The sequence below is a fragment of the Saccharopolyspora sp. NPDC050642 genome (assembly GCF_040654735.1).
Lineage (GTDB): Bacteria > Actinomycetota > Actinomycetes > Mycobacteriales > Pseudonocardiaceae > Saccharopolyspora > Saccharopolyspora elongata.
Map to the genome: position 1 here is coordinate 169,074 of NZ_JBFAIN010000001.1, position 113,370 is coordinate 282,443.

Below are 113,370 nucleotides of genomic sequence, written 5' to 3' on the forward strand. Positions count from 1 at the left end.
TCTCGGCGCCGCGCACGACCTCCAGCAGCTTCATCACGTTGGCGGGGCTGAAGAAGTGCATGCCCACCACGTCGCCGGGCCGCCCGGTGACCGCGGCGATCGCGTCGACGTCGAGGGTCGAGGTGTTCGACGCCAGGATCGCGCCGGGCTTGGCCGCCGCGTCCAGCTTGGTGAACACCTCGCGCTTGACGCCCATGTCCTCGAAGACCGCTTCGATGACCAGGTCGCTGTCGGACACGTCGGCGTAGTCGAGGCTCGGCGTCAGCAGCGCCATCCGCCGTTCGAGCACGTCCGCCGCGAGCTTCCCCTTGTCCACCTGGGCCTGGTAGTTCCGGCGGATGATGCCCAGCCCGCGGTCCAGCGCCTCCTGGCCGGTTTCCACGATGACGACCGGGATGCCCGCGTTGAGGAAGTTCATCGCGATCCCGCCGCCCATGGTGCCGGCGCCGATGACGGACACCTTCTCGACCGAGCGCGGCTGCGTCTCGCGCGGCACATCGGGGATCTTGCGGGCGGCCCGCTCGGCGAAGAACGCGTGCCGCAGCGCGGCGGACTGCGTGCCGCCCATCAGCTCCAGGAACGTCCGGCGCTCTTCGGCCAGCGCCTCGTCGAACGGCGCGGTCCCGGACAGCTCCACCAGCTTGAGGGCGGCCAGCGGCGCCTCGAACCCGCGGCTGCGGCGGCGCAGCGGCTCGCGCATCGCGCTCACCTCGTCCACGCCGCCGACGGCGAGGTCGCGGACCCTCGGCAGCGGCCGCACCGCGGCGATCTCGCGGGCGAACGCCGTCGCGGCCGCCACCACGTCGCCGTCCACGACCCGGTCGAGCAACCGCTGGCCTTCGACGCCCGCGAGCGCCTTGGCGGTGCGCGGCTTGCCGCCGGTGATCATCTCGGCCGCCACCGCCGGGCCCACCGCGCGCGGCAGCCGCTGGGTGCCGCCGGCACCGGGGACGAGCCCGAGCGTCACCTCCGGGAGCCCGAGCTTGCTGGCGGCCGTGGCGACCCGGTAGTGCGCGCCCAGCGCGAGCTCCAGCCCGCCGCCGAAGCAGGTGCCGTCGATGGCCGCCACGACCGGCTTGCCGGCGGCGTCCAGCGCGGCGATGACGTCCACGAGCGTCGGCTCCGCCGCGGACTTGGGCGTCCCGAACTCGGTGATGTCGGCGCCCGCCGAGAAGAAGCCCGGACGGCCGGTCAGCACGACGGCTTCGACGTCGGCGGATTCCAGGGCCCGGTGCAGATCCCGCACGATCCCCTCGCGCACGGCGTGCCCGAGCCCGTTGACCGGTGGGTTCTCGATTCGGATGATCGCGACGGGACCGTCGAGGGCGTACTCGGTGGACATGCAGCAGACCCGCTTTCTGGTAGTGCGTCGTTCTCTTCGGCTCAACGGCCCTGGAATTCGGCCGCGCGCCGCTCCACGAAGGACTGGATGCCCTCCCGGAAGTCCTCGGTTGCGAACACCTTCTCACGAATTCGCGGGATTTCGGCGATCGCTGCCCGCTCCGCCGCATCGACGAAGGTCAGCGCCGCCTCCTTGGTCGCCCGGATGCCCAGCGGCGCGTTCCGGCAGATCAGCTTCGCCAGCTCGATCGCGCGGTCGACGTGCTCGCCGAAGGGCACGACCTCCTGCACGAACCCGATCTGCAGGGCGCGCCGCGCGTCGAACTCCTCGCACAGGAACAGGTGGTACATCGCGTTGCCCCAGCCGGTCCTGGTCAGGTACCGGAAGTGCGCGCCGCCCAGCGGCGCGATGCCTCGCTTGGCCTCGATCTGCCCGAACCGGGCGGTGTCCGCGGCGACCACGATGTCCGCGGCCAGCATCAGCTCGATCCCGACGGTGTAGGTGATGCCCTGCACCGCCGCGACGACCGGTTTCCGGCACCGGCGGCCGAGCCCGAACGGGTCGACCTGGTCCTCCCGGCGCGGCTTCGCCGTGGCGTTCGGCCCGAAGAACTTCGGCATGTCCAGCCCGGCCGTGGTGTGCTCGCCCGCCGAGCAGAACACCGCCGCCCAGAGCTCGTCATCGTCGTCGAACGCCGTGAGGTGCGCGCTCAGCTGCTCCATCATCGCCGGCGTGTAGGAGTTCTTCTTGGCCTCGTTGGCCACGGTGATGATCGCGACCCGACCATCGATCCGCATCGTGACCTCGCCGGGCTCGGCTTCCGCGCTCATCCGGTCCTCCGCTCGGAGTCAGTCCTCTAGAACAACTGACTGGGAACGTAGCAACGTCCGTCCAGTAGGACAACCCACTACGATCGGCGGCATGAAGCGGACTTCGCTGGCGAACTGGCCCTGCTCCATCGCCCGGACCATGGACCTGATCGGCGACTGGTGGACCCCGCTCGTGCTGCGCGAGGCGTTCGCCGGGATCCGGCGGTTCGACGACTTCCAGGAGTCCCTGGGCCTGGCGCGCAACACCCTCAACGCCCGGCTGCAGCGGCTGGTCGAGGAGGGCCTGCTCGACCGCGTGCGCTACCAGCAGCGGCCCGACCGGTACGAATACGTCCTCACCGAGAAGGGCGAGGACTTCTACCCGGTGCTCGCGGCCATCATGGCCTGGGGCGACCGCTGGCTGGCCGGCGAGTCCGGGCCGCCGGTGATCACCCGGCACACCTGCGGGCAGGCCACCCACGGCGTCGTCGTCTGCGAGCACTGCGCGCAACCGCTCACGGCCGGTTCCGTCACCAAGGAGCTCGGCCCCGGGTTCCCCGCCCGCCTCGCCGACCGCGAGGACGTCCGGGCGCGCTTCGGCTCGCGACCGGAGTGACTCCCCGCCAAACCGATTCAGCGCGGTTCAGCGAAGTCCGGATGTGATGTATACGTAGACCTCGGACGGCTGTCCCGACGGGTTCCGGGGCCTTACGCTGTCCACGTCACACATCGCTGGCCCCCGCGGCGCACCCGGCAAGCACTGCACGGCAGCGTGTGAACGTCGATCAAGACAGGAGTTGCAACTTGAGCGAGCCGACGTACTACGCCCCAGAGGGCGGCCTGCCGTCGCAGAGCACTCTGCTGACCGACCGGGCCGTGGTGAAGGAGGCGTACACCGTCATCCCTCGTGGCGTGCTGCGGGACATCGTCACCAGCAACCTGCCCGGGTGGATCAACACCCGCGCGTGGATCCTCGCCAAGCCGATCGCCGGGTTCGCCACCACGTTCGCGCAGTACATCGTCGAGGTCTCGCCCGGCGGCGGCAGCACCGAGCCGGAGCCGGAGAGCGGCGTCGAGTCGGTGCTGTTCCTGCTCACCGGCACGCTGAACGTCGTCATCGAGGGCGAGAAGCACGTCCTCACGGCGGGCGGGTACGCCTACCTCCCGGCGGGCGGCAGCTGGTCGGTGGCCAACGAGTCCGACGCGGTCGCGACCTTCCAGTGGGTGCGCAAGGCCTACGAGCCGGTGGCGGGCTACCCGACGCCCAAGGCGTTCGCGCTGCAGGAGCAGGACCTCGAGCCGACGCCGATGCCCGACACCAACGGCGCCTGGGCGACGACCCGGTTCGTCGACCCGAACGACATGTCGCACGACATGCACGTCAACATCGTGACGTTCGAGCCCGGTGCCGTGATCCCGTTCGCCGAGACGCACGTGATGGAGCACGGGCTCTACGTCCTCGAGGGCAAGGCGGTGTACCGCCTCAACGACGACTGGGTCGAGGTCGAGGCCGGCGACTTCATGTGGCTGCGCGCCTTCTGCCCGCAGGCCTGCTACGCGGGCGGCCCGGGCAAGTTCCGCTACCTGCTGTACAAGGACGTCAACCGGCAGATCAAGCTGACCTGACGCCGGCGACGAGCAGCGATGGCCCGGCGGGTTCCGCCGGGCCACGCTCGTTCCACTGGTGCTCCGCCCGGGGGCAGGGGTAGAACGAGGGTGTCGGTCCTCGCGCGCTCGCGCGGGAATGCTGCACGGGAGGCACCCGTGACGTCGAACCAACAACCCCCGGGATACCTGCCGATCGCCGATCACGGGTTGATCGGCGACCTGCGCAGCGTCGCCCTGGTGGGCACCAACGGCACGATCGACTGGTACTGCTGCGGGCGCTTCGACGGGCCGAGCGTGTTCGCCGCGGTCCTCGACGCCGAGCGGGGCGGTTCCTTCGAACTCGCCGCCGACGTGTCCACGCGGACCAAGCAGTTCTACTTCCCGGACACCAACGTGCTGATCACCCGGTTCTTCGCCGAGGACGGCGTCGGCGAGATCCAGGACTTCATGCCGATCGTGGACGACTCGCGCGAGGCGGGCCGGCACCGGCTGATCCGCCGGGTGGTGTGCGTGCGGGGTTCGCTGCCGTTCCGCGCCCGGGTGGCGCCGCGGTTCGACTACGCGACGCGGCCGCACACCCTGCGCATCGAAGGCTGCCAGGCGATCTTCGAGTCGGACGAGCTGTCCCTGGCGTTGACGGCCAGCGTGCCGGTCGAGCCCGACGGATCGGACGTCTGGTCGGCGTTCAAGCTGCACGAGGGCGAGGTCGCGGTGTTCGCCCTCGACCGGGTCGGCGGTGACGTGGCCCCGCGGGAGTGCCCGCTGGCCGAAGCCGAGCACGAGTTCTCCGCCACGGTGCGGTTCTGGCGGAACTGGCTGTCGGCGTCCCGCTACCGCGGCCGGTGGCGGGAGATGGTGCACCGCTCCGCGCTGACGCTGAAGCTGCTCACCTACGCGCCGACCGGCGCGATCGTGGCCGCGCCGACGACGAGCCTGCCGGAGAGCATCGGCGGCGCGCGGAACTGGGACTACCGCTACGTGTGGATCCGGGACGCCGCGTTCTGCGTGTACGCCCTGCTGCGGCTGGGGTTCACCGCGGAGGCCGAGGCGTTCATGGGTTTCCTATCCCAGCACGTCGACCTGCGCCGCTGCGATTCGTCGGGTCCGCTGCAGATCATGTACGGCATCGACGGGCGCAGCGAACTGCCCGAACGCGAACTCCACCACCTCAGCGGCTACCAGGGCTCCGCCCCGGTGCGCGTCGGAAACGCCGCCGTCGACCAGTTCCAGCTGGACATCTACGGGGCGCTGATCGACTCGATCTACCTCTACGACAAGTGGGGCGAGCCGATCTCCAGCGACCGCTGGGACGAGGTGGTCGACGTGGTGGACTGGCTCTGCGACAACTGGGACCGCCCCGACGAGGGCATCTGGGAGACCCGCGGCGGCCGCAAGAACTTCCTGTACTCGCGGCTGATGTGCTGGGTGGCGATCGAACGCGCCATGCGGCTGGCCAACCACCGGGGCCTGCCCGCCGACATCCCGCGGTGGCGGCGGTCCCGCGACGAGGTCTACCGGCAGATCATGAAGCGCGGCTGGTCGGAGAAGCGGCGCGCGTTCGTCCAGCACGAGGGCGACGACGTGCTCGACGCGGCGGTGCTGATGATGCCGCTGGCCAAGTTCGTCTCGCCGACGGACCCGAAGTGGCTGGCCACGCTCGACGCGCTGGGCGAGCACCTCGTGTCGGACTCGCTGGTCTACCGCTACGACCCGCTCGCCAGCCCGGACGGCCTGCCGGGCACCGAGGGCACGTTCTCGATCTGCTCGTTCTGGTACGTCGAGGCGCTGACCCGCGCGGGCCGCCTCGAAGAGGCCCGGCTGGCGTTCGAGAAGATGCTCACCTACGCCAACCACCTGGGCCTCTACGCCGAGGAGATCGGCCACACCGGCGAGCAGCTGGGCAACTTCCCGCAGGCCTTCACCCACCTCGCGCTGATCAGCTCGGCGTTCAACCTCGACCGGGCGCTCGGCTGATCAGGCCGGGGCGCCTTCCAGCCGGTGCCGGTCCCAGGCGGCGTTGTCGGCGGCGGCCTCGTAGGTGGTCTGCAGGAACTCCAGCAGCGTCGCGTCCGGGTCGGCCGCGGTGCGCACGGCTTCGTAGGGCAGCAGGAACTCGCCGATCTCGGGGCTGTAGGAGGCGTCGGCCGGGCGGACCGGGTGCTGGACGTACCCGGCGGGCTCGGGGTACGCGTACGAGTAGAAGGTGCCCTCGCCGGACCCGCCCGGCCAGAAGCCGCAGCTGCTGAGCTCGTGGGAGTAGCCCTCGACCATCACCCAGTCCGCGCAGTTGGGGGCGCCGCCCGGGTGTCCGGCGCGGTCCGGCCGGAGAACCGGGTGACCGCCAGGTCCATCGCGCCCCAGAAGAAGTGCACCGGGCTGACCTTCCCCACGAACCGCGACCGGAACTCGGTCAGCACCCGGTGGGCGGCGAGCAGCTGCTGCCAGAACAGGTGCGCGTGCTCCGGGTCGTAGGAGGAGTGTTCGGTGTCCTCCTCGAACGGAATGGCGTGCTCGATCTCCCGCGGCATGGTCCAGATGGAGACCGGCAGTTCGAGCTCGCGGAGCGCGGCCATGGTCTCCCGGTAGAACTCGGCGACGGGCTTCGGCGCCAAGCGGATCCGCCGCGCTTCCCCGCTGCTGGACCGGATGTGCAGCACGTGCTCGCAGAAGTCGAACTCGATGTCGAGCGAACGCCGGTCGTGCGGCATGAGCGAGGTGGTGAGGCCGCGAGCGGAGAGGTAGAGCGGAACCTGCCACCAGTGGTTGACCATGGGCGCCAGGGCCAGCCGGACCTTCCCGACGACCTGCATCCACATGTGCAACGTGTCGCGCGTATCGACCCACTCGGACACGCGCAGCGAAGGCCAATCGCCCGCAGAATCCCCAAAACCTGCCATAGCCGCCCCCAGCAAGCCGTCCCGACGGCCCCAGTGTGCCTCCCCCACCAACCCACCGCCCGGCATTCTGGCCACGCCGATCAACCTTCCGGCCTGCCGAACGTCTCAGTACCGGGAACACCGCTTTCACCGAGGAGAAACCTTGCTGGGTCGACGAGGGTTCGCGGCGATGGCCGCCGCCGTTGGTTGCTTCATCGCAGGCTGTGCGCCCGAAGGGCCCGCGCCACTGGACCGGGTGAAGGCCGACCTCCAGGCGACCCAGTCCGCCGGCTCCACCGCCTTGCAGTTCGCGAGCACATCGGCCGGTGCCGACCTCCCTTGCGAGGGGACGGACGACGACGACAAGACCTTCTACGGGACGACCAGGGCCAGAGCCACGACTCAGGCCACGAACGTCCGCCCCGAGCAGGCACGCCAGTACCTCGACGCCGTCGAGACCTTCTGGCGCGGTCGCTCGAACTGGCTCGACCACAACAGGAGCACTCCCGAGATCGCCGAGATGGTCTACGTCTCCGTGGACCGCAGCGACGAATACCTGGTCAAGGTCAGGTACGACCCGGGCGCCGAGACGGTCGACGTGAGCGCCGAGTACACCTGCCAGCCTTGACCCGAAGGCCGGTCGGCGGATCGCGCCGGGTCGCCGTGACATCATGTGGTGCTGTGGAGTCCACCCGTATCGACCGCTGGCTCTGGGCCGTCCGGCTGACCAAGACCCGCCCGGACGCCGCCGCCGCTTGCCGCGGCGGGCACGTGCGCGTCAACGACCGCCCCGCCAAGCCCGCGACCACCGTGTGTCCCGGTGACGAGGTTCGAGCCCGCGTCGGCGACCGGACCCGCGTCGTCGAGGTGGTGCGGGTGATCCAGCGGCGCGTCGGCGCGGCCGATGCCTCCACCTGCTACATCGACCGGACACCGGCTCCGCCGCCGGAGACCTCGGTGCCGGTGGCCCGCCGCGAGCGGGGCGCCGGACGGCCCACGAAGCGGGACCGCCGGATGATCGACAAGTTCCGCGAGCGGGGCGCCTGAGCAGGCTCCGGCCCGTGCGTGTTTTGGGTTGCCATAGCAGCACAACACGCGCACGGGCCCTAGCTCTTCGCCGCCCGGTCCGGGAAGAAGCGGGTCACCACTGCCGTTTCGACCAGGCCCACCAGCGTGTAGAGGACGATCGATGTCGCCGTGAGGACCACGACCGACGCCCACAGCTCGTCGTAGCGGAAGCCGCCGACCGCGCGCAGGATCGCTCCCCCGGTGCCCTGGCCGGTGGCCAGCCACTCCGCGATCAACGCGCCGATCAGCGCGCCCGGCACCGCGATGCGCGCCGAGGCGAACAGCGCGGGCAGCGCCGCCGGGACCGCCACCTTCCGCAGCACCGTCACCTTGCCGCCGCCGTAGGCCGTGACCAGGTCGATCGTCGGGCGCGGCGCCGAGCGCAGGCCGAACACCAGGTTCACCAGCGCCGGGAAGAACACCACGATCCCGCCGATCACCGCGATGCCGACGGCGTCGCGGCCGAAGACCAGCATGATCAGCGGCGTCATCGCCACCAGCGGCACCGAGCGCAGCAGCATCGCCACCGGCATGACGGCCTGCTCGACGCCGCGCGCCAGGAAGAACGCCACCGCGAGCACGATCGCCGCGACCAGGCCGGCGACGAAGCCGAGGCTCGCGTCGCGCAACGTGATCGCCAGGTTGCCGAAGACGGTGGCGCGGTTGGCGGCCGCGTCGTCGTCTGTGACCAAGTACTCCCACACCGCCGACGGCGGTTTGCCGACCATCGAGTTGATGTCGAACAGCTCCAGGAACGCGATCCACAGCAGCACCACGACGACGGCCGAGGCCACCATCGGGATCAGCAGGCGGATCGCGGATCGGGCGAACGTGCTCATCCCTGCTCCCCCTTGGCCCACGGCGTGATCAGCCGTCCGAGCACGGCGAGCAGCGCGTAGCCGACGCCGGCGAGCAGCCCGCACACCACGGCCAGCGCCCAGGTGCGCGGCACCACGTACTGCTGCTGGGCCACCGTCAGCACCACGCCGAGTCCACTGTCGACACCGCCGAGGTACTCCCCGATGATCGCGCCGAGCAGCGCCGCGGGCACCGCGATCTTCAGCGCGTTGAGCACCGCCGGCAGCGCGGCGACGAGCTGCACCTTGACCAGGCGGTGCCAGCGGTTGCCGCCGTAGGCGGTCACGACGTCCAGGCTCGCCTTGTCGGCCGCGCGCAGGCCGAGCAGCGAACCGACCAGCGTGGTGAAGAAGACCGACAACGCGGCGAGGAAGATCGTGGGCGTCCGGCCGCCGAACACCACCAGGATGATCGGGCCGATCGCGGTCAGCGGCATGCAGTAGCTGACCACCGCGAGCTGGGTGGCCACGCCCTCGGTGACCGGGAACAGCAGCACCACCATCGCGATCGCCAGCGCGATGAGATTCCCCCACAGGTAACCCATTCCGGCCCCGCCGAGGGTGACGCTCGCGTTGTCCCAGTAGAACTGCCAGCCGTCCTCGGCGAACTGCTGCGCGACGGCCAGCGGCGTCGGCACCGCGCCGCCGCCGGCGAACACCGTCGCCGCGAGCACCCACCACAGCGCCACCAGTGCCGCGATCCCGGCGGCACCGCCCAGCCAGCGGGTCATGAGGCGGTCCGCGCGGTGAACAGCAGCTCCGAGATGTGGTCGTGCAGCGCGTGGAACTCGGGCGTGCGCATCATCTCCGGGGTGCGCGGGCGGGGCAGGTCGATCTCGACGACCTCGAGGACGCGGCCGGGCCGCGGGCTGAGCACCGCGACGACGTCGGACAGGAAGATCGCCTCGGAGATGCCGTGGGTCACCATGAGCGTGGTGGCCGGGCGTTCGGTCCAGATCCGCAGCAGTTCCAGGTTGAGCCGCTGCCTGGTCATGTCGTCCAGCGCGCCGAAGGGCTCGTCGAGCAGCAGCACGCGCGGCTGGACCACGAGGGCGCGGGCGATCGAAACGCGTTGGCGCATCCCGCCGGAGAGCTGCGCGGGCTTCGCCTTCTCGAAGCCGCCGAGCCCGACCAGCTCGATCAGCTCGTCGATCAGCCCCGGCTCCGGCTTGAGGCCCGCGACCTCCAGCGGCAGCCGGATGTTGGTCGCGACGCTGCGCCACGGCAGCAGCGCCGAGTCCTGGAACGCGATCCCGAGGTGGTGGTGCTTGCGCAGTTCCAGCGGCGTCTCGCCGTGCACGAGCGCGGTGCCGGTCGTGGGCTCTTCGAGCCCGGCGAGGATGCGCAGCACCGTGGACTTGCCGCAGCCGGACGGCCCGAGCAGCGACAGGAACGCCCCCTGCTCGGTGTGCAGGTCGACGTTCTCCAGCGCGGTGACCGGGTTCTTGCGCAGCGCGAAGCGCTTTCCCAGTCCTGACAGCGAAATTCCCTCGGTCACCGCAGCAGGTCCGGGTTCTCCTGGTAGACCTCGCGCAGCGGGGCGAGGTCGAACAGGTCGTCGGCGGCGATGTCGATCCCGGCGAATTTCAGCGAGTCGATGTTGGCCCGGATGAGCTCGTCGGAGACGGTCAGCAGCCCGTTCGCCCTGGTGTCGTCGGAGACGATCAGCTCGGCCTGGCGCTGCATCATCCCCTCCTGCTCGTCGGCCTTGAGGTTCTGGTCCTTGCCGTACTGGTCGACCGCGAGGCGCGCGGCGCCGGCCGGGTCGGCGATGGCGTCCTTCCAGCCTCGCACCATCGCCTTCAGGAACGCCTTCAACTTGTCGCGTTCCTCGTCGATGGTCTGCTGCGAAACGATCAGCGTCTCGCCGACCAGCGGCAACCCGTTGTCGGCGAACAGGAACTGCGTCGCCGGGACGCCGCGGCGGGCGAGCGTGGCGGCGCCGCTGGTGGAGAACCCGAGGTAGCCGTCGATCTGGCCGGTGGTGATCGGCGTCGGGTCGAACTGGAACGGCACGCGGGTGAGCTGGCCCGGGTCGATGCCGTTGGCCTTCAGCAGCGCGGTGAAGGCGAGGTCGTTGCCGTCCTGCACGCCGATCCGCTTGCCGATCATCGACTTGGCGTCGGGGATCGGGTTCTTCTCCAGCGACACGACCGCGAACGGGTTCTTCTGGTAGGTCGCGGCGACGATCTTCAGCGGCGCGCCCTGCTTGATCGCCGGGGCGGTGATCAGCGGCGCGGACACGCCGATCCACGCCCGGCCGGTGGCGATCGCCGCTTCCGCCGAGGTGCCCGCGGCGCCTCCGGCGAGCAGCTCCACCCGCTCGAAGCCCGCCTGCGTGAAGTAGCCGCGGCTGTCGGCGAAGTACTGGCCGGCGAACTCGACGTTCTTCACCCAGGACAGCTGCATGGACACCGAGCCGCCGGCGGAACCGCTCGACGCGTTGCCGCCGCAGGCCGACAGCAGCGCCGAGCCGCCCAGCGCCAGCCCGGACAGACGGAGGAATCGACGCCGGTCGAGGGGCCGGCCGGCAGACCGGAGGTTAATCATGCGTGGCAGTCAAACAAACGGCGCAGGCGCGATCCATGTGCGCGCAGACGAAAGATCCGGCCCGGTCCGGACGCGATCGTTGGAGAGTCCTACAAGGACGTTACGGTGCTGTGTCGAAGTTGCAGGCCCGATCGGGGCACGTGGGGAAAACCTTGGGCGATCCGCCGAAGCGGCGCGCGGGCGGTTCCGGTTGGCTGAGGAGCGATGACGGTGGGAGGAGAGGCGTTCATGCTGCCGACGGCGGAGTTGCACATTCACATCGAGGGCACCCTGGAGCCCGAGATGCTGGTCCGCCTGGCGGCGCGCAACGGGGTGAAGCTGCCGACCACGGACATCGACGAGCTGCGCGCCCGGTACCGGTTCACCGACCTGCAGTCGTTCCTCGACCTGTACTACGCGAACCTGCCGGTGCTGCGCACCGAACAGGACTTCTACGACCTCACCAGCGCATACCTGGCGCGCGCCGCGCAGGCAGGCGTGCGGCGCGCCGAGATCTTCTTCGACCCGCAGACCCACCTGCGCAACGGCGTGCCGCTGGAGGCGGTGTTCGCGGGTCTCTCCGGCGCGCTGGACGACGCCCACGACATCTCGACCGATCTGATCCTGTGCTTCCTGCGGGACCTCGGCGCGGACGCCGCGGAGGAGACGTTCCGGGCCGCGTTGCCGTTCCGCGACCGGTTCATCGGCGTGGGACTGGACTCCGCCGAGGTCGGCCACCCGCCGTCGCTGTTCCGCGAGGTGTACCGGATGGCGGCGGCCGAGGGGCTGCACCGCGTCGCGCACGCCGGCGAGGAAGGCGGGCCCGACTACGTGTGGGAGGCGCTCGACGTGCTCGGTGTCGAGCGGATCGACCACGGCATCCGCGCGATGGAGGACGCCAAGCTGGTGCGGCGGCTGCGCGAGGAGCAGGTGCCGCTCACCGTCTGCCCGCTATCCAATGTGGCCCTGCGGGTGGTGGGCGAACTGGCCGATCACGTCCTGCCCGCGATGCTCGACGAGGGCCTGCTCGTCTGCGTCAACAGCGACGACCCCGCCTACTTCGGCGGTTACGTCGACGACAACTTCGCGGCGCTGCGCAGCGAACTCGGCCTGGACGACCAGCAGCTCGCGACGCTGGCCCGCAACTCGTTCGACGCCTGCTTCGCCCCGGCGGAGCAGAAGGCCCGCTGGAAGGCGGAGGTGACCGCATGACGCATCGGCTGGACGGCATCAGGGTCTGGGACGGCACCCGGGACGTCGGGGTCAGCGACCTGGCGTGGGCGCCGGACCGCATCGAGGAGGTCACCCCCGCCGCCGAGGAGCGCTGGCCGGAGTTGTGCGTGCTGCCGGGCCTGGTGGACACGCACGTCCACCTGCTCGGCTTCGCCGGCGAGGGCGACGGCGGCACCGACACGTTCACCTTCCCGCTGGTCACCACGCGCGAGGAGCAGACGCTGCACGCGGCCGCGAACGCGCAGAAGGCGATGCGCCGGGGCGTCACGACGCTGCGGGACCTCGCGGGCGACCAGGCGCAGGCCGCGGCGCGGCGGGCGTTCGAGCTCGGCATCATGCCGGGGCCGCGGTTGCTGGTCAGCGGCCCGGTCGGGATGACCGCGGGCCACGGCGACCTGTTCGTCCCGCCCGCGGTGAAGGAGCGGGCGCCGCTGGCCGACAGCCCCGACGAGTGCCGCAAGCTGGTGCGCACCTGGGCGCGGGCCGGGCTCACCGGGATCAAGATCTTCACCAGCGGCGGAGTGCTGTCGATCGGCGACAAGGTCGGCTGGCGCAACCACACCCGCGAGGAGCTCCGGGCGACCATCGACGAGGCGCACGCGCTGGGCATGCTCGTGTCCGCGCACGCGCACTCGGAGATCGGCATCCAGATCGCCCTGGAGGAAGGCGCGGACTCCATCGAGCACGGCACCGAGCTCACCGCGGAGCAGGCGGAGGTGCTGGCCGCGCGCGGGACGCCGGTCGGGCCGACGCTGCTGATCAACGAGATCATCGCGCGGGGCAAGGCCGCCGCGAGCGCGGAGGCCCGGGACAAGGCCGCCGAGCTGGTCGCCCGCCGCGACGAGCTGTTCCGGGCCGCGGCGCGCGCCGGGGTGCGGTTCGTGCTCGGCACCGACGCCAGCGGCTACTTCGTGGAGTTCGGCGACCAGCTGACCGAGGTGGTCCGGATGACCGAGGTCCTCGGCTTCGACGCGGAGACCGCGCTGCGCGCGGCCACGTCCGACGCCGCCGCCTCGATGGGCCTCGGGAACGTCACCGGGCGGATCGCGCCGGGCCTGGGCGCGGACTTCATCGTTCTGCGCGGCAGGCCCTGGGAGCGGGCGGCCGACCTGGCGCCGGAGAACATCGTCGCGGTCGTCTGCCGCGGCGTCCTCGTCGCCGGCGAACTCCCGTCCTGACCGCAAGGGCTCGTGAGTGCTGAAGCCGGTTCTCACCGGAACGAGCACTCACGAGCATCAGGCCCGGCGAACCCGTGCTACTAGGCCGTGCCCGTTGCGGGCTGGTTGCTCTCGGCGACGTCCAGGCAGGTGAGCGCGAGGTAGAGGTCGACGCGGTCGCGCATCGAGGACAGGCTTCGGCCCGTCAGCTGCTCGATGCGCTGGATCCGGTACCGGAGCGTGTTCACGTGCACGTGGAGCTCCTCGGCGGAGCGCTGCCACGAACCGCAGGATTCGAGGAACGACGTGAGGGTGCCGATCAGGTCCGAGCCGTGCACGGCGTCGTAGTCGGCCAGCGGCGTGAGCATGTGGTGCCGGAACGAGCGGCGCAGCCGGGCCGGCAACGCTGACAGCAGGACGGCGTGCGAATCGACCTTCGACCCGGACACCACCACCGGCGCCCGGCCGGGCCCGTGGCCCCGCGCGGAACGCAGCCGCCGGCGGGCGATCTCCAGCGCCGAACCCAGGTCGCTGACGCTGGCGGTCCGCTCGCTCACGCCCGCCAGCAGCCGGTGCCGGCCGGGCAGCTCGACCGCCGACAGCTCGGCGGCCACGCCGTCGAGGTGCTCGGCCGCGCCGTTGACCAGCAGCACGGCCTTGTCGTCGTCGGCGTGCACGAGGAGGCGGCGGCCGGGGGCCGCCAGCAGGTCGGCGAGGTTCTCCGCCAGGCCGTCGCCGGGGCCGGCCGACGCCGCGACCACGACCGTCGGGAGGTGCGGGTCGGCTCCGAGCATCCGCAGGTGCGCCGACACCTCGCCGGGCGCCGCGGTGTCCGAGCCGAGCACGCCGACGAGGTCGGCGATCTGCCGCTGCTGCAGGGAAAGCCGCTGCTTCTCCGCCAGCACGATCTCGCAGACCGGGGTGAACGACCGGTCCTCGGCGATCACCAGAAGCGGCAGGCCGAGCTCGGCGCACGCGGCCACCAGGCCCGCGGGCATCGCCCTGGTGACGAGCAGCCCGACGACCAGCCCGGCCGCCCGGCTGCGCGCCAGCGCGGCGGCGAACGGCCGGCTGTCTGCGGGCTCGCGGTACCAGAGGCAGCTGGTGAGCACGAGGTCACCGGGGAGCAGGAACCGGCTCGGATCCGGCAGGTCCGTCACGTAGGCGCGGCGCACCTCGCCGGCGAGCCCGGCCGCGCCCGCTTCCACGACGGACAACCCGAGGTCGAACTCGTGCACCAGCTCGCGCAGCCTCATCGTCTCTCCTCAACTCCGGTCGGTCGCCGAGGTAGCACATCATGGAGCCCGTGGTCCGCGCCAAGGCCGGGTCGGCTCCGGCGGGCCGCCGCGAGTCCGTTGTGGACGGTGATGAACAGCCGGTGACGGGCCCGGTACGCCGCGCGATGCTCAGGTCTCGTGGGCAGCGAGGACGTGGTCCCGGGCGCCCTCGACGTGGGCCGTGATCACGCGTCGCAGCGCTTGCGCGTCGCGAGCCCGGAGGGCGTCGACCATCGCCTGGTGTTCGTCGTCGATGCGCTTCAGGTCGCGCCCGGAGCGGACCCAGCGGCGGCTGTAGGGCTCGACGAGGTGCAGCAGCTGGTCGATGAAGCGCAGCGCGAGCCGCCGCTCGGACAGGTCGTAGATCCGGCGGTGGAACTGGTAGTTGAGGGACGCGCGGCCCGCCGCGTCGGCGCCCTTCTCGCGCATCTGATCGGCCATGGCCTGCAGCTCGTCGACGTCGCGTTCGCGGCAGCCGCGCACGATCTCCTCGGCCAGGTGCGGTTCGAGCCGGAGGCGCAGCTCGAAGAGCTCGGTGATGTCGTCGTGGCTGAGCTCGGCGACGATCATGCCGCGCTGCGGCTGCACCTCGATGAGGCCTTCGGCGGCCAGGGCGTGCAGCGCCTCGCGCAGCGGGATGCGGCTGACCGCCAGCTCGCCGGCCAGTTGTTCCTGGACCAGGCGGGTGCCGGGGAGGAGCTCGCCGCCCCGGATGGATTTCCGCAGCCGCGCGGCGATCACCTCGGCGCTGTTGCTGGTCCGGGCTGCACGAGTCACCGCGCCAGGATACTCATTGCCCTCTCCGCAGCGACTGTATACATTCGCTGCGGATCAACTCGAAGGGAAGGTTCCCGGATGTCCGGTGACGTCGACGTCGCAATCATCGGCGGTGGATTGCTCGGGCTGGCAACGGCGAGGGCGGTGCTGCGCGCGCATCCGGACGCCTCCGTGACCGTCCTGGAGAAGGAATCGCGGTGGGGCGCCCACCAGTCCGGGCACAACAGCAACGTGATCCACAGCGGCCTGTACTACGCGCCGGGCAGCCTCAAGGCGCGACTGGCCCGCGCCGGCGGTGAAGCGATGATCCGCTACTGCGACGAGCACGGCGTGCCGGTCAAGCGCACAGGCAAGATCGTGGTCGCCACGGCCGAGGAGCAGCTGCCGCGGATGGACGCGCTCGAAGCCCGGGGCCGGGAGAACGGCGTCACGGTGCAGCGGTTGAGCCGCGGCGAGATCGCCGAGCGGGAACCGCACGTCGCCGGCGTCGGCGCGCTGGCGGTCGCCGACACCGCCATGACCGACTTCGGCCAGGTGTGCCGCGCCTTCGCGGCCGAGCTCGCCGGGCTCGGCGCCGACCTGCGCACGAACTCGCCGGCGCGGTCGTTCACCGCCGCGGGCGACCGGACCGTCGTCCACACCCCCACCGGCGAGGTGCGGGCGCGGATCATCGTCAACTGCGCCGGCCTGCACAGCGACAAGATCGCCGAGGCCGCCGGGCACCGGCCGCCGGTGCGGATCATGCCCTTCCGCGGCGAGTACGCCGAGATCCGCCCGGCCCGGCGCGGCCTGATCAACAACCCGGTCTACCCGGTGCCCGACCCGGATCTGCCGTTCCTCGGCGTGCACGTGACGCCGATGCTCGACGGCACCGTGCACGTCGGACCCAACGCCGTGCCCGCCCTGGCGCGGCAGGGCTACCGGTGGCGCGACGTCGACCCGCGCATGCTGCGCGAACTGCTGCTCGACCCCGCGCTGCGCGGGCTCGCCCGGCGCTACTGGCGGTACGGCCTCGCGGAAATCGGGCGCTCGCTGGTCTGGCCGCTGTTCGTCCGCGAAGTCCGCCGGATGATCCCGGAGATCAACGGCGAGGACCTGCGCAGGCACGGCAGCGGCGTGCGGGCGCAGGCCGTCAAGCCCACCGGCGAACTGGTCGACGACTTCGTCATCAGCCACACCCCGCGCGCTATCCACGTGCTCAACGCCCCGTCCCCGGCGGCGACGTCGAGCCTGCTCATCGGCAGTCACATCGCCGCCGAAGCCTTCGACCGGCTCGGGCTGGCCGACCTCGCCCGGGACGTGCGCGAGTCCCCGACCGGCATCTGACACCTTGCCGCGCAGCCACGTCAGTCAACGCGTGACCGCTACACCGCCGGAACCGTCGCCTGGATGAGCGCGTGGGAGCCGCTGGTCCGCCAGGCATCGCCGGTGCCGTCCAGCGCGGCGGCGGTCGCGTCGTCGAGGCCCACCACGACCTCCGACTTCAGGACGCGCAACGCGACCACCGGGGACGGGAAGTGGCCGACGACGTCGACGAACGGCGTGGTGGCGGGCCAGTACCGGTCGCCGACGAGGCGCCGGTAGTTCAGGTCGCCCTTCATGATGGTGACCGACGCGGACGCGAGCTCGGCGCGCAGATCAGCGGGCATGGCGCGGTAGTCCAGCGGCGCGCAGAAGAACGGATGGGCGCGCACCTCGATCCGCCCGTCCCGCAGGCCGTCCCAGATCCGCTGCCCGACCGCGCCAGCCTCCCCGGCGAGGCCCACCAGGTGGCGCAGGACGCCCACGACGTCGGCGGGCGTGGCGTCTGAGACGTAGTACGGCGTCGGCTTGACGTGCAGGACGACGCGGTCCGCGCGACCGGTCGCCAGCAGGTGATCGGTGAGCACCAGGTCGGCGGCCAGCTCGCCGGCGGAGTTGTCGGCGACGAGGTGGACCGAGCCCGGCTCGCCGAACAGCGACCAGAACACCTGGCTGTCGCCGGTCACCAACCCGGCCGCAGCACCCTCGGCGCCCGCCGACATCCGGAACGCGAGATCGGCCTGGTTCCCCCACACCGCCGCCCGCACCACGGTGTCATCGCGATCCGCCTCGCTCAGCCGCGGCAACGCGTCGAGCGCCGCCAGCGCCTCGGCGGTGCCGGCGCTGCGGAGCTCCGCTTCCTTCATCGGAGCGAACGGATCGATGCCGCGCCACGGCCCGGGCTCGAAGTAGCCGACGGCCGCGAGCAGCCTGCGGAAGAAGTAGCTCTCCGCCCACAGGAACGAGCAGTCCGACCACGGCCTGCCCAGCCGGTCCGCCGCCCAGGCCGCCCAAACGCCGTGGTCGGGTGCGTCATCGCCGAGCGGCTCGACCACTCCCCCGGTCGTCTCGCGCAACAGCTCCGCCAGCCTGCCGCGCACGTCCGCCCCGTAGGGGAACGCGGTGCACAGCTGCTCGATCATCGCCGGATGGCGTTCGTGGAACACCTTCCAGGCGAACGAACCCGGCACCCCGATCGTGATCAACGGCGCTTCCGGTCCCACCACTGCTCCCGTCTCGTGCCCATCCACCCGCCGAAGCCTACGCATGCGCCGCAAGCGTCCACATCAGACGTCCGCGTCGCACGTTCGGGACAACCTGAAGGCCCAGGGCCTGCTGGTCACCGAGGACAAGTTCGTCTTCAGCACCTCGGCCACCACCAAGAACCGCAGCAACCTCTACATCTCCGACCGGGTCGGGTGCTTCCGGGCGCCGAGCATGAGCGAAGGCATGACGACTTACGGCGACAACGCCTACCTGCTCTTCGAATCCGGCGCGCAGGTCTACGAGCACAAGGCGACCAACCCGATCAAGAAGCTCCACCGGGCCAAGACCTCGAAGCTGACCAGCACCGACTTCTGACCGACCGTAACGACAACGGGGCCGCGCCCGCACAGGACGCGGCCCTGTCACATCCCAGCGGCGGCCGCCTCGCGGCGCCGAGTGGTGGGGCGACCAACCGCGAGCGGGGCCAGTGCGGCGAGGACGCACAGTGCGCCGACCGGGATCAGGTCGAGCGACACGACCGGCAGCATCGATCCGGCAAGGATGAGCGTGGGACACCACCACGCGACCGCCTTCGTCCTGGCCAGCATGATCGTCAAGGCGAGCAGTCCGACGTACAGCAACGGCGGCCCGACCACGTAGAACACGATGCGCGCACCCGGGATGGCGCTTACCTGAGCGCTGATCGCGCTCATCCCGGCCTTGTCGGACGCCAGCAGCCCGGCCACGACGTCGATCACGAACTGAACGACCGAGGTACCCACACCGACGAACGTGACGACGGTCCAGAACGTGCGGCCGTGGGTCGCCAACTCGCGTCGCAGCCCCAGAACTGCGGGGACCAACAACGCGAGGCCGACGAGGTTCACGAGGTGGGCGACCTGCCAGTCGAGACCCGGGCCGTACTGCCCGTCCATCCTCCCGACGAGGCGAACGACACCGTACCCGGCGAAGCACAGCGGCGCCGCGATCAGACATGCACGTGAGAACGTCATGCACCGACCCTGGCCCGGGCCGGTCTCGTGGTCATCGGGGCTTTCCCCCAACAGACCCGGACCTTTGCCGTCGGCATCACGACACGCCGACGGCTGTGGACAACCCGCCTCGCCTGTGGACAGCTCCCGCAATTTCAATGGAAATCGGACCTTCGATTTCCATTGAAATTGCGGACACACCGGCGCTCTGGGCGCGGCAGGCGGCCGTGCTGGCGATTCCGCGTGCTGCCTACCGGATCTCAGCGGCTGATGCTGCCGTGGCTCCGTTCGGGGTGGTGAATCCCGCTAGCAGTCGCGTCGGCTTGCCGTTGAGGACCGCGATCGTCGTGGTTCGCTCGCCTTGGCCGTCCACTTCGATCCCCTGGTCCGCCAGGACCGCTCCGTCGGCGTCCACCGCGAACAGGTGGATCCTTCCCGGGCCGTTCGCCTCCAGGCTCGCGTGGATCTCGCCTCCGTCGGCTCGTGCGCTCGTGAGCCGGGTGGCCGAATCGCCCGCCGGCGGGGCACCGCCCAGCGAGGTGTTCAGGCGGAGGGCTTGCTCGACGGACCCCGGCGAGTCCACTGAGGACAGCGCGTCCAGCGGGAGCACCGGGGCCGGTGGCGGGGCCGGGTCTCCCGCGGGCCGGTCTTGGAGGAGCGCGTGGCCCCAGCGGTACGGGTCGCCCTGCACACCGCCCCAGGTGGACCAGCCGATCCGGGACTGGCCGGTGAGGTCCTGCGTGTCCGAGTCGTACACCAGGACGTTCAGCCCCAGGCGCCGGGGATCGACCGATCCCGGCAGGTCCTGCAGCGGAATCTCCACCTCGACCGCGTAACCCCCTTCGCGGGGCTTCGACGCGAGCTCCACGCCCGGCGCGGTCTCCTCGCCCGGGCCCTGGTGGTTGTCCGCATCCCTTGCGTAGCAGGGGTTTCCGGCCCGGCTGGTGGACGGCAGGACCGCGACCTTGAACGTGCTCGACGTGTTCTCCGAGTCCGCCTTCGGGTCGATGGTGATCTCGACCGCGTCGGTGCGCCAGTGCCGCTTGCAGTCCTCCGGAGCCAGCAGCGCACCCTGCTCGTCGTCCACCACGTCGACCAGTGCGTACAGCTTGTCGCCGCGCCAGGACAGCCTTGCCGTGGCGGCGCAATCCGGAGCCGAGCACTGCTCGCCCTCCCACAGCGCGGACACGTCGAGCGGGGCGCCCAGGTACTCCTGCGGTCCGACTTCGCCGTCGACCACCGGATCCGAGGCCGCCTGCGGGATCGTCGTGGCAGGTACCAGTTCGAGGGATGCGGTGGTCTCGCTCCTCACGTCGTCGGTGCGGGCGGTCAAGGTGTAGGCGTGGTCGCCGCCCTGCATTCCGGTGGGCATCCCGGGGTCGGTGCTGCGCACCTCGTACGTGAGCGACGCGGTTTCACCGGGACCGACTTCCTCGAACCGCTGCTCAGCGTTCGGCACGTCGAATCCCTGCGGCGGCGCGAACCGAACCGCACCCGAGCGGGGCTGTGCGCTGTAATTGCGGACGATCACCTGAACGTCGCGCTCACCGAGCCCCGGAACGGTCTGGACCGGCGGGACCTTGTTCTCCAGCAGGGGGAATCGTGCTTGCGCCGTCCACTGCTGGAACTCCGCGACACCCGGCAGCGGCGCCTGCTCTGCCACGACCGGTGGCACGACGTCGAACCGCAGCTCGCTCTCCGCGCGTCCCTGCGGGGTTTCGATCCGCACCGGGACCGGCACGCGCGCGGCGGCATGCCGCGGCGGCGCGGTCACGACGAAATCGACTCGCGCGGTCGCTCCCGGTTCGATCGTCCCGTGCGCGCCGTCGCCCCGGGCTTCCCACCCCGGCGGCAGATCCAGCGCGACCCGGCCCGCTTGCAGCGCCGTTTCCGCCGGTGCCGTCACCTCGACGCGGACCTGCGTGTGCTCGCCGGGAGTGATCCGCTGGCGCTCCGCGGTCGCGGCCAGCCCGGTGCCGATCGGGAGGCCACCGTGAATCGGCAGCAACGCGCCGAGCAGCGGCGCGTCCGCGCCTTGCGCACCTGGCGCGTGCGGCGCGCGGTTGGCGATCTCGGTGAGGTGATCGCAGCCGACCTGCGCGGGATCGGCCGGGATGTCCGGCCGCCCGGCCCACCCCTGGCTCCTGTACTCGCGTTCGGCGGCGCGTTCCTGCTGCTCCCAGTTGATGTCGCCGGCGATCCCGTGCACGTAGTACTCGGGCCCGGGCGAATCCGCCGGGGTGGTGCGCTTTTCGCAGTCCGGTCCCTGGACCTCCTCTTCCGCCCCGGCCGCGTTCGACAGCACCCGGCGCACCGACCAGGGCGCCAAGCCCTCGCCGTCGACCTGCTCGGGGAACGCCGCGGGGTCGGCGGCCTGGCGGTACGCCTCGAGCGCGAGCCGGGCGGCGTACTGGTGGTTGCCGTGGTTTCCCGGTGTGGGCGCGGGATCCATGGTGACGACGACCTCGGGCCTGGTCTGGCGCACGACGCGGACGAGCTTCGCGAGCACGTCGTCGTGGCGCCAGGCCTGTTCGGTCAGCGGGGCGCTGACCGTGTAGTAGAGATCGGGCTCGTCGAGGTTGTACACGTCCGTGACGCCGAAGCCGCCGACCGCGTGCCGCTCCTCCCCTTCGCGCAGCAGGCCCAGTGCCGGTCCCTCCTCCGGCCCGACCGCGTTGCCGCCGCCTTCACCTCGGGTGATGGTCACGACGCCGGTGCGCACCTGGTGGTCGTGGCGCCACCGGCCGAACGTCGACAGCAGCGATGCCTCGTCGTCCGGGTGCGCGCCGACGAAGAGGACGTCCAGGTCCTGGGCGGGACCCGGCTGCGCGGAGCCGGGCGCAGCGAGCACCCCGGCACCCAGCGCAGCCGCCAGCACGACAACCGAACCAGCACGAACCGATGACACCGAACCACTCCTCAGCCGAGATGATCACGCGACGCCGAGGATGGCACGGACGCCCTTGCCGTGCACCCGAAAACACGCCGCAGCGCAGCGCGTCTCACGCTTCAGGACGGCCAGGCGTCCACCTTCGTCGCGTTGTCGCCGAAGACGAACGGGCTCGGCTCGCACTCGGCGATGAAGTCGCCGGGGAAACCGAGCCGGAACTCCACTGCGGCATCGAGCTCTTCGACCGCCTCGGCGGGCAGGACGACGTCGGCCGCGCCGACGTTCTCGATGATCTGCTCGGCGCTGCTGGCTCCGACGATGGGCAGCACCGCCGGGGACTTGCTGCGGGTCCAGGCGATCGCCACCTGAGCCGGCCGGACGCCCAGTTCGTCGGCGACCTTGCGGACGGCGTCGGCCGCCGCGCGGTCCCGTTCGGTGAGCGCGGCGGGATCGACCCGCCGGCCCACCGCGCCGGAGAGCACGCCGGCAGCGAGCGGTGCCCACGTCGTCACGCTCATCCCGAACGCCTCCGCCATCGGCAGGAGCTCCCGCTCGATGTCCCGGTTCAGCAGGTTGTAGGGCACCTGCAGGCCCGCGAACGGCGTCCAGTCCCGCCACTGCGCGAGCGTGTTCGCGCGGCTGACGACCCACGCCGGCGCGTCGGACACTCCGATGTGGAGGATCTTCCCCGCTCGCACGGCGTCGTCCAGGGCGCGCATGGTCTCCTCCACCGGCGTGTGGCGGTCCCAGATGTGCACCCAGTAGATGTCGATGTAGTCGGTGCGCAGGCGGCGGAGGCTCTGCTCCAGCGACAGCACGAGGTTCTTGCGGTGGTTGCCGGCGGCGTTGGGATCCGCGGCATCCCGCGACAACGTGTACTTCGTGCCGAGGACGAAGCGGTCGCGCCGGTCGATGACCGTGCCGAGGATGCTCTCGCTCTCGCCGTAGGCCGAGGCGGTGTCGAGGACGTTGCCGCCCGCATCGGCGTAGGCGTCGATGATGCGCCGGCACTCGCGTGCATCGTCGATGACCATGGTGCCGAGGACGAGTTCGGAAACGCGCAGGCCGGTTCGGCCGAACAGCCGGTATCGCATCGTCACACCACCTCCGCGCCGACCGCCGCACGACGGGCGCGGGTTCGGCTTCGGAGGTACTCGATGCGGGTGGAAGCACTCATGCCCACCAGGCTGTTACGCGCCGGCTGCCGGAGGGAGGCCCTGTCGGGGCCCGTCTCCGGGCCGATCCGCTTCCACCGGGCGCCACCTAGACTCGGGCGCGTGACCGACAAAGCGCTGGGCAAATTCCTGCGAGCCCGACGGGAGGCGACCGCACCGTCCGAGGCCGGGCCGTCGCTCGGAACGCGCCGCACCCCGGGCTTGCGCCGGTCCGAGCTGGCCGCGCTCGCGGGCATCAGCGTCGAATACCTGACGCGCCTGGAACGCGGCAGCGACCGCAGGCCGTCCGGGCAGGTGCTCGGCTCGCTCGCCGACGCCCTGCACCTCTCGCCCGAGGAGCGCGTGCACCTGCACCGCCTGGTCAAGCTCAGCGACGGAGCGGTGTGCCAGCAGGCGACCGCGCCCGTGCGCTCGTTGCGCCCCACCCTGCGCGCCCTGCTCGACCGGTTGGAGCCCGGTCCCGCGTTCATCGTCGACTCGCAATCCGGCATCCTCGCCCACACCGTGGGATTCCGGCTGCTGGCGATGCCGATCGGCATCCTCGACACCGACCCGCCGAACCTCGCGCGGTTCGTGTTCACCGATGCCAGGGCGCGCACGACGTTCCCGGAGTGGGATCGTGTCGCGTACGAGCAGGCTGCGGCCTTGCGCGCGGCGACCGATCTCGGCGATCGGATGTCGGCAGCGCTGGCCGACGAGCTGTCGGTGACGGCTGGCGCGGAATTCAGCCGCCGATTCGCGAGCGCGGCGACCCTCCCGCCCTCGACCGGCGTCGAACGGTGGGCGCACCCCATCGCCGGAGAGATCCGCCTGGCCTACGAAAGTCTCGCCGTCCCAGGCCCCGACGACCACCGCCTGGTCGTCCACCTCCCAGCCGACGCGGCCACCGCCGAGGCACTCGAAGCCCTGCACGCTGATCACCTGGCTCCGGCAACCGGCTAGCAGACATCGGATATGACCTCGCGGGGATCCCCGGCGGCGTTTTCCAAGCCGTGGCACGGGTTGCGCCCATCGCATGACTACGGCGGCCAGTGAGGGACGGCTGCCTGGAGCACCTGACCGACCGGTTCGCGCTCTCGCCATCGATCTTGGCAATCGGCGCCGCGCGAACGGCCTTGCGGTTTAACGTCTTCGGGTGCACAGGAACGAGGTCAACGGACCGGTACACGGCCATGTGGTGCAAGCGAACTGCATCCAAGGCGGTATTCACGTGCACCAATCGGAGCCCTCGGATGCGCGTCGCCGGCTGCGCGAGGCGTTGCGCGAGGCGACCGTGCCGGTCGGCTCCGGCAGCGGTGTTCGCGTCGCGCCCGGAGTCGTGCTGACCCACGCCGCGCTCGCCGGCGCGGACGCGGAGCCGCTGGGCGGCGGTCTCGCGCTGATCCGGACCGAACCCGACGACCGCCCCTATGCCTGTGCCGCGGTGGGGGCGCCCACCGACGAAGACCGCGTCGTGGTCGAATCGGCTGCCGGGACGCCGGTGCTGGACTGGCGCACCGGCGGCGTGTGCGGAGTGCTGGACGAGGCCGGCGAATTCGTTGCCCTCCTGGCGGTTCTGGAGCTGGCGTCGGCGGCGCGGCTCAACCACGACTGGCTCGACCTGCTCAGCGCCGAGCAGCTCCGAGCGGGCGGGTGGCGGCACCTCGGGCCGCGCCTGCGCCGCTACCTCGGCACGGTCGGCCGCGCGGACCACGAGCACGCGTATTCGCTCGTGAGCCGCCAAGCCCCGCCGCTTTCGAAGATCTACCTCGCCCGCCAGGCCACCCGGCTGGCCGATACCGCCGAGCCGCCGGAACACCTGGAACGCCTGCAGGCGGACCGCCTGCTGGAGCACCATCCGGGCGTTCAGGTGCTGGGCTTTCCGGGCATGGGCAAGTCCAGCCTGGTCCGGCGGCTGGCCGCCGAATCCGCCCGGCGGTGGCTGGCCCAGGGCGACGGCGCGTTCGTGCCGGTGCTGATCCCGGCCGAGGCGCTGACCAGGACGGCGACGCTGCCCGACGCGCTGGCCGACGGCGTCGTGCATGGTTTCAGCCACCAGCTGGACCGGTCGCAGCTGGTGGAGCTCTTCGGCGCCGAGCCGCTGCCCGGCGTTCGCTGGCTCGTGCTGGTCGACGGCCTGGACGAGGTCCTCGATCCGGCCGCGCGCCACGACGTGCTCCGCAAGATCGGCGAGCTGCGCGAGCAGCCGGAGTACTGGGTGCTCATCACCAGCCGGCAGCTGGACCGGCGCGGTTTCCTCGGCCAGATCGACCAGACCCGGTACCCGACCTTCAGCATCGAGCCGTTCACGGACGACGAGCTCCGCGACTTCGCCGCCCGCGTGCTGCGCGAGCGCCAGCACCCGGGTCCGGAGGACGCCGCCGCGGATTTCCTGGCGCGGGTGCACCGGACGAAACTCCGCACGCTCGCCCGCGTTCCGCTGATCTCCACGATGTTGTGCCTGCTGTACGCGGAGAACCCGAACGACGAGCTGCCCGACAACCAGTCCCAGCTGTACGGCCGGTTCGTGTCGTGGCTGAAGACCAAGCTCAAGGAGCTCGACGCCCGGACGCTGCTGCGCAACCGGGTCTACACGCACGGCCCGACCGCCGAGCGAGCGGTGGACGAGCTGGTCGAGAACATCGAGCCGCTGCTGCAGGAAATCGCCTTCGGGCGGCAGAAGCTCGGTGCCGAGCAGCGCGATCTGCCGCTGTTCGAGCACGCGCTCGCCTGGACCGGAGTCGAACGGCCGGCCTCGATGTCTCCGGAGGAGTGGGCGGAGTTGCTCGCCGACGTCCTCCGGATCAGCGGCCTGGTCATCCAGCCGGGGAGTGAATTTCGGTTCCTGCACCAGACCGTCGAGGAATACCTCGCGGCCTGCCACCTCGCCGCCCGCAGCGAGCCCGGCACCTGGTCCGGCCGGCGGCTGCTCGCGCCGCAACCGAGTTGGCCCTGGCCGCACCTGGAGGTCAAGACGTTCCTGGCCGCGCGGTGGGCGGAGGAAGGCGTCGATCTGACGCGCATGCTCCGGAAGCTGCTGCGCTGGGGCCGCTGGCGGAACAACATCGGCTTCCTCGCCGAGCTGGCGCGGCACGGCGTGGTCCTGGACGGCGAACTCGTGGACCAGGCCGTGCGAATCCTGTGCAAGGTCGTCGCGAACCCCAAGAGCGCCAGCCGCGAATGGCAGGACTGCCTGACCTGGCTCGCGGATCTGGACGAAGACCGGGCCGCCACCGAGCTGGAGGCACTGGCAGCCGGGGGCTCCGAGCACCGGCGCTACGAGGCCGTCCGCGAACTCGCCTCGCTCGACAGCGAGCGGGCGCTCCCGAGCATCCGGCAGTTCATCAACGACACCGGGATCAAGACGACGCCCAGGACCGCGTTGGCTCGCCACTTGCGCGATCTGGGCGTTGAGCAGGTGCGTGCGCTGTTCGCCGATGTCGCGGCGGACAGCGACAACGGCGCGCTGCGCGTCGAGGCGGCGGAGATCCTCGTCTCGGTCCTGGGCCAGGACCTCACCGTCCTGGCCCGATTGGCCGGCGACCGCGGACTCGACGACTATGCGCGGCTGGACGCGGGCGAGATCCTGCTCGCACACGACGTCGACCTCGGGCTGAGGGCGCTTGCCGGACTGGTGCGTTCGGCCGTGAAGCCGGGAGTCCGCCGCCGGGCGGTGAGCCTGATCGAAGGCCACGACCCGGGGCGGGCCGAAACCGAGCTCACGGCCCTCGCCGAGTCCGAGAAGGCGCCGATCGCCCGCCGGTTCGACGCCGCGAGACTCCTGGTCCAGGAGCACGGGCGGGACGTCGAACTCGTCCTGGAGATGGCGAAAAGCCGGAATCTCGACCGCGAACTCCGCCTGGCGGCGGCGAAGATGGCCAGGGGCGGCAATCGCGAGGCGGTCGTAGCGCTCGTCCTGGACATCGTGGCCGACTGCGCCGCAACCGACTCGTACCGCCTGGAGGTGCTGGAGTACCTGTCGAGTTTCGACGGCGCCGCCGCGTTCCCGGGCCTCCGCGATTTCGTGCGCACCCCCGGTCAGGCAGATCCCGATCGCTTCCGCGCCGCCGAGATCGCGGCCAAGTCCGCCGGCCCCGCCGCCGCGGAGCTCTACGGCGAGCTGGCCAGGTCGTCCGATGTGGACAGCGGGTTGCGCGTGAAGGCGGCCCGCGCGGCCTTGGCGAAGCATGACACCACGGGTGCGGCCTTGCTCACCGGGATCGTCGAGGATTCCGAAGCCCAGCCGGAGGACCGGCACGAGGCCGCGTTGGCCCTGCTGCGCCACGACGGGGCGAAGGGCGCCGACGCGCTGGTGGTGATCGGCAATGACCGGAGCCTGCCGGGCACGCTCCGGATGAACGCGCTGGAGAAGGCACACTCGGAAAGGCCGAGCGCAGCCCGGAAAGCGTTGGAACGCCTGGCAGAAGACGCGGCGGTCGCAGAATCCATCCGGCTCCAAGCGGCCCAGAAGGTCGGCGACCGGAGGACCTCGGAACGGCTGCTGGCCGCGCTTGCGGCCGGCGCGAAAAGCGATCAGACGCGCTTCGACTCGGCACGCGCGCTCGCCCGAGTCAACCGCAGCAGAGGGCTCGCGGCGCTGCGAGACCTCGAATCGGACTCGCGAATCGGCCGTTCGACCAGGGAAAAGGCCACCAAGGCCGCCGAGCGCCTGGATCGCTGAGGTCAGTCCCGGGCGGCGGTTCGCCGCAGCAGCGCCAGCGTCGATGCCAGCAGCGCCGCCGCCACGACCGCTTGCGCGAACGCGAAAACGCCCCAGGAACCGACGAGCTGGCCGTCGGACCAGAAAGCGCCGCCGAGGTAGGTGAACTGCGGCCCGAGGAGCAGCGAACCGAGCAGGAGCAGCAGTTCCGGGCCGAGGTACGCGGCGACCGTCGCGGCGACGAACGTCCGCTGCGATTCGTCACCGGGCTCGGTCAGCGCGGTGACCGAGCACAGGCCGCCGATGGCCACCACCGGCAGCAGCGCCGCCAACGCACCGACACCGGCCATCACAGTCATGCTGCCGTATTCGTGCGGGATCCCGGCGAAGAGCATGACGAACTGCGCGGCGGCCGCCCCGACCACGACGTAGGCGAGCGGGCGCCGGCTGGGCGGCACGAAGCGCGCCCGCCGCGGCACCGCGTCGAACGGGGCCCACCGCATGACCAGCAGGACGGTGAAGGCGATCACCGCGAAGAACTCCAGCCACACCCACACGTCGGCCTCGGCGTGGATCGAGGCGAGCGCGTCCACGAGGCAGTAGACCGCGTTCGCGACGACCAGCCCCGCGCCGATCACGCTCCGCCCGCCGGGACGCTCCATGAGCACGAGCCCGGCGAAGAGCAGGGCGAACCGGATCAGGAAGTACCCGAGCCCGAGGAAGCTGGACGCGGCGATCATGCCGGTGGACACGAACAACGTGGTCGCCGTGACGGCCGCGGCGGCCGCGAAGAGGACCTTCGAGCTGCGCACCCAGCCAGGCGCCCGGACCCGGCTCCGCCAGTCGCCCTCGACCGGCGGTGGCGCACTGCGCGCCCGGGACCATTCGAGCACCGCCGCCATCCTGGTCGGCAGGTCGCCGACGCCCGGCGGGCCGACCGAATTCCGCAATTCCGCCGCCAGCGCGGACAACGGCGCGCTCGCCGCGCTGGCGGCGACGACGCTCAGCGCGTGCGGCAGCCGCCCGCACAGCTCGACCAGCTCATCGGCAGCCTGCCGCTCGGCCGCCAACCGGTCGTCGCCCAGCCGGCGGGCCAGCAGCTCGCGCGCCTCGTCCGCGCCGAGCGGGTCCAGGGTGATCGAGCGGGCACCTTCGGCGATCAGGCCGGTCAGCTGGTTCCGGCTGGTCACCACGACGAACGCGGCGGAACCGCCGGGCAGCAGCGGGCGCACCTGCTCGGCGTCGCGGACGTCGTCGAGCACCACCAGCACCCGCCGGTCCGCCAGCAGCGTGCGGTACCGGGCGGCCTGCGCCGCCGGGTCCGACGGGATCTTGTCGTCCCCCAGCGCCTCCAGGAAGCTCCGCAACACGTCACCCGGCCGCACCGGCCAGCCGGAAGCGTCGGAACCCCGCATGTTCGCGTACAACTGGCCGTCGGGGAACCGCGCGGCCACCTGGTTCGCCCAGTGCACGGCCAACGCGGTCTTGCCGATGCCCGCCGTCGCCTCGACCGCCGAGATCACCACCACGCGGGCGGATTCCGCCAGCACCGCGTTCAACGCCGCGGTCTCGTCCGCCTGCCCGGAGAACGACGCGACGGCCGGCGGCAGCTGCCGGGGCACCACCGGATCTCGTTGCCGCCCACCGAAGTGGACGCCGCCGTAGACGTTGCCGACCTGAGCGACCGGCCCGTTCACGGTGCCGCTCTGCTCGTTCTTGGTCTCGCCCTCATCGCCCACGAGCCACCCACCCCATCCCACCAGGCCCAATGCGACGTCCCGCCGACGATCTTAGCGCCGCTGCGACGTCCCGAGAGCGGAAATCCCGCACCATGCGGGCGGATCAGCGCCGTGCGGCGACGAATGCCTCGAACTCGGCCCGCTGCTGCGGGGTCATCACGTCCTTGGGGACGACCACGGCCTGCGCCTTGCCGAACATCACGTACCAGGCCTCTGGGGTCTCCACCGCGCGATCGAGCCCCTCCCACCTGCACCGCGACTCGACCAGCGGGTAGGCGACGTGCATCCACTCGTCGTCCAGCGTCAGGCGGTACCCGTGCTGGATGGCGGCGGCCTGGGTGCGCATCCCCACCGCGACCATGATCGGCCCGATCGCGAACACCACCGCCAGCCCGCCGGCGGCGGCCGCGTACCCGACCGCCGAGGAGGTGTCCAGCACGATCAGGACCACGCCGAGGAAGGCGAGCACCCCGCCCAGGATGCGGGTGAGGAGCACGTAAGGACGGGACAGGAACCGGATCGTGCGCCGCAGGCGGTGCACGTCGTGGGGAACCTCAAGGGACATCTGCACCGACGCATCTTAGAGACGGTTTCAGGATCGGCTCGCATGGCGGTGCGGCTAGCGGCCACCCCTGCGGGAATTGCCGTCGCCTTCTCACTCCGGGATCCCCGACTCGTGCATGACCAATCCGCCCGCACCGTCCACAATGTCCTCGCCGCGAACGGAACCGGGCCGCGACCGCTCCCGCCGGACCGGTCTCGGCCGCCGGGCCGTCATCCGGTCTTCACCTTTCGTCCCCTTTCGTCGATCAGGCTGTCGATCACGCACCTCCGATCGGAGCACGATGACCTCGACACGCACCGGGTTCGACCGGCGCACCTTCCTGCAACTCACCGGCGTCGCCTCCGCGACGGTGGCGCTGGGGATCGCGGCGCCCGACGCCGCCGGAGCCACCCCGGGCCGCCCGCTGCGCGACGGCGCCTTCTCCCTCGGCGTCGCCTCCGGCGATCCCCGCCCGGACGGGGTGGTGCTGTGGACCCGGTTGGCACCCGAGCCGCTCGCGGCCGACGGGCACGGCGGGATGCCGTTGCGCCAGGTCCCGGTGCAGTACGAGGTCGCCGAGGACGAGCGGTTCCGCCGGATCGCCCACCGCGGCACGGTCATCGCCTCCCCCGAACTCGCGCACTCCGTGCATCCCGAGGTCCGCGGCCTGCAACCCGGCCGGGAGTACTTCTACCGCTTCCGGGTCGGCGCGCAGCTCAGCCCGGCGGGCCGCACCCGGACGCTGCCGGCGCCTGGCCAGCGCACCGGCTCGTTCAGCTTCGCGACGGGCTCCTGCCAGGCCTGGTACCACGGCCACTTCTCCGCCCACCGGCACCTCGCCGGCGAGGACCTGGACGCGGTGTTCTTCCTCGGCGACTACATCTACGAGTACGGCATCACCGAGAGCAACCTGTGGCGGCGCGGCGCTCCCGCGCTGGGCCCGGAGCACCGCGTCGAGATCGAGACGCTGGAGCAGTACCGGCTGCGCTACGCGCTGCACAAGAGCGACCCGCACCTGCAGGCCGCGCACGCCGCCGCCCCGTGGCTGGTGACCTGGGACGACCACGAGGTGCAGAACGACTACACCGCCGACCGCTCGAAGTACGGCATCTCCCCGGAGCACTTCGAGCACCGTCGCGCGGTGGCCTACCGGGCGTTCTACGAGAACCTGCCGCTGTCGCTGGCGGCCCTGCCCAACGGCCCCGACGGCCGGGTCCACCGGCGGTTCGACGTCGGGTCGCTGGCCCGGATCAACATGCTGGACACCCGCCAGTTCCGCGACTCCCTCGACCTGCCCGCCCAGCAGCGGTCGATGCTGGGCGGCGAGCAGGAGCGGTGGCTCTACGACGGCATGGCCGGATCGCCCGCGACGTGGAACGTGATCGCCAACGGCGTCACCGTCGCGGCGATCACCGAGGACCGCACCGACCAGTGGGACGGCTTCCCCGCCGCGCGGGGCCGGCTGATCGAGGCGATGCAGCGCACCAGCAACCCGGTGGTTCTCACCGGCGACATCCACAAGCACGTCGCCGCCGAGCTCAAGGCCGACTTCGCCGACCCGGCCTCGCGCACCGTCGGGGTGGAGCTGATCTGCACGTCGATCGCCTCCGACGGGGACGGCGCGCCGACCGACAAGTACGCCGCGGACTGGTTGCAGCACCCCTACGTGAAGCTCTACGACGGCCGCCGCGGGTACGTGCACTGCCGGATGACGCCGGAAGAGCTCGTGTCCGAGTTCAAGATCGTCCCGTGGGTGCAGGCGGACGCGACCGCCCCGATCGAGACCGTCGCCCGCTTCAGCACTCCCGCCGGCAGCCCCGGCCTGCACAGGAAGGCCTGACTCCGATGGGCGCACCCTTCCCACCCGCCGTCACCGGCCTGCGCGGCCGGGGAGAGCTCGCCCGGATCGTCGTCGACTGGACGCCGGTTCCGTGGCACACCGTGGTCGACCACTACGCGGTGCACGGCGCACCCGGCTCCGGCGTGCGGATCTCATCGGAGACTCTGCTGGCCAAGACGGTCTACCCGCACTTCGAGCACAAGGGGCTCGGCGGCGCCGCGCAGCGCTGGACGTACCAGGTGGTGACGGTCGGCGCCTCCGGCGCGCGTTCCCGGCCGTCCGCGCCGATCCCGGTCACCAGCCGCGAGTCGGTGAGCGCCTCGGGAATCCCGCTGGCCGTCGTCGGCGACTTCGACGGCAAGGGGCTCGAGTTCGCGCTGTCCCCGGACGGGTACTCGCGGTATCCCGCCACGTTCCCGAACGGCGTCGACTTCCGCCTCGGAACCGGCGACCCGCGCAAGGCCTGGAGCTACCTGCAGCCCGGCCCCGCCGACTCCTGGGCCGGCCGGCGCGACCACCGGTTCCGGCTCCGCTTCGACCTCGCCGCCGCGCCCACCACCGGCGTGGACCTGGCGCTGTGGCTCATCGACAGCCACGCGACGATCCCCGGTTCCGCGGTGCTCGGCATCAACGGGACCACCGTCGACCGGCTGGCCTTCGCGGGCGGCGCGACGAAGGGTTCGACGCTGGGCGACAGCACCGCCGCCGGATCGCCACTGAAGCCGTCCTACCTGGAGCGGCCGCTGCCGGCCGAGCTCTTCCGCGCCGGGGAGAACGTCCTCGAACTGCACAAGGACGAGGGCTCCTGGATCGCCTACGACGCGATCGGGGTGTTCGCCCGGCGCGGCTGATGTCGCAGGCGGCGCCCCGGGGCCACCGCCGCGGGGGCGCCGACGACCGGTTACCGTACGTTGCGGTTCACGCAGGAGACCTGCACCTCAGCGGCGGGATGGTAGCGGTCGAGATGAGCTCGGTTCACGGGGCGTCCCCCGGATTTCGGCCGAACAGTGGCCGCATCGGACACAAACGTCACTTCGGTACCAAACGGACATATTTCACCTTTTCGGGCGTAATTGCACGAAGGCTTGACAACAGAACGTGTTCGCCTTCACTCTTTCGTGCCATGAACCTGTCCGACAGCCGGGCAGCCGGACATGGCATCCGGCGAGTCGGCGCGATGGAGGCAGTCCTCGAGACCCTCCGCGACGCCATCGAACGAGGCGAGTACTCGGTGGGCGACAAGCTGCCCGCCGAGGCCGGCCTCAGCAAGGAGTTCGAGGTCAGCCGGTCGGTCGTGCGGGAGGCCCTGCGCGCCCTGCAGGCCCTCGGGCTCACGGCGTCGAAGACCGGCAAGGGCACGTTCGTGGTGTCGAACCGGCCGGTCGAGAACCCCGTGTTCGGCCACTACTCGGCGCGCGACCTCCTCGAAGCGCGCCGGCACGTCGAGGTCCCGGCCGCGGGCTACGCCGCGCGCCGGCACACCTCGGACCACCTGGACACGCTCACCGAACTGGTGGAGCGGATGGAGCAGGAGACCGACAACACCGCCTGGGTGGCGCTGGACTCGCTGTTCCACATCACGATCGCCCAGGCATCGGGCAACCCGGTCTTCGCGAAGGTCATCGAGGAGATCCGGGACGCGCTGGCCAGGCAGTCGACGCTGCTGAACCAGCTCGGTGACCGGCGCCCGGCGTCGAACGTCGAGCACCGGCTGCTCCTGGAAGCGATCGGCGGCCGCGACGAGATCGCCGCGGCCGAGGCGATGACCCATCACCTGACCCACGTCGAAAGCACGCTCAGCAACATCGTCGGGGCCGCCGCTACCGCGGTGCCCGCAGCTGATGAGAACGGGGATAGCTGAATCCAATGACCGACCAGACCCTGCAGCCGTCGCAGCGTGGCGACGGCCCGGCCGACGCCGGCGACGCTGGTTACAGCAAGTCGCTGAAAGCGCGGCACATCAACATGATCGCCATCGGCGGCGCGATCGGCACCGGACTGTTCCTCGGCGCCGGTGGCCGGCTCGCGCAGGCCGGCCCGTCGCTGGCGATCGCCTACGCGGTGTGCGGGTTGTTCGCGTTCTTCGTCGTGCGCTCGCTCGGCGAGCTGATCCTGCACCGGCCCTCCTCCGGCTCCTTCGTCTCCTACGCCCGCGAGTTCATGGGTGAGAAGGGCGCCTACACGGCGGGCTGGATGCACTTCCTGAACTGGTCCACCACGGGCATCGCCGACATCACGGCGATCGCGCTGTACGTGCACTACTGGTCGGCGTTCACCCCGATCCCGCAGTGGGTGCTGGCGCTCATCGCGCTGGCGATCGTGCTGACCCTGAACCTGGTGTCGGTCAAGCTGTTCGGCGAGCTGGAGTTCTGGTTCGCCATCATCAAGGTCGCCGCGCTGGTGCTGTTCATGTTCGTCGGGATCTTCCTGCTGGTCACCCAGCACCCGATCGACGGCAACCTGCCCGGCCCGCAGCTGATCACCGACAACGGCGGGATCTTCCCGGCCGGCGTGATCCCGCTGGTCCTGATCATGCAGGGCGTGGTCTTCGCCTACGCCTCCGTCGAGCTCGTCGGCGTCGCCGCCGGTGAGACCGAGAACCCCGAGAAGATCATGCCGAAGGCGATCAACTCGATCATGTGGCGGATCGGCCTGTTCTACGTCGGCTCGGTCGTGCTGCTGGCGATGCTCATGCCGTGGGGCGCCTACAGCAAGAGCGAGAGCCCGTTCGTCACCGTGCTCTCGCACATCGGCGTGCCCTACGCCGGCGACGTGATGAACCTGGTGGTGCTCACCGCCGCGATGTCCAGCCTGAACTCGGGCCTGTACTCCACCGGCCGCATCCTGCGGTCGATGTCGATGGCCGGTTCCGCGCCGAAGTTCACCGCCGTGATGAACAAGAGCCAGGTGCCCTACGGCGGCATCCTGCTGACCGCCGCCGTCTGCGTGGTCGGCGTCGGGCTGAACTACGTGGTGCCCGCCGAGGCGTTCGAGATCGTGCTGAACTTCGCCTCCATCGGCATCCTCGCCACCTGGGCCATCATCGTGGTCTGCCACCTGCTGTTCGTCCGCAAGGCGCAGCGCGGCGAGGTGACCCGGCCGAGCTACCGGCTGCCGTTCTCGCCGTACACCGAGATCGTCACGCTCGTGTTCCTCGCGTCGGTGGTGGTCCTGATGGCCTTCGACGAGATCGGCCGGATCACGCTGATGGCCCTGCCGGTGATCATCATCGCGCTGGTCATCGGCTGGTTCCGGGTCCGCGGCAAGATCGACACCTCGGTGCTCGAAAAGGCCGACGCATGACCCGCACCCCGCCGGTCGGCGTTCCCGCGCACGTGCCGCTGGTGCACGTGCTGCGGGACGGCCTCGTCGAGAGCGTCCACCACGGCTCGGTCGTGGTGGTCGCTCCCGACGGCTCGATCCTGTTCCAGGCCGGCGACGCCGAAACGGCCTGCTACCCGCGTTCGGCGGCCAAGCCGATGCAGGCGGTCGCCATGGTCCGGCTCGGCCTGTCGCTTCCGCCGGACCTATTGGCGCTCACGGCCGCCAGCCACTCCGGCGAGCAGGTCCACCTCGCCGGCGCGCTGCGGGTCCTGGAGTCGGGCGGGTCTACCGAGGCCGACCTGGGCAACCCGGCCGACCTGCCCTTCGACCCGGCCGAGCGGGAGGCCTGGATCGCCGCGGGCCGCCCGGCGAGCAGGCTGGCGCACAACTGCTCGGGCAAGCACGCGTCGATGCTGCACGTCAGCCGACGGCAGGGCTGGTCCACATCGGACTACCTGGATCCGGCGCACCCGCTGCAGCGCGAGATCGCGTCCACAGTGGAGGAGCTGACCGGGCAGCGGATCGCCAACGTGGCCGTCGACGGCTGCGGCGCGCCGCTGTTCGCGGTCTCGCTGCGCGGCCTGGCCACCGCGGCCGGGCGCATCGCCAGCGCGCCGGCCGACAGCCCGGAAGGCGCCGTCGCGCACGCGTTCCGGGCACACCCGGAGATGGTGGCCGGTTCCCGCCGGGACACCACGGCGCTGATGGCGGCGGTGCCCGGCCTGATCGCCAAGGACGGCTTCGAAGCGGTGCAGATCGCCGCGCTGCCCGACGGCACCGCGATCGCCCTCAAGATCGCCGACGGCTCCGACCGCGCTCGCCTCCCGGCGACCATCGCGGCGCTGGAGATCGCGGGCGTCGACCCGGGCCTGCTGGCCCGGTTCACCAGCGACGGCCTGACCGTCACCGACGCCCTGAAGAACTGACACCGCAAAAGGGGTGTGCCCGCCGGAGATCCCGGCGGGCACACCCCTTTTGCGGTCCGCAGTGGTCGAAGCTCAGCGGCGTTCGGCGTAGACGCGGCTCGCGTGTTCCACCAGGGCGATCAGGACTTCCTTCGCCGACTCGCGTTCCCGGGCGTCGCAGAGGACGACCGGCGTGCCCGGGTCCAGGTCGAGCGCCGCGGCGACCTCCTCCACCCCGAAGCGCCGCGAGCCCGTGAACTGGTTGACCGCCACGATGAACGGGATCTCGCGGCGCTCGAAGTAGTCCACCGACGCGAAGCAGTCCGGCAGGCGGCGGGTGTCCGCGAGCACGACGGCGCCGAGCGCGCCCTGCGCGATGTCGTCCCAGAAGAACCAGAAGCGGTCCTGCCCCGGCGTGCCGAACAGGTACAGCGCGAACTCGTCGCGCAGCGTGATGCGGCCGAAGTCCATCGCCACGGTCGTGGTGGTCTTCTGCTCCACCCCGGCCGTGGAGTCCACGCCGACGCCGGCCTCGGTGAGGCGCTCCTCGGTGTGCAGCGGCCGGATCTCGCTGACCGCGCCCACCATCGTCGTCTTGCCGACGCCGAACCCGCCGGCGATCAGGATCTTCAACGCGGTGACGGGCCCGCCGATCCGGTGGTCAGAGCGCGCGGAGGCCATTGATCACTTCCCTCAGTACGTCTTCGCTCGGCAGTTCGCGCGCCGGCGTGGGGCGTTCGATGCGGACGTGCCCGGCGTCGAGCAGATCTGCCAGCAGCACCCGGACGACGCTCAGCGGCAGGTTCGACCGGGCCGCGATCTCCGCCACCGACACCCGCCTGCCCCGGCAGAGGCCGAGGATTCCGGCCTGTTCCGGGGTGAGCGTCAGGTCGTGCTCGGGTGCGGTGGCGGCCACCACGAGCGTGATGATGTCCAGCGCGCCGCGGCCCGGCCGGGCGCGGCCGCCGGTCATCGCGTACAGCCGCACCATCGGCCCCGCGTCGTCGTCGTACCAGTTCTGGTGGGGCCCGTTCACGACCCGCACCCCGATGCCGTCATCGGTCACCCCCGGCTTGGCCGGGCGAGCGGTCCGCGGCGTGCATGTGCTCGCCGACCTGGTTGATCAGCCGCGCCATCTCGTAGGCGACGAAACCGATGTCGGCGCCCGCGTCGGCGAACACCGTGAGGCAGGTGCCGCCGCCGGCGGCCACGACGAACAGGAAGCCGCCGTCCAGCTCGATCATCGTCTGCCGGACGGAGCCGGCGTCGAAGTGCCTGCCGGTGCCCTTCGCGAGGCTGTGCAGCGCCGAGGCGACCGCGGCGAGGTGCTCGCCGTCCTCGTCGCGGACCCCCGATGACACGGCCATGGCCAGGCCGTCGTTGGACAGCAGCAGCGCGAGTCTGACTCGCGGCACGTTGTGGACCAGCTCGTCCAGGAGCCAACTCAGCTCCCCGGATCGTTCGGTCGTGCCAAACATGGATGCTCCTCGTCTCAGGCGTCAGCGGAGTCGTCGGTCGCCGTGCCGCGCCCGCGGGCGAATCCCTGCTGGAGCGCGGACATCATGCTTCGCGCCTGGTCGGGCGACAGCGGGGACGCGGCGGCCGGGTCGGTTCGCTTGCGGTTGTCCGCTTGCAGCCCGGTGGCGAGGCTCGCCTGGCGGGTCCGGCGCGGCAGACCCCCGGTGTCCGGTTCCGGCGCGGGCTCGTCGGCCACCGCCGGCTCCACCCAGACCTGCTGCCGCGCCGGCATCGCGGTCCGGACCGGCAGCCTCGTCGCGATCGCCTTCTTCGGCGGCCGCACGGGTTCCGGTTCGGACGGCTGATCGCGGGAGTCCCCGGCCGGTTCCGCCGTGAGGATCGACATCGGCAGCAGCACCACGGCCGTGGTACCACCGTAGGGAGACCGGCGCAGCGACACGGTGATGCCCTGCCGGTTCGCCAGGCGGCTCACCAGGAACAGGCCCAGCCGGTCGCTTTCGAACAGCTCCAGCTGGTGGGCCTCGGCGATCAGCCGGTTGGCCTCCGCCAGCCGCTCCGGGCTCATGCCCAGGCCGCGGTCCTCGATCTCCACCACGAACCCGGTGCCCACCGGCTCGCCGTGCACCAGCACGGTGCTGTCGGGCGGCGAGAACGTCGTGGCGTTCTCCACGAGTTCGGCGAACAGGTGCGTGACGTCGGAGACCGACGAGCCGAGCACGGACAGCCCGGGCATCCGGCGGATCTCGACGCGCGCGTAGTCCTCGACCTCGGAGACCGCCGAGCGGACCAGGTCCATCAGCGGCACCGGCTGGCGCCAGGCCCGACCGGGTGCGGCACCGGACATGATGATCAGCCCCTCGGCATGTCGGCGCATCCGCGTCGCCAGGTGGTCGACCCGGAACAGATCTTCCAGCGCGGCCGGGTCTTCCGTCCGGCGTTCCATGCCGTCCAAGATGCCGAGCTGGCGGTGCACCAGGGACTGGCTGCGCCGGGCGAGGTTGACGAACACCCCGGAAACCCCCGTGAGCAGTTCGGCCCGTTCGGCCGCGGCCTGCAGCGCCGAGCGCTGCACCGCGTTGAGCGCGTCGCCGACCTGGCCGATCTCGCCCTCGCCGGGCGCGACCACCGGGACGTCGGCATCGATGTCGATCTTCTCCCCGGCCCGCAGCCTGCGCATCGCCTGCGGGAGCCGCCGGTTCGCCAGTTCCAGCGCCGAGTCGCGCAGGCCGACCAGCTCGATCACCATGCCGCGGCCGATCCGGACGGAGACCGCCAGCGCGAGCAGCACGGCGACCAGGCCGAGGAGCACCGTCCACACCGCCTGCGTCGTCACCGATCGGCTCGCCGCTTCCGCCTCCGCGGCGCCCGCGGCACGCGCGTTGGCCTGGCTGGTGTCCACCGCCTGCGTCAGGGCCTGCACCGCGCCGCGCCACTGGTCCGGGGCGAAGGTGACGGTGCCCGCTTCGAGCATGTCCTTCTGCATCGCCCAGAGGGAACGGTAAGCGTCGCCATCGACCAGCCGCCGGTACGCCTCCTGGTCGGCAGCCGGGAGTTCGGGCAGCAGGCCATCGGTCAGCACGTCCTGACCGCCGAGTGCGACGGCGAAGGCCCGGTGCTGCTCGGGCGTCATCCTCGCGCCCGCCGGCACCGAGGTCACGATCGCGTCCTGCCGGTCGATCGTCTCCGCGACGCGGCTGTGCTGGAGGACGACCCGTGCGGCCGCGGCCGCCTGCCCGTCCTGCACAGTGGTCAGCACTTCCTCCACCGCGAACGCGTGCTCGATCGCGGCGGAGTACTCGACGTAAGCACTTGTCCAGTCCGCCGGCCGGGCGCTCTGGAACCGGTCGAGGTCCTGGACGAGCACGTCGATGCGCTCGTTCACGTCGGTGGCGATGCTCGCGATGTCGGCCCTGGCGACGGTCACACCGTCGAGCAGCGCGGTGGCGGCCTGCGCGGTGCGCGCGCGCTCGGCGGCGAAGGCCTGCTCCGCCGCCGGTTGCGGCGCGGCCAGGTACCGCACGGCCGCGGCGCGCTCGCCCTGCAGGCTGCCGACCAGGTTCCGGACCGGGCCGGCCAGCTTCTCGTTGAGCTGCTCGACCTGGTGCAGCGTCCATGCGCTCTGCACCGCCGAGACCGTGGCCATCGACCACAGCGCCATGAGCGAAACGACCGGGACCGCGAGCAGCGCAACGGTCTTCGCGCGCACCGATTTCGGTTGCAGGCGCGGGAATCCAATGCCGGAATACCGGCTTTTTTCGGGCATGAACCATCCATCCCGGATTTTCGAGAAACGGCTGTTGCGGACGCGGCGAGCGGCCGATCAATTCACGCGATATGCGCGGCGGGAATTCCGTTGATCAAATTCGTCCGGCGGCGGGCTCCGCGGGATTCTCCGACGCTCCCCCGGCGTCGTCCGAATCGGGCTTCCGCGACGCGTTCGGCGAAATCGCGACGAACGCCGAGGTGAGGAACAGGTACGACCCCAGCAGAACGGTGAGCGGGAAGATGAACTGCATCGGCGAGGCGCCGGCCACGGGCGCGGCCACGTCGTGCAGGTGGACGCTCACGGCGGCCATGCCCGTGTAGTGCATCGCGCTGACCGCCACGCCCATCACCAGCGAGGCGCCGAACGCGGCCATCGGACCGCGGATGTTCAGCGTCGCCCACAGCGCGGCGGTCGCGGCGGCCACGGCGATGACCACGGACAACGCGACGATCTCGGGGGCGTAGCTGACCATGCCGGAAAGCCGCATCGCCGCCATCCCGACGTAATGCATGGCGGCCACCCCGACACCGGCGATCAGGCCGCCGACGAGCACCGCCAGCACCTTGGAACGGCTGTAGCCGACCGCGAAGACGCCGATGCCGACCACCACGATGGCGACCACCAGGCTCAGCACCGTGAGCGGGACGTCGTAGCGGACGTCGGTGCCCGTGACGTGGAAGCCGAGCATCGCGATGAAGTGCATCGTCCAGATGCCGGTGCCGATCGCGACGGCACCGTTGATCAACCAATTGCGCCGCGCGCGGCCGGTCGTCGCGAGCGCGCGCACCATGCAGCGCAAGCCGAGCGCCGCACCGACGCAAGCCATCACGTACGACAGGACCGGTGTCAGCCAGCCGAAACCGAACTCCGTCATCGAGCCTATCTGACCCATTATTCCCTAAAGCGTGTAGGCGGCACCTGTCAAGAAGCGACCCTCATTGCCCCGACTGGCCGGTCACGTCGAATGACCATACTCAGATCACGCGCCGATCACAACCACTCTCCACAATAGATTTTCGAGTGACGGACTATGCGCGGTGCGTGATTCTCGACCGCATACGACGCAGTTAATTCTCCCTTAAGTAACGACCCCCGCGCCGCGACGCCCGCGCGCGAGCCGCGAACGTCCGAATAGGACGATCATCTTCTGCCCTGCCGGAACGGCGGGCCGCCGCGTCACTCCCCGCCGCCGTCGCCGCCGTCTCCGTCTCCCCCATCGCCGCCGCCGCTGCGGCCGCCGAGCAGAGCCCGCTTCCACCACGCCAGCGGGATGTTCAGGTGCGCGACCACCCGCTCGTCCGGGTACTGCTCCATCCCGTGGATCGCCACCGCCGTGGCCACCTGGACCGGGTGGCTGAAAGCCTGCCGAGCGTGCCGGTTTCCGGCCGGCACCTCCGACGCAGCCCGCGCCCGGTCCACCACCCGGTCGCCCTTGAACGTGCGCTTCGGCTCCCACCCGAGGTGCAGAGTTCCCACCCACAGGAACACGACGAGCGACACGAGGAGGCACTCCGGCGAGAAGTAGCCGCGGATCAGCGAATCGACGATGCGGATCAACCCGGCCGCCGCGACGGCGCCGAGCAGCCCGATCAGCACGCGCAGCGCCTGCAACCGGCCGGACCCGCTGATCAGGCCGTGGACGCTCAGCCACGCCACCAGCGCACGGGTGATCCCGGACCTGCGGAAGGCGCGCCGCAGCTCGGCCATCGCGATGCCGTCGCCCGCCCAGTCCAGCACCCGCTGCTGGTACTCGTGCTGCGCGCGAATGCCGGTGGCGCGCAGCTTTCCGTCGGGCCCGACGCGCAGCGCCCCGGCCGCGACGAGCTCGGCGACGACGCTGTCGGCCACCCTGTCGACGCCGCCGCTGAGGTAGGCGAGCTGGTACTGGTCAGGCTCGAAGTAGCCGGTCTTGGGCCCGATCCTGGCCAGCAGGTTGAGCAGGGAGATGCCACCGCGCAACAGGACCATCAGGAAGAGAAGCAGGACGGTGAACTCGGAGTTGCTCATCCCCCAGGCGACGTCCACGTGCCCTCCTCGATCGATCCGCTCTCCTGCAGACGCCCCACACCCGTCGAGGTTGCCCCCGAGCCTGCCACCCGTGCGTTGCCCGGCCGAATCGGCGGCGAGCGCCCCTCACTTGGCCCAACGCACGCAGACGCCATCGCCGAGCTCGTCGAGACCGACGTACCGACTGCTCTCGCCGGGAACGAGGAATTCGCCCGCGCCTCACCGGCAATTCATCGCCGGAGAATCTCCTGGCCGCTGCCACGGCGCTACGCTGCCGCCGGTTCGATCTTGCGGAGAGGCGGACGGCGATGACTTCTGCGGCATTCCCACGTCGGTTGGCTGCGCTCGGTGCCGCCGTCCTCCTCGGCGCACTGCTACCACCGGCCGCGCCCGCGTCGGCCGATCAGCCGCGCCTGACCGAGGAGCAGGTCGCGCCGGGCGTGACCTACCGGTCCTTCGAGCTCTCCACCGAGCACGGGCCGGTCGTCGGATACCTGCTGACCGCGGACCTGCGCAATCCCGACGTCGAACTCGATCTGCTGCACCCGCCCGCGGTGGCGGCCCGGGACGAGATCGACGACATGACCAATGCGCAGCGGGCGGTCGCGGGCGTCAACGGCGACTTCTTCCACCTGAGCGAGACGCACGAGGGCGTTGCCGCGACGGGCTCCTCGGTCGGGCCCGCGATCGCCGACGGTGTGGACCTGAAAGCCGCCGTTCCCAACGGGCAGCGCTTCGGCCCGGGATTGCCCGCGGGCACCTCGACCAAGGACGTGTTCGGTCTGGGTGCCGACCGGCGCGCGCGAGTCTCCAGCGTGTCGTTGACCGGCGTGGTGCTCAGCGGCGGGACGACGGCCGACCTCGCGGGCCTGAACCAGTACGCGGTGCCGGTCGGCGGAATCGGGCTCTACACCTCGGCGTGGGGCGAGGTCTCCCGGGCACGCGCGGTGTGCGGCACCGACACGGATCGCTCCGCGCCGTGCACCACCGACACCGAAGAAGTGGTCGTCCGGAACGGCGTTGTCAGCGCCGAGCACGACGAGCCGGGCGCCGGCGCCATTCCCGGTGACACCGTCGTCCTCGTCGGGCGCGAGGAAGGCGCCGCCGAGCTGGAGAAGCTCAACCTCGGCGACCGGGTCGTGGTCGAATCCCGGCTGGAGGCGGCCGACGCACCGCCGCTGGAGTTCGCCGTCGGCGGATTCCCGATCCTCCGCGCCGGAAAGCCGTTGCCCGGCCTGGAGACCGGGACGTTGGCACCGCGCACCGCCGCGGGCGCCAGCTCGGACGGGCGGACCGCGTACCTGCTGACCGTGGACGGGCGCTCCGCCGCCAGCACCGGGCTGAGCGTCCGCGAGCTGGCCGACCTGATCAGGTCCTTCGGGGCCGCCGATGCCGTCAACCTCGACGGCGGCGGCTCGTCGACCTTGGCGGCGCGCGACCCCGGTCAGCCCCGAGCGGTGATCAAGAACGTGCCCTCCGACGGCGTTCCCCGCGCCGTGGCGAACGGGATCGGCGTCTTCTCCGCCGCCCGCTGACGAACCCGCGTTCTGGGAACACTTCGGCCTCGCACCAGGACCTTCCCCGAGTGACGCCGGCTTCAGGCGACCTGTCCGCGCAGCGGAACCCGGTTCCACCACGTCACGCAGCGCCAGGCCCACTCCAGCGGCCCGTATGCGAACCTGCTCAGCCACCAGCGCGAGAACACCCACTGCACCACCAGGATCCCGGCGGCCAGCAGCAGCATCAGGTCGTACCGGATGGAGTCCTGCCCCAGGCCGATCACCGGCGCCACCGCCAAGGTCAGCAGGGTGGCGGTGATGAAGTTCGTCAGCGCCATCCGCCCCAGCGGCGCGAACGCCGCGGAAAGCGCGCCACCGGCGCGAGTCCTGCACAGCAGCAGGAAACCGGACGCATAGGCGAGCCCACCGAGCAGTCCCGCCGCCGCCCAGATCACGAAGAACGACGCCGAACCCTTGCTGTTGACCTGCAACCAGAGAGCGAAACCGGCCAGCACCGCGGAGAGCCCGAAGGCGATCGCGAGCTGCCCCGCCCGGCGGTCGAGCGTGTCGATCACGCCGTACCGGACGGTGGCCGCGCCGAGCAGGAACAGGCCGGGTACCAGGCCGACTCCGCCGTTCAGACCGAACAACCCCACCGCGAGCAGCCCGGCGCCGCCCCAGAGCGCGACCCACCGCGGCAGCACCGACGTCGGCAACAGCACGATCAGGCCGACGATCGCGTAGATCAGCAGCGGCTCGCCCGGCAGCAGGAACTGGTGCCCGATCCCGATGACCAGCAGCGCCAGCAGCCTCCGCAGCAACAGCACCCGGGGCCGGGCCGCTCGCCCGGTCGCGCGGTCCAGGAACAGCGCGAAACCCACGCCGAACAGGAACGCGAAGATCGGGTGGAACCGCTGCTGCACGAACATGTTCAGCGCCGAGCGGACCGGATCGGCCACCCCGATCGCAGGCCCCCAGCCCATGTGCACGAGGTCCGGGATGTTGACGAACAGGATCCCGCACAGCGCGAACCCGCGCAGCGAGTCGAGATCACCGATGCGCCGCCGCACCTGTTGTGCCGCCACGGCAGTCGTCATCGACCCCACCCCCGCGATCCGCACGACGCGAGCCCGTCCGCGCACCGAACCGCTTGCCGGCGCATCAGAACCACGGTCACCGGCCAGGGCTTCATCGCCCCGGCGCCGGCCGCTGAGCTTGACACGAGTTCCTCCTGACATCGCAGCCCACCCGGCCCATCGCCGAGTCCGATCACGATCAGGATCGCCGCGACCACCCCCATCGCGGATCATCCGCAAGGCCGAGTCCGGCTCGCACCGGTCAGCCGATCGGCCACCAAGAACGAGCCTTTCGGCCGGGAAGACTGGAAAGCACCGCCGTGCTCCGATCCCGTCTGTTACCCGGAAGCCCGATATCGCCCACCAGCCCGAAATCCTGGGGCTAGGGTCGGTTCCATGGTTGATCGGTTCCAGGTCGTTCCTTCCGTCTACATCGCGCTCCGCAGGTCGAACGCCCAGGAGGAGGTGCTGCTGCAACTGCGCCGCAACACCGGGTACATGGACGGGCATTGGGCGATGGCCGCGGCGGGCCACGTCGAGTCCGGTGAATCCGTCATCGACGCCGCGCGCCGGGAAGCCGCCGAAGAACTCGGCATCGACATCTCCGCCGGAGACCTCGTGCCGCTGTCGGTCATGCACCGAACGCAGGGCGACCAGCGGGCGATCAACGAACGGGTGGACTTCTTCTTCGAATGCCGTCGCTGGACCGGTCGGCCCAGGCGGGCCGAGCCCGAGAAGACCGCGGATCTGCAGTGGTTTCCGCTGGACGCGCCGCCGAGTCCGACCGTGCCCCACGAGCAGTACATCCTCCGGCACCTGCGCGCCGGCACCCTCCCCCAGGTCACGACCTTCGGCTTCTGACCGCCCGCCGTCGACGGGAGTTTGACCTTCACCCAGGGACAACCCGCAGGGTCGGGTCACCGGGCGAGGCGCCCGGGACGAGGAGGGAGCCATGTCCAGGCTGAGCATCGGCGAGTTCGCGCAGGCGACGGGGCTGACGCCGAAAGCGTTGCGGCTCTACGACGAGCTGGGGCTGCTGCCACCGGCGGACGTCGATCCGCGTTCGGGTTACCGCTCCTACGACCGGTCCCAGCTCGAACACGCCCGGCTGGTCGCGTGGTTGCGCGGGCTCGGCATGCCGTTGGCCCGGATCAGGGTGGTCTGCGACCTTCCCCCGCTCGCCGCGGCAGCCGAGGTCGGCTCGTACTGGCGCCAGGTCGAGGCCGACACCGCGGCCCGCGGGGAATTGGCGGCCTTCCTCGTCGACCACCTTTCGCGGAGGGAAACCGAAATGGCCGATGTACCAGCGGAATGGGAACTTCGCTCTGCTGCTCGAGATGATCGCGGGTTCGTGCGGGACGAAAATCAAGATGCGGTGTACGAGGGCAGGAACCTTTTCGCCGTCGCCGACGGATTCGGCGCGCAGGGCATGGACCGCGCGGCGAGCGTCGCGGCGGTCGACGCGCTCCGGGCTCTCGACGCCGAGGTGCCCACGGGAAACCTGCTGAAGATTCTCGGCGCTGCCGCGAACGGCGCGCGGCAGGCCGTCCACGACTTCGCAGCCGACCCGGCACACGAGAACGTCGGCACCACGCTGACCGCGATGCTGTGGTCGGGCGCCCAGTTCGCCTTGGCGCACGTCGGGGACACCAGGGCGTACCTCCTGCGCGACGGGGAGCTCACCCAGATCACCCACGACCACACCTTCGTGCAGTCACTGGTCGACGAGGGAAAGCTGACCCCGGAGGAGGCGGCGACGCACCCGAACCGGGCAACGCTGCTCCGCGCCCTGCAACGCGGCGGGACCGTGGAACCAGACCTCCACCTGCGCGAAGCGCACAGCGGCGACCGTTATCTGCTCTGCTCCGACGGGCTCCACGCCGTAGTGCCCGAACAGCAGCTGCGCGACGCCCTGGAGGCTGCAGGCGATCCCGGGGAAGCGGTGGACCGCTTCACCGAACTCATCCGCGACGCAGGCGCACCGGACAACTTCGCCTTCGTGGTCATCGACGCGCTCGCACGCGCGTAGCCGACGGACGGCCCGTCCTTGCCAGCAGGCCGAGGACGGGCCGTCCGCAGGCGATGTCACCAGACCGTGTAGCCGCCATCGACGACGAGGTCCGTGCCGGTGCAGTAGCTGCTGGCGTCGGAGGCCAGGAAGACCACGGCGGGGGCGATCTCGCGGGGTTCGGCGACCCGCTTCATCGGGGTGTCGCCGACCCAGACCCGGCGCCACTCCTCGTTGCTCATCCCGCGCTTGGTCATCTCGGTGCCGACGTAACCGGGCGAGACGGAGTTGACCCGCACGCCGCGGTCGGCCCACTCCCCGGCCAGCGACTTCGTCAGGTGGATGACGCCCGCTTTCGCCGTGTTGTAAGCAGATTGCGGCTGCGGGTGGTTGGAGATGTGGCCGCTCATGCTGCCGGTGTTGACGATGCTCCCCGAACCCTGTTCGAGCATCCGCCGGCCCGCCGCCCGGCAGCAGTAGAAAACGCCGTCGAGGTTCACCGACATCACCCGCCGCCAGTCCTCGTCCGCGAGGTCCTCGCTGGGATGGTTGTGCACGATCCCGGCGTTGTTGACCGCGACGTCGACCGATCCGGCCGTCGTCGCCACGTGCTCGAACGCCGCCTCCACGCTGGCCGGGTCGGTGACGTCCGCGGCCACGAACTCGACGCCGTGCCGCTCGGCGGTCGCGTTGCCGACCTCCGGGTTGATGTCGCAGATGAACACCCGCGCCCCGGCGTCGCGCAGGCCCAGCACGATCGCCTCGCCGATGCCCTGCGCGCCGCCGGTGACGACCGCGTTCTTGCCGTTGAGTGCGAAGAGATCGCTCAAGTTCCCCTCCCGGGACGTGGCCGAGGTACGAAGCCGGTGATCATCCCGCCCGGCGGGAACCCCATCGCGTCCACATCGGACACCGATGTGCGCTGGCCTTCGCCGGGCCCGGAATCCGGTTGACTTCGTATGATGTTCGGACCATAGTTCGGCCATGCAGCCGCCGCAACCATCCGCAGCCGCGGCACGCCGGAGTTCGCGCGATCACCTGCGCCACGTTCGGATCCCGGCGGGAAGCGCTGATCGCAATCCCCTTCGGATCGCTCCAGCAAGCCCCGAGGAAGGCAGGCACCTTGAACCTCTCCGCCCACGCCGATCACGTCCTGCCCGATGACGCGGACCGGGCGACGCTGGTCGCCCGCGTCTTCGACCCGGACTGCGGCGGCCCGTGCGTCGCCGCGGTGCGCGGCGCGTCGGTCGTCGACCTGACCGGCGTCGAGCCGACGGTCGCCGGGCTGCTCGAACGGGCCGACGCCGGGGAGGTCGTGCGGACGCACGAGGGCGGCCGGAGCTGGCGGCTCGCCGACCTCCTGCAGGCCACGCTGTCCGGCGACCGCGCCCGGCCGCACTTCCTGGCGCCGGTCGACCTGCAGGTCATCAAGGCGGCGGGCGTGACCTTCGTGCGGAGCATGCTGGAGCGGGTGATCGAGGAGCGCGCCGAGGGCGACCTCCGCCGGGCCGAGGAGATCCGCGCGAAGCTCGGCGACGTCATCGAAGGCCGGATCTCCCAGGTGCGGCCGGGCTCCTCCGAGGCGCAGCGGATCAAGGAGGTGCTCGTCCGGGAGGGCCTCTGGTCGCAGTACCTGGAGGTCGGCATCGGCCCGGACCCGGAGATCTTCACCAAGGCCCCGGTGCTGTCCGCGGTCGGCACGGGCGCGGAGATCGGGGTGCTCGAACGCTCGACGTGGAACAACCCGGAGCCCGAACTGGTCCTCGCGGTCACCTCCCGCGGCGTCCCGGTGGCGGCGACGCTGGGCAACGACGTCAACCTCCGCGACTTCGAGGGGCGCAGCGCGCTGCTGCTTACCGAGGCCAAGGACAACAACGCGTCCTGCTCGATCGGCCCGTTCCTCCGCCTCTTCGACGACGAGTTCACCCTCGACGATGCGCAGGACCTGGAGATCGGCCTGGCCATCGCCGGGACCGACGGCTACCGGCTGGACGGCGTCAACCCGGTCCGCGAGATCAGCCGCGACGTGCGGGAGCTGATCGGGCACGCCCACGGCCGCCACCACCAGTACCCGGACGGGTTCGTGCTGTTCACCGGCACGATGTTCGCCCCCACCGAGGACCGCGACGTCCCCGGCCAGGGCTTCACCCACAAGCCCGGCGACGTCGTGCGCATCTCCTCCCCCGCGCTCGGTAGCCTGATCAACGTCGTGAACACCGCGGAGGACGCGCCCGACTGGACCTTCGGCATCCGCGCTCTGATGACCAACCTCGCCGCCCGCGGCCTCCTCCAGGGCACCGCGACGTGACCGAAACCGCCCACCGCCCGCATCGAGCATCGGCTGTTCGCGACCAGAGCGGCCGGTGAAGGAGCCGGATCCCGTGCCGTTCACAGACATCTCGTTCACCGAAGCCGCGCGGCAGGCGCTCGATGCCCGGTGGGGTCTGCGCTTCGCGGGCGATCCCGTCCGGCTGCACGGCGGCGAGGAGTCCGCCGCGTTCGCCGTCGGCGACCACGTCGTCCGGGTGGGGCCGGAATGGCGCAGCACGGAAGAAGCCGAGTGGTGCTACGCCATCGCCTCGCACGCTTCGAGCGAGGTGCCGGAGGTGGTCGCTCCGGTCGCCACGTCCGACGGGCGCGCGGTGGTCCGGGTCGACGGCCGCCCGATGTCGGTCTGGCCGCTGGTCCCGGGCAGGTGGCCGACCCGCGAAACGCCCGGCGCCCCGGCTCAGGCCGCCTCGCTGCTCGCGCGGCTGCACCGCTCCTTGGCCGGGATGCGGCCGTCGCCGCGGCCCGTCCCGTCCGGCCTGGAACCGGGCCTGGACGGGTCCGAACCGCCGGCTGAACCGGCTCTCGCGGACCCGGAACTCGATTCGTGGCTGGCGGAATTCCACCGCACCCACCGGGAACGCCAGGCCGTGCACGGCGATTTCTACCCGGGCAACACGCTGACCGACGGAGGCGCCCTCACGGCCGTGGTGGACTGGGACGAGGCGTGCGTGGTCCCGCCCGCGGTCGAGGTCGCCTACGCCGCCCTGGAATGGGCCGAGGAGAAGTCCGCGATCGACACCGCGGCGATGCGCTCGTTCGCGCAGGCTTACGCCGCAGCCGACGGGCCCGCCGGGCTCCTCGACGAGGAAACCCTGGCGCAGCTCATCCGGCACCGGCTGCGCCGTGAGGTGGTGTCCTTCCACGAGCAGCGGCGGCTCGGCGTCGTGCACGACGCGGAAGACCTCGCCTACCACGCACGCCGTCTCGAGATCTTCGCCGAACTCCGCCCGTGACGCCGCAGGTCACCAGGCCGCGGTCGTGGCACGGCCGTAGTCGTCCTCCAGGCGGACGACGTCCGCCTGCCAGCCCGGCTCCGCCGTGGACGTCTCCAGCAGGACCGCGTCGGACACCGCCGTGACCCGGTGCACGACGCCGGACGGGATGCTCGCCGTCTGGCCGGGGTCGAGCTCCATCCGGACCAGCGAATCGCGATTCGGCCCCAGATCGAGGAGCACGATGCCGGACTGCACGGCGATCGTCTCCTCCTTCTTCTCGTGGTACTGCAGCGAAATCGACTCGCCCGCCCGGATGTGCAGCACCTTGCCGACGTAGCGGCCGGCCACCACGGCGAAGATCTCCTCGTAGCCCCAGGGCTTTTCGATCCGGACCACCGTTGCGAGGCTGGACAGCGCGAACTCTGCGACATCGGTCACGACGATCCATCCTTCCCGTGCGGAGTGCCCCCTCGGCGCGCGCACCGGGCAACGGCGCAGCGCCTGCGGACGGCCGGTGAAAGCACGTCCGCGGTCCTTCCGAGGTGTGGCGCACAATCCCGCATCAGTTCCCCCAAGCACGCGGTGTTCGAGCCGAACACCGCGGACCTGCGCACCATAACGCCGGGGCCGCGCGGCCGCCCAGGGCGCGCAGCGCCCCGCTACCGGATCGGACGACACGCGGCGAGCGATTCCCATGAACGGCGCGGAAGTCCACCTGCCGGCGGAACGATTCATCCGGCACGTGGAAGCCGCGTCAGCCGATGGGGTCGGGCCCGACCGTCGGCAGGTAGCGCGGCGCCCGCCAGGCCTTCAGCTCGCGCTCGGCGGCGGCCGCCAGCGACAGCAGCTCGGCGTCCTGCCGGTCGCCCGCCATGAGGAGCAACCCGACCGGGAGCTCACCGACGGAACCCGCGGGTACCGAGACCGACGGGTAGCCCGCCACCGCGGCGGGCGTCGAGGACGGGATCACGTCGTTGTCGCCGCGCTCGCAGTCGGTGGTCCACGCCGGCGGGTTCGTCGGCGCGGCGACGGCGTCCAGGTCGTGCGCGGCCAAGGTCTCGTCGATCGAGCGCCGGGAGAGGTCCGCCAGCTCGGCGCGCATCGCCTGGTACTGCGGATCGGTCGTCGGCGGCGCGGCGAGCGCCTGTTCGAAGAGCTCCTGGCCGGCGAAGCAGGTCTGCTCCGCCGGGGTGCGGCGGTTGAACTCGATCAGCTCGGCCAGGTCGCGGGGGCCGTGCCGGGTCGCGAGGTACGCGTCGATGTCCCGGTGAAACTCGCTCAGCAGCGCCGGGAACTCCAGCTCACCCAGCCGGTCCTGGTAGGGCGGGGTCACCTCCACCACGGCGGCACCCGCCGCGGTGAGCCGCCGCGCCGCGGCGGTCATCACGGCATCGACGTCCGGCCCGAGCGACGGCAGCCGCCACAGGCCGATCCGCTTGCCGCGCAGGTCGCCCAGCGGCGAGAACGCGCTCTCCTCGCCCTGCAGCACCGCGAAGGTCAGCGCCGTGTCGATGACGTTGCGCGCCATGGGGCCCGCGGTGTCCTGCTCCGCCGAGATCGGCACGACGCCGGACTGGCTGACGAGGCCGAGGCTCGGCTTGTGACCGACCACCCCGTTCATCCCCGCCGGGCACACGATGGAGCCGTCGGTCTCCGTGCCGATGGCCACCTGCGCCAGCGACGCGGCGAGCGCGGCGGCGGAACCCGACGACGAACCGCACGGGTTGCGGTCCAGCACGAACGGGTTGCGGGTCTGCCCGCCCACCGCCGACCACCCGGAGGTGGGCTTCCCGGCGCGGAAGTTCGCCCACTCGGACAGGTTCGTCTTCCCGAGGATGACCGCGCCCGCGTCCCGCAACCGGGTCACCAGGACCGCGTCCGAGCCGGGCGGGCTCCCGGCCAGCGCCAGCGAGCCCGCCGTCGTCGGCAGATCGCGGGTGTTCACGTTGTCCTTGAGCAGCACGGGAATTCCGTCGAGCGGGCCGAGGACGGTGCCGCGGCGGTGCCGGGCATCGCTCGCGGCCGCCTGGGCCATCGCCGCCGGATCGGTGCGCAGCACCGCCTTGATCTTCGGATCGATGGTGCGGATCCGCTCCAGGTAGGCGGCGGTCAGCTCCGACGAGGTGAGCGATCCGCGCGACATCCTGGCCTGGAGCTCGGGAATCGTCACCGTGTCGAGGTCGACGCCCAGTCCTCCGCGCCCGGTCGCCCCGGGATTGCCCAGCACCAGCGAGCCTGCGGTCAGTGCCGCGATCAGCGCGATAGCGCCAGTCCTGCGCATGACGTCATCAGACAACCCGGAGCGGATCACCGCAAGATCTCTTCGCCGCAGCCGCCGCTCGCCCGGTCAGCCGAGGAACACCTGCGCGATCAGCGCGGAGACGAGGAACGACGCGGCGAAGGACATCAGCCCCACCGGGACGATCCGCCACCCGATCCGCTTGAGCGCGGGCAGGTCCTTGCCGATGCTGAGGCCCGCGAAGACCAGGATCGGCGTCGCCATCGCGAGGAACTCGACCGGCTTCACCAGAGACATCACCGCGTCGGCGAACGGCGAGATCGGCGAGGTGAGCAGAATGGCGAGCGCGGAGGTCCCGGCGACGGCGGGCAGCTTGGTCAGCCGTTTGATCCCCAGCCCGGCGAAGACGACGGCCGCCACCAGCGCGAAGCCGAGCAGCGCGCGAGGTTCGACACCGCCCGCGTGGACGGCGTTGGAGACGAACATGGCCACCAGCGCGATGAGGATCGCCGGCAACGGCCGGACCCGGCTCGGGCTGCCGCTTTCGAGCTCCGCCGCGGACAGGTCCGGGGCGGCCGCGGGCTCGATCTTGCGGCCACGGGTGAGCAGCTCGTAGAAGCGGTCGGCCAGCGGGAGCGCGACGAACATGCCGATGTAGACGCCGGCGAGGCTGGTCACGAGGTTGCTCACGGTGGCCAGGGCGACGATCTGGTTCGCCAGCTCCGGGTACTGCGCGGCGATCGCGGCCGACGAGGCGGCCATCACCGAGCCGGACCCCACGCCGGTGCCCATCGCCAGCGCCAGCGGGCTGAGGATCCCGCTGCCGGCCAGCAGGCTCGCGAGCAGCGTCACGTACAGCGCGCCGACGACGCTGCCGAAGATGTACATCCCGAGCACGCCTCGGTATTCCTCGGAGTCGGGCCCGAACCGCTCGGACACCATCGCGAACGAGCCCTCGCGGTCGATGGAGAAGCACGCGCCCACCGCGGACCGCCCCATCCGCAGGAGCACGGCGAGCGGCAGCGACAACGCGACAGTGCCGAACAGGTGGCCGATCTCCTGGAACAGCAGCGCGAAGCTCGCCTGCTTCAGCACCGGCAGCTCGTGGCCGACCACGAACGCCAGCCGCACCCCGAGCAGCAGCACGCCCATCTCCACCACGTAGGTGGCCGCGCGCTGCATGCCGACTGGCACCCGGCGGAACCGCTGGATGCTCACCACGGCCCCGAGCAGCAGGCCCCAGATGATCGGGAACAGGGTGATCGCGCCGGGACCGATGGCGACCTTGTGGCTGCCGATGGCTTCGGCGGCCGCGGCCAGGACGAGCGCGAGCAGCGCGAACAAGGCCAGTCGCCCGCGCGAACCGCGGGCCGGACGCGGCAGCTTCCGCGCAACCGTCATGCCGGACATGGCTTCCTCCGTGGTCGCCAGGAGTGTTGGGAACTAGGGCGGGGGCGGTCAGACCCGCGTCGCGGCCGTGCCGCGAGTGGCCTGCTCGGCCAGGAACTTCTGCCGCAGCACCGGATCGATCGCCACGTCGACCGCGGTCAGCGCCATCGCGACGGCTCCGTCGAAGACCGCGTCGTCGGCGGCGGCGGTGGCCGCCGCGGCGGCGAAGCCGTGCGTGTGCGGCGGGTGCTCGCAGCCGATGATCGCGATGCTCGGGTGGATGCTGGGCAGCACCTTGGAGACGTTGCCCATGTCCGTCGAGCCGCCCCGGGTGCCGCGGGTGTCGCGGAGCTCCCGGCCCAGCGATTCGATGTGCGCGGCGAAGAGCTCCGACATCTCCGGCTCCTGCACTAGCTCGGCGTAGTCCGGTTCGGTCGGTTCGACGGCCATCGTCGTCCCGGTCGCCAGCGCCCCGGCCTCGAAGCACGCCAGCACCCGCTGCTTCAGCGCCGCCATCTCGTCGAAGTCGAACGCGCGCACCTCGCAGTCCACGACGGACCGTTCGGGGATGATGTTGGTGACCGCGCCGCCTTCGCGCACGAACAGGCCGATCCGGCACTCCGCGGTGATCTGCTGGCGCAGCAACCCGATCGCCACCTGGGCCACGACGGCGGCGTCGGCGGCGTTGACGCCCAGGTGCGGGGCCGCCGCGGCGTGCGAGGCCCGGCCGCCGTAGGTCACCGCGAACCGGCTCACCGCCTGGCTGGAGAAGTGGCCGGGGTGGGTGTCGTACTGGGCCGGGTGCACCATCATCGCGACCGTGACGTCGTCGAAGACGCCCCGCTCCAGCAGCAGCACCTTGCCGCCGCCGTGCTCCTCGGCCGGGGTGCCGACCACCTTCACCCGGACGCCGAGCTCGTCGGCCACGGCGGCGAGCCCGATCGCCGCGCCGATCGCGGCGGAGGCGATGATGTTGTGCCCGCACGCGTGCCCGATGTCGGGCAGGGCGTCGTACTCGGCGCAGATGCCGACGGTGAACTCGCCCGCACCGTATTCGGCCGTGAACGCGGTGGGCACGTCCGCCGGGCCGGGCTCGACGGTGAAGCCGGCCTCGCGGAGCACGTCGGTCACCTTGGTCACCGACCGGTGCTCGGCGAACGACAGCTCCGGCTCGGCGTGCAGGTCGTGGCTGAGCCGGAGCAGCCGCTCCCGCCACGCCTCCTGCTCGGCCCGCACCAGCCCCCGGTAGGCCGTGATGTCGCCCTCGATGCCCTGACCGCCCACTGCACGCTCCTCGATGTCGGCCGCCAACCTGGACACGAAGGGTGAGCGATGAGACTCTTTCATTAGCCCAAACGCAGGAACGCAGCAGAATCACGGCCCAGATGCAGGATCAAGCCACCTCCCTCGACGAACTGGACCTCCAACTCGTCAACGCCTTGCAGATCGCCCCCCGCGCCGCCTGGTCGCAGGTGGGCGCCGTGCTCGGGATCGACCCGGTCACCGCCGCGCGCCGGTGGGCGCGGCTGGAGCGGTCCGGCCTGGCCTGGATCTCCGGCTACCCGCCGATCTCCCCCACCCAGGCCAACGCGTTCGTCGAGATCGAGTGCGAGCCGGGCCGCGGGCTGACCGTGGCCCGGGAGCTGGCGACCGACCCGCAGGCGATGACGGTCGACGTCACCGCCGGCGGCCGCGACGTCCTGGTCACGGTCAACACGCCCAGCCCGGAGGTCCTGTCCGGCTACCTGCTGGACCGGATGACCCGCGTCGAGCACCTGCGGCAGGTGCGCAGCCACCTGGTGGTCCGGGCGTACACGGAGGCCAGCCGGTGGCGGCTGCGCGCCCTCGACCACGACCAGGTCGCGCGGATGCTCCGGGAGGCCGACGAGGCCGGCGACCGGGCCCCGGGGCCGCTGAGCGACGCGGACTGGACGATCGCCGTGGCCCTGGCCGCCGACGGGCGGACACCGGTCGGGACCCTCGCCGAAGCGGCGGCGACGAGCACCAGCACGGTGCGCCGGCGGCTCGCCCGGCTGATCGCCAACCAACAGCTCCGGCTGCGCTGCGAGCTCGCGCGGAAGCTGTCCGGCTGGCCGGTCTACGCCTGGTTCTTCGCCCGGGTGTCGCCGGCGCACCTGGAGGAGACCGCCCGCGCGCTGGCCCGGATCCCGGAGGTCCGCGCCGTCACGTCGACCGCCGGCCCGTACAACCTGATCATCGCGGTGTGGCTGCGTTCCCTGATCGACGTGCAGGAGCTCGAGACGCACATGGCGCGGCGCCTGCCGCACCTGGACATCGTCGACCGCAGCATCGTCGTCCGGCCGGTGAAGCTCGTCGGCAGGCTCCTCGACGAGCACGGCTACGCGACGGGAACCGTGTCGCTGGACACCCGGAGCTGCCCGTGACGGCTCAGCGCAAGGTACCGAGCCGTTGGCGGATCGAGGAGCGGACTCCGTCGGAGGCCGTCCAGTCGCCGTCCAGCGGGGTGATCGAGACGTAGTCGGCCGCCAACGCGTTGTTGTCCGAGTCGGCCACCGGGTCCCGGGACAGGTCCACCTCGGGCCGGATCACGTAGCAGTTCTCGCACAGGTCGGTGGGCTCGTACTTCGGCCGGACGAACGCGTTGCGACCGGTCCTGGTGACCCGCGTGCCCTTGACCTCGGGTGCCACCGGGTAGTTGATGTTGAGGCTCACGTGCTCGGGCAGCAGCGCCGCGCCGCCGGACGTGCCCTGCAACCGATCGAGCACGCGGGCGGTGTAGTCGGCCGCGGCGGCCACGTTCCCGAGCTGCGGCGGGTTCGCGGTGAGGTCGATCTCGACGCTGATCGCGATGGCCGGGATCGACATCTCACCGGCGGTGATCGTGGCGCCGACCGTGCCGGAGTGGTTCGCCACGGCACCGGAGTTCTGGCCCGGGTTGGCACCGGAGACCACGACGTCCGGCGGCCCCGAGGTGAAGACGTGCTGCAGCCCGAACAGCACCGCGTCGCCGGGAGATCCGCACACCGACCAGACGTCGGGAGCCAGCTGCTCGGCGGTGATGGTGTTCTCCGGCCCCGGCTCCCCGGACGCGTAGTTCGAGGACAGCTGGGTTCCACTGCCGGACTGGTCGTCGCACGGGGCCACCACCGTGACCCGGTGCCCAGCCGCGGTCAACGCCTGCTTCAACGCCGCCAAGGTGGGCGCCGCGTGCCCGTCGTCGTCGGTCAGCAGGATGTCGAGCGGTTCCTGCTCCGGCGCGGCGGACGCCGTGGTGGTCAAGAACGCGACGGCGACCGCCGAGGCGGCCGCCGATCTGAAGATCCGTCTCATGGATTCGCCCCTTCGCTGGGAAAACCGGATCGTCCATTGGATCGACCCAACCAAGCACTTGTCCAAGTCCGGCTGGGCTTGCTTACATGCTCTATCGGCATGAACCTGCAGCAGCTCCACTACCTCGCCGCCGTCGTCGAGCACGGCACGATGACGGCTGCCGCCCGCGCGCTGCACGTCTCGCAGCCGGCGCTCGGCCGCGCGGTGCGTGCGCTGGAGCGCGAGGTGGGCACCCCGCTGCTGGCTTCCGAAGGACGGCGCCTGTACCCGACACCGGCCGGGCTCGCGGTCACCGCCCACGCAAGAGCGATCTTCGGCCACGTCGCGGACATCCTGTCGTTGGGCGACGAGCGCGAACTCGTGCTGGCCGCGACGCCCACGCTCGGTGCCGGCGCGGCACCGCGGCTGCTCCGGGTGCTCGCCGAGCGGTGCCCGACTGCGACGGTGCTGCTGGAACGGCTCGACGGGCCGGCCGAGGTCGCCGCCGTCGTGCGCAACGGCCAGGCGACGGCCGGGATCGTCGAAGTCCCGTCACCGCACCAGTTCTCCACCGCCGATGGGCTCGCCACCCTGTCGCTGGGGCGTCGCGAGATCGTGCTGCTGTGCCCGGACGGAATTCCCACGGCCGCTCCCCTGCCGCACCAGGCCCTGGACCGGCTGCCGCTGATCGTGCCCGCGAGCGGCTACCGGCGCAGTCAGCTCGACGCCTGGTTCAGCTCGCTCGGCCTGCGCCCGCGCGTGGTGTGCCAGACCGACGAGCGCCTCGTCTGGGAGCAGATGGCCGGATCGGGCCTCGGGTGCGCGTTCACCGACCGGTGGCACGCCGAGCGCGCGCCGGTGCCCGGCACGCGCATCGTGCAGTTCACCCCTCAGCTGCACACGAACGTCGAGCTGTTGTACCGCAAGGACAATCCCAGCCGGACGCTCCACGCCCTGCTCGCCGGGCTCGCGCAGCCGATCATGTCGTAGCACTGCCGACCGCGGCTGTCCGGCCGTCGCGCGATGCGGCGCGGTGCTCGGTCGGGGTGGTGCCGCGGATGCGTTTGAAGGCGACGCTGAGCGCGAAAGGGGCAAGGCCGTAGACCCGCTCCACGCAGGCGCGTTCCACCGCCGCCCCACCCCGGGGCGGCGGTTCGGCGGCGTTGCCGTAGTACGTCCATACCGCTCCTCAACAGCAGCACGGGCCTGCCCATCAGCGGCAACCGGCGCGAACCACGGGGCGAACCGCTTCTGCTCCGTTCGACGCAATTCGTGGCGGATCGAGCGAAACGCGGTCCGCGATCTCCACGAAAGCACCGAGCGCGCGGAGTCGATGTTGTACTGTCGGTGACGCTTTTACCGCGACGAGGATGGACGGGGCGGAGTGACTGAACCCAGGGGGCCGCTGGAACGACTGCTCGACACCGGGCAGGAGCCGCCGGAACTCGTCGACGTCAACACCGAGGAAGTCTCGATCGCACGGGTCTACGACTTCTGCCTCGGCGGCAAGGACAACTTCGCGGTGGACCGCGCGGCGTGCGAGGCCATGATGGAAGTGGTCCCGGAGACTCCGCTGCTGGCGCAGGCCAACCGCTGCTTCCTCCGCCAGGCCGTCAAGTACCTGGTGAGCGAGGCGGGCATCCGGCAGATCGTGGACATCGGGTCGGGCCTGCCCACCGCGGGCAACGTGCACGAGGTCGCGCAGGAGATCGCGCCCGAGACCCGCGTGCTCTACGTCGACAACGACCCGATCGTGCTCGCCCACGGCCGGGCGCTGCTGGCGAACGAAACCACCACCACGGTGATCAACGCGGACCTGCGCCGCCCGGACGCGATCTTCGAGCACCCCGAGGCGGGCCGGCTCATCGACGCCACCAAGCCGTTCGCGGTGCTGCTGGGCGGAATCCTCATGCACCTCGAGGACGAGGAAGACCCGGAGGGCGTCGCGGCCAGCATCCGCGACCGGCTGCCCAGCGGCGGCTACCTGCTGGTGTCGAACACCTGCGACACCGGCGAGCCGCGCGCCCAGGAGCTGGCCCGCGTGTTCGCCGAAAGCGGCATGGGAACCCGCTGCTTCCGCACCTGGGACGAGCAGATCCGCTACTTCGACGGACTGGAACTGATCGAACCCGGACTCGTGCCGAACAACCAGTGGCGTCCCGGCGGCGACGTCCCCGACCCGCAGAACCCGGCGCACGCGATGCACATCGGCGGCCTCGCCCGCAAACCCTGATCACCCGGCCACGGTGCGATTTCCTCGAAATCGAGCCGTCCCGGGTGCCCACGCCCGGGACCGGTCGCGAAATCGCCGCCCTGCCCCCAAGACGGCCACGTCCCACACCTGCCCGCGCACCTGCATTTCGGCACCGCTCTAGCGTCGTCGAGCCGCCCGCACGCGCATGCACCGCGCCACGCCCGGCCTGAATCACCTACGCGTCAAGGGAATCGCGCGCGTTCGGTGATGCCCGGACGCTCCTCCGCTAGCCGCGCTCAATCCCCTCCCCACCACCGCTCGCCGAGTGGCGCGCGTCACCATCGCAGTTTCAGAGCACGTGCTCTGTTATGTTGGCGGCGTGCCTCGCCCACGCACGCATGACCTGGACCGGCTGCTCGACACCGCGGAACGGCTCATCGCCGAAGGCGGCCCCGAGCGGCTCACGATCCGGCGGCTCGCCACCGAATCCGGGGTGTCCAACGGCGCGATCTACCACGCCTTCGGCTCGCTCGCGACGCTGCGGGGCAGGCTGTGGCTGCGCGCCGCGACCGAATTCCTCGAACTGCAGAAGGAACTCGTCGACGAGGCGCTCGGGGAGCTGCCCGGCCTCGACGCGGCGGTGAACGCGGTCGTCGCCGCCGCCGACACCCCGGCGGCGTTCGCGAACCGGCGGCCGGCCGCCGCCAGGATGCTGATGACCGTGCGCCGGGACCAGCTGCTCGGCCCGGAACTGCCGACGGAACTCGCCGACGAGCTCATCGGCCTCGACCGGCGGCTGGTGTCGCTGATGCGCCGCCTCGCGCAAGCGCTCTGGGACCGGCGCGACGGCCCCGGCGTCGACGTGATCACCACCTGCGTGGTCGACCTGCCGACCGCGCTGTTCCGCCGGGAACTGACCGCCCCCACCGCGGACGGCACCACTCAGATCAGCGCCGACGCGCGCCGACGCCTCGATGCGGCCGTCCGCGCGGTCCTCGCCTTCCCGCCGCCCGACCGGCGCGAAAGACCACGCACATCCTCCGGAAAGGACTGACCATGCCCGAGCTCCGCGAAGAGGACGACGTCTACGTCCTCGACCTCGGCGACGACGAGAACCGCTTCTCCCCGGAGTGGCTCAAGACGGTGCACTCGCTGCTGGACACCGTCGTCGACGCCCCGTCCCCCGGCGCTCTCGTGACCACCGGGCAGGGCAAGTTCTACTCGAACGGGCTCGACCTGGACTGGCTGCTGAACAACTACGACCAGCTCGACTCCTACCGCACGGAGATCCACGAGCTGCTGGCCCGCGTGCTGACCCTGCCGGTCCCCACCGTCGCCGCGATCAACGGCCACGCCTTCGGCGCCGGCGCGATGCTGGCCCTGGCGCACGACTTCCGGGTCATGCGCGCCGACCGCGGTTACTTCTGCTTCCCCGAGGCCGACATCAACGTCCCGTTCACGCCCGGGATGGCCGCGCTCATCCAGGGCAAGATCACCCCGGCCGCGGCGGTCGCGTCGATGACGACCGGCCGGCGCTTCGGCGGCGATCAGGCCCGCGACCTCGGCCTGGTCGACGAGACCGCGCCCGAGGCCGACGTCGTCCGCAACGCCGCGGAGATCGTCCGCCCGCTGGCGGGCAAGGACCGGGCCACCCTGAGCGCCATCAAGTCCACGATGTTCGCCACCGCGGTCGCCGCCCTGCGCGCGCCCGTGCAGTAGCGGGAGGTTCCCGAAGAAGCCATGACCGGATTCGACGTCGTCTTCATCAACGGAACCGTCGGCGCGGGCAAGTCCACCCTCGCCGAGGCGATCGGCGAGCTGGAGGTGCGGGCGGGCCTGCCCCACGCGCTGATCGACCTCGACCACATCCGCCAGTGCTGGCCGAGCCCCGCCGACGACCCGTTCAACCACGCGCTCGAACTGCGGAACCTGCGCGATCTGGCCGCCAACTACCGGCGGGCCGGCGCGCGGCACCTGATCGTCGCGGGCGTGATCGAGCAGCGCTCGGCCGTCGCCCGCTACCAGGCGGCGCTGGGTTCGACGGCGATCCTGCTGGTCCGGCTCGTCGTCGAACCGGCCGTCGCCCGCGACCGCCTCCGGCGGCGGCACGCCGACCACGAGCCCGGCCTGCGCTGGCACTTGGCTCGCACGGCCGAGCTCGCCGGGATCATCGACGCGGCCGGGCTCGACGACCTCGTCCTCGACTCCTCGCACGAGCCGCCGGCGGTCCTCGCCGAGAAGGTCCGGACCGCCGCCGGCTGGTGATTCCCCAGCGGCTAAAGGGATTCGCCGTCGGGTGCCGCCGTCTCCAGCAGCCGGCCGTCGGCGAGCCGGAGCCAGCGGTCCACGCCGATCTTCGCGAGGAACCGTTCGTCGTGGCTCACCACCGCGAACGCGCCCTCGTACGCGGTGAGCGCGCTTTCCAGCTGCCCGATGCTCAGCAGGTCGAGGTTGTTGGTCGGCTCGTCGAGCAGCAGCAGCTGGGGCGCCGGCTCGGCGAACAGGACGCAGGCCAGGGTGGCGCGCAGGCGTTCGCCGCCGGAGAGGACGCCGACCGGCAGGTGGATGCGGGAGCCCCGGAACAGGAACCGGGCGAGCAGGTGCATCCGCTGCGCCTCGGGCATTCCCGGCGCGAACGCCGCCAGGTTCTCCAGCACCGTGCGGTCGAGGTCCAGCAGGTCCAGCCGCTGGGACAGGTAGGCGACGCGCCCGTCGGCCCGTTTCGCGGTCCCCCCGGACGGCGCCAGATCGCCGTTGATCACGCGCAGCAGGCTGGACTTCCCGGCGCCGTTCGGGCCGGTCAGCGCGATCCGCTCGGGCCCGCGGATCGCGAGGTCGACGCCGTCGCCGTCGAACAGGGCCCGCTCGCCGCGGTGCACCTGCAGCCGCTCGCCGAGGAAGACCGTGCGCCCGGCCGGCAGGTTGGTCCCGGGTAGTTCCAGCGTGATCCGCTGCTCGTCGCGCAGTGACCGCTCGGCATCGTCGAGCCGCGCCTTGGCATCGCTGAGCCGCGCGGCGTGCGTGTCGTTCGCCTTGCCCGCCGATTCCTGAGCGCGCCGCTTCAGCCCGCCGGCGACGATCTTCGGCAGCCCGGCGCTGTCGATGTTCCGGGCGGCGTTGCTGGCCCGGCGCTGCGCTCGTTCGCGGGCCTGCTGCATCTCCCTCTTCTCGCGCTTGACCTCCTGCTCGGCGCTGCGGATGTTCTTCTCCGCGACCTCACGCTCGGCGCGCACCGCCTCCTCGTACGACGTGAAGTTCCCGCCGTGGAAGCGGACCTCTCCCCGCTCGAGCTCGGCGATGCGGTCCATCCGGTCGAGCAGCGCCCGGTCGTGGCTGACCAGCAGCAGGCAGCCGTTCCAGTCGTCGAGCACGTCGTAGAGCTTGCGGCGCGCGTCGCGGTCGAGGTTGTTGGTCGGTTCGTCGAGCAGCAGCACGTCGGGCCGCTTCAGCAGCTGTGCGGCGAGGCCGAGGGAGATGACCTGCCCGCCGCTGAGCGTGTGCAGGCGCCGGGTGAGGGAGACGTCCCCGAGGCCCAGCCGGTCCAGCTGGGCGCGGGTGCGCTCCTCGATGTCCCAGTCGTTGCCGATCGTGGTGAAGTGCTCCTCGTCGGCGTACCCGGACTCGATCGCGGCCAGCGCCCGGAGCACCGGAGCGATCCCGAGGACCTCGGCCACGGTCGGATCGCCGAGCAGGGGCAGCGTCTGCGGCAGGTAGCCGAGCACGCCCTCGGCGGACACGGTCCCGGCGCCGGGCCGGTACTCGCCGGCGATCAGCTTGAGCAGCGTGCTCTTCCCCGCGCCGTTGGGCGCGACCAGCCCGGTGCGCCCGCCGCCGACGGTGAACGACAGGTCCTGGAACACCGGGGTGTCGTCGGGCCAGGAGAAGGACAGGCTGGAGCAGATGATGAATGCATCGGACATGCGAGAACCCTCGTGGTGATGCGGGCACGCCTGGGGCGCCCGGCGGCTGAGAACGGGACGACAAGATCGCCACACGGCGGCTGCGCTCCCGCGCGCCCACCGGCGGCCGTTCACGTCCGGGCATCACCCGGAGATGTCGTCGTCACCAACCACGTCTGGTCTCCCTCGCTCCGATCGGAGTCACCGTAGCAAACGGCTTCCGGCCCGCTCGAACGGTTTTCCGGCGAGCCGCCACCTCAGCCGTGCTCGGCCAGCCACCCGACCGTGAACTCGTGCTCGGACTCGAGCAGGCCGCGCACCTCGTCGGCGAAGAGGCCCTCCAACTTGCCGCCGAGCAGCGGGATGGCCACCTTCACCTCGCCCTCGACGACGAACTCGCAGGCCGCACCCGCGGACAAGGCGCGCAAGCGCTGCACCGCCGTGATCGAACGCGGCATCACCAGGGCTCCTGCCGTCACCTCGCCCGCGAAGCTCCCGTCGGCCTCGCGCCGCCACTCCTCGGCGCGGTCGATCGCGAGATCGCCGCCGACGACGGTGCGGGCGATCGCCGGAACCGCTTCGGCGCGCACGCCCTGCCTGATCCGGAACCGCGCGCCGGTCTCGGTCGCCTCGTGCTCCAGCAGTTCGTTGTCGCCGCCGAGCACGCGCAGCCGCTCGCGGAGGTAATCGGGGTCGATCAGCACGGCGAACACCCGAGCGGCGGGCGACTCGTAGGTGCTCCGGTACTCGATGCGGCGGGTCATGCAGGGGAGGTTACTGCCGATTTCGCGTCGCCGCGGTGATGATCCGGTGTCGCGCGAGCGACCAGCGCGCGTCGATCCCGGGACAGGTGTCCTCAGAGGACGTTCCCGGCCGGCGTTCGACCGTCCAACGTGAGCAGTTCGCGGGAGTTCGGTTAATTCGGTGGCACTGCTGGGGAAAACCCGCGATCATTGCCGGGTCAAGTCGACCGGGAGTCAGGAAGAAAGATGTACGCGGCAGTCGAAGGCGCAAGGGTACCGATCCGGATGTGGGCAGACCCGCAGTCCGTGGAAGACGCCGCCATGCGCCAGTTGCACAACGTCGCCAACCTGCCGTGGGTGCACGGCCTCGCCGTGATGCCGGACGTGCATTACGGCAAGGGCGCCACCGTCGGCAGCGTGATCGCCATGCGCAACGCCGTGTCCCCTGCCGCGGTCGGCGTCGACATCGGCTGCGGGATGAGCGCGGTGCGAACGTCCCTGACGGCCGCCGACCTGCCGGACGACCTCGGCGTCCTGCGGCGGCGGATCGAATCGGCCGTGCCGGTCGGTTTCGCCATGCACCGCACGCCGGTGAACCCGGCGCGCGTGCCGGGCGTCGGCGGGTGGCGGGAGTTCTGGTCCGCCTTCGGCGACCTGCACCCGGGCGTGCAGAGCCTCCAGGACCGGGCGCGGGCGCAGGTCGGCAGCCTCGGCGGCGGCAACCACTTCATCGAGGTCTGCCTCGAACAGGGCGGCCCGGACGCCGACCGGGTGTGGCTGATGCTGCACTCCGGTTCCCGCGGCATCGGCAACGAGCTGGCGAAGCGGCACATCGACATCGCCCGGCGCCTCCCGCACAACGCGGACCTGCCGGACCCGGACCTCGCGGTGTTCGTCGCGGGCACCCCGGAGATGCAGGCGTACCGCCGGGACCTGTTCTGGGCGCAGGACTACGCGGCGCGCAACCGGGCCACGATGCTGGCGCTGGTGCAGCTCGCGGTGGCGGACACGGTGCCGGGCACCAGGTTCGACACGCCGATCTCCTGCCACCACAACTACGTGGCGGAGGAGCTATACGACGGCGTCGAGCTGCTGGTCACGCGCAAGGGCGCGATCCGGGCGGGCGCGGGTGATCTCGGCATCATCCCGGGCAGCATGGGCACCGGGTCCTACATCGTGCGCGGCCTCGGCAACGAGCGGTCGTTCGAGTCCGCTTCGCACGGCGCGGGCCGGCGCATGTCGCGGACCAAGGCCCGGAAGACCTTCACCGCCGCGGACCTGGAGGCGCAGACCGCGGGGGTGGAATGCCGCAAGGACGAGGGCGTGGTGGACGAGATCCCGGCCGCCTACAAGGACATCGAGTCGGTGGTCGCCGCGCAGACCGACCTGGTGGAGGTGGTCACCCACCTGAAGCAGGTCGTGTGCGTCAAGGGGTGAACGACCGGGTGTCCCGGCGCAGCCGAGGCACCCGGCTTCCCCGAATCCGCTGGTGAACCCGGCGGTGACGCGGATTCCGCCGAGTGGCCCGGGTGGCGGCGGGCTGGTCTGATCGCGTGATGGACGTGGCTGCGGATCCGGGCGTTGCGGCCCGGTGGGACTGGCGTTCGGTGCTCTGCTGGTCGTTGTGGGGCTGGGGCTCGGCGGCGTTCAACACCGTGATCCTCACGTTCGTGTTCACCGTGTACCTGACGGGCTCGGTGGCCGACGATCCGCAAGGCGGCTCGGCGGCGCTCGGCGTGACGCTCACGATCGCCGGGGCGTGCATCGCGCTGGTCGCGCCGGTGACCGGCCTGCGAAGCGACGCCGGCGGGCGCCGCAAGAAGTGGCTGGCGGTGCACACCGCGCTCGTGGTGGCCTGCACCGCGGCGTTGTTCTTCGTCCAGGACGACTCGGCGTACCTGCTGCTCGGCCTGGTCCTGGTCGCCGCGGGCAGCGTGTTCGTGGAGTTCGCGGGCGTGAACTACAACGCGCTGCTGCTCCAGGTCTCGACGCCCGCGACGATCGGCCGCGTCTCCGGATTCGGCTGGGCGATGGGCTATTTCGGCGGGCTGATCGCGCTGGCGGTGGTGCTGTTCGGCTTCGTGCAGCCCGAGGTCGGGCTGTTCGGCGTGACCTCGCAGGACGGGCTGAACATCCGTGCCGTGGCGCTGTTCGCGGCCGCGTGGTTCGCGCTGTTCGCGCTGCCGGTGCTCCTCGTCGTCCCGGAAGCACCCGCTCCCGCGAACCGGATGCATCGGTCGTTCCTGGGCAGTTACCGGGTGCTCGGCCGGCGGATCGCGCGGATGTGGCGCAGCGACCGGCAGACGCTCGGATTCCTGGTCGCCAGCGCACTCTACCGGGACGGCCTGGCCGCGATCTTCACCTTCGGCGGCGTGATCGCCGCGGGCACCTTCGGCTTCGGCCCCGGCGAGGTGGTGGTCTTCGCCATCGCGGCGAACCTCCTCGCCGGGGCCAGCGCGTTCCTGGGCGGTCGCGCGGACGACCGGTTCGGCCCGAAACCCGTCATCGTCACGGCGCTGTCCGGACTGGTCGTGGTGGGATCGGCGCTGGTGGTGCTGCCCGGCAAGCCCGCTTTCTGGGTGTGCGGGCTGCTGCTGGCGGCGTTCCTGGGGCCGACCGAATCGGCCAGCCGGACCTTCCTCGCGCGCATCGCCACCCCCGGCCGCGAAGGCGAGACGTTCGGCCTCTACGCCACCACCGGTCGGGCCGTGAGCTTCCTCGGACCGCTGGCGTTCAGCGGCTTCATCGCGATCTTCGGCACGCAACGCGCGGGCATGGCCGGGATCGTCCTCATCCTGGTGCTCGGACTCCTGGCCATGCTGCCGGTCCGAGCACCCGAAACCACCGCCGACCGGTCCTGACCCCGGGACCGCTCACGACTGGTCCTCGGCCAGGAATTCGGCGATGAGCCGGTGGAATTCGCCGGGCCGGTCCAGCGGGAGCAGGTGCCCGGCACCGGATACGACCGCCACCCTCCCGCCCGGCGCCGCCGCGGCCGCCTGCCGGACCTCCCGATCGCCGACGAGCGCATCGTCCGATCCGCGCAACCACAAGCTCGGCACGGCCAGTCGCCCCAGCTCCGGCAGGAAGTCCAGCCGCATGCCGAAGGGCCCGTAGGCGAGGATCTGCCAGTCGTCGAGCGCCTTTTCGCGATGGCGGGCCTTGGCCTGCACCTCGGCGCGGGCGAGTTCGACGATCCGGTCGAAACCTTCGGTCGCCGCACCGGCGGCGAGACCGCGCACCATCGACCGGCGGATCATGGTGGCGGAGCTGGCCAGGTAGCGGCTCGACGCGCTCAACAGGCCGGGCGTCCGCAGCGCCAGCCAGGTGGCGAGTTGCGCCGGGCGCCGGGCGCCGATCCCACCGGGCGCCGAGAAGACCGCGCGGGCAACGCGTTCCGGGTGGTGCAGGCTGAATCCGAGCGAGATGCCGCCGCCCATGGAATGCCCGACCAGGGAGACCCGTTCGATGCCCAGGTGATCGAGGAGCCGCTCCACGATGAGCTCGCACAACTCCTGGTCGACCGTCCGCGGCCACGGCCGGCTGCCGCCGTGCTTCGGCAGGTCGATCGCGTAGACGCGGTGCGTGCGGGCCAGCGCCGGAAGGACGCGATGCCAGAGCAGCTCGACGGTGTCGAGCATCGCCCCGTGCAACAGCAGGACCGGCTCGCGTTCCTCGGCGCCCGCGGCGTACAGCCGCACCGGGCCGCCGGCGAGTTCGAGATCGGTGACGGTGGCGAAGCCGGTCATGGCCGTCCCTCCTGGTCGGCGCCGAGCTGCTCGGTCAGGCGGCCGAGGAGCAGCAAGTGGGCGTCGGTCTCGGCGGATTCGGGCGGGCGTTCCAGGCCCCGCTCGACGAAGGTGATCACCACGTCCACCGCCGCCGCGAGCTGATCCCGGGTCAGGGGCCCGAGCATGGAGTTCGCCGACAGCAGGCCGATGGTGAACGACGAGAGCGCGAGGGAAACCGCCTCGGGCCGGGCGTCGGTCGCCAGCGATCCGGCCTCGTGGAGCGCTTCGACGTAGTCGGTGATCCAGGCGAAGCGCTGCCGGTACCGATCGCCGCCGACCGCGCGGGCGTGGGAGCCGAGAACCGCCTCGTCGTCGAGGAACGCGGCGGTCATCAGCGCGTCGTCGAGCAACGCCTCCAGCCCGAACCGGTAGGCGGCGCTCAGGCCGACCGGTGCCGGCGCCGCGACGACGCGTTGGCGCACCCGCTCGACGAGGCGACGCATGCACCGGGTGAGCAGGGCGTCCATCAGCTCGTGCTTGCCGTCGAACTCGCGGTAGATGGCACCCTTGCCGATCCCCGCTTGGCGAGCGATCCGCTCGACGCTCACGCCGTCGAAACCCTCGCGCAGCACCAGATCCTCGGCGGCGTCGAGGATCGCGCCCACTCGGTTGGGGATCAGCGGTCGCGGCACGGGGCCACCTCCGGCTCGTAGTGACCAAGATCAGGTATATGGTCACTATAGCGCGCCTCGCGGCGCGGTTAATGGCTTGCCTTCCGGCTCGCGAACGCGAAAGGGTTACCTCGTGGCTATCCGGTTCCCGCTGATGAGCGCCCGCCTGCAGGTCCGCCCGTTCCGGACCGAAGATCACGCCGCGATCCACGAGGTCTACGGCGATCCCGAGGTGATGCGCTACGTCGCGTACGGGAACGCGGCCTCGGCGACGGAGAGCGCGACGATGGTGAACGACTACATCCGGCACCAACGCTCGCACGGCTTCGCGTTCTGGGCCGTGATCGAGCGCTCGACGGGCGACCTCATCGGCGATGCCGGATTCGAGGCACACGGTGGCGGCGCGGAGTTCGGCTACACGCTGGCACACCGACGGTGGGGGCACGGCCTCGCCACCGAGGTCGGCCACCTCTGCCTCACTGCAGCCTTCGGCCGGCTCCACCTGCCGGAGCTGACCGCGGTCGTCGACCCGCGGAACCCGGCATCGGCGCGCGTGCTCGACAAGCTCGGATTCCGGTTCCACGGCGAATGCGTCGAATACGACAGGCCGCACCACCGCTACCTGATCACCGCCGATGACTGGCGACGCCGCGCGGCGTCCGCGCAGCGCCTTTCCGGCTTTTCCCGGCACTTTGGGGAACATCCTCGATCGAATTGATCGAAAATTGATCGCGAATATCCGGCCGCAGTGCGATCACTCCAGACCAACAGTCTCGATCATTTTCTCAAAATCATTTTTCGACAGCCTCGAATAATTGATCTCCAAAGTGGCCAGATCACATTTGCGGGCGATCTGGCTAAATGGACGATCGTCTCCTCACGGCGCAATCCAATGGTGACGATCTGTGACGATTCCCCCTGGTTTCGCGGCGTCGATCGACGACCAACGGGGTGATCGGAGCACGACATCCGTGTCGATCTCACCTTGCGTGAAGAGTATTCCCAATTGGACATATCAACAGCACCCCGATCGTATGATCATGCATTGCTGCCGCTGCCAACCCGAATGACGGTGCTTACCGTTACGAATAGTCGCCTTCGGATCTAGCGAGGCGATCGGGGAAAAGATCTCGGATGCGGGATTCTCGCTCGAATGATCAAAGGGAGGCTCGAGTGTCCTCAACGCTTGTTCGCCTTGGCGGGATCGCCGCCTTTGTGTTGGGCACGTCGATCGGCCTGACTCCTGTGGGGAACGCTGAAGGAAATATGGCGAAGCCACCGCTGGTGTCCACGACCGACGACCAGTGCGAAAACTCGGAAGACTGCCTGCAGCCGCCGGAGTGCAAACCCGAGGACTGCCTGAAGCCGCCGCCTTGCTTCGAGAACTGCCCACCGGAGGAGGTCAAGCCGCCGGTCGAGCAACCTGCCCTGCCGCCTGCACCGCCTCCGGCGCCGCCTGCGCCGCCGGCCCCGCCGGCCCAGCAGCCAGCTCAGCAACCGGCCCAGCAACCGGCGCAGCAGGCGCCGACGGCCAGGCCGACCTCGGTCAAGCCGCAGCCGACGGCCAAGCCCACCGTTCCGGTGAAGCCGCAGCAGCGGCCGCAGGTCGAGCAGAAGCCGATGGGCGCCGTGCCGGCTGGTGGCGGAGCCACGGCACATGACGAGTCCGGTGTCGCCGGCCCGCTGCTGGCAGCCAGCGGTGCGGCGGCCGTCGCCCTGGCGGCCGGTGGCGCTTACGCGCTCCGTCGCCGGAACGCCGAGTCCCGGCGCTGACCCGAATCGGAATGGTGGTGCGCGCTTCGAGGAGCGCGCACCACCATTCCCCGCGAAGGCCCGCGATCGGCGCGGGCACGGGAAACGGCGGAGGTGGGAGCATGCGGGCCCCAGTTCTGGCCATGTGGTGCATCTTGCTGGTCACCGCGGCCGGCTCGGCGTTCTTCGGCCCGGCGGACGCTGATTCCACGCCGCCGCCGATCGCGGCCGCCGGACCGGTCCCGCCCGGACCGGTGACGGCGGCCCCGGGCGATCCCCACCCGACCGGGATCGCGATCCCGGCCATCCGGGTGGCGTCGACGCTCGTCCCGCTCGGCCTGAACGCGGACGGCACGGTGCAGGTTCCCCCGATCGAGAAACCCGGGCAGGCGGGCTGGTACGACGGCGGGCCCGGCGCGGGCGATATCGGCCCCTTCGTCGTGCTCGGCCACGTCGACTCCTACACCGAAGCCGGCGTGTTCTACCGGCTGCGCGACCTCCGTCCCGGTGACCAGATCCAGGTCGACCGCCGGGACGGGTCGCGGGTCACCTACGTCGTCGACCGCGTCGAACGATTCGCCAAGGACCGGTTCCCGACCGAGGCCGTGTACGGCGACGTGGCGCGCCCCGAGATCCGGTTGATCACCTGCGACGGGGACTTCGACGAGACGCGCCGCAGCTACGAGGACAACCTGGTCGTGTTCGGCCACCTCGTCTGACCGTCGGCCGATGCGCGCCCGGGACGGTCGCGAACCTGTTCGACGAGGTGGAAGCCGCGGCTGAGTACCGATGGCCCCTGTGCCCCCGGCTCTCGCTGGGGGCATGCTCGGGCGGAGGGGGTACTGCCGTGCCGTTCGAGAACCGCAGGGACGCCGGCCGCCGGCTGGCTCAGCAGTTGCTGCACCTCCGCGAGGCGGGCGCCGTCGTGCTGGGGTTGCCGCGCGGCGGCGTGCCGGTGGCCTACGAGGTGGCCCGGGCGCTGCGGGCACCGCTGGACGTGATCGTGGTCCGCAAGCTCGGCGTCCCCACCCATCCCGAGCTCGGCATGGGCGCCATCGGGGAAGGCGAAGTGCGCATCATCAACGACGAGGTGCTGTGGAAGACCGGCGTCAGCGCGAAGGAACTCGACGAGGTGGAGCGGCGTGAGCGGGTCGAGCTCGACCGGCGCGCGAGGCTGTTCCGCGTCGACCGCAGGCGCGTGGACGTGGCCGGGCGGACGGCCATCGTGGTCGACGACGGGATCGCCACCGGTTCCACCGCGCACGCCGCCTGCCGCGTCGCGCGCGAGCAGGGCGCGGCCCGCGTGGTGCTGGCCGTGCCGGTGGCGCCGCCGCACGCCCTGGAGCGGCTGGAAGAGGTGACCGACGAGCAGGTCTGCCTGGAGACACCGGGCTGGTTCATGGCGATCGGCCAGTGGTATCGGGACTTCGCCCAGACCTCCGACGCCGAGGTCGTCGAGCTGCTCCACGACACCGACCGACCGCGCGACGAGGGGACCGCCGATGACGGGTGAGCACCGCGCATGCTCGCGACGCGAATTCCTGGCCCTGGCCGCCGCCATCGCGGTGCCGCTGCCCGGGTGCGCGCAGCAGGAGGAGCCGGGAGGGGTGCCGCCGTGGATGCTGACCCCGGACCCGAAGACGGACCCGGATCTGGAGCGCGACGTGCGGATCATCCACGAGCTCCTGGTCCACCACCAGGAGATCGCACGGACGGTGGACCACTACTCCTACGGGGTCCGGGCCACGACCACCAGCGCCAACCGGGACGTCGCCGCGAACCTCCGCACCCACGTCGAGCGGATGCGGTGGCGGCTGGCACGCGGCGACGCGATCCGCCAGCTCGACCCGCTGTTCGCGGAGCTCTTCGAGCACCACGCGCAGATCGACCTGCAGGTCGAGCCCCTTCCCGACGGCGTGCGAATCCTGGAGACGTCGTCGGATCCGCGGGTGGTGATGCTCCTCCGGCAACACGCGGTGGCGGCGGTGTCGGAATTCGTCGCCGCGGGAATGGATCGCGCCCTGCGCCCCACTCCCCTGCCACCCGGCTACTCGGACTAGCGACGCCTTCCGCAGCCCCTCGCTGGCCCGTGTCCCGAAGTGTCCTATTCGGATGTTCTCAACGTTGTTGCGAGATCAGGGAAATCGCCTGACAGGCATCCTTCCAGGGACCTCTTCAGGCCCGACCAGGATCGTTCGGCCGAGCGCTCGTCGTACCGGATTCCGCTCTCCGGGCTGTTCGCCTGCGGCGCCATGAAGGCGTGCACCGTGTCGCCGAACGCTTGCAGCTGCCAGTCCGCCCCGGACTCCGTCAGCTTGGCGCCGCTATCGCTGCCGGGGCGCGCCGGGAGGCGTGTTCGCTTGCGGCGGAGCAGTCTCCTCCGCAAGCGGAATCCGTTGCTCACGGGGCGAATCGCCGTTCCGGCGCGGCAGCAGGAGCGGCGTGCCGAGGATGAGCACCCCGGCGATCGCGATGGCGACGCGGGGGCCGGTGGCAGCGGCGAGCAGCCCCCAGAGGAACGTCAGCGCCGAAACGGTGGCGCCGCTGCCGATCGACCACGCCGCCAAGGTCCGGGCGACGCTGCCGGAATCGATGTTCTCGAGGCGGTACGTGGCGAACACCGGGTTGAAGACGCCCATGCTCGTGATCAAGCCGAACTCGATCCCGATGATGAGCAGCAGGCCCGGCGGGCCGGGCGGCACGAACGCCAGGCCCACCGGCCAGCACACGGCCGCCGTGCCCGCGGCGAGCATGACCCGGTGCTGCCCGAACCTCGCGACCAGGGGCCTCGCCAGCCGCGACCCGACCAGGCCGCCGATGCACGGCACGCCGAAGGCCAGGCCGTACTGCCACGGCGCGTAGCCCAGGTCGCGGAGGAGCAGGACCGCGAGCAGCGGGACGGGCGCCATGATCAGCCCCTTCACCAGGCTGTTGTTGAGGAACAGCCGCCGCAGCAGGGGATGCCGGAAGATGCAGCGCCAGCCCTCGACGACGTCGCCGGCGCGGAACCGCGATCCGCGCCGCTCCGGCGGTCGCTCCCGGCCGCTGATCGCGCGGATCCCGAGCGCGGAGAGCAGGTAGCTGGCGGCGTTGAGCACGACGGTCGTCACGGGGCCCAACGCGCCGACGGCGAACCCGCCCAGCGGCGGACCGATCGCGGTCGCCGTCCACGTCGTGGATTCGAACCTGCCGTTGGCCGCCAGCAGGTCGTCGGGCCGCACCAGCGCCTTGAGGCACGCGCCGCTCGCCGCGGTGAACAGGATGTTGGCGGCCGCCACGAGCACGGACACGACGACCAGCTGCGCGAAGGTCAGCACGCCGAACGCGTAGGCCGCCGGCACGGACATCAGCACCGCGAACCGGACCAGATCCATCGCGATCATGACCGGCCGCTTCCGGTGGAACTCCACCCACGGGCCGAGCGGCACTGCGAGGACCGCACCGACCGCCAGGCCCGCGGCGGCCAGCGCGGAAACCTGCGCCGTGCTGCTGTGCAGCACCAGGACGGCGATGAGCGGGAACGCGTCGAGCGCGAGCCACGTGCCCGCCGTGCTGACTGCGTACGCCGCCCACAACCAGCCGAAATCCCGCCCCAACGATGCACCGCGCTGCAAAACCGCCGCCTCCGAAAACCGCGTGCCGCCCCAGAGATCAAACCGCTCGGCTGCGGCTGCGGTGCAACCGGTACCCCGGAGCGCCACGACGGGTGGTCGGGCGTCCTCATAGGACGATCTGGCGGTGCCCCGAGCACGACCGGTGCATGCGATGCCCGTGCTCGGGGAACCCCTGTGCCGGACGGTCGACCGAGCTCAGGAGGACGCCAACATGGGAATTCTCAGCTGGATCCTGTTCGGGCTGATCGCCGGGGCGATCGCCAAGTTCATCCTCCCCGGCCGCGATCCCGGCGGGATCATCGTGACCATCGTGATCGGCATCGTCGGCGGGTTGCTCGGCGGGTGGGTCGCGACCAGTGTTGCCGGTGGTGCGGGAGTCACCGGTTTCAACCTGATGAGCTTCGTCTGGGCCGTCATCGGCTCGGTGATCCTGTTGCTGATCTACCGGCTGATCTTCCACCGCACGCGCGCTTGACCGCGCCCGGCCGAGCTCAGGCGGCGAACCGGGCGAGGCGGTCTTCGAGGTCGTCGCCCGCGTTGGGCAGGCGGAACGACGGGGGCTGGAGCATGCCGGGGTTGCGGCCGTCGACCGCCTCCTGCAGGAAGTCCCGCACCAGCCCCGGTTCGGGCAGGATGTCCTCGCCCATGAACTCGATGGCCGTGGTGTCCCCCCAGCCGTCGGTCTCCACCCGCAGGGCCCAGCCGCTGACCTCGTCCCAGGTCAGCAGGAGTGGGCAGTCCACGAGGGTGGGCACCTTGGAGTGCACGAGGATGATCGCCGTGGCCAACCCGCTCTCGAGGTCCACGTCGACCTCGTAGACGTCGTCGCCGAGGTCGCCCGCCACCGTGCGGACGTAGTTGATCAGCCCACCTGCCGCCGGACTCGTCATTTCCATGGTTTCCCCCCGAACCAGAACAGCGCTCCGCTGTTGTCCTGGGGTAACCGGGCCGCCGACGCCGCAGACCGCCCGATGGCATGAATTCCACCCCCGTCGATCTACCGACGCGATGCGCGGCGGTCCATTACGCCCGCCGCGCCGATGGTTGGTGGTCGGCGGTTCCGGGAACTGCTAGGTCGGGTGCGGCCACGACGGGCGCAGCCCACGCCGCGTGCGCGGGTGGGCGGGTCTCTTCTTTGGACGGATCATGACGATCGATCCTGGGGGCGGGCCGAGCAGTGCGGGCCTTGGCGGCGAGTTGCTGGACCTCGCGCTGTCCGCACACTCCGCGATCGGCTGGCGGTTCGACTTCGCCGACCGCAAGATCACCTGGATGCCCGGGATGGACGTGCTCCTGGACATGCCGGGCGCGACCGACGAGGCCGTCCGCGACCGGCTGACCGAGCTCATCGAGCCGTGGGCGGCGACAGCCGATCCGCCCGCCTGGCCGCAGGACATCGACCTGGAGCAGCCGATCATCACCGCCCAGGGCGAGACGCGGCTGCTGCACCTGCGCGCCCGAGCGTTCGGCGACCGGCGCACCGGCGGCCTCATCGGCCTGATCCGCGAGGTGACCGGCCTGCACCGGGACCGGCAGGCGCTGGAGGACCTCGCCGACCGCTACCGGCTGCTCGCCGAGCTCAGCCCCGATGCGATCTGCGTGCACCAGGACGGGATCATCAAGTACGCCAACCCGGCGATGAGCAGCATCCTCGGCGCCGAATCCTGCGAGTGGCTCCTCGGACGGCGGGTAACGGACTTCGTGACCCCGCAGTCGGTCGTCGAGATGCGCAAGCGGCTGAAGTTGCTGACGGCCGAGGGCACGGCGACGCCCCGGTCGCACGCCCATCTGCAGCGCGTGGACGGCACCGCGGTCCCGGTGGAGATGGTGGCGGTGCACACCACCTGGGAGGGGCGTCCGGCGGTGCAGGTCATCGGGCGGGACACCACCACGCAGAAGACCGCCGAAGCCGCGCTGCGCTACCAGGCGGCGCTGGTGCAGCACGTCAACAACGCCATCATCGCGACCAGCCGCGAGGGCGTGGTCACCAGCTGGAACCCGGCCGCCGAAACCGTGTACGGCGTGCCCGCCGAGCAGGCGTTGGGACGGCACGTCGAGGCGCTCGTCGGCGCGCCGCTGCGGCCCGAGGCCCTGGTCGCCGAGGGCGGGGTCACCGAGGCCGTGCACCGGCACCGGGACGGCACCTCCCTCGTGGTCCGGATCTCGGCGTCGGAGATGGACTCCGGTTTCGTGCTGGTGTGCGCCGACGAAACCGCGCACCGGCAGGCCGAGCAGGACTTCGCGACCGTCGTCGCGGCGCTGGACGAGGGCGTCATCGTGGTGGGCTCGACCGGGATCATCGAGGCGGTGAACCCGGCCGCCGAGCGCATCGCCGGCTCGACCACGGCCGAGATCATCGGCACCGCGCCCACGTCCTGGCCGTTGTTCGACGAAGACGGGACGCCGATGCGGCCGGACGAGCACCCGGCGGTGGTGACGCGGCGGACCGGCAAGCAGCAGAACTCGCGGGTGATCCGCTTCAACCGCGCCGACGGCCGCAACACATGGCTGGCGGTCACCGCGCGGTCGCTGAACCCGCAGGACAGCCCGCCGCACAAGGTCGTCATCTCCTTCAGCGACATCACCGAGAGCCGGGCCGCCAGGGAGCGCCTGGAGTACGAGGCCACCCACGATCCGCTGACCGGTCTGGCCAACCGGACGCTGGTGCTGCGCCACCTCGGGGCCGCGCGGCGGCGAACGCTCCCGATGGCCGTGCTGTTCATCGACCTGGACAACTTCAAGCGGATCAACGATTCCCTCGGCCACGGCGTCGGCGACGAGGTGCTGCGGATCGCCGGGAACCGGTTGGTGCGCGCGACGCCCGGGGAGGCGCTGGTCGGCCGGCTCGGCGGCGACGAGTTCGTGATCCTGGTGCACTGCGAGGGCAGCCATGCCGTGCTCCGCAGGCTCAGCGAGCGGCTGCTCGCCGCCCTCACAGAGCCCATCCACGTGCAGGGCAGGCAGCTGCACGTCAACGGCAGCGTCGGCGTGGTGCTGGCCGGGCCGGACGACACCCGGCCCGCCCAGGACCTCCTGCGCGACGCCGACGTCGCGATGTACAAGGCGAAGGCGCACGGCGGCGGGCGCTGCGCGTTCTTCGACGTCGACCTGCGAAAACGAGTGCAGCGGCACATGGTCCTGGAGCAGGACCTGCGCCACGCCGTGCGGCGCGGCGAGCTCTGGGTGGCCTACCAACCGGTCGTGGACCTGCGCACCGAAGGCACGGTCGCGGTGGAGGGCCTGCTCCGGTGGTGGCATCCGCTGCACGGGGCGGTTTCGCCGGGCGAGTTCATCCCGCTGGCCGAGGAGAGCGACCTGATCAACCCCATCGGCGCGCACATGCTGCGCGCGGCGACCAGCCGGGTCGCCGCGGCGCGCGAGCGCCACGACCTCGATCTGCACCTCAACGCGAACCTTTCGCCGCGCCAGCTGGAAGATCCCCACCTGCAGGACCACGTGCAGCAGGCGCTCGCGGAATCCGGGCTGCCGTCCCACGCGCTGTGCCTGGAGATCACCGAGAACGCGATCATGCAGGACCCCGAAGCCGCGACGCGCGTCCTGACGGCGCTGCGCGAACTGGGCATCGGCCTGGCGATCGACGACTTCGGCACCGGCTACTCCTCGCTGGCGCAGCTGCGCCAGCTGCCGCTGGACATCGTCAAGATCGACCGGACGTTCATCACCGACCTCGGTTCCTCCGACGAGCTGGAGGTCATCGTCGCGGGCATCGTCGCGATGGCCCACGCGATCGGCCTCGGCGTGGTGGCGGAGGGCATCGAGACGGCCGCCCAGCTCGCCATCATCCGCGACCTCGGCTGCGACCAGGGGCAGGGCTACTACCTGGGCAAGCCCGCCCCGATGGACTGGCTGTTCCCGCCGAAGGCCGGTCGGCGGTGAGCACCGGCGATCCGGGGTCGACCATCCGGATGCTTTTCGGCGCGGTTGTCGCGCGGACCGGGCGACCAGCGGGTTTCGACTGGCTTCGGCCGGGGCCTGCTGGTCGAATCGTGCCGTGGGCATGACCGCGAATACCCCGCCCGCACCTCATCGGGACGTGCGCGGGGTGATCAGCTGGGCGCTGTGGGACTGGGGTTCCGCAGCGTTCAACACCGTGATCTTGACGTTCGTGTTCACGGTGTACCTGACCGAGGGCGTGGCCGCCGATCCGAAGAGCGGCTCGGAGTCCCTCGGCCTCGCACTCACGATCTCGGGTGTGTGCATCGCGCTGGTGGCGCCGGTGACCGGGCAGCGCAGCGACGCCGGCGGGCGTCGCAAGCTGTGGCTGGCGGTGCACACCGCGCTCGTGGTGGCCAGCACGGCCGGGCTGTTCTTCGTCCGGGACGATCCGGCTTACCTGCTGCTGGGCCTCGTGCTGATCTCGGTGGGCAGCGTGTTCTCCGAGTTCGCCACGGTGAACTACAACGCGATGCTGCTCCAGGTCTCGACGCCCGCGACGATCGGCCGCATCTCCGGTTTCGGTTGGGGCCTGGGCTATTTCGGCGGGCTGATCGCGCTGGTGATCGTGCTGATCGGCTTCGTGCAGCCCGATGTCGGCCTTTTCGGCGTGACCTCGCAGGACGGGCTGAACATCCGCGTCGTGGCGCTGTTCGCGGCCGCGTGGTTCGCGGTGTTCGCGCTGCCGCTGTTCTTCTTCGTGCCCGAGGCGGAGTCCTCCGGCGAGCCGCTGCGCCGCGCGATCTTCAGCAGCTACGTCGTGCTCGGGAAGCGACTGGCCCGGATGTGGCGCACCGAGCGGCGGACGCTGGGTTTCCTGGTGGCCAGCGCGCTCTACCGGGACGGCCTGGCCGCGATCTTCACCTTCGGCGGCGTGATCGCCGCGGGCACGTTCGGCTTCACCGCCACCGAGGTGGTGGTCTTCGCGATCACGGCGAACCTCGTCGCCGGCCTCGGCGCGTTCCTGGGCGGTCGCGCGGACGACCGGTTCGGCCCGAAGACCGTCATCATGGCGTCGCTGATCGGGCTGGTTGTGGTGGGCGGAGCGCTGGTCGCGGTGCCCGGCAAACCGGCCTTCTGGGTCGGCGGGCTGCTGCTGGCGATCTTCCTGGGGCCGACCCAGTCGGCCAGCCGGACCTTCCTCGCGCGCATCGCCACCCCCGGCCGGGAGGGCGAGGTGTTCGGCCTCTACGCCACCACCGGTCGGGCCGTGAGCTTCCTCGGACCGCTGGCGTTCAGCGGCTTCATCGCCTTCTTCGGCACCCAGCGCGCGGGCATGGGCGGCATCGTCGTGATCCTGCTGATCGGGCTGCTGGCGATGCTGCCCGTGGCGGCCCCCGACCGCTCCGGCAACTCCGACGACCTGGCGACCACCGACGCCCCGTGACCGTCAGGCCATCCGGCGGGCCAACGCGGGCGCCTGCCGCTTCGCGAGCGCGAGGAAGGCTTGCAGCGCCGGGCTGTGCGCTTCCTGGCTCCGCGCGGCGAGTCCGAGGCGCCGGTGGCCGGTCGGTCGCACCGGGCGGGTCACGAGCGTTCCGGGCAGCGCCGGCACCGCCAGTTCCGGCATGAGCGTCACTCCGAGCCCGCCCTCGACCATGGCCAGCGCCGTGGAACCTTCCTGCACGGCACCGGATTCCATCGGTTCCAGCCCGTGTTCGCGGAACGTGCTCCGGACCAGCGTCGCGCAGCCCCCGGACGACAGGATCAACGGTTCCGGCACGAGCTCGGCCAGCGGGACGACGTGGTGCCGCGCGAGGCGGTGGGTCTCGGGGACGACCAGGACGAGCTCGTCCTCGGCCAGGACGACGACGTCGTGGCCGTCCGCCGGCAGCACGACGAACGCGACGTCGACTTCGCCGTCGGCGAGCAGGTCCCTGGTCTGCAGGTCGTTGCCTTCCCGCAGCGTGACCTCGACGTCGGGGTGCTCCCGCCGGTAGGCGGCGAGGAGCCCGGGCAGCAGGCGCGTCGACGCGCTGGTGAAGCTCCCGACGCGCAGGCGTCCCGCTCGCAGTCCGCGCATCGCGAGGACTTCGTCCTCGGCCACCCGCAGGCGCGCGAGGACCGCTCGCGCATGCTCCGCGACCCGCGCCCCCGCGTCGGTTGCGCTCGCCCCGCCGCGTCCGCGGCGCACGAGCCCCACGCCGAGCTCGCGCTCCAGCCCGTTCACCGCGTGGCTCACCGCGCCCTGCGTGACGTGCAGGGTGGCGGCGGCCTTCGTGAACGAACCGGTGTCGAGCACCGCGACGAGGCATCTCAGCTGCTGCAGCTCCACCATCAACCGCCTTCATGGAAGGCATGAAAACCATTCCATTGACTCATGCTCCCAGCTTCCCGATCCTCGGTACAACCCTGATCGAGGAGGCACCGTGGATCTGGCGAGGTTCCGAGAGCAGTTCGCCGTCCTGGACCGCATCGCGTGGCTGTTCACCCCGAGCTGCGCGCCCGCCGCCGAGCCGGTGCTGCGTGCGCTCCACGCGGAGCTCGCGAACTGGGATCTCGGCGACTTCTCCTGGCCGCAGCGCGATCAGGCGGCTCAGCACAGCCGGTGCCAGGTCGCCGGGCTGCTCGGCGTCGATCCCGAGCACGTCGCGCTCGTCCAGTCGGTGGCGGAGGCGGTCGCGACGGTGGCCGCGGCGCTGCCGGCCGGCAGCAGTGTCGTCGTCGGCGCCGAGGAGTTCCGCAGCAACATCTTTCCCCTGCTCGCTGCGGAACAACGCGGCGTGCACGTGGAGCAGGTGCCGATGCCGGGCGGCTGCCTGCGCAGCGAATCCCTGGTGGCGGCGATAACCGAGGACACGACTCTGGTGGCGCTGAGCGACGTGCAGTCCGCGACGGGGTGGCGCACCGATCTGGCGGCCGTCTCGGCACGGTGCCGGGAAGTGGGTGCGCAGTTGTTCGTCGACGCGACGCAAAGCGCCGGCGTGCTGACGCTGCCCGCGGACGTGGATCCCGACTTCATCGCGATCCACGGCTACAAGTGGTTGTTGTGCCCGCGCGGCGCCGCATGGCTCTACGTGCGTCACGACCGGCTTGCCGCGCTCACGCCGCTGGCGCCCAACGTCAAGACTTCCGAGCCACAGGACTACTACGGCGGTCCGCTGTCCTACGCGCCCGGCGCACGCAGGCTCGACATGTCGCCGTGCTGGCCTTCCTGGGCCGGCGCTGCCGCCGCGCTCGACCTGCTGCTGGCGCTCGACGCAGCTGAGCTCGAACGGCACTGCCTGGAACTGGCCGGGCTGCTCCGGGAAGGCGCCCAGGAGCGGGGATTCCGCTGCTCCCCCACCGAACGGCCGAGCCACGTCGTGACCATCGCGGTCCCGGACGCCGACACCGCGGTGCACCGGCTGGCGGCCCGCGATGTGCGTGCGACGGCGCGGGCCGGTGCCCTAAGGTTCGGCCTGCACGGCTTCAACACGGCCGACGACGTCTCGCGCACCCTGTCCGCCCTCGAATCCACCGCCTGACGCCCAACGGAGCTGATCCATGGCCGGATCCAATGCGTACACCGACGCCGCGGTCGCCGGCGTCCTCGACTGGGAACCCGAACTCCTCGTCCACGTCCCGTCCTCGCACGCGGCCCCGCTGATCCGCGCCTTCGAGCAGGCCGGCACGCCGTCGGTGCTGGCGAACCGCGAAGAAGAGGCCGTCGGCATCGCGGGCGGCGCAGCGCTGGCGGGCAAGCGAGCGCTCATCGTCATGCAGGACAACGGTTTCGGCAACGCCCTGACCGCGCTCACCACCTTCGCCAAGGCCTACCACGTCGGCCTGCCGATCCTGGCGAACACCCGCGGCGGGCTCGGCGAGTACAACGCGATGATCCACGAGTTCTCCGCCGGGGTCCCGGCGCTGCTGACCGCGGCGGGCATCCACCACACGCCGCTGGGCCCGCACGTCTCGCCGGAGGCCTGGCGGGTCACCACGCGGGACCTGTGCCGCACTGCGGCGATGACCCGCCGCCCCATGGTCGCGCTGCTGGACCTGCTGCACCCCGCCGTCGAACTGCGCCCCGAGGAGGCCGCCCGATGATGGATCGCCTCACCGCCCTCGCGGTCGTCGACGACGTCGTCTGCACCGACCCGTTGGTCGTCACCTGCGGTGCCACGGCGAGAGAACTCGCCCACCACCACGGCCGCGACAGCCACCTTTACCTGCTCGATTCGATGGGCCTGTCCGCGGCGGTCGGCCTGGGCATCGCCCTGGCAGGCGATCACCGGGTGTGGGCGATCGAAGGCGACGGATCGCTGCTCATGGGCCTGAACGCGCTCCCGACGCTCGGAGCCAACGCACCCGCCGAGTACACGCTGATCGTGCTCGACAACCACCAGCACGCATCGGCGGACAAGATGCCGACGCAAGCCGAACACGTCCGGCTCGCGGATCTCACGGCCGCGGCGGGGCTGAAGACCGCGGAGGCGACGGACCCCGACGGACTCCGCGAAGCGCTGCTGAACGCCCGGTCCGCCGACGGCCCGAAGGCGGTGGTGGCGCGAATAGCGGGCGGAAACGCGCCGAACACCCCCTGGCTCCTCGACGACCCGGCCACGATCGCCACCCGATTCCGCCAGAACCTCCTTCTCCAGCAACATGATTCGGCCACCGACCGCGAGGGTCATGCGGAGGTCTTGTAGACGCTCCAGCCTCCGTCGACGACGAGGCTTGCTCCCGTTATGAAGGACGCCTCTTCGCTGAGGAGGAAGGCTATCGGCGCCGCGATCTCTTCGGGGTCTCCGATCCTTCCCGCCGCGGTCTGCTCCGCCGTCCGCTTGCGGTCCGCTTCCGGGACTTCGTCCCAGGCTCGGGTCAGGATCGGCCCCGGGAGGACGCTGTTGACCCTGATGCGCGGGCCGTACTCGACCGCCAGTTGCCGGGTCAGGCCCGTCAGCCCCGCTTTCGCCGCCGCGTAGGCGGGGCGGCCCGGCAAGCCGACCAGGGCGTGCACCGACGAGGTCAGCACCGCGGCTCCCGCCGTCTCGGCCAGGTCTTCCAGGCACGCCTTGAACCCGAGGAACGCTCCCGTGAGGCTGACCGCCAACTGGTGGTCCCACGACTCGCGGGTGGTCGCGTCGGCGGGCGCCACCCGGACCGCGTAGGCGTTGCCGACCAGCGCCGACACCGGCCCGAACGCTTCGCGCGCGGCGTGCACCGCCGCGGTCCAGTCGGCCTCGTCGGCGACGTCGCAGCGCTGGAACAGCGCTCGCCCGCCGGCCGAGTTGATGTCGGCGGCGACCGCGCTGCCGCCTTCGGCGTCCACGTCGGCAACCAGCACACCTGCGCCCTCGGCCGCGAGCCTGCGCGCGGTGGCCGCTCCGATGCCCGATGCCGCGCCGGTCACGACGGCCGTCCGGCCCGACAACCGGCCCGATGCCACAGCAGCCATGTTCCTCCGTCCCTCGGGATTCCAGTCCATGCTGCCGCCGGCTCGGCCGATCCACCAGGGCCCGCGGACGGAAAACCAGGGGCCGAAGGGTGCGGAAGCGGTCTTCCAGACCAGCGCATGGACGCTGATCTGGTTGCCGCTCAACCGCTCCAGGTCCGGAGTGTCCACTTTCTACTTCCGGACCGACTACGCCTCCCATGTCAACGCAGCTGCGACCGGTCGTCTACCGGGCCCGGCTGCCGGAGACCCCCGCCGCGACACGCGAGCCATCGGACCGCCGATGGTTGACCGCGCCCCTGGGGCATGGTGTTGAGTCGGGTTCGCGCGCACCAGACGGAGCCCGCCATCCGCGCGCTCGACCCCGAGCGCACCGTCCACACACGACGCTGCCGCCCCTGATTGGAGCACTGGATGACCAAGGTCCCGAGTCGAGGACCACTGCCGAAGTTGATCGACGTCGAGGAGTTCTTAGCCGACCCGGAGTTCGCCGTTCCGTCGATCTCGCCGGACGGGACGAGGATCGCTTACCTGGCGCCGAAGTACGGGCGGCGCAACGTGTGGGTGCGCGGGATCGACGAGGGGCACGAGGACGCGGTGTGCGTCACGCACGACGCCCGCCGGGGGATCACGACCTACCTGTGGACCGACGACCCGCGCTGGCTGCTGTACCTGCAGGACACCGACGGCAACGAGGACTGGCACCTCTACCGGGTGGACCTGGACGCGCCGGACAAGCCTGCGGTCGACCTGACACCGATGGAGCAGGGATCGCGCGTGTTCGGCGCCGAGCCGTTGCCCTCGGTCCCCGGGAGCGTGCTGGTCACGATGAACCGGCGGCCGATGTCCATCGACCTGTTCCGGATCGACGTCGCCACCGGCGAGACGACACTGCACCTGGAGCAGGCCGACCCGAGGGGCCACGTCCTGCTCGACCGCAACGGCGAGCCGGCGTTCCACTCGCTGCTGGCCGAGGACGGCGCCCACGAGTTCTCCGCGATCGACCCCGGGGCCGGGGAGAAGCGGCTCCTGCGCCGCATCGGCGGCGCGGAGCACCCGGTGGGGGTGCAGCCGCAGCTGGTGACGCCCGACGGGAAGGGACTGCTGGTCGGCACCTACCAGGACTCCGACGACCTGCGACTGGTCCGCATCGACCGGGAGACCGGCGAGGAGACCGTGGTCGCCGCCGTGGAGGGGCACAGCCTGTACATCCTGGGCGAGATGGCCCCCGGTGTGCTGCCGCCCACCGTGTTCACCAGCCAGCGCACCGGCGAGGCCCTCGCGGCTCGCTTCGTCGGCGACCGGCCTCGGATCGAGGTGCTGGACGCGCACTTCGCCGAGGTCTACGCCGAGCTGGCGAAGCTCTCCGACGGCGTGCTGGGCACGCTGTCGTCGGACGAGTCGGAGCAACGGTGGATCGCGACGTTCGTCCACGACCGCGAGCCGGCGGCGACCTGGTTCTACGACCACGGCACGGGCGAGAGCCGACTGCTGTTCCGCCCGTACCCGCGGCTGGACCCGGCCGACCTGGCTCCCATGACGGCGGTGCACTTCCCGGCCCGAGACGGGCTGCCGATGCACGCGTTCCTCACGCTGCCGGTCGGGATCGAACCGCGGAGCCTGCCCCTGGTGCTGCTGGTGCACGGCGGACCGTGGTTGCACGACACGTGGGGCTACAGCCCGCAGGCGCAGTTCCTGGCCAACCGCGGCTACGCGGTGCTGCAGGTCAACTTCCGCGGCTCGACGGGCTACGGGAAGCGGCACACCACCGCCGCGATCGGCGAGTTCGCGCGCGCCATGCACGACGATCTCATCGACGCCGCCGACTGGGCGATCGCGCAGGGCTACGCCGACCCGGACCGCATCGGCATCTTCGGCCTCTCCTACGGCGGCTACGCGGCGCTCGTCGGCGTCACCGTCACACCCGGCTACTTCGCCGCCGCGGTCGACTACTGCGGCATCTCCGACCTGGCGAACTTCATGCGCACCCTGCCGCCGTTCACCAGGCCTTACAACGCCAACAGCTGGTACCGCTACGTCGGCGACCCCGACGACCCCGCCCAGGAGGCCGACATGCTGGCCCGCTCACCGATCACCATGGCCGACCGGATCCGCACGCCGCTGCTGGTCGCCCAGGGCGCCAACGACGTCCGCGTCGTCCAGGCCGAATCCGACAACATCGTCACGTCCCTGCGCGATCGCGGCGTCCCCGTCGAGTACGTCGTCGCCGAGGACGAAGGCCACGGCTTCGAGAACCCCGAGAACCAGTTCCGGCTGTACCGCGCCATCGAGCGGCACTTCGCCGCGCACCTCGGCGGCCGCCGCGACACCTCGGCCCCGGCATAGCGGCCACCAGGTCCGGCGGCGATCATCCGATGTGGACGATCGCCGCGGACGGGGGGTCAGGCCGCGCGGAAGGTGAACCGGTAGGTGCCGATCCAGAGCTCGTCGCCGTCGGACAGCTCCGCCCGGTCCACCGGGCTGCGGTTGAGGTAGGTGCCGTTCAGCGAGCCCGAATCGATGATCGCGTACCGGTCGCCGACGCGGTGGATCCGGGCGTGCCGGAGCGAGACCGTGGGCGCGTCGAGCGTGATGTCGCAATCCCGGCCGCGTCCCACGGTCACCGCGTCGGCGACCGGGATGACGGTGCCGGCGTGGGGACCGCGGCGGACCACCAGCGCCGCGCCCCCGCCTGCGACGCGTGGTGCGGGCGTGGCGGCCCCGGCCTGCGCCGGGATCGCGGGCGGCTCGTCGCCGAAGGTTCCGACGGGCATGGCGGCCGCACCGCATCGACTCTGGTTCATGGCGTCCTCCTGACGGATTCGAGTCGCCGTCGCGCACGCGGCGGCTGCCGGTGCAGGTCGTCGGGGGAACCCGCCAGGCCCGGCACCGTTGCGGCCGGGCCCGTGCAATCCAAGTTACCGACGAAACCCGGACACTCCGTGAGAATTGGCTGAGAGGACACCAGGAATTCACCCGTGTCGAGCAGCGCGGGATCCGACCATTGGACTGGTCCACAGTGGATCACGATGGAACACGAATACGAAATCAGTTCAACGTTTCGGCCGGTGCGCCGGAGCCGAAGTCCCAGCGCAGTGGCCTTGCACACGTTCTCCCGAGCGGGAGCCGACGGGGACCTGTTGCTCGGTCCCCGCCGTGGCTACGCTCTACTGCGGCAACCGTGCAAGTCCGGGTGCATTCGGGGGCGATAATTCTGCGAACGAAGAACGGGCTGACCCATTCGGAACAACTCGGGTTCCCGCAAGCGCAAGAGGTCGGACTCGACCTGCTGGCCACCGCCATCAACGAGTACGCGATCTACATGCTCGACGCGAACGGGACCGTGACGAGCTGGAACCCGGGCGCCGAACGCATGAAGGGCTACCGCAGCGACGAAATCGTCGGGCGGCACTTCTCCGTGTTCTACCCGCCCGAGGCCGCGGCCGAACGCCGGCCGGAGCGGGAGCTCGAACGCGCCGCGCGCACCGGCTACCACCAGGCCGAGGGGTGGCGCGTCCGCAAGGACGGCACGCGCTTCTGGGCCCACGTCGTCACCGCCGCGCTGCGGTCCTCCGACGGCAGCCTGCGCGGCTTCGCCAAGGTCACCAGGGACGACACCGAGTCCCACACCCGGCTGGAGCGCTCCAGCGAGCGATTCACCAACCTGATGGGCCTGACCCCGGTGGGCATCGCCCTGTTCGACGAGTCGCACCGGCTGGCCCGGGCCAACGACGCGCTGTGCGACCTGCTCGACTCGGAGATATCCGAGCTGCACGGCACGCGGGCCGACGACCTGCGGCACCCCCAGGACCGGTCGGGCCCGCTCGTCATGATCTCGGATGCGCCGACCCACCGGGTGCTCAAGCGGGCCGACGGCCGGCCGGTGCACTGCGACCTCCGCTGCGCCGCCGCGGTGCAGGACGACGGGCGGCTGTTCTGGCTGGTGGCGTTCCAGGACATCACCGAACGGCACCGGCGGGCCGAGGAGCTCCGCTACCAGGCCACCCACGACTCGCTGACCGGGCTGTTCAACCGCCGCGCGGTCAAGGAACTCCTCGACGAACTGGTGAGCGGGCCCGGCGCCGAGCGGGTCGGCGTGCTGTTCTGCGACATCGACAACTTCAAGCGGGTGAACGACTCCCTGGGCCACGACGCCGGGGACGAGCTGGTCGCGACCCTGGCCCGCAGGCTGCGCAGCGGCATGCCGCCGGGATGCGTCCCGGCCCGGCTCTCCGGTGACGAGTTCGTGGTGGTCTGCCGCGACGTCGACGCCGTGGGCGGCCTGGAGGCGCTGGGCGCGAAGGTGTCCGGCCTGCTCCGCACCGTGGTGCGCCTGCAGGGCCAGCCGGTGCAGGTGTCGGCCGCGGTCGGCTGCGCGATGCCCGACGGCACCGCGACCTGCGGCGACGACCTGCTCCGCTTCGCCGACGCCGCCATGTACCGGGCGAAGCGGCGTGGCCCGGGGCGGGTGGCGCTGGCCGATCCGGGGCTGGCCCAGGCCATCAACCAGCAGCTGCGGCTGGAGGCGGAGCTGCGCGAGGCCATCGACAACGACGACCTCGTGCTCCACTACCAGCCTGTGGTGGACGCCGCGGGCAACGTGGTGTCGGCCGAGGCGCTGGTCCGGTGGCAGCACCCCGAGCACGGCCTGCTCTACCCGGACGTCTTCCTGCCCGTCGCCGAGCAGGGCGACCTGCTGCGCGACCTGGACCGGTGGGTGCTGCGCACCGCCCTGAGCCGGGCCGCCCGGTGGCCGACCGTCGGCGGGCGCCCGGTCGGCATCGCGGTGAACCTCGCCGGGTTGCTGCCCGACGACCCGGAGTTCACCGCCGAGGTGACCGGGGCCATCGCCGAGTCCGGCATCGAGCCGAACCGCGTCGTCCTCGAACTGGTCGAGACGGTGCTGGTCGACCTGCCGAGCGGGCCGCGCCGCGCGATGCTCGAACTCGTCGACCGCGGCGTGCGGTTCGCCGTCGACGACTTCGGCACCGGCTACTCCTCGCTGGCCCGGATCAAGGACCTGCCGGCGCAGATCATCAAGGCGGACCGCAGCTTCGTCTCCGACCTCGGCGTCGGCTCCCGCGATCTGGCGGTCGCCCGCGCGGTGGCGGAGTTCGCCCGCGCGCTGAACTGCCAGACCGTGGCCGAAGGCGTCGAGACGGCGGAGCAGTTCAACCTGCTCGCCAGCGTCGGGATCGACGTGTACCAGGGCTTCCTGTTCGCCCGCCCGGTCCAGGAGGACCGGTTCACCGCCCTCCTGGAGCAGGGCCTTCCGCTTCCGTGACCCGATTCCGTTGCCGCGCAACGGAATTCATGGGGTGCGGCCGGTGATGGCGACGATGCGATCGAACAGCGGGGCGTCGGCCGACGTCTCGACCGGACTCCCCCACAGGCTCTCGACCGGGGCGTTCGGGACGAACTCCGCCACGTGGTCGAGGCAGGCCCGCAGGGTCTCCTCGGGCAGCTCGAAGGGCTGACCGGTCGCCTTCGCGAGGTCCCAGCCGTGCACGACCACCTCGGTGAGCGCGATCTTGCCCCACACCTCGTTCGGCAGTTCCACTCCCGCGCCGCCGGAGCTGCCCCGCCAGGCCGCCGGGTCGTCCCACGCCTCGCCGAGCGCCCGGACGTGCTCGGCGACCTCGTGCCGCCAGTCGTCGCCGAGGCTGGCGGCACGCTCGCCCACGTCGCCGCCGGCGAGCGCGGCGAAACCGTGAGCGGCCTCGTCGACGTGGTCGATCAGGTCGACGACGGTGTACTCGGCGCAGGGCGTGGGGGCGGCGAGCTGGTCGTCCGCGATGCCTGCCAGCAGGTCGTTCATCCGGCGGCAGGCGGGCTTCAGGTCGATCACTGATCCTCCTCGGGTTCCGTTCCCCGATGTAGACGGCTCGCGCAACCGGGAATCGTCGGCGCGCGCCGAAATCACCACTCCCGCACTACACACGTGTGTAGTAGTCTTCTCTCATGAATAGTCAGATGCACGTGTGGATAGGTGACGGGACATGAGCCTGCCGGGACTGGATCCGGAGGACCTGACCGCCCGGGCGCGGATCCGGGACGCGGCGCTGCGGCACTTCGGCGAGCACGGCTTCGACCGGGCGACGATCCGCGGGATCGCCGAGACGGCGGGCGTGTCGTCGGGGCTGGTGCGCCACCACTTCGGCTCCAAGGAAGCGCTGCGCGACGCCTGCGACGCCTACCTCGCCAAGGTCCTGAACGGGATCAACGACGACGTCAGGGCCGATAGCGCGCCGGGCGGCGTGAACTACGTGGGCGTCGCGGGCGCCGCCTTCGGCCCGTACCAGCGGTACGTCGCGCGAGCACTGGTCGAGGGGCGGGCCGCGCCGCTGTTCGACAAGCTCGCCGAGCTGGGCGCGCAGTGGCTGGCGGAAGCCGACCGGAAGCGTTCCGATCCGCCGGAGGTGTCCCCGGAGCAGCGCGCGACCGTCAGCGCGGCGATGGCGCTGTCCATCGCGGTCATGCACGAGCACGTGTCCCGCGGCCTCGGCGTCGACGTGTTCACCCCGCAGGGCGAGAACGTGCTGGCCCGCGTCCTGCTCGACCTCTACTCCCATCCGCTCCTCAGCCCGGAGGAAGCCGCCGCCATCCGGTCGCGGCTGCCCGCCGGTGGAAACCCCGTTCCCGGAGAAGGTCTTGATGACTGACGCGATATCGATCACCGGTCTGGTCAAGGAGTTCGGCCGGACCACGGCGCTGGACGGCCTCGACCTCTCGGTGCGAACCGGTGAGGTGCACGGCTTCCTCGGCCCGAACGGCGCCGGGAAGAGCACGACGATCAGGATCCTGCTCGGGCTGTTGCGCGCCGACGCGGGCACTGCCCGGCTACTCGACGGCGATCCGTGGCGGGACGCGACGAGCCTGCACCGCAGGCTCGCCTACGTGCCGGGCGACGTCACGCTCTGGCCCGGACTTTCCGGCGGCGAGGTCATCGACCTCCTCGCGCAACTGCGCGGCGGCGCCGACCACGCCAGGCGCGCGGAGCTGATCGACCGCTTCGACCTGGATCCCCGCACCAAGTCCCGCGCCTATTCCAAGGGGAACCGGCAGAAGGTGGCGCTGATCGCCGCGCTCGCCTCCGACGCCGAGCTCCTCATCCTCGACGAACCCACCTCGGGCCTGGACCCGCTGATGGAGGTGGTGTTCCGCGACGTCGTCCGGGAGGAGGTGCGGCGCGGCGGCCGGACCGTGCTGCTGTCCAGCCACATCCTCGGCGAGGTCGAGGAGTTGTGCGATCGCGTCACCATCATCCGCGACGGGCGGGCCGTCGACTCCGGTTCCCTCGCCGAACTCCGCCACCTGGCCCGCACCTCCGTGCGCGCCGAACTCGCAGGCCCCGCGGACGGGCTCGCCGAGCTCGCGGGAGTGCACGACTTCCGGACTGAGGACGGCCAGGTGTGCTTCGAAGCCGATGCCGACGCCCTCGGCCCGGCGCTGACCCGGCTCGGCTCGATCGGCGTTCGCAGCCTCGTCAGCCGGCCGCCCACGCTCGAAGAGCTCTTCCTGCGGCACTACGGCAAAACCCCTGCGGAGGCCACCCGATGAGCAGCCTCGCCGGAACCTCCCGCCTGGTGCGGCTGGCGCTGCGCCGCGAGCGGAACATCGCGCCGTGGTGGGTCCTCCTGCTCATCACCATGTCGCTGATCATGGTCGCCTACATCAACCGGAACATGGGCACGCCGGAGCTGAAGGCGACCTACACCGCGATGATCAACCAGAACGCCTTCTTCCGGGCACTCGGCGGCGGAACCGTCGAACCGGACCTCGGCGTCCTCTCCTCCTGGCGCAGCGGCGGATTCCTGTACGTGATGAACGGTCTCGCCGCCCTGATGGCCGTCGTCCGGTACACCCGCGCCGACGAGGACGCCGGCCGCGCCGAGCTGCTGCGCGCGGGTGCGGTCAGCCGCTACGCCGCGCTCACCGCCGCCCTGGCCGTGGCGGGCGGGGTGAGCCTGGCCGGCGGCGCGCTGACCGCCGTCGCGCTGATCGCGACCGGGCTGGACCCGGTGGGGTCGATCGCCTACGGGGCGGGCATCACCGCCGCCGGTTGGGTGTTCGGCGGAGTCGCCGCGGTCGCCGCCCAGCTCGCGCAGAACGCCCGCACCGCAAGGGCTTTCGCGCTTTCCGCCCTCGGCGCCGCCTATGTCCTGCGCTACGCCGGCGACGCGAGCGGGCAGTACTGGATGACGTACGTGTCGCCGATCGGCTGGAGCCACTTGGTGGCGCCGTACCGCGACGAGCGGTGGTGGCTGATCGCGGTGTCGATCGCCACGGCCGCGGCGCTGTCGGCGATCGCCTACCGCCTCGTGGATCGCCGCGACCTCGGAGCCGGCCTGATCCCCGAGCGCACCGGCCCCGCGTCCGCGCCGCGCCTGCGCGGCCCGATCAGCCTGTCCTGGCGCCTGAACCGCGGCCTGCTGGTGAAGTGGGCCGTCGGGCTCGCGGTGTTCGCGGCCGCCGCCGGCGCGCTGAGCACCCTGGCGCACCAGCTGCTCAACGCGCCCGGCGCGGCCCGGCTGCTGGAGAACTTCGGCGGCCGGGTGGGTTCGGAGCTCCACTACTTCCTGTGGCCCATCATCCTGATCTTCGCGCACGTCATCGCCCTGTACCCGGTGCTGATGGTCCAGCGGCTGCGCGCCGAGGAGAGCAGCGGCCGGGCCGAAGCAGCGCAGGCCACGCCGATGACGCGGCTGCGCTGGGCGGCCGGGCACCTGCTGGTGACCGGCCTCGGCACGGCGGCGCTGCTGGCCGTCACCGGACTCGTCTTCGGGGTGTTCTTCGCTTTGCTCGTAGGCGATTTCGCGACGGACGTGCCGCGCATCCTCCTCCAGGCGATGGGAACCGTCCCGGCCGCGTGGCTGGTGGGTGCGGTCTGCGCATTCGCCTACGGGCTCCTGCCGAAGGCGAGCGGGGCGATCTGCTGGGCGGTGTGGGTGGCGACGGCCGCGCTGGGGCAGATCGCCGGCCCGCTGTACGGGGTGTGGGGCGGAACGCCGTTCGAGCCGTTCCACTACATCCCGAACACCATCGCCGGAAACCCCTTCGACCCGGGCCCGGCACTGGTGATGATCGCGCTGTCGGCCGCCCTGCTCGGCGGCGGACTGCTGGCCCTCCGCCGCCGGGACTTCGGCTAGGCGGGAGGCGGTTCGGTTCCGCCGCCGGCCGCTAGGCCGGGCGCATGGTGCCTTCGTCGAGGTAGCGCTGGTGCCAGGACAGGGCCTCGCCGAGGAGGTGCGGGGTGTGGCGGCCGAACGACGATTCCAGGGCGCGGTCGAAGTAATCCCGCAGCGCCGGGCGGAAATCGGGGTGCGCGCACCGCTCGATGATCAGCTCCGCGCGCCTGCGGGGCGAGAGGCCGCGCAGATCCGCCAGGCCCTGCTCGGTCACGATCACGTCGACGTCGTGCTCGGTGTGGTCCACGTGCGAGACCATCGGCACGATCGAGGACACGGCGCCGCCCTTGGCCACCGACGGCGTCACGAAGATCGAAACGTAGGCGTTGCGCGCGAAGTCCCCCGAGCCGCCGATGCCGTTCTGGATCCGGCTGCCCATCAGGTGCGTCGAGTTGATGTTGCCGTAGATGTCGGCCTCCACGATGCCGTTCATCGCCAGGCAGCCGAGCCGGCGCACGACCTCCGGATGGTTGCTGATCTCCTGCGGCCGCAGCACGATCTTGTCGCGGTAGGCGGCGGCGTCGCGGTTGAAGCGGTCCACCGCCGCCGGGCTCAGCGAGAACGCGGTCGCGGACGCCATCCGGAGCTTTCCCGACTCGATCAGCTGCAGCATGCCGTCCTGGATCACCTCGGTGTAGGCGGTCAGCCCGTCGAACGGGCCCGCCTGCAGCCCGGCGAGGACGGCGTTCGCCACGTTGCCCACCCCGGACTGCAGCGGGAGCAGGTCCCGCGGCAGCCGGCCGGACCGCACCTCCAGGTCCAGGAAGTCCAGCACGTGCCCGGCGATCCGCCCGGACGTCTCGTCCGGCGGCGTGAAAACCGTGTTGCGGTCGGGCGATTCGGTCTCGACCACCGCGATCACCTTGTCCGCCGGGCATTCCAGGTACGGCACGCCGATCCGGTCGGCGGGATGCGTGATCGGGACGGGCTTGCGCCGCGGCGGCAGCGCCGTCCCGTAGTAGATGTCGTGCATCCCTTCCAGGTGCTCGCTCTGCCACGAGTTGACCTCGAGGATGACCCGGTCGGCCCGCTCCAGCCAGGTCTTGTTGTTGCCCACCGACGAGGACGGGATCAGGCGGCCGTCCTCGGTGATGCCGCTGACCTCCACGACGGCGACGTCCAGTTCGCCGAAGACGCCCTGCCACACGCGCTGCGCGACGTGCGAGAGGTGGATGTCGGTGTAGTCCATCCGGCCGGAGTTGATCTTCTCGCGGGTGACCGGGTCGGACTGGTACGGCAGCCGCAGGTCGATGCCCTCCACCTCGGCGAGCGCGCCGTCGAGCTCCGGGGCGGTGGACGCGCCGGTCCACAGGCCGACCTTCATCGGCTCCCCCTCCGCGCGGGCCGCGGCGACCCGCTTGGCCAGCGCGCCCGGCACCTCCTTCGGATATCCGGCGCCGGTGAAGCCGCTCATGCCCACGTTGTCGCCGGTCCCGATCAGCCCGGCTGCCTCCTCGGCGTCGACGATCTTCGCCGCCAGCTGCCGGTTCCGAACCCTGCGGGTCATGTCCGCCCCTCCCGCTCCATCGAGGTCGAAGGCGCCACCCGCGATTCGCCGAACGCCGCCAGGGTGGCCTGATGTGACGGGGATCCTAAGCACGGAGCGCAGCGGAAAATAGCCGTGACGCAGGGCACCACGGCCGCGAGGACCCGCAGAGCTGCGTCGAATCCCGGCGTTTTCACTGGTGGGCAAGGCAAATCGGCGCAACGCCGGTGCGCGGGAAGTCGTCGGCGGCTCGTTCGCACGGCGACACCAGCGGTCGTCCAGCGAACAACGGAGGCCGCGCCGATTTCGCGCGAAATCGCCAGCACCGCTCGGCGCCGCATCACACTCCTGGTGGCGGCACGCGGCCGGGCGCTCCAGGACGGCTCGCCGGTGGCTTCAGCCGCAGGTCCGCTTCGATCCGGGCTGCCGTCGCCACCAGCAGGGGCACGATCTCGCGCCGCACGCTGTCCTCCGACGCGCTGTGCGCGTCCAGCGAGACGTTGACCGCCGCGAACACCTTCCCGTCGGCGTCGCGGATCGGCGCGGCGACACCGCGCAGGCCCTCCTCCAGTTCGCTGTCGGAGATCACGAAGCCCTGCTTCCGCACCCTCACGAGATCCGCGAGCAGGCCTTCGCGGGTGGTGATGGTGTGCGGCGTGAGCGCCGCCAGGTCCGTCGAGCGCAGCCGCGCCTCCAACCGCTCCGGCGGCATTCCGGCCAGCAGCACCTTGCCCATCGACGTGGCGTGCGCGGGGAAGCGGGTGCCGACCGGGATCGCCACGGACAGCAGCTTCGGGCTCGGCACCTGCGCGATGTAGCAGATCTCATCGCCTTCGAGCACGGCCACCGCGGTCATCTCCCGCAGTTCCCGGGTGAGCCGGCGCAGGTGCGGCTCGGCGATCTGCGGCAGCGACCGGCTGGACAGGTAGGCGTAGCCGAACTCCAGGACCTGCGGCGTCAGCGCGAAGTGCCGCTCGTCGTGGCGGACGTAGCCGAGGTCGACCAGCGTCAGCAGGATCCGCCGGGCCCCGGCCCGGTCCAGGCCGCTGGCCTGCGCCACCTCGGTCAGCGTCAGCTCGGCCCGCCCGGGCGAGAACGCCCGCAGCACCGACAGGGTCCGCTCGACCGAGCGGACGAAGTGCCCACCACGTTCCTCCGGCACGCCGCCTCCCGTTCCTCCCGGCTGGATGTCCCGCCCGATTCTGCGCCGCGAACATCTCGGTCCACAAAGGACATCTGTCGACGCGGCCTAGCGTCGCCCTCACTCTATTGAGTGACAACACTGATTCGTCCACTACGCACCGTGTCTCGTTTCACGGCCCACGAGGTGGACAGGACCGCCGCCAGACCCCGAAACTGGACACCGAACAACCGACGGTGACGCGGCCAGCATTTGGGCCGGACTTCTTCGCGTACTTCTTCTGTATCGATACAGAAGTCCACCGCGTCCCGGCAGCGGCCATCACGACCCGCCGCGCTCCCCCGATCCCCGCTCCCCCGAGAGGACAACTGTGCCCATCGCGCTGCTCGCACTGGCCATCGGCGCCTTCGGCATCGGCACGACCGAGTTCGTCATGATGGGCGTGCTGCCCCAGGCGGCCGCCGACCTCGGCGTGTCGATCCCGACCGCCGGCAATCTGATCACGGGTTATGCGCTCGGCGTGGTGATCGGCGCCCCGGCTCTGACGATCCTGGGCGCGCGGCTGCCCCGCAAAGCCATGCTCGTCGGCACGATGAGCCTCTTCACGGTCGGCAACCTGCTCTTCGCGCTGTCCCCGAGCGCGGAGATCGGCACGGCGTTCCGGTTCCTGGCCGGCCTGCCGCACGGCGCGTTCTTCGGCGCCGGCGCCGTCGTGGCGACCAGCCTCGCCGGGCCCGGCAACCGTGCCAAGGCGGTCTCGATGATGTTCATGGGCCTCACGCTGGCCAACGTCGTCGGCGTGCCGCTCGGCACGCTGCTGGGCCAGCAGTTCGGCTGGCGCGCCACGTTCGCCGTGGTCGCCGCCATCGGTCTCGTCGCCGTCGCCGCCATCGTCCGGCTGGTGCCCGCCCAGGGCCGCCCCGCGCCCTCCGAGGCCTCGGTGCGCGGGCAGCTCGCCGCGTTCCGCCTGCCGCAGGTGTGGCTGGCGCTGGCGATCGTGACCTTCGGCCTCGGCGGCACGTTCGCCTGCCTGAGCTACCTGACCCCGATCCTCACCGACGTGTCCGGGTACTCCCCGACCGGCGTGACGGGCCTGCTGGTGCTGGCCGGGCTCGGCATGACGCTGGGCAACTTCCTGGGCGGCCGGGTCGCCGACAAGGCTCTGATGCCCGGCCTGTACGCCGTGCTGATCGGGCTGGCCGTGGTGCTCGGCGCGTTCACGATCACCTCCGGCGACAAGCTGGCCGCCGCGGTGACGGTCTTCGTGATCGGCGCCCTCGGCTTCATGGTCGCGCCGATCATGCAGGCCGTGGTGATGGACAAGGCCGGCGGGGCTCCGGCGCTCGTGTCGGCGGCGCTGCAGTCCGCCTTCAACGTCGCGAACTCCATCGGCGCCTACGCCGGTGGCCTGGCGATCGCCCACGGCCTCGGGCTGCTGTCACCGAACCTGGTCGGCTCGGCGCTTTCGGTGATCGGCCTCGCGCTCGCCGCGTTCTCCGGAACCTTGGAGCGCAACAGCGAGCGCGCGGCGGTCACCCCGGCAGAAGCCGCAGAAATCCCGGCCATGCGGACGGAACGCGAGCTGGTCGCGGCCTGATCCTCCACTGAGGACAGATCAGGCCGCCGCCCTGCGCGCGAACATGGGCGCGTGTTCGGGGAGGACCCCCATTCCGCCGATGTAGGCGGTCACACCGCGCAGGAACGGCGCGCGTTGCAGGGCGCGCAGCATCAGCGGCAGCTTGTTCTCGTCGAGCGTGCCGTCGAGCGCCGGCCGCAGCAGCATCTCGTGCTCGCCGCGCTGCGACTGCTGCGCCACCGCCATCGGCAGCCACCGGCGGCGCTGGATCTTCGCGAACGCAGCGGCGGGAACCCGGCCGTGCCGAAGCGGTTCCACCAGCACCCGGGCCGCCGCGACGGCGTCCTGCACGGCGAGGTTGACGCCGACGCCGCCGACCGGCGACATCGTGTGCGCGGCGTCGCCGATGCACAGCACGCCGTCGCCGTACCAGCGGCGAAGCCGGTTCATCTCCACCCGCAGCAGCTTCACGTCGTCCCACGAGCGCACCGACTCCAGCCGGGCTTCCGGCCAGCCGAACAGGTCGGCCAGCCGCGCCCTGAACACCGCGATGTCCTGCGCGCGCAGGGCCTCGTTCCGACCCTTCCCGATCAGGTAAGACGTCTGGAAGTAGTCGCCGCGGTCCATGGTGACCGAGACCTGCCCGCCGCCGAAGTGGCCGAACACCTCGCCGTCCGCGTCGCCGCCGACCTTGGGCACCCGGATCTGCCACACGTCCATCGGCACGTCGTAGGAGATCGGCCGCAGCCCGGCCTCCCGGCGCACCACCGACCAGCGGCCGTCGCAACCGACGGTCAGCGGCGCAGCGAGTTCGCGCTCCGCGCCGTCGGCGTCGCGGTAGTGCACGCCTGTGGTTCGACCGGCGCCGTCCTTGCGCAGACCCGTCACGGCGCTGCACATGCGCAGCGTGAACGACGGCTCCTCGGCGGCCGCGGTGGCCAGCAGGTCGAGGAAGTCCCACTGCGGCACCATCGCGATGTGCCGGTACGGCTCGCGGAGCCGCCCGAAGTCGGCCATGACCACCGTCTTCGAGCCGATCTGGATGCGCATCTTCGCCAGCTTCCCGGCCGGCAGCTCGGCGAACCGCTCGCCCAGACCGAGCTCGTCGAGCAGCCGCAGCGTGGATGGATGCACGGTGTCGCCGCGGAAATCCCGCAGGAAGTCCTGGTGCTTCTCCAGCACCGTCACCGCCACGCCGGCACGCGCGAGCAGCAGGCCCAGCATCATCCCCGCCGGGCCGCCGCCGACGATGCAGCACTGCGTTCGATCTGTCATGGCGACCACGCTAGCAGAAACTTAGAGTCTCTCTAATTTTAGATCTCGTGTAGGATTGGCGACCATGAGTGACCGGCCCGGGCTGCGGGAGCGGAAGAAGCGGCGCACCAAGCAGGCCCTGATCGAGGCGGCCATCCGACTGTTCGATGAGAAGGGCTACGACAGCACGACCGTCGCCGAGATCGCGGCGGCCGCCGAGGTGTCGCCCGCGACGTTCTTCAACTACTTCTCGGCCAAGGACGAGGTCGTCTTCGCCGACGACGGTCTCTACGACGACCTGCTCCAGGAGGCCTTCGCCGGTCGCGCCGCCGACGAGCAGCCGGAAGACCTGCTGCTGCGCACGATCCACCAGCTCAGCACCGCCGACGCCTGGAGCTTTCCCTTCGACCACGAGCTGACCCGGATCCGGGCCCGGCTGATCGCCACCGTCCCGGCCTTGCGCGCGGGCGCCTTGCTCCGCAACGCATCCCTGCAACAACGGCTCGCGCACGCCCTCCACGAGGCCTATCCCGCGGAGCTCGACGCGCTGCAGGCCGCGGCGCTGACCGGGGCCCTGATCGGCGCGATCGACGCGGCCATGCACTCCGGCCCCGACCGGGAACCGACCACCGACGCCGTCCTGCGGGCCGCGGAGATCGCGCTGCGCGGCCGCCGGTGAACGGCGCTGCGAGCCGGGGTCTTTGGCCTCTGGATCAGACAGTTCCGCCTCCCGCACGGTGAGTCCCAGGCAGGGCGAGCGGAGGAGGCGGCGATGACCACGCACGGAGCACGACGCATGCACACCGGTTGGGTGGGATGGGTGTACTTCGCCGCCACCATCCTGCTGCTGACCGGCATCGTCCAGGTGATCAACGGGGCGATCGCATTCTCCCGCTCCGGCACGACGTACGTGACGCCGGCCGGATCGGCGGTGCAGATCAGCTACGCCGGGGTCGGCTGGAGCTTCCTGATCACCGGTGTCGTGCTCGCCGCCACCGGGGTCGGGCTGTTCGGCGGTCGCACCTGGGCGCGTGCCGTGGCCATCGCCATGGCGGTGATCAGCATCCTGACCAACATCGCCTTCTTCATGGCCTATCCGCTGTGGTCGGCGGTGGTGATCGTGCTCGACGTGGTCGTGATCTACGCGCTGGCCGCCCACGGCCGGGAGGCCGGCCACCGGTAGCCGGGCGGATCCCGGCGTTCCACAGTGGATCGCCGCGCGCCCATCGCGGCCGCCCGGCCAGGTGCGTCGAGTACGCTGCGCTCCGGGACGTCGCGCCGCCCCGGTGTTCTCCGGCGCGGGCCGGGAAGGAGCGCCGGGTGAAGCGGCCGACGATCATCGACATCGCCCGGGAGGTCGGGGTTTCGAAGGCCGCCGTCTCCTACGCGCTCAACGGGCGCGCCGGGGTCTCGCCACAGACCCGGGAGCGCATCCTCGACGTCGCGACGGCGATGGGCTGGCGGGCCAGCAGCGCGGCGCGCGCCCTGTCCAACGACCGGGCGGCGAACGTCGGCATCGTGCTCGCCCGATCCCCGGAGGTGCTGCGCACCGAGCCGTTCTTCATGCAGATGCTGGCCGGCCTGGAGCAAACCCTTTCGGCGGACGGGTTTTCGCTTCAGCTCGCGCTCGCGGCGGACACCGGCACCGAGCTGGACACCTACCGGCGCTGGTGGGCGGAGCGGCGGGTCGACGGCGTGGTGCTGACCGACCTCCGGGTCTCCGACCCGCGCCCGGAACTGCTGCGCGAACTGGGGACGCCGGCGGTGTTCTTCGGCACCGCGGGGCCGATGCCGGGGATCCCGGTCCTGCGGGCCGACGAGGACGAGGCCATCCGCAGCGCGATCACGCACCTCGTGGAGCTCGGTCACCGCCGGATCGGGCACGTGCAGGGGCCGCCCGATCTCCAGCACACCGTTCGGCGGGCGGACGCGCTGCGCCGAGCCGTGGGCGAAACGCCGGGCCTCTCGGTGCACCACGCGCCCGGCGACTACACCGAGGAGGGCGGGGTTCGCGCCACGCGCCGCCTGCTCTCAGCACCGAATCCCCCGACGGCGGTCATCTACGACAACGACGTGATGGCGGTCGCGGCAGTGGTGCACGCCGAGGAGCTGGGCGTGCGGGTTCCGGCCGATCTCTCGGTGCTGGCGTGGGACGACTCGATGTTGTGCCAGGTGGTTCGCCCCGCCATCACCGCGTTCGCGCACAGCGTCGTCGTGGATTCCGCCACCGCCGCGCGCATGCTGCTGGAAGTGATCGAGACCGGTTCGGCCGACGACGGCGAGCTGTCGCCGCGGACGCTGGTGCCGCGCGGGAGCACCGCGACCGCTCCCGGCAACTGAGCGGTCAACGGTAACGAAATGATCACGCCACCGATCGGCCCTTCTGATTAACCGGTTAAGTCCCTAGCTTGAGCCAGGGGTCCAACGACGGGCCCGACGAAGCCGAGGAGGCTTTCGTGCTCAAGCGCTCACTCCTGGCGGTGCCCCTGGTCGCGGCATTGCTCGCCGGCGCGCTGACCGGCTGCGCGGCACCGGCCGACGACGACAACACGATCACCTACTGGGCGAGCAACCAGGGCAAGAACGCCGCGCAGGACCGGGAAATCCTCGGCGAAGAGCTCGCCGAGTTCACCGCCCGGACCGGCATCGAGGTCAAGCTGGAGGTGATCGGCTGGTCCGACCTGCTCAACCGGATCCTCGGCGCGGCGACCTCCGGCGTTGGCCCGGACGTGGTGAACCTCGGCAACACCTGGGCCGCGTCCCTGCAGGCGACCGGCGCGTTCGTGCCCTTCGACGACGCGCTGATGAACCGCTTCGGCGGCCGGGACCGGTTCCTCGACAGCAGCATGAGCTCCACCGGGATGCCCGGGCAACCGCCGGCTTCGCTGCCGCTGTACGGGCTGTCCTACGGCCTGTTCTACAACAAGAAGCTGTTCGCCGAGGCCGGCATCACCGAGCCGCCGAAGGACTGGCGGGAGTTCATCGACACCGCGGAGCGGCTCACCGACCCGGCGCGCGGCCGCTGGGGGCTCACCGTCCCCGGCGCCAGCTACACCGAGAACGCGCACTTCGCGTTCATGTTCGGCCGCCAGGAGGGCACGCACCTCATCGACGAGCGCGGCAGCCCGTCGTTCGCCTCGCCGGAGGCTGTCGCCGCGGTGCAGCGCTACATCGACCTGATGGCCTCGGCCGGCGTGGTGGATCCCGACGACGCCGAGGAGGGCAATTCCTCCGGCGCGGCAGCGGATTTCGTGGACGGTGACGCCGCGATGCTGATCGCGCAGAACAGCGTCATCCCCACGCTGCACGACAACGGGATGGCCGAGGCGGACTACGGCGTCGTGCCGATGCCGGTGCCCGATCCCCTGCCGCCCGGCGGCCGGGCCGTGCGCAGCCACGTCGCGGGCTCGAACGTCGCGGTGTTCGCCGACAGCCCACGGCGGGAGCAGGCCCTCAAGCTGGTCGAATTCCTCACCAGCAAGGAGGTCCAGGCGTCGCTGAACGAGAAGTACGGCACGCTGCCGGTGGTCGAGGACGCCTACGCCGATCCGGCCTTCCACACGCCCAAGAACCAGGTGTTCAGCGAAGTGCTGGCCGGCGGCTCGGAAACCGTGCCGATGATCCCCAACGAGGCCCACTTCGAAACGACGGTCGGCGCGGCGATGCGCGACCTCTTCGCGGCCACCGCCACCGGACGACCACCCGGCGCGGAGGACGTGCGCGAGGCGCTGGCCGAGGCGGAGCAGAAGATGCGGGGGACCGGAGGATGACGGCCACCACACCGATTCCGGCCCGGCGTCGCGGGTGGACGCCGAGCCGGCGCGCGCTCCCCTACCTGCTGATCGCGCCCGCGCTGGCCTTCGAGCTGCTGGTGCACCTGGTGCCGATGCTCGGCGGCCTGTGGATGAGCCTGCTCGAACTGACCCAGTTCCACCTGCGGGACTGGGTGCGCGCGCCGTTCGCGGGCCTGGGCAACTTCGGCTTCGCGCTGGACCTCGACGGCGCGGCGGGCGCGGAGCTCCTGCGCTCCTTCGCGGTCACGCTGGCCTACGCGATCCTGACCGTCGGGCTGTCCTGGACGCTCGGTCTCTTCGCGGCGACGCTGCTCCAGCGCAGCTTCCCCGGCCGCGCCGTGCTGCGCACGCTGTTCCTGGTGCCGTACGCGCTGCCGGTCTACACCGCGGTCATGATCTGGAAGTTCATGCTCGACCGCAGCGACGGCATGGTCAACACCGTGCTGGACGACCTCGGGGCCGGCGCGGGCGGCACCTTCTGGTTGCTGGGCGACAACGCCTTCGGCAGCATCGTCGTCACCTCGGTCTGGCGGCTGTGGCCGTTCGCGTTCCTCGTCCTGATGGCCGGGATGCAGTCCATCCCGGCCGACGTCTACGAGCAGGCCACGGTGGACGGTGCGGGGATCTGGCAGCAGTTCCGGTCCATCACCGTGCCGATGCTGCGGCCGGTGAACCAGGTCCTGGTGCTGGTGCTGTTCCTGTGGACCTTCAACGACTTCAACGTGCCCTACATCCTGTTCGACAAATCGGTGCCGGGCGCGGCCAACCTGCTGTCCATCCACATCTACGGAAGCTCGTTCCTCACCTGGAACTTCGGCCTGGGCTCGGCGATGTCCGCGCTCCTGCTGCTGTTCCTGCTGCTGGTGACCGCGGGCTACCTGGCCTTCACCTCGCGGAGGTTGAAAGATGTCTGAGCCGCGGTGGTTCCGCCTCCTGCGGGTGGGCGGGCTGACTTTCCTGGTGCTGTTCACCGCGCTGCCGCTGTACGTCATGGTGACCTCGGCGGTGAAGCCGCTCGGCGACGTGCAGGACCGGTTCCGGTGGCTGCCGGTGAACATCACGTTCCAGCCGTTCGTGGACATGTGGTCGACGATCTCGCTGGCCGACTACTTCGTGAACAGCACCGTGGTGGCCCTGGGCGCCGCGGCGCTGTCGGTGACCATCGCCGTGTTCGCCGCGTACGCGATCAGCCGGTTCCGCTTCCGCGGCCGCAACGCGTTCCGCATCGTCGTGCTGTCCACCCAGATGTTCCCCGGCATCCTGTTCCTGCTGCCGCTGTACCTGATCTACGCCACGATCGGCCGGCTGACCGGCATCGCCCTGCACGGCAGCCACCTCGGCCTGATCATCACCTACCTGACGTTCTCGCTGCCGTTCGCGATCTGGATGCTGGTCGGCTACTTCGACTCCATCCCGAAGGACCTCGACGAGGCGGCGCTGATCGACGGCGCGAGCCCGGTGAGCGCCCTGCTCAGGGTGGTGCTGCCCGCCGCGCGGCCGGGGATCGCCGCGGTCACGATCTACGCGTTCATGACGGCGTGGGGCGAGACGCTGTTCGCCTCGATCATGACCGACTCGGGTTCGCACACGCTCGCGGTCGGGCTGCGCGAGTACGCCACGCAGACCTCGGTGTACTGGAACGAGGTGATGGCGGCGTCGCTGGTCGTCAGCATCCCGGTGGTCATCGGGTTCCTGCTGCTCCAGCGCTACCTGGCCCAGGGGTTGACCGCGGGCGCGGTCAAGTGACCTGTTGGATCCACCAGCCGAGAAAGGGCGATCGATGCGACGCAACTCCGCCAAGGTGACCGTGGCCGGGGAACCGGCCGTGTGGCTCGGCGCGAACTTCTGGTCGCGCACCGGCGGGCCGCTGATGTGGCGCAACTACTCGCCGCGGGTCGTGCGCGAGGAGCTTCGGGTGCTCCAGGAGCACGGCCTGCGGCAGACGCGTTCCTTCTTCTACTGGCCCGACTTCATGCCGACCCCGGACAGCGTCGACGCGGCGAAGGTCGAGCACTTCGCCGACTTCCTGGACGCGCACCGGGAGATCGGCATGTCGTCGATCCCGACCTTCATCGTGGGGCACATGTCCGGCGACAACTGGGATCCGGGGTGGCGGGACGGCCGCGACCTCTACGCCGACGTCTGGCTGGTGTCCCGGCAGGCGTGGTTCGTGCAGCGGATGACCGAGCGCTTCGCCGCGCACCCGGCCGTCGCGGGCTGGCTGATCAGCAACGAGATGCCGATCTACGGCCGCTTGCGGCACGAGCCGAAGGCGCCGACCGAGCAGGTCACCAGCTGGGCGCAGCTGATGGTGCAGGCGGTGCGGGCCGGCGGCGGGCACCAGCCCGTGTCGCTGGGAGACGGCGCGTGGGGCATCGAGGTCACCGGCACGGACAACGGGTTCTCGGTCCGCGAGACCGGTGCGCTGGTGGACTTCGTCGGCCCGCATGTGTACCGGATCGACAGCGACCCGGTGCGCCAGCACCTCGGCGCGGCGTTCATCTGCGAACTCGCCGCGGTGGGCGGCAAGCCGGTGGTACTGGAGGAGTTCGGCCTCTCCAGCGACCAGGTGTCACCGGAGCACGCCGCGCACTACTACCGGCAGACGCTGCACAATTCGCTGCTCGCCGGATCGACCGGCTGGGTGGCGTGGAACAACACCGACTACGACGACCTCATCGAGCAGGGCCCGTACTCGCACCACCCCTTCGAAATGCACTTCGGCATCACCGACGGCGCCGGGAACCCGAAGCCGCCGCTGCACGAGCTGGCCGCCTTCGCCGACGTGCTATCCACTGTGGACTTCGCCCGGTGTGAGCGCACCGATGCGCAGGCAGCGCTGGTGGTGACCGAGTACCTGGAGCGCGGCTACCCGTTCAGCCAGGACGACGACCGGCCGCTCGTCTTCAGCTCGCTGCAGCAGGCGTACGTGGCCGCGCGGGAGGCCGACCTGCCCGTCGGGTTCACCAGGGAACGCGACGGCATCGACCCGGGCTGCTCGCTGTACCTGCTTCCGTGCACCAAGCAGATCCAGGGGCCGACCTGGCAGCGGCTGCGCGAGCGGGTGGCGCAGGGCGCGGTGCTGTACCTGTCCTACACCGCCGGCGAGGTCGGGCACCACCGGCAGCCGTGGATCCCCTACCTGGACGAGACCTTCGGCGTCGCGAAGGAGATGACCTACGGCGTGGTCGACGAGGTGGCCGACGAGGTCGTCGAGTTCACCTTCGCCGAGGACTTCGGCGGCATCGCCGAAGGCGAGGTGCTGCGCTTCCGGGTCGGCGGCAACGAGCACAGCCGGGCGTACCTCCCAGTCCACCCGCGCGGAGCGACGGTGGTGGCCACCGACGCGCACGGCAGGCCGGCCCTGCTGCGCCACCGCAGCGGGCGGGGCGAGACCGTGCTGTGCACCTATCCGATCGAGCACTTCGCGGCGCGGAACGCGCGCGTCAACCCGGAGGACACGCACCGGCTTTACGCGGCGCTGGCCGAGATCGCCGGCGTCGAGCGGCCGATCGCGGTCGACGATCCGCGGGTGTTCGCGGACGAGCTCCGGCACGAGGACGGGCGCCGGTTCGCCTGGCTCGTCAGCCAGCACGGCCAGGAGGTCACGACAACGCCGCGGGCGGACGGTTCTTCCTTGCACGACACCAAGACCGGTGAATTCCTTTCCAAGGTCACGCTCCCCGCCTACGGCGTGCGGGTCGTCGAGCTGCGCGCGGAGCGGTAACGCCGGGCCGTGCGCCTTCCGGGCTGCTGCGGCGGCCCGGAAGGCTCGCGGTAGGTGCATGTCGGGGCGAAAGTCCCTTGTCCCGCAGCTCCGGTAGCGGGCAGGCGGCGGCGCGCATGCGACCGGCGTCCCACCGGTGTACAACGGGGTCGTACCGACCCATGCGGACACCGATCGCTCGTGGCGCTCACGAGCATTCCGCGGTCACCACTCATCCCGCTGCTCGTGTGGAGACGTCATGAAGATCGTGTGCATCGGGGCCGGGCCGGCCGGCCTCTACCTGGCCATCTCGGCGAAGCTCAGGGACGCCGGGCACGACATCACCGTGATCGAACGGGATCCGCCGGGCGCCACCTACGGCTGGGGCGTCGTGTACTGGGACGACCTGCTGGACACGCTGTACCGCAACGACCGGGAGAGCGCGGAGCAGATCCGCGCCGCCTCGACGCTGTGGCGGGAGCAGGTCGTCTCGCTGCACGGCACCGAACACGCCTACATGGGCGGATACGGGTACAGCGTGAACCGCGCGCCACTGCTGGAAATACTCGCCCAGCGCGCCACCGACCTCGACGTGGACGTCCAGTACGAGCACGCGGCGGATGACCTGTCGGAGTTCGCCGACGCCGACCTGATCGTGGTCGCCGACGGCGCGAACAGCCGCACCCGGCAGCGCTACGCCGAGGAGTTCGGCACCCAGGTCGACCAGGGCCGCAACCCCTACATCTGGCTGGGCACGGACCGGGTGTTCGACATGTTCACCTTCGACTTCGAAGAGACACCCGAGGGCTGGATCTGGTTCCACGCCTACCCCTCCAGCGCCGGCATCAGCACCTTCATCGTCGAATGCCAGGACACCACCTGGCAACGACTGGGGTTCGACCGGCTCAGCGACGACGAGAGCATGCGGTTGCTGGAGGACATCTTCGACCAGCCGCTGGCCGGGCACTCGCTGATCAGCGCCGCCCGGGGAAGGCCGGCCTCGTGGCAGCACTTCACCCAGGTCTACAACCAGACCTGGCGCCACGAGAACATGGTGCTGATCGGCGATGCCGCGCACACCACGCACTTCACGCTCGGCTCCGGGACCAGGCTGGCCATGACCGACGCGGTGATGCTCGCGCAGAAACTGCTGGAGCGCGAGCAAACGTCCATGGCGCTCAAGGAGTTCGACGAGGAGGGCCACGCCATGATGCGCATGGCGCAGGCTTCGGCACGCACCAGCATGGCGTGGTTCGAGAACACCGACCGCTACACCGACCGCAACGCCGTGGAGTTCTGCTACGCGATGTGCAACCGGAACAGCTTGCAGCCGCCGTGGCACTACCAGCAGTACCTGCTGACGCAGCACCGGGTGGCGCGCAAGACCCAACGGCTGTTCGGCAACGGCTTGCGGTGGGCTCGGGCGCGCAAGCGCGGCGAGTCGCTGCGCCGCTGAGGCAGAAGGCACCAGCCATGACCACTTCGCGGGCGTCGACCTGTCCCTGACTGGACAGGGTTGGCCCGAGTTACCCACGGCGCCGGCCGCTGGACCACTGGTCGTCATCACGGGCCCGTCGCACAGCTCCCTTGGCGGCAGCCCGATCGACTGCCACGGCCTGGGGGGTGACGCTCGTCGGCCCGTCTGCTCGACGCCGAACTGCCGATCGCCGTGGCGGCACCGACAACTCGCGCGAACACAACCAATACGAACGCGCGGGACGAAGACGCCATATTTGAGTCACGAAACCGATCGAAGTCGACTACTCGGCAACCATTTCATTGAAGTGGCCGAATTCTTGATCGTCCGAGTGGAGCACTACCCTTAGTCGGGCCACTCTCGGTCTTGGTCGTACATATTTGAACAGCTCACCGTTCGCCGCAGCCTGCAACGCGGAAATAAACTTCCCGAATTCGTGCCTATTTTCGCGCACCAGCACAGCTTTGGTGCATTTTATGGCAATTAGCAATGTCGAAGCCGCAACACCTGCTCGATCGCCGAACGCTGCGCCCAATCCTCCGTCGTCAAGTACCAGCAGATCAGATAGGCATTCATCGAACGCCCCCCAGTTGTAGCCAAAGTAGGATGGGAATTCAAGTTGGCGAGCAAATTCGTCAAACAGTTCCCTATCTGACTGGCATTTACTGCCATCGATAACCGCAAGATGTGCGCCATCCGCTGGCGGTTGATGAGAGAGACGCTCCAATGCTGCAGTGAACTGAACATTGGGAAGAGTAACAAAATGAGCCCAGTGCATTGCGGAGCGCCCTCGCCCCGGGGGTGCTTGCACCCCCGGGGCGAGGATCGCATCCCAATTGAGATCGTTGATCACTCGTCGACCAGCCTAGCTGCTAGTTGTGGCGCACCTGCCCTTAATGAACGGCATGAACGTCTGATAGTGATCAGGACTATACCAGTCGTAGTTGATAGTTTCCAAGGCTGCGTCGGTCACGATCCGCTCGGGACCACGCCCGTTAGGGCCGGCCGGATAGATGTCGTACTCCCGATATTCATACGGCGGAGGGAGGGCGGGCAGCTTGCCGTCGGCGTTGCGATAGATCGCACCACCTTTGATCCCTGGGGGAGGCGTGAAGTTGTGACTTTGCAAGTAGGAAAGCATGTCCCAGGCCGCTTGCGGAATGTTGAGCTGCGTTCCCGTGCGCGGATCGACCGCGCACGGGCGCGACGAATCACCTTCTGCAGCCTGGGCCGACAATGGCGCAACGAGAAGAGTCAAAAATGAGACGCATGCAACGAGCAGGCGAACCACTTGCGAGTTGCCGACCGAAATTCTTTTGATAGACATCAACACCCCAGACAAAAAGTAACAACAGGCATATGAAGGCACTAGGACACCGTCAGCGAGCCTTCATTTTTTGCTCGCCACACGCCCCTCGCGTGTGGTCCGGAGCAGAATTTATTGGAATAGACCAGATGTGCGATACCGCCAATAAGGTGTGGCGCAGGGCACGTTGTGCAGTTCTGCGGGGCCACGTCCGCCGACTCCGGGCATGAGGCCATCTGGGTGGTTCGACTACTTCCTAAGCGGTGGCACATGCCACCGCGAATTGTCGGCGCGATTGCATGCCCTGCGGTGCCCCATGCCATCTGTGATGACGATGTTGACGGCGACCTGTCGGTCGACCCTGGCCACCTTCGCCGGAAGCGCCGAGCGGATCAGAGACGAGCGGCGGCAAGCCCCCGGAGTCGGGAGCACACGCCCACCATCGTAGGGGAGGTCCGCTACCTACTCGGCCGTATTGACTGGTGCACCCGCCAGGTGTGGATCGGCGATCTCCACCGCCAGGTGGTGCGAGTGGAGTCGAGTTTCACTGTATCCCCGCCGAGGAAGCAGGCCAGCTCGGTGATGGAGCTAGGCGACGTCTACCGGGAAGTGTTCTCAACGAGGCATCGCGGACGGGCGATGTTGTGTTGATCACGATCTTCGTGTCGTTCGTCCGGAACCGGATCACCTGTTGCTCCGTTGCTACGGACATGGGCGATGATCCTGGAAGTACCTGCCGCGCCCCTCGCGAGCCGAGGGGCGCGGACCTCTCCGAGCCGCTGACGCCGCACGTCGGCGGCCCGAACCGAACCGCCTGCCGCGCGTCGGCGGACAGCACCTCCTCCGCGGAGTCCCGTCACGGCCAGGCGCCGCCCACGACTCCGCCCGGCACCCGTTCCGGTCGCCCTCGACCCGAGCCCGGCACGTTTCTCGCGCCGTGCAGCCGAAGATTCCCCGGCGCTCCTCCCCTGGCCGGCCGATGGCACTTTCCTCCCCTTCCCGCACGACACCGCGGCATTCCGGGAATGCCGCGGAGCGGGCGCGGCCCCTTCGGACCGCGTCTCCGATCCGGCTGGAGGAGCCGCACCACCCGCAACCCGTTCGACCACACGCACCGCAACTGAATCGACAGCGAAAAGATAGAGGAAGGGCTAGCAGAATGGTCTTCAAGAAGCTCCTGGGCGCGCTCGGCGTCGGCGGCCCGTCGGTGGACACCGTGCTGCACCACCAGCACGTCCGCCCGGGCGAGAACCTCGCCGGGGAGGTCCGCATCACCGGCGGGAATCAGGACGTCACCGTCGAGAACGTCGCGCTCGGCTTCGTCACGCGCGTCGAAACCGAACACGGCGGCCACGACGGGCATGCCGGCGTGGAGTTCCACCGCGCCGTGGTGGCCGGCCGGTTCGAGCTGCGCGAGGGCGAGAACAAGACCATCCCGTTCCAGCTGCCGGTGCCGTGGGAAACGCCGATCACCAGCGTCTACGGGCAGCACCTGCACGGCATGACGCTCGGCGTGCGCACCGAGCTGGCCATCGCCAAGGTCGCCGACAAGGGCGACCTCGACCCGGTGTCGGTGGAACCCCTGCCCGCGCAGGAGAAGGTGCTGGAGGCGTTCTCCCAGCTCGGTTTCCACTTCAAGAGCGCCGACCTGGAGCACGGCCGGTTGCACGGCGTCCGCCAGGAACTGCCGTTCTTCCAGGAGATCGAGTTCTACCCGCCCCAGCAGTTCGCGGGGCGGATCAACGAGGTCGAGCTGACCTTCGTCGCCGGCCCGCACGGGCTGGACGTGGTGCTGGAGGCCGACAAGCGCGGCGGGTTCTTCACCCCGAGCCAGGACGCCTTCGGCCGCTTCCACGCCTCCCACGAGGAAGCCCTCGGCACCGACTGGGCCGGGCGGATCCACGGCTGGCTGGAGCAGGTCGCCGACCGCCGCGGCGCGGGCCACCCGATGGCCGGTCACGACCACCACGGCTACGAGCACCACGGCTACCACGACGAGCACCACCGGCGCGGATCCGGGATGGGCGGCATGGTCGCGGGTGCCGCGCTGGGTGCCGGCGCCGGGATCCTCGGCGGCATGGTCGTGGGCGAGGTGCTGGAAGAGGTCTTCGAGGGCGACGAAGAGGAGTTCTGATCCTCCGGTGGGCGCCGGGAATCCGTTCCCGGCGCCCACCGCGCGCCGGTCGGCTCAACTCCCGTCGGGGCAACCCGTTAGATTGATCAACATCGTTGCCTCCGCCGTGATCGGGAGTCCTTGGTGAGCACGCGCGAACGCGTCCGCGAGCTGGTCGACGCGCCACTCACCCAGCGGGTGGTCATCGCGGTCATCCTCGTCAACGCCGTGACGCTCGGCTGCGAGACCTCCCCCGGCCTGGTCGCCAGCCACGGCTGGCTGCTCCACGCGGTGGACCGGGCCGCGCTGGCGGTGTTCGCGGTGGAACTGGCCGCCCGCCTGTACGGCCACGGCTGGCGGTTCTTCCGCGACCCGTGGAACTGCTTCGACGCCGTCATCGTCGGCATCGCGCTGCTGCCCACCACCGGTGCCTTCGGCGTCCTGCGCGCGCTCCGCATCCTCCGCGCCCTGCGGCTGATCTCGGTGATCCCCAGCATGCGCCGCGTGGTCAGCGCGCTGCTCACCGCCGTCCCGGGGATGGCCTCCATCGCCGCCCTGCTGGTGCTGATCCTCTACGTGGGCGCGGTGATCGCCACCAAGCTGTTCAGCGCGGTCGCCCCGGACTACTTCGGCGACCTCGGCGATTCGCTGTTCACCCTGTTCCAGGTGATGACCGGGGAAGCCTGGTCCGAGGTCGCCCGCGCCGTGATGGACGAGGAACCGCTGGCCTGGATCTTCTTCATCGGCTACATCGCGATCACCACGTTCACCGTCCTAAACCTCTTCATCGCCGTCGCCGTGTCCGCGATGGAATCGCAGGTGGGCCGCGAACGCGAGGACGACGGCGAAACGGTCCGCGAGCTGCTCGCCGAGATCCGCGAACTCCGGGCCGAAGTCCGGGAACTCCGCGCCGCGCCGGCCGAATCCTGACGCCGGCTAGGCCTCGCCCGGCCGGACGAGATGACCGCCGATGCCGAGGACTCCGCTGACGAAATCCCTGGCCATCCCGACCTCCTCGGGCGAGCAGTCGACGAGCACCTTGATCTCGGCGTCCCGCTTGGCCAGGTCCGCGGTGAGCAGGACGCCCGCCACTCCCGCGCCCGCCGCCGAGCCGACGAAGACGTCGATGCCTTCGCCGTCACCGCCGGTGGTTCCCGCTAGGTAGCCGTAGTCCAGCGGGTAGACGACGTCCGGGATGCGCGGGTGCGGGCGTCCCCTCGGCCGGTCGACGACGATCTCGCCATGCCGCACGAGATCGGCCAGCGCGGCGAAGAATCCCGCCGATCCGGGATGCGCCCCGTCCGGCGCGTCGGTTCTCATGGGCTCAGCCCAGGAACTGGTCGTAGAGGAGGTAGGCGTTCAGGCCGATGATCAGCGTCGTGATCGCCGTCATCACCGCCGTCAGCCAGCGCGGGTTCGCGAAGTCGCCCATGACCGAGCGGTCCCTGGTCACCAGCAGCAGCGGGATCAGCGCGAACGGGATGCCGAAGCTCAGCACGACCTGGCTGAAGTTCAGGACGTCGCTGGGGTTCATGCCGAGCACGATCACCACGAGCGCGGGCGTCATCGTGATCAACCGGCGCAGCAGCAGCGGAATCCGGAAGTTGATGAACCCGGCCATCACGACCTGCCCGGCGAAGGTACCGACGCTGGAGGACGAGATCCCGGACGCGAGCAGGGCGACCGCGAACACCAGGGCGGCGGTGCCACCGGCGAAGGTGGCGAGGCCCGCGTGCGCGCCCTCGATGCTGCTGATCCCGGTGTTGCCGCTGGTGTGGAACAACTTCGCGGCCATGACCAGCATCGACAGGTTGATCAACCCGGCGAGGCCGAGCGCGATGACCACGTCCCAGCGCTCGAAGCGCAGCACCTTCCGGCGGTCGTCGTCGGTCGAGACGGCCACCCGGCGGCTGGTGAGCGCCGAGTGGAGGTAGACCACGTGCGGCATCACGGTGGCGCCGACGATCCCCACCGCGAGGTAGGCGCTGCCGGCCGGCAGCGTCGGCACCAGCCCGGCGATGGCCTGGGCGGGCTCCACGCCGATGCGCAGCAGCTGGTAGGCGAAGCCGGCGATGATCAGCAGCAGCAACCCGGCGATCGCCCGCTCGAAGGGCCGGTAGCCGCGCGCCTGCAGGCCCAGCAGCGCGAACGCGACGACCGCGGTGATCAGCGCCGCCGGCACCATCGGGATGCCGAACAGCAGGTACAGGCCGAGGGCGGCGCCGACGAACTCGGCGAGGTCGGTCGACATGGCGACGATCTCCGCCTGCAGCCACAGGCCCCACCGCACCGGCCGGGAGTGCCGCTCCCGGCACACCTCGGGCAGCGTCTTGCCGGTGACCACGCCGATCTTCGCGGACAGGAACTGCACCGGCATCGCCATCAGGTTCGCCAGCACCACGACCCACACCAGCGCGTAGCCGAACTCCGCGCCGGCGCCGATGTTGGTCGAGAAGTTGCCGGGATCGACGTAGGCGATGGCCGCGATGAAGGCGGGCCCCAGCATCGCGAGCGCGCCCCGCATCCGCCCCCGCCCGAGCACCTGCCCCAGGTCCTCCCGGGAATCGCGTCCCGCCTCGACCTCGGTCACGCCCATCGGTCCCCCCGTGCCGCTGCCTGCGCGCCGATGACGGCCTCCTGCCGGTACGCGCGCGGCGCCCCGCAGGGCCCGCGCGAACAATGATTCGTCTTCCCGTCCACGAGATTACGGTATGCCGAAAAATTCTCTTCGCAAGCCCCCACCCGGCCGCTCGCGCCCGGCGCGTCCGGAGCGGGAGTCCTACACTCCGGTTACCGATTCCGCCGTGCCAGACCGGCCGAATCGCGTGATGGGGGAAGATCTACTCGGGTGTGGAGTCACCGATGGCCGAGGAGAACCAACGCCGCCGCGGCTACCGAGCGGGACTCGGCGGCGAGATGCTGGCGGAATTCCTGGGAACCTTCGTCCTGATCCTGCTGGGGTGCGCGTCGGTCGCGGTGGCCGTCGCCGGGCTGCCCGGCTCGGGGCGGCAATCCGACGCCTTCGGGCCGGCGAACTGGCTGATCGTCGCGTGGGGCTGGGGACTCGCCGTGGTGTTCGGCGTCTACGTCGCCGGCGGCGTCAGCGGCGCGCACATCAACCCGGCGGTGACGCTGGCCTTCGCGGTGCGGCGGGCCTTCCCGTGGGTGAAGGTCGTGCCCTACGTCGTCGCCCAGGTCGTGGGCGCGTTCCTCGCCGCGGCGCTGGTGTACGCGACGTACGGGTGGGCGATCGACGCGTTCAACGCGAAGGCCGGTCTCGCCCGCCCCCAGTCCCTGGACACCTTCGCGATCTTCGCCACCTTCCCGGCCAAGTACTTCGCCGGGTCGTGGTGGGGACCGCTGCTGGACCAGATCGTCGGCACCGCGATCCTGGTGCTGCTCATCTTCGCGCTCACCGACACCCGCAACACCGCGCCGTCGGCCAACCTCGGGCCGTTCCTGATCGGCCTGGCCGTCACCGCGATCGGCCTGACCTTCGGGCCCAACGCCGGCTACGCGATCAACCCGGCGCGCGACTTCGGCCCCCGCCTGTGGACGTTCATCGCCGGCTGGGGCGACATCGCCCTGCCCGGGACCTACCAGTGGTTCAGCGCCTACTTCTGGATCCCCATAGTCGGGCCGCTCGTCGGCGGCGTCATCGGCGCCGTCGTCTACGACCTGTTCATCGGCCAGGTCGTCGCGGCCCGCACGGCACCGCCGGAAACCGGGCGGGTGAACGAGGACGCGAGCTGAGGCCGCCCGGTTAATCCGACCCGGTAGCGGCG

101 protein-coding genes and 1 pseudogene (1 of these 102 cut by a window edge) are annotated in these 113,370 nt (G+C 70.9%); 57 read left to right on the forward strand and 45 right to left on the reverse strand.

What is annotated here, in order from left to right:
- Window positions 1–1,342, reverse strand: the 5' portion of a protein-coding gene (locus AB0H93_RS00775; RefSeq protein WP_358565277.1) for a 3-hydroxyacyl-CoA dehydrogenase NAD-binding domain-containing protein. It extends 725 nt beyond the left edge of the window; 1,342 of the gene's 2,067 nt are visible here — the first part of the coding sequence; its start codon is at window positions 1,340–1,342; its stop codon lies off the left edge, out of view.
- Window positions 1,343–1,383: 41 nt separating this feature from the next.
- Entirely contained in the window at window positions 1,384–2,172 is a 789-nt protein-coding gene (locus AB0H93_RS00780) for a crotonase/enoyl-CoA hydratase family protein (RefSeq protein WP_358565279.1), read from the reverse strand.
- A gap of 91 nt (window positions 2,173–2,263) precedes the next feature.
- Here AB0H93_RS00780 and AB0H93_RS00785 point away from each other — a divergent pair, with 91 nt between their 5' ends.
- The 3 genes from AB0H93_RS00785 to AB0H93_RS00795 all read left to right on the forward strand — a co-directional run bounded on the left by AB0H93_RS00785 (window position 2,264) and on the right by AB0H93_RS00795 (window position 5,733).
- Window positions 2,264–2,767 carry a helix-turn-helix domain-containing protein gene (locus AB0H93_RS00785; protein ID WP_358565282.1) on the forward strand — a complete coding sequence of 168 codons (504 nt, stop codon included), beginning with the start codon at window positions 2,264–2,266 and terminating at the stop codon, window positions 2,765–2,767.
- A gap of 188 nt (window positions 2,768–2,955) precedes the next feature.
- Window positions 2,956–3,777, forward strand: coding sequence for a bifunctional allantoicase/(S)-ureidoglycine aminohydrolase (locus AB0H93_RS00790; RefSeq protein WP_358565285.1), 822 nt, complete (start codon window positions 2,956–2,958; stop codon window positions 3,775–3,777).
- A 138-nt stretch (window positions 3,778–3,915) separates the two neighbouring features.
- Complete coding sequence (locus AB0H93_RS00795; RefSeq protein WP_358565288.1) at window positions 3,916–5,733, forward strand: glycoside hydrolase family 15 protein; 1,818 nt, start codon at window positions 3,916–3,918, stop codon at window positions 5,731–5,733.
- On the opposite strand, the pseudogene AB0H93_RS00800 reads toward AB0H93_RS00795, so the two are convergent.
- Window positions 5,734–6,722, reverse strand: a pseudogene (locus tag AB0H93_RS00800) (DUF5996 family protein).
- 76 nt (window positions 6,723–6,798) lie between these two features.
- Between AB0H93_RS00800 and AB0H93_RS00805 the strand changes: the two are divergent.
- Both AB0H93_RS00805 and AB0H93_RS00810 read left to right on the forward strand, forming a co-directional pair.
- Window positions 6,799–7,263: a hypothetical protein gene (locus tag AB0H93_RS00805; protein WP_358565291.1), complete on the forward strand. Its 465-nt coding sequence runs from the start codon at window positions 6,799–6,801 to the stop codon at window positions 7,261–7,263.
- 53 nt (window positions 7,264–7,316) lie between these two features.
- A complete protein-coding gene (locus AB0H93_RS00810; RefSeq protein WP_165967949.1) occupies window positions 7,317–7,682 on the forward strand; it encodes a S4 domain-containing protein in 366 nt (121 codons plus the stop codon).
- A 59-nt stretch (window positions 7,683–7,741) separates the two neighbouring features.
- On the opposite strand, the gene AB0H93_RS00815 is transcribed toward AB0H93_RS00810, so the two are convergent.
- The 4 genes from AB0H93_RS00815 to AB0H93_RS00830 are packed head-to-tail and all read right to left on the reverse strand — an operon-like array spanning window position 7,742 to window position 11,110.
- On the reverse strand, window positions 7,742–8,542 hold the full coding sequence (locus AB0H93_RS00815) for an ABC transporter permease subunit (RefSeq protein WP_358565294.1): 801 nt from the start codon (window positions 8,540–8,542) through the stop codon (window positions 7,742–7,744).
- Complete coding sequence (locus AB0H93_RS00820; RefSeq protein ID WP_358565296.1) at window positions 8,539–9,291, reverse strand: ABC transporter permease subunit; 753 nt, start codon at window positions 9,289–9,291, stop codon at window positions 8,539–8,541. Before AB0H93_RS00820 ends, AB0H93_RS00815 begins: the two co-directional genes overlap by 4 nt.
- Window positions 9,288–10,058, reverse strand: coding sequence for an ABC transporter ATP-binding protein (locus AB0H93_RS00825; RefSeq protein WP_358565299.1), 771 nt, complete (start codon window positions 10,056–10,058; stop codon window positions 9,288–9,290). The genes AB0H93_RS00820 and AB0H93_RS00825 overlap by 4 nt, the downstream gene beginning before the upstream one ends.
- On the reverse strand, window positions 10,055–11,110 hold the full coding sequence (locus AB0H93_RS00830; RefSeq protein WP_358565302.1) for an ABC transporter substrate-binding protein: 1,056 nt from the start codon (window positions 11,108–11,110) through the stop codon (window positions 10,055–10,057). Before AB0H93_RS00830 ends, AB0H93_RS00825 begins: the two co-directional genes overlap by 4 nt.
- Before the next feature lie 204 nt (window positions 11,111–11,314).
- On the opposite strand from AB0H93_RS00830, the gene AB0H93_RS00835 reads away from it, so the two are divergent.
- Window positions 11,315–12,301: an adenosine deaminase gene (locus tag AB0H93_RS00835; RefSeq protein WP_358565304.1), complete on the forward strand. Its 987-nt coding sequence runs from the start codon at window positions 11,315–11,317 to the stop codon at window positions 12,299–12,301.
- Window positions 12,298–13,500, forward strand: a complete 1,203-nt coding sequence (locus AB0H93_RS00840) for an amidohydrolase family protein (RefSeq protein ID WP_358565307.1) — start codon at window positions 12,298–12,300, stop codon at window positions 13,498–13,500. The genes AB0H93_RS00835 and AB0H93_RS00840 overlap by 4 nt, the downstream gene beginning before the upstream one ends.
- 80 nt (window positions 13,501–13,580) lie before the next feature.
- On the opposite strand, the gene AB0H93_RS00845 is transcribed toward AB0H93_RS00840, so the two are convergent.
- Together AB0H93_RS00845 and AB0H93_RS00850 are read right to left on the reverse strand one after the other, a co-directional pair.
- The gene (locus AB0H93_RS00845) at window positions 13,581–14,735 is read right to left on the reverse strand and encodes a helix-turn-helix domain-containing protein (RefSeq protein WP_358565310.1); all 1,155 of its coding nucleotides are present in this window, start codon (window positions 14,733–14,735) and stop codon (window positions 13,581–13,583) included.
- 150 nt (window positions 14,736–14,885) lie between these two features.
- The gene (locus tag AB0H93_RS00850; RefSeq protein WP_358565312.1) at window positions 14,886–15,533 is read right to left on the reverse strand and encodes a GntR family transcriptional regulator; all 648 of its coding nucleotides are present in this window, start codon (window positions 15,531–15,533) and stop codon (window positions 14,886–14,888) included.
- A 78-nt stretch (window positions 15,534–15,611) separates the two neighbouring features.
- Between AB0H93_RS00850 and lhgO the strand changes: the two genes are divergently transcribed.
- A complete protein-coding gene (gene lhgO, locus AB0H93_RS00855) occupies window positions 15,612–16,859 on the forward strand; it encodes an L-2-hydroxyglutarate oxidase (RefSeq protein ID WP_358565314.1) in 1,248 nt (415 codons plus the stop codon).
- A 38-nt stretch (window positions 16,860–16,897) separates the two neighbouring features.
- Here the strand turns inward: lhgO and AB0H93_RS00860 are convergent, their stop codons facing one another.
- Window positions 16,898–18,085 (reverse strand): damage-control phosphatase ARMT1 family protein, encoded by a 1,188-nt coding sequence (locus tag AB0H93_RS00860; protein WP_358565316.1) that lies wholly within the window; start codon window positions 18,083–18,085, stop codon window positions 16,898–16,900.
- Between the two features lie 16 nt (window positions 18,086–18,101).
- Here AB0H93_RS00860 and AB0H93_RS00865 point away from each other — a divergent pair, with 16 nt between their 5' ends.
- Entirely contained in the window at window positions 18,102–18,416 is a 315-nt protein-coding gene (locus AB0H93_RS00865) for a hypothetical protein (protein WP_358565318.1), read from the forward strand.
- Between the two features lie 47 nt (window positions 18,417–18,463).
- Here AB0H93_RS00865 and AB0H93_RS00870 read toward each other — a convergent pair whose 3' ends face one another.
- The 3 genes from AB0H93_RS00870 to AB0H93_RS00880 form a co-directional block, all read right to left on the reverse strand.
- Window positions 18,464–19,054 carry a hypothetical protein gene (locus tag AB0H93_RS00870; RefSeq protein ID WP_358565321.1) on the reverse strand — a complete coding sequence of 197 codons (591 nt, stop codon included), beginning with the start codon at window positions 19,052–19,054 and terminating at the stop codon, window positions 18,464–18,466.
- A gap of 229 nt (window positions 19,055–19,283) precedes the next feature.
- Complete coding sequence (locus AB0H93_RS00875; protein WP_358565324.1) at window positions 19,284–21,941, reverse strand: sugar-binding protein; 2,658 nt, start codon at window positions 21,939–21,941, stop codon at window positions 19,284–19,286.
- A 101-nt stretch (window positions 21,942–22,042) separates the two neighbouring features.
- Window positions 22,043–23,017 carry an aldo/keto reductase gene (locus tag AB0H93_RS00880; protein ID WP_358565325.1) on the reverse strand — a complete coding sequence of 325 codons (975 nt, stop codon included), beginning with the start codon at window positions 23,015–23,017 and terminating at the stop codon, window positions 22,043–22,045.
- A gap of 183 nt (window positions 23,018–23,200) precedes the next feature.
- Between AB0H93_RS00880 and AB0H93_RS00885 the strand changes: the two genes are divergently transcribed.
- Both AB0H93_RS00885 and AB0H93_RS00890 read left to right on the forward strand, forming a co-directional pair.
- Window positions 23,201–24,040, forward strand: coding sequence for a helix-turn-helix transcriptional regulator (locus tag AB0H93_RS00885; protein ID WP_358565328.1), 840 nt, complete (start codon window positions 23,201–23,203; stop codon window positions 24,038–24,040).
- 268 nt (window positions 24,041–24,308) lie between these two features.
- Window positions 24,309–27,758 (forward strand): NACHT domain-containing protein, encoded by a 3,450-nt coding sequence (locus tag AB0H93_RS00890; RefSeq protein WP_358565331.1) that lies wholly within the window; start codon window positions 24,309–24,311, stop codon window positions 27,756–27,758.
- Window positions 27,759–27,760: 2 nt separating this feature from the next.
- Here the strand turns inward: AB0H93_RS00890 and AB0H93_RS00895 are convergent, their stop codons facing one another.
- Window positions 27,761–29,476 (reverse strand): NB-ARC domain-containing protein, encoded by a 1,716-nt coding sequence (locus tag AB0H93_RS00895; protein WP_358565334.1) that lies wholly within the window; start codon window positions 29,474–29,476, stop codon window positions 27,761–27,763.
- A 103-nt stretch (window positions 29,477–29,579) separates the two neighbouring features.
- The gene (locus AB0H93_RS00900; RefSeq protein WP_358566855.1) at window positions 29,580–30,041 is read right to left on the reverse strand and encodes a YcxB family protein; all 462 of its coding nucleotides are present in this window, start codon (window positions 30,039–30,041) and stop codon (window positions 29,580–29,582) included.
- 280 nt (window positions 30,042–30,321) lie between these two features.
- Between AB0H93_RS00900 and AB0H93_RS00905 the strand changes: the two genes are divergently transcribed.
- The 5 genes from AB0H93_RS00905 to AB0H93_RS00925 all read left to right on the forward strand — a co-directional run bounded on the left by AB0H93_RS00905 (window position 30,322) and on the right by AB0H93_RS00925 (window position 36,110).
- Window positions 30,322–31,860: an alkaline phosphatase D family protein gene (locus AB0H93_RS00905; protein WP_358565336.1), complete on the forward strand. Its 1,539-nt coding sequence runs from the start codon at window positions 30,322–30,324 to the stop codon at window positions 31,858–31,860.
- 5 nt (window positions 31,861–31,865) lie between these two features.
- On the forward strand, window positions 31,866–32,711 hold the full coding sequence (locus AB0H93_RS00910) for a polysaccharide lyase family protein (protein ID WP_358565339.1): 846 nt from the start codon (window positions 31,866–31,868) through the stop codon (window positions 32,709–32,711).
- 326 nt (window positions 32,712–33,037) lie between these two features.
- Window positions 33,038–33,721, forward strand: a complete 684-nt coding sequence (locus AB0H93_RS00915; protein ID WP_358566858.1) for a FadR/GntR family transcriptional regulator — start codon at window positions 33,038–33,040, stop codon at window positions 33,719–33,721.
- Between the two features lie 5 nt (window positions 33,722–33,726).
- On the forward strand, window positions 33,727–35,163 hold the full coding sequence (locus tag AB0H93_RS00920) for an amino acid permease (RefSeq protein ID WP_358565342.1): 1,437 nt from the start codon (window positions 33,727–33,729) through the stop codon (window positions 35,161–35,163).
- The gene (locus AB0H93_RS00925) at window positions 35,160–36,110 is read left to right on the forward strand and encodes an asparaginase (RefSeq protein WP_358565344.1); all 951 of its coding nucleotides are present in this window, start codon (window positions 35,160–35,162) and stop codon (window positions 36,108–36,110) included. The genes AB0H93_RS00920 and AB0H93_RS00925 overlap by 4 nt, the downstream gene beginning before the upstream one ends.
- 72 nt (window positions 36,111–36,182) lie before the next feature.
- Here the strand turns inward: AB0H93_RS00925 and AB0H93_RS00930 are convergent, their stop codons facing one another.
- The 6 genes from AB0H93_RS00930 to AB0H93_RS00955 form a co-directional block, all read right to left on the reverse strand.
- The gene (locus AB0H93_RS00930; RefSeq protein ID WP_132479932.1) at window positions 36,183–36,770 is read right to left on the reverse strand and encodes an ATP/GTP-binding protein; all 588 of its coding nucleotides are present in this window, start codon (window positions 36,768–36,770) and stop codon (window positions 36,183–36,185) included.
- Window positions 36,751–37,125, reverse strand: a complete 375-nt coding sequence (locus tag AB0H93_RS00935) for a DUF742 domain-containing protein (protein ID WP_358565347.1) — start codon at window positions 37,123–37,125, stop codon at window positions 36,751–36,753. Before AB0H93_RS00935 ends, AB0H93_RS00930 begins: the two co-directional genes overlap by 20 nt.
- 19 nt (window positions 37,126–37,144) lie before the next feature.
- Window positions 37,145–37,567 carry a roadblock/LC7 domain-containing protein gene (locus AB0H93_RS00940; RefSeq protein WP_358565350.1) on the reverse strand — a complete coding sequence of 141 codons (423 nt, stop codon included), beginning with the start codon at window positions 37,565–37,567 and terminating at the stop codon, window positions 37,145–37,147.
- 14 nt (window positions 37,568–37,581) lie between these two features.
- Window positions 37,582–39,831, reverse strand: a complete 2,250-nt coding sequence (locus AB0H93_RS00945; protein ID WP_358565353.1) for a nitrate- and nitrite sensing domain-containing protein — start codon at window positions 39,829–39,831, stop codon at window positions 37,582–37,584.
- A gap of 94 nt (window positions 39,832–39,925) precedes the next feature.
- Window positions 39,926–40,708, reverse strand: a complete 783-nt coding sequence (locus tag AB0H93_RS00950) for an MHYT domain-containing protein (RefSeq protein WP_358565356.1) — start codon at window positions 40,706–40,708, stop codon at window positions 39,926–39,928.
- A 302-nt stretch (window positions 40,709–41,010) separates the two neighbouring features.
- A complete protein-coding gene (locus tag AB0H93_RS00955) occupies window positions 41,011–41,859 on the reverse strand; it encodes a TIGR04222 domain-containing membrane protein (RefSeq protein WP_358565359.1) in 849 nt (282 codons plus the stop codon).
- 290 nt (window positions 41,860–42,149) lie between these two features.
- On the opposite strand from AB0H93_RS00955, the gene AB0H93_RS00960 reads away from it, so the two are divergent.
- The gene (locus tag AB0H93_RS00960) at window positions 42,150–43,376 is read left to right on the forward strand and encodes a phosphodiester glycosidase family protein (RefSeq protein WP_358565362.1); all 1,227 of its coding nucleotides are present in this window, start codon (window positions 42,150–42,152) and stop codon (window positions 43,374–43,376) included.
- A 62-nt stretch (window positions 43,377–43,438) separates the two neighbouring features.
- Here AB0H93_RS00960 and AB0H93_RS00965 read toward each other — a convergent pair whose 3' ends face one another.
- Complete coding sequence (locus AB0H93_RS00965) at window positions 43,439–44,437, reverse strand: DUF418 domain-containing protein (protein ID WP_358565365.1); 999 nt, start codon at window positions 44,435–44,437, stop codon at window positions 43,439–43,441.
- Window positions 44,438–44,812: 375 nt separating this feature from the next.
- On the opposite strand from AB0H93_RS00965, the gene AB0H93_RS00970 reads away from it, so the two are divergent.
- Complete coding sequence (locus tag AB0H93_RS00970; RefSeq protein WP_358565368.1) at window positions 44,813–45,277, forward strand: NUDIX domain-containing protein; 465 nt, start codon at window positions 44,813–44,815, stop codon at window positions 45,275–45,277.
- A 91-nt stretch (window positions 45,278–45,368) separates the two neighbouring features.
- Window positions 45,369–46,445, forward strand: a complete 1,077-nt coding sequence (locus tag AB0H93_RS00975; protein ID WP_358565371.1) for a MerR family transcriptional regulator — start codon at window positions 45,369–45,371, stop codon at window positions 46,443–46,445.
- A 56-nt stretch (window positions 46,446–46,501) separates the two neighbouring features.
- On the opposite strand, the gene AB0H93_RS00980 is transcribed toward AB0H93_RS00975, so the two are convergent.
- On the reverse strand, window positions 46,502–47,254 hold the full coding sequence (locus AB0H93_RS00980) for an SDR family oxidoreductase (RefSeq protein WP_358565374.1): 753 nt from the start codon (window positions 47,252–47,254) through the stop codon (window positions 46,502–46,504).
- 293 nt (window positions 47,255–47,547) lie between these two features.
- On the opposite strand from AB0H93_RS00980, the gene AB0H93_RS00985 reads away from it, so the two are divergent.
- The gene (locus tag AB0H93_RS00985) at window positions 47,548–48,732 is read left to right on the forward strand and encodes a fumarylacetoacetate hydrolase family protein (protein ID WP_358565376.1); all 1,185 of its coding nucleotides are present in this window, start codon (window positions 47,548–47,550) and stop codon (window positions 48,730–48,732) included.
- Window positions 48,733–48,805: 73 nt separating this feature from the next.
- The gene (locus AB0H93_RS00990; RefSeq protein ID WP_358565379.1) at window positions 48,806–49,708 is read left to right on the forward strand and encodes a phosphotransferase; all 903 of its coding nucleotides are present in this window, start codon (window positions 48,806–48,808) and stop codon (window positions 49,706–49,708) included.
- 9 nt (window positions 49,709–49,717) lie between these two features.
- Here AB0H93_RS00990 and AB0H93_RS00995 read toward each other — a convergent pair whose 3' ends face one another.
- From AB0H93_RS00995 to AB0H93_RS01010, 4 genes are all read right to left on the reverse strand, one after another.
- Complete coding sequence (locus tag AB0H93_RS00995; RefSeq protein WP_358565382.1) at window positions 49,718–50,128, reverse strand: cupin domain-containing protein; 411 nt, start codon at window positions 50,126–50,128, stop codon at window positions 49,718–49,720.
- 316 nt (window positions 50,129–50,444) lie between these two features.
- Window positions 50,445–51,833 (reverse strand): amidase family protein, encoded by a 1,389-nt coding sequence (locus AB0H93_RS01000; RefSeq protein WP_358566861.1) that lies wholly within the window; start codon window positions 51,831–51,833, stop codon window positions 50,445–50,447.
- Window positions 51,834–52,037: 204 nt separating this feature from the next.
- Window positions 52,038–53,339: a DUF3100 domain-containing protein gene (locus AB0H93_RS01005; RefSeq protein WP_358565385.1), complete on the reverse strand. Its 1,302-nt coding sequence runs from the start codon at window positions 53,337–53,339 to the stop codon at window positions 52,038–52,040.
- Window positions 53,340–53,387: 48 nt separating this feature from the next.
- Entirely contained in the window at window positions 53,388–54,638 is a 1,251-nt protein-coding gene (locus AB0H93_RS01010) for an amidohydrolase (RefSeq protein ID WP_358565388.1), read from the reverse strand.
- A gap of 65 nt (window positions 54,639–54,703) precedes the next feature.
- Here AB0H93_RS01010 and AB0H93_RS01015 point away from each other — a divergent pair, with 65 nt between their 5' ends.
- A complete protein-coding gene (locus AB0H93_RS01015) occupies window positions 54,704–55,723 on the forward strand; it encodes an Lrp/AsnC family transcriptional regulator (RefSeq protein ID WP_358565391.1) in 1,020 nt (339 codons plus the stop codon).
- Between the two features lie 4 nt (window positions 55,724–55,727).
- Here the strand turns inward: AB0H93_RS01015 and AB0H93_RS01020 are convergent, their stop codons facing one another.
- Complete coding sequence (locus AB0H93_RS01020) at window positions 55,728–56,630, reverse strand: 5'/3'-nucleotidase SurE (protein WP_358565394.1); 903 nt, start codon at window positions 56,628–56,630, stop codon at window positions 55,728–55,730.
- 99 nt (window positions 56,631–56,729) lie between these two features.
- On the opposite strand from AB0H93_RS01020, the gene AB0H93_RS01025 reads away from it, so the two are divergent.
- The 5 genes from AB0H93_RS01025 to AB0H93_RS01045 all read left to right on the forward strand — a co-directional run bounded on the left by AB0H93_RS01025 (window position 56,730) and on the right by AB0H93_RS01045 (window position 61,068).
- The gene (locus tag AB0H93_RS01025; RefSeq protein WP_358565397.1) at window positions 56,730–57,599 is read left to right on the forward strand and encodes a LysR family transcriptional regulator; all 870 of its coding nucleotides are present in this window, start codon (window positions 56,730–56,732) and stop codon (window positions 57,597–57,599) included.
- Window positions 57,600–57,993: 394 nt separating this feature from the next.
- Window positions 57,994–58,842, forward strand: a complete 849-nt coding sequence (locus tag AB0H93_RS01030; RefSeq protein ID WP_358565400.1) for an SAM-dependent methyltransferase — start codon at window positions 57,994–57,996, stop codon at window positions 58,840–58,842.
- 340 nt (window positions 58,843–59,182) lie between these two features.
- Window positions 59,183–59,857 (forward strand): helix-turn-helix domain-containing protein, encoded by a 675-nt coding sequence (locus tag AB0H93_RS01035; protein WP_358565403.1) that lies wholly within the window; start codon window positions 59,183–59,185, stop codon window positions 59,855–59,857.
- A 2-nt stretch (window positions 59,858–59,859) separates the two neighbouring features.
- A complete protein-coding gene (locus AB0H93_RS01040) occupies window positions 59,860–60,522 on the forward strand; it encodes an enoyl-CoA hydratase/isomerase family protein (RefSeq protein ID WP_358565406.1) in 663 nt (220 codons plus the stop codon).
- 21 nt (window positions 60,523–60,543) lie between these two features.
- Window positions 60,544–61,068, forward strand: a complete 525-nt coding sequence (locus AB0H93_RS01045) for an AAA family ATPase (RefSeq protein WP_358565409.1) — start codon at window positions 60,544–60,546, stop codon at window positions 61,066–61,068.
- Between the two features lie 11 nt (window positions 61,069–61,079).
- Here AB0H93_RS01045 and abc-f read toward each other — a convergent pair whose 3' ends face one another.
- Window positions 61,080–62,723, reverse strand: coding sequence for a ribosomal protection-like ABC-F family protein (gene abc-f, locus AB0H93_RS01050; RefSeq protein ID WP_358565412.1), 1,644 nt, complete (start codon window positions 62,721–62,723; stop codon window positions 61,080–61,082).
- A gap of 236 nt (window positions 62,724–62,959) precedes the next feature.
- A complete protein-coding gene (locus tag AB0H93_RS01055; RefSeq protein ID WP_358565415.1) occupies window positions 62,960–63,466 on the reverse strand; it encodes a DUF2505 domain-containing protein in 507 nt (168 codons plus the stop codon).
- Between the two features lie 225 nt (window positions 63,467–63,691).
- Between AB0H93_RS01055 and AB0H93_RS01060 the strand changes: the two genes are divergently transcribed.
- On the forward strand, window positions 63,692–64,882 hold the full coding sequence (locus AB0H93_RS01060; protein ID WP_358565418.1) for an RtcB family protein: 1,191 nt from the start codon (window positions 63,692–63,694) through the stop codon (window positions 64,880–64,882).
- A 119-nt stretch (window positions 64,883–65,001) separates the two neighbouring features.
- Window positions 65,002–66,306 carry an MFS transporter gene (locus AB0H93_RS01065; protein ID WP_358565421.1) on the forward strand — a complete coding sequence of 435 codons (1,305 nt, stop codon included), beginning with the start codon at window positions 65,002–65,004 and terminating at the stop codon, window positions 66,304–66,306.
- A gap of 12 nt (window positions 66,307–66,318) precedes the next feature.
- On the opposite strand, the gene AB0H93_RS01070 is transcribed toward AB0H93_RS01065, so the two are convergent.
- Complete coding sequence (locus AB0H93_RS01070; RefSeq protein ID WP_358565424.1) at window positions 66,319–67,194, reverse strand: alpha/beta fold hydrolase; 876 nt, start codon at window positions 67,192–67,194, stop codon at window positions 66,319–66,321.
- Window positions 67,191–67,868, reverse strand: coding sequence for a TetR/AcrR family transcriptional regulator (locus tag AB0H93_RS01075; RefSeq protein WP_358565427.1), 678 nt, complete (start codon window positions 67,866–67,868; stop codon window positions 67,191–67,193). The genes AB0H93_RS01070 and AB0H93_RS01075 overlap by 4 nt, the downstream gene beginning before the upstream one ends.
- Window positions 67,869–67,980: 112 nt before the next feature.
- Here AB0H93_RS01075 and AB0H93_RS01080 point away from each other — a divergent pair, with 112 nt between their 5' ends.
- The 5 genes from AB0H93_RS01080 to AB0H93_RS01100 all read left to right on the forward strand — a co-directional run bounded on the left by AB0H93_RS01080 (window position 67,981) and on the right by AB0H93_RS01100 (window position 71,659).
- Window positions 67,981–68,565 carry a GNAT family N-acetyltransferase gene (locus tag AB0H93_RS01080; RefSeq protein WP_358565430.1) on the forward strand — a complete coding sequence of 195 codons (585 nt, stop codon included), beginning with the start codon at window positions 67,981–67,983 and terminating at the stop codon, window positions 68,563–68,565.
- Between the two features lie 548 nt (window positions 68,566–69,113).
- Window positions 69,114–69,620 carry a hypothetical protein gene (locus AB0H93_RS01085; RefSeq protein WP_358565433.1) on the forward strand — a complete coding sequence of 169 codons (507 nt, stop codon included), beginning with the start codon at window positions 69,114–69,116 and terminating at the stop codon, window positions 69,618–69,620.
- 101 nt (window positions 69,621–69,721) lie between these two features.
- Window positions 69,722–70,318: a class F sortase gene (locus tag AB0H93_RS01090; protein WP_358565435.1), complete on the forward strand. Its 597-nt coding sequence runs from the start codon at window positions 69,722–69,724 to the stop codon at window positions 70,316–70,318.
- 128 nt (window positions 70,319–70,446) lie between these two features.
- Entirely contained in the window at window positions 70,447–71,112 is a 666-nt protein-coding gene (locus AB0H93_RS01095) for a phosphoribosyltransferase (protein ID WP_358565437.1), read from the forward strand.
- Window positions 71,102–71,659: a hypothetical protein gene (locus AB0H93_RS01100; protein WP_358565440.1), complete on the forward strand. Its 558-nt coding sequence runs from the start codon at window positions 71,102–71,104 to the stop codon at window positions 71,657–71,659. The genes AB0H93_RS01095 and AB0H93_RS01100 overlap by 11 nt, the downstream gene beginning before the upstream one ends.
- A 264-nt stretch (window positions 71,660–71,923) precedes the next feature.
- On the opposite strand, the gene AB0H93_RS01105 is transcribed toward AB0H93_RS01100, so the two are convergent.
- A complete protein-coding gene (locus AB0H93_RS01105; RefSeq protein WP_358565443.1) occupies window positions 71,924–73,195 on the reverse strand; it encodes an MFS transporter in 1,272 nt (423 codons plus the stop codon).
- 229 nt (window positions 73,196–73,424) lie between these two features.
- Here AB0H93_RS01105 and AB0H93_RS01110 point away from each other — a divergent pair, with 229 nt between their 5' ends.
- Window positions 73,425–73,688 carry a GlsB/YeaQ/YmgE family stress response membrane protein gene (locus AB0H93_RS01110; RefSeq protein ID WP_358565446.1) on the forward strand — a complete coding sequence of 88 codons (264 nt, stop codon included), beginning with the start codon at window positions 73,425–73,427 and terminating at the stop codon, window positions 73,686–73,688.
- A 16-nt stretch (window positions 73,689–73,704) separates the two neighbouring features.
- Here AB0H93_RS01110 and AB0H93_RS01115 read toward each other — a convergent pair whose 3' ends face one another.
- The gene (locus AB0H93_RS01115) at window positions 73,705–74,103 is read right to left on the reverse strand and encodes a DUF6292 family protein (protein ID WP_358565449.1); all 399 of its coding nucleotides are present in this window, start codon (window positions 74,101–74,103) and stop codon (window positions 73,705–73,707) included.
- Between the two features lie 256 nt (window positions 74,104–74,359).
- Here AB0H93_RS01115 and AB0H93_RS01120 point away from each other — a divergent pair, with 256 nt between their 5' ends.
- Both AB0H93_RS01120 and AB0H93_RS01125 read left to right on the forward strand, forming a co-directional pair.
- Entirely contained in the window at window positions 74,360–77,110 is a 2,751-nt protein-coding gene (locus tag AB0H93_RS01120; RefSeq protein WP_358565452.1) for an EAL domain-containing protein, read from the forward strand.
- Window positions 77,111–77,231: 121 nt separating this feature from the next.
- Window positions 77,232–78,554: an MFS transporter gene (locus AB0H93_RS01125; protein ID WP_358565455.1), complete on the forward strand. Its 1,323-nt coding sequence runs from the start codon at window positions 77,232–77,234 to the stop codon at window positions 78,552–78,554.
- Between the two features lie 3 nt (window positions 78,555–78,557).
- Here AB0H93_RS01125 and AB0H93_RS01130 read toward each other — a convergent pair whose 3' ends face one another.
- A complete protein-coding gene (locus AB0H93_RS01130; protein WP_358565458.1) occupies window positions 78,558–79,445 on the reverse strand; it encodes a LysR substrate-binding domain-containing protein in 888 nt (295 codons plus the stop codon).
- A 91-nt stretch (window positions 79,446–79,536) separates the two neighbouring features.
- On the opposite strand from AB0H93_RS01130, the gene AB0H93_RS01135 reads away from it, so the two are divergent.
- The 3 genes from AB0H93_RS01135 to AB0H93_RS01145 are packed head-to-tail and all read left to right on the forward strand — an operon-like array spanning window position 79,537 to window position 81,798.
- The gene (locus tag AB0H93_RS01135; RefSeq protein WP_358565461.1) at window positions 79,537–80,634 is read left to right on the forward strand and encodes an aminotransferase class V-fold PLP-dependent enzyme; all 1,098 of its coding nucleotides are present in this window, start codon (window positions 79,537–79,539) and stop codon (window positions 80,632–80,634) included.
- Window positions 80,635–80,653: 19 nt separating this feature from the next.
- Window positions 80,654–81,196, forward strand: coding sequence for a thiamine pyrophosphate-binding protein (locus tag AB0H93_RS01140; RefSeq protein WP_358565464.1), 543 nt, complete (start codon window positions 80,654–80,656; stop codon window positions 81,194–81,196).
- Window positions 81,193–81,798 carry a thiamine pyrophosphate-dependent enzyme gene (locus tag AB0H93_RS01145; RefSeq protein WP_358565467.1) on the forward strand — a complete coding sequence of 202 codons (606 nt, stop codon included), beginning with the start codon at window positions 81,193–81,195 and terminating at the stop codon, window positions 81,796–81,798. The genes AB0H93_RS01140 and AB0H93_RS01145 overlap by 4 nt, the downstream gene beginning before the upstream one ends.
- Here the strand turns inward: AB0H93_RS01145 and AB0H93_RS01150 are convergent.
- Complete coding sequence (locus AB0H93_RS01150) at window positions 81,780–82,547, reverse strand: SDR family NAD(P)-dependent oxidoreductase (RefSeq protein ID WP_358565470.1); 768 nt, start codon at window positions 82,545–82,547, stop codon at window positions 81,780–81,782. The two genes, AB0H93_RS01145 and AB0H93_RS01150, sit on opposite strands and share 19 nt — an antisense overlap.
- A gap of 411 nt (window positions 82,548–82,958) precedes the next feature.
- Between AB0H93_RS01150 and AB0H93_RS01155 the strand changes: the two genes are divergently transcribed.
- Window positions 82,959–84,890, forward strand: coding sequence for a S9 family peptidase (locus AB0H93_RS01155; protein ID WP_358565473.1), 1,932 nt, complete (start codon window positions 82,959–82,961; stop codon window positions 84,888–84,890).
- Between the two features lie 56 nt (window positions 84,891–84,946).
- Here AB0H93_RS01155 and AB0H93_RS01160 read toward each other — a convergent pair whose 3' ends face one another.
- Window positions 84,947–85,348: an FHA domain-containing protein gene (locus AB0H93_RS01160; protein ID WP_358565476.1), complete on the reverse strand. Its 402-nt coding sequence runs from the start codon at window positions 85,346–85,348 to the stop codon at window positions 84,947–84,949.
- 377 nt (window positions 85,349–85,725) lie between these two features.
- Here AB0H93_RS01160 and AB0H93_RS01165 point away from each other — a divergent pair, with 377 nt between their 5' ends.
- The gene (locus AB0H93_RS01165; RefSeq protein WP_358565479.1) at window positions 85,726–87,828 is read left to right on the forward strand and encodes an EAL domain-containing protein; all 2,103 of its coding nucleotides are present in this window, start codon (window positions 85,726–85,728) and stop codon (window positions 87,826–87,828) included.
- A gap of 27 nt (window positions 87,829–87,855) precedes the next feature.
- On the opposite strand, the gene AB0H93_RS01170 is transcribed toward AB0H93_RS01165, so the two are convergent.
- Entirely contained in the window at window positions 87,856–88,392 is a 537-nt protein-coding gene (locus AB0H93_RS01170) for a TIGR03086 family metal-binding protein (protein WP_358565482.1), read from the reverse strand.
- A 151-nt stretch (window positions 88,393–88,543) separates the two neighbouring features.
- On the opposite strand from AB0H93_RS01170, the gene AB0H93_RS01175 reads away from it, so the two are divergent.
- From AB0H93_RS01175 to AB0H93_RS01185, 3 genes are read left to right on the forward strand one after another with little or no spacing between them, the layout of a single operon-like run.
- Window positions 88,544–89,206 carry a TetR/AcrR family transcriptional regulator gene (locus tag AB0H93_RS01175; protein ID WP_358565485.1) on the forward strand — a complete coding sequence of 221 codons (663 nt, stop codon included), beginning with the start codon at window positions 88,544–88,546 and terminating at the stop codon, window positions 89,204–89,206.
- Window positions 89,199–90,104, forward strand: coding sequence for an ABC transporter ATP-binding protein (locus tag AB0H93_RS01180; RefSeq protein ID WP_358565488.1), 906 nt, complete (start codon window positions 89,199–89,201; stop codon window positions 90,102–90,104). Before AB0H93_RS01175 ends, AB0H93_RS01180 begins: the two co-directional genes overlap by 8 nt.
- Window positions 90,101–91,693 (forward strand): ABC transporter permease, encoded by a 1,593-nt coding sequence (locus tag AB0H93_RS01185; RefSeq protein WP_358565491.1) that lies wholly within the window; start codon window positions 90,101–90,103, stop codon window positions 91,691–91,693. Before AB0H93_RS01180 ends, AB0H93_RS01185 begins: the two co-directional genes overlap by 4 nt.
- A 31-nt stretch (window positions 91,694–91,724) precedes the next feature.
- Here AB0H93_RS01185 and AB0H93_RS01190 read toward each other — a convergent pair whose 3' ends face one another.
- Window positions 91,725–93,239, reverse strand: coding sequence for an acetyl-CoA hydrolase/transferase family protein (locus AB0H93_RS01190; RefSeq protein ID WP_358565494.1), 1,515 nt, complete (start codon window positions 93,237–93,239; stop codon window positions 91,725–91,727).
- A 319-nt stretch (window positions 93,240–93,558) separates the two neighbouring features.
- Entirely contained in the window at window positions 93,559–94,380 is an 822-nt protein-coding gene (locus AB0H93_RS01195; protein WP_358565497.1) for an IclR family transcriptional regulator C-terminal domain-containing protein, read from the reverse strand.
- A 349-nt stretch (window positions 94,381–94,729) separates the two neighbouring features.
- Between AB0H93_RS01195 and AB0H93_RS01200 the strand changes: the two genes are divergently transcribed.
- Window positions 94,730–95,956 (forward strand): MFS transporter, encoded by a 1,227-nt coding sequence (locus AB0H93_RS01200; protein WP_358565500.1) that lies wholly within the window; start codon window positions 94,730–94,732, stop codon window positions 95,954–95,956.
- Between the two features lie 18 nt (window positions 95,957–95,974).
- Here AB0H93_RS01200 and AB0H93_RS01205 read toward each other — a convergent pair whose 3' ends face one another.
- Window positions 95,975–97,210, reverse strand: a complete 1,236-nt coding sequence (locus tag AB0H93_RS01205) for an FAD-dependent oxidoreductase (RefSeq protein WP_358565503.1) — start codon at window positions 97,208–97,210, stop codon at window positions 95,975–95,977.
- 64 nt (window positions 97,211–97,274) lie between these two features.
- Between AB0H93_RS01205 and AB0H93_RS01210 the strand changes: the two genes are divergently transcribed.
- From AB0H93_RS01210 to AB0H93_RS01245, 8 genes are all read left to right on the forward strand, one after another.
- Complete coding sequence (locus tag AB0H93_RS01210; RefSeq protein ID WP_358565506.1) at window positions 97,275–97,868, forward strand: TetR/AcrR family transcriptional regulator; 594 nt, start codon at window positions 97,275–97,277, stop codon at window positions 97,866–97,868.
- Between the two features lie 93 nt (window positions 97,869–97,961).
- The gene (locus tag AB0H93_RS01215) at window positions 97,962–98,372 is read left to right on the forward strand and encodes a hypothetical protein (RefSeq protein ID WP_358565509.1); all 411 of its coding nucleotides are present in this window, start codon (window positions 97,962–97,964) and stop codon (window positions 98,370–98,372) included.
- A gap of 137 nt (window positions 98,373–98,509) precedes the next feature.
- Window positions 98,510–99,529: a LacI family DNA-binding transcriptional regulator gene (locus tag AB0H93_RS01220; RefSeq protein ID WP_358565511.1), complete on the forward strand. Its 1,020-nt coding sequence runs from the start codon at window positions 98,510–98,512 to the stop codon at window positions 99,527–99,529.
- 68 nt (window positions 99,530–99,597) lie between these two features.
- A complete protein-coding gene (locus AB0H93_RS01225) occupies window positions 99,598–100,959 on the forward strand; it encodes a sugar ABC transporter substrate-binding protein (RefSeq protein ID WP_358565514.1) in 1,362 nt (453 codons plus the stop codon).
- On the forward strand, window positions 100,956–101,897 hold the full coding sequence (locus AB0H93_RS01230) for a sugar ABC transporter permease (RefSeq protein ID WP_358565517.1): 942 nt from the start codon (window positions 100,956–100,958) through the stop codon (window positions 101,895–101,897). The genes AB0H93_RS01225 and AB0H93_RS01230 overlap by 4 nt, the downstream gene beginning before the upstream one ends.
- Window positions 101,890–102,729, forward strand: a complete 840-nt coding sequence (locus AB0H93_RS01235) for a carbohydrate ABC transporter permease (protein ID WP_358565520.1) — start codon at window positions 101,890–101,892, stop codon at window positions 102,727–102,729. Before AB0H93_RS01230 ends, AB0H93_RS01235 begins: the two co-directional genes overlap by 8 nt.
- 34 nt (window positions 102,730–102,763) lie before the next feature.
- On the forward strand, window positions 102,764–104,710 hold the full coding sequence (locus tag AB0H93_RS01240; protein WP_358565523.1) for a cellulase family glycosylhydrolase: 1,947 nt from the start codon (window positions 102,764–102,766) through the stop codon (window positions 104,708–104,710).
- Window positions 104,711–104,948: 238 nt separating this feature from the next.
- Window positions 104,949–106,145 (forward strand): FAD-dependent monooxygenase, encoded by a 1,197-nt coding sequence (locus tag AB0H93_RS01245; RefSeq protein WP_358565526.1) that lies wholly within the window; start codon window positions 104,949–104,951, stop codon window positions 106,143–106,145.
- Between the two features lie 304 nt (window positions 106,146–106,449).
- On the opposite strand, the gene AB0H93_RS01250 is transcribed toward AB0H93_RS01245, so the two are convergent.
- Window positions 106,450–107,019, reverse strand: coding sequence for a barstar family protein (locus AB0H93_RS01250; RefSeq protein WP_358565529.1), 570 nt, complete (start codon window positions 107,017–107,019; stop codon window positions 106,450–106,452).
- A gap of 12 nt (window positions 107,020–107,031) precedes the next feature.
- Complete coding sequence (locus AB0H93_RS01255) at window positions 107,032–107,493, reverse strand: ribonuclease domain-containing protein (RefSeq protein WP_358565532.1); 462 nt, start codon at window positions 107,491–107,493, stop codon at window positions 107,032–107,034.
- A gap of 1,138 nt (window positions 107,494–108,631) precedes the next feature.
- Between AB0H93_RS01255 and AB0H93_RS01260 the strand changes: the two genes are divergently transcribed.
- Both AB0H93_RS01260 and AB0H93_RS01265 read left to right on the forward strand, forming a co-directional pair.
- Window positions 108,632–109,606 (forward strand): sporulation protein, encoded by a 975-nt coding sequence (locus AB0H93_RS01260; RefSeq protein WP_358565535.1) that lies wholly within the window; start codon window positions 108,632–108,634, stop codon window positions 109,604–109,606.
- 123 nt (window positions 109,607–109,729) lie between these two features.
- Window positions 109,730–110,515, forward strand: coding sequence for an ion transporter (locus tag AB0H93_RS01265; protein WP_358565538.1), 786 nt, complete (start codon window positions 109,730–109,732; stop codon window positions 110,513–110,515).
- A 6-nt stretch (window positions 110,516–110,521) separates the two neighbouring features.
- On the opposite strand, the gene AB0H93_RS01270 is transcribed toward AB0H93_RS01265, so the two are convergent.
- Both AB0H93_RS01270 and AB0H93_RS01275 read right to left on the reverse strand, forming a co-directional pair.
- Window positions 110,522–110,905 (reverse strand): inorganic pyrophosphatase, encoded by a 384-nt coding sequence (locus AB0H93_RS01270; RefSeq protein WP_358565541.1) that lies wholly within the window; start codon window positions 110,903–110,905, stop codon window positions 110,522–110,524.
- A gap of 4 nt (window positions 110,906–110,909) precedes the next feature.
- Entirely contained in the window at window positions 110,910–112,175 is a 1,266-nt protein-coding gene (locus tag AB0H93_RS01275; protein WP_358565544.1) for an Nramp family divalent metal transporter, read from the reverse strand.
- A 272-nt stretch (window positions 112,176–112,447) separates the two neighbouring features.
- On the opposite strand from AB0H93_RS01275, the gene AB0H93_RS01280 reads away from it, so the two are divergent.
- The gene (locus AB0H93_RS01280; protein WP_358565547.1) at window positions 112,448–113,338 is read left to right on the forward strand and encodes an MIP/aquaporin family protein; all 891 of its coding nucleotides are present in this window, start codon (window positions 112,448–112,450) and stop codon (window positions 113,336–113,338) included.
- The last annotated feature ends 32 nt before the right edge of the window (window positions 113,339–113,370 follow it).

What these genes read in the sequence shown, in the direction of transcription:
- AB0H93_RS00780 (WP_358565279.1), bottom strand. Translation starts at nt 2,172, where the DNA reads ATGAGCGCGGAAGCCGAGCCCGGCGAGGTCACGATGCGGATCGATGGT.
- AB0H93_RS00785 (WP_358565282.1), top strand. Translation starts at nt 2,264, where the DNA reads ATGAAGCGGACTTCGCTGGCGAACTGGCCCTGCTCCATCGCCCGGACC.
- AB0H93_RS00815 (WP_358565294.1), bottom strand. Translation starts at nt 8,542, where the DNA reads ATGAGCACGTTCGCCCGATCCGCGATCCGCCTGCTGATCCCGATGGTG.
- AB0H93_RS00820 (WP_358565296.1), bottom strand. Translation starts at nt 9,291, where the DNA reads ATGACCCGCTGGCTGGGCGGTGCCGCCGGGATCGCGGCACTGGTGGCG.
- AB0H93_RS00830 (WP_358565302.1), bottom strand. Translation starts at nt 11,110, where the DNA reads ATGATTAACCTCCGGTCTGCCGGCCGGCCCCTCGACCGGCGTCGATTC.
- AB0H93_RS00835 (WP_358565304.1), top strand. Translation starts at nt 11,315, where the DNA reads ATGACGGTGGGAGGAGAGGCGTTCATGCTGCCGACGGCGGAGTTGCAC.
- AB0H93_RS00840 (WP_358565307.1), top strand. Translation starts at nt 12,298, where the DNA reads ATGACGCATCGGCTGGACGGCATCAGGGTCTGGGACGGCACCCGGGAC.
- AB0H93_RS00845 (WP_358565310.1), bottom strand. Translation starts at nt 14,735, where the DNA reads ATGAGGCTGCGCGAGCTGGTGCACGAGTTCGACCTCGGGTTGTCCGTC.
- lhgO (WP_358565314.1), top strand. Translation starts at nt 15,612, where the DNA reads ATGTCCGGTGACGTCGACGTCGCAATCATCGGCGGTGGATTGCTCGGG.
- AB0H93_RS00865 (WP_358565318.1), top strand. Translation starts at nt 18,102, where the DNA reads ATGCGCCGCAAGCGTCCACATCAGACGTCCGCGTCGCACGTTCGGGAC.
- AB0H93_RS00870 (WP_358565321.1), bottom strand. Translation starts at nt 19,054, where the DNA reads ATGACGTTCTCACGTGCATGTCTGATCGCGGCGCCGCTGTGCTTCGCC.
- AB0H93_RS00880 (WP_358565325.1), bottom strand. Translation starts at nt 23,017, where the DNA reads ATGCGATACCGGCTGTTCGGCCGAACCGGCCTGCGCGTTTCCGAACTC.
- AB0H93_RS00900 (WP_358566855.1), bottom strand. Translation starts at nt 30,041, where the DNA reads ATGTCCCTTGAGGTTCCCCACGACGTGCACCGCCTGCGGCGCACGATC.
- AB0H93_RS00905 (WP_358565336.1), top strand. Translation starts at nt 30,322, where the DNA reads ATGACCTCGACACGCACCGGGTTCGACCGGCGCACCTTCCTGCAACTC.
- AB0H93_RS00910 (WP_358565339.1), top strand. Translation starts at nt 31,866, where the DNA reads ATGGGCGCACCCTTCCCACCCGCCGTCACCGGCCTGCGCGGCCGGGGA.
- AB0H93_RS00915 (WP_358566858.1), top strand. Translation starts at nt 33,038, where the DNA reads ATGGAGGCAGTCCTCGAGACCCTCCGCGACGCCATCGAACGAGGCGAG.
- AB0H93_RS00920 (WP_358565342.1), top strand. Translation starts at nt 33,727, where the DNA reads ATGACCGACCAGACCCTGCAGCCGTCGCAGCGTGGCGACGGCCCGGCC.
- AB0H93_RS00925 (WP_358565344.1), top strand. Translation starts at nt 35,160, where the DNA reads ATGACCCGCACCCCGCCGGTCGGCGTTCCCGCGCACGTGCCGCTGGTG.
- AB0H93_RS00930 (WP_132479932.1), bottom strand. Translation starts at nt 36,770, where the DNA reads ATGGCCTCCGCGCGCTCTGACCACCGGATCGGCGGGCCCGTCACCGCG.
- AB0H93_RS00940 (WP_358565350.1), bottom strand. Translation starts at nt 37,567, where the DNA reads ATGTTTGGCACGACCGAACGATCCGGGGAGCTGAGTTGGCTCCTGGAC.
- AB0H93_RS00945 (WP_358565353.1), bottom strand. Translation starts at nt 39,831, where the DNA reads ATGCCCGAAAAAAGCCGGTATTCCGGCATTGGATTCCCGCGCCTGCAA.
- AB0H93_RS00950 (WP_358565356.1), bottom strand. Translation starts at nt 40,708, where the DNA reads ATGACGGAGTTCGGTTTCGGCTGGCTGACACCGGTCCTGTCGTACGTG.
- AB0H93_RS00960 (WP_358565362.1), top strand. Translation starts at nt 42,150, where the DNA reads ATGACTTCTGCGGCATTCCCACGTCGGTTGGCTGCGCTCGGTGCCGCC.
- AB0H93_RS00965 (WP_358565365.1), bottom strand. Translation starts at nt 44,437, where the DNA reads ATGACGACTGCCGTGGCGGCACAACAGGTGCGGCGGCGCATCGGTGAT.
- AB0H93_RS00970 (WP_358565368.1), top strand. Translation starts at nt 44,813, where the DNA reads ATGGTTGATCGGTTCCAGGTCGTTCCTTCCGTCTACATCGCGCTCCGC.
- AB0H93_RS00975 (WP_358565371.1), top strand. Translation starts at nt 45,369, where the DNA reads ATGTCCAGGCTGAGCATCGGCGAGTTCGCGCAGGCGACGGGGCTGACG.
- AB0H93_RS01000 (WP_358566861.1), bottom strand. Translation starts at nt 51,833, where the DNA reads ATGTCGCGCGGATCGCTCACCTCGTCGGAGCTGACCGCCGCCTACCTG.
- AB0H93_RS01005 (WP_358565385.1), bottom strand. Translation starts at nt 53,339, where the DNA reads ATGTCCGGCATGACGGTTGCGCGGAAGCTGCCGCGTCCGGCCCGCGGT.
- AB0H93_RS01015 (WP_358565391.1), top strand. Translation starts at nt 54,704, where the DNA reads ATGCAGGATCAAGCCACCTCCCTCGACGAACTGGACCTCCAACTCGTC.
- AB0H93_RS01020 (WP_358565394.1), bottom strand. Translation starts at nt 56,630, where the DNA reads ATGAGACGGATCTTCAGATCGGCGGCCGCCTCGGCGGTCGCCGTCGCG.
- AB0H93_RS01025 (WP_358565397.1), top strand. Translation starts at nt 56,730, where the DNA reads ATGAACCTGCAGCAGCTCCACTACCTCGCCGCCGTCGTCGAGCACGGC.
- AB0H93_RS01040 (WP_358565406.1), top strand. Translation starts at nt 59,860, where the DNA reads ATGCCCGAGCTCCGCGAAGAGGACGACGTCTACGTCCTCGACCTCGGC.
- AB0H93_RS01045 (WP_358565409.1), top strand. Translation starts at nt 60,544, where the DNA reads ATGACCGGATTCGACGTCGTCTTCATCAACGGAACCGTCGGCGCGGGC.
- abc-f (WP_358565412.1), bottom strand. Translation starts at nt 62,723, where the DNA reads ATGTCCGATGCATTCATCATCTGCTCCAGCCTGTCCTTCTCCTGGCCC.
- AB0H93_RS01055 (WP_358565415.1), bottom strand. Translation starts at nt 63,466, where the DNA reads ATGACCCGCCGCATCGAGTACCGGAGCACCTACGAGTCGCCCGCCGCT.
- AB0H93_RS01060 (WP_358565418.1), top strand. Translation starts at nt 63,692, where the DNA reads ATGTACGCGGCAGTCGAAGGCGCAAGGGTACCGATCCGGATGTGGGCA.
- AB0H93_RS01065 (WP_358565421.1), top strand. Translation starts at nt 65,002, where the DNA reads ATGGACGTGGCTGCGGATCCGGGCGTTGCGGCCCGGTGGGACTGGCGT.
- AB0H93_RS01070 (WP_358565424.1), bottom strand. Translation starts at nt 67,194, where the DNA reads ATGACCGGCTTCGCCACCGTCACCGATCTCGAACTCGCCGGCGGCCCG.
- AB0H93_RS01085 (WP_358565433.1), top strand. Translation starts at nt 69,114, where the DNA reads ATGGCGAAGCCACCGCTGGTGTCCACGACCGACGACCAGTGCGAAAAC.
- AB0H93_RS01090 (WP_358565435.1), top strand. Translation starts at nt 69,722, where the DNA reads ATGCGGGCCCCAGTTCTGGCCATGTGGTGCATCTTGCTGGTCACCGCG.
- AB0H93_RS01100 (WP_358565440.1), top strand. Translation starts at nt 71,102, where the DNA reads ATGACGGGTGAGCACCGCGCATGCTCGCGACGCGAATTCCTGGCCCTG.
- AB0H93_RS01110 (WP_358565446.1), top strand. Translation starts at nt 73,425, where the DNA reads ATGGGAATTCTCAGCTGGATCCTGTTCGGGCTGATCGCCGGGGCGATC.
- AB0H93_RS01115 (WP_358565449.1), bottom strand. Translation starts at nt 74,103, where the DNA reads ATGACGAGTCCGGCGGCAGGTGGGCTGATCAACTACGTCCGCACGGTG.
- AB0H93_RS01120 (WP_358565452.1), top strand. Translation starts at nt 74,360, where the DNA reads ATGACGATCGATCCTGGGGGCGGGCCGAGCAGTGCGGGCCTTGGCGGC.
- AB0H93_RS01125 (WP_358565455.1), top strand. Translation starts at nt 77,232, where the DNA reads ATGACCGCGAATACCCCGCCCGCACCTCATCGGGACGTGCGCGGGGTG.
- AB0H93_RS01130 (WP_358565458.1), bottom strand. Translation starts at nt 79,445, where the DNA reads ATGGTGGAGCTGCAGCAGCTGAGATGCCTCGTCGCGGTGCTCGACACC.
- AB0H93_RS01140 (WP_358565464.1), top strand. Translation starts at nt 80,654, where the DNA reads ATGGCCGGATCCAATGCGTACACCGACGCCGCGGTCGCCGGCGTCCTC.
- AB0H93_RS01145 (WP_358565467.1), top strand. Translation starts at nt 81,193, where the DNA reads ATGATGGATCGCCTCACCGCCCTCGCGGTCGTCGACGACGTCGTCTGC.
- AB0H93_RS01150 (WP_358565470.1), bottom strand. Translation starts at nt 82,547, where the DNA reads ATGGCTGCTGTGGCATCGGGCCGGTTGTCGGGCCGGACGGCCGTCGTG.
- AB0H93_RS01155 (WP_358565473.1), top strand. Translation starts at nt 82,959, where the DNA reads ATGACCAAGGTCCCGAGTCGAGGACCACTGCCGAAGTTGATCGACGTC.
- AB0H93_RS01160 (WP_358565476.1), bottom strand. Translation starts at nt 85,348, where the DNA reads ATGAACCAGAGTCGATGCGGTGCGGCCGCCATGCCCGTCGGAACCTTC.
- AB0H93_RS01175 (WP_358565485.1), top strand. Translation starts at nt 88,544, where the DNA reads ATGAGCCTGCCGGGACTGGATCCGGAGGACCTGACCGCCCGGGCGCGG.
- AB0H93_RS01180 (WP_358565488.1), top strand. Translation starts at nt 89,199, where the DNA reads ATGACTGACGCGATATCGATCACCGGTCTGGTCAAGGAGTTCGGCCGG.
- AB0H93_RS01185 (WP_358565491.1), top strand. Translation starts at nt 90,101, where the DNA reads ATGAGCAGCCTCGCCGGAACCTCCCGCCTGGTGCGGCTGGCGCTGCGC.
- AB0H93_RS01190 (WP_358565494.1), bottom strand. Translation starts at nt 93,239, where the DNA reads ATGACCCGCAGGGTTCGGAACCGGCAGCTGGCGGCGAAGATCGTCGAC.
- AB0H93_RS01205 (WP_358565503.1), bottom strand. Translation starts at nt 97,210, where the DNA reads ATGACAGATCGAACGCAGTGCTGCATCGTCGGCGGCGGCCCGGCGGGG.
- AB0H93_RS01210 (WP_358565506.1), top strand. Translation starts at nt 97,275, where the DNA reads ATGAGTGACCGGCCCGGGCTGCGGGAGCGGAAGAAGCGGCGCACCAAG.
- AB0H93_RS01215 (WP_358565509.1), top strand. Translation starts at nt 97,962, where the DNA reads ATGACCACGCACGGAGCACGACGCATGCACACCGGTTGGGTGGGATGG.
- AB0H93_RS01230 (WP_358565517.1), top strand. Translation starts at nt 100,956, where the DNA reads ATGACGGCCACCACACCGATTCCGGCCCGGCGTCGCGGGTGGACGCCG.
- AB0H93_RS01235 (WP_358565520.1), top strand. Translation starts at nt 101,890, where the DNA reads ATGTCTGAGCCGCGGTGGTTCCGCCTCCTGCGGGTGGGCGGGCTGACT.
- AB0H93_RS01240 (WP_358565523.1), top strand. Translation starts at nt 102,764, where the DNA reads ATGCGACGCAACTCCGCCAAGGTGACCGTGGCCGGGGAACCGGCCGTG.
- AB0H93_RS01245 (WP_358565526.1), top strand. Translation starts at nt 104,949, where the DNA reads ATGAAGATCGTGTGCATCGGGGCCGGGCCGGCCGGCCTCTACCTGGCC.
- AB0H93_RS01255 (WP_358565532.1), bottom strand. Translation starts at nt 107,493, where the DNA reads ATGTCTATCAAAAGAATTTCGGTCGGCAACTCGCAAGTGGTTCGCCTG.
- AB0H93_RS01260 (WP_358565535.1), top strand. Translation starts at nt 108,632, where the DNA reads ATGGTCTTCAAGAAGCTCCTGGGCGCGCTCGGCGTCGGCGGCCCGTCG.
- AB0H93_RS01270 (WP_358565541.1), bottom strand. Translation starts at nt 110,905, where the DNA reads ATGAGAACCGACGCGCCGGACGGGGCGCATCCCGGATCGGCGGGATTC.
- AB0H93_RS01280 (WP_358565547.1), top strand. Translation starts at nt 112,448, where the DNA reads ATGGCCGAGGAGAACCAACGCCGCCGCGGCTACCGAGCGGGACTCGGC.